Annotated in this window: 112 protein-coding genes, 1 other RNA gene and 1 pseudogene (2 of these 114 running past the window's edge); 63 read left to right on the forward strand and 51 right to left on the reverse strand. The window is 67.7% G+C overall.

Annotation, left to right across the window (positions count from 1 at the left end; all coding sequences use genetic code 11):
* Positions 1-390 carry the 5' portion of a ParB-like protein gene (locus NMD1_RS08785; protein WP_199558096.1) on the reverse strand. The gene continues 234 nt to the left of window position 1, outside the view, so 390 of the gene's 624 nt are visible here — the first part of the coding sequence; its start codon is at positions 388-390; the stop codon falls past the left edge of the window.
* A 2-nt stretch (positions 391-392) separates the two neighbouring features.
* A complete protein-coding gene (locus tag NMD1_RS08790) occupies positions 393-2,000 on the reverse strand; it encodes a SulP family inorganic anion transporter (protein WP_375600795.1) in 1,608 nt (535 codons plus the stop codon).
* A 171-nt stretch (positions 2,001-2,171) separates the two neighbouring features.
* Between NMD1_RS08790 and NMD1_RS08795 the strand changes: the two genes are divergently transcribed.
* From NMD1_RS08795 to NMD1_RS08805, 3 genes are read left to right on the forward strand one after another with little or no spacing between them, the layout of a single operon-like run.
* A complete protein-coding gene (locus NMD1_RS08795; RefSeq protein ID WP_124809675.1) occupies positions 2,172-3,377 on the forward strand; it encodes a toxic anion resistance protein in 1,206 nt (401 codons plus the stop codon).
* A gap of 11 nt (positions 3,378-3,388) precedes the next feature.
* The gene (locus NMD1_RS08800) at positions 3,389-4,183 is read left to right on the forward strand and encodes a hypothetical protein (protein ID WP_125954441.1); all 795 of its coding nucleotides are present in this window, start codon (positions 3,389-3,391) and stop codon (positions 4,181-4,183) included.
* Positions 4,183-4,488, forward strand: a complete 306-nt coding sequence (locus NMD1_RS08805) for a polyhydroxyalkanoic acid system family protein (protein ID WP_124809677.1) — start codon at positions 4,183-4,185, stop codon at positions 4,486-4,488. Before NMD1_RS08800 ends, NMD1_RS08805 begins: the two co-directional genes overlap by 1 nt.
* Before the next feature lie 31 nt (positions 4,489-4,519).
* On the opposite strand, the gene NMD1_RS08810 is transcribed toward NMD1_RS08805, so the two are convergent.
* Both NMD1_RS08810 and NMD1_RS08815 read right to left on the reverse strand, forming a co-directional pair.
* Positions 4,520-4,963, reverse strand: a complete 444-nt coding sequence (locus NMD1_RS08810; RefSeq protein WP_124809678.1) for a DUF2721 domain-containing protein — start codon at positions 4,961-4,963, stop codon at positions 4,520-4,522.
* A 94-nt stretch (positions 4,964-5,057) separates the two neighbouring features.
* The gene (locus tag NMD1_RS08815; RefSeq protein ID WP_233497455.1) at positions 5,058-5,831 is read right to left on the reverse strand and encodes a TonB family protein; all 774 of its coding nucleotides are present in this window, start codon (positions 5,829-5,831) and stop codon (positions 5,058-5,060) included.
* Between the two features lie 114 nt (positions 5,832-5,945).
* Between NMD1_RS08815 and NMD1_RS08820 the strand changes: the two genes are divergently transcribed.
* The gene (locus NMD1_RS08820; protein WP_158453931.1) at positions 5,946-6,287 is read left to right on the forward strand and encodes a response regulator; all 342 of its coding nucleotides are present in this window, start codon (positions 5,946-5,948) and stop codon (positions 6,285-6,287) included.
* A gap of 42 nt (positions 6,288-6,329) precedes the next feature.
* On the opposite strand, the gene fdhD is transcribed toward NMD1_RS08820, so the two are convergent.
* From fdhD to NMD1_RS08850, 6 genes are all read right to left on the reverse strand, one after another.
* A complete protein-coding gene (gene fdhD / locus NMD1_RS08825) occupies positions 6,330-7,118 on the reverse strand; it encodes a formate dehydrogenase accessory sulfurtransferase FdhD (protein ID WP_125954442.1) in 789 nt (262 codons plus the stop codon).
* A complete protein-coding gene (locus NMD1_RS08830; protein WP_125954443.1) occupies positions 7,118-7,345 on the reverse strand; it encodes a formate dehydrogenase subunit delta in 228 nt (75 codons plus the stop codon). Before NMD1_RS08830 ends, fdhD begins: the two co-directional genes overlap by 1 nt.
* Entirely contained in the window at positions 7,342-10,194 is a 2,853-nt protein-coding gene (gene fdhF, locus NMD1_RS08835; protein ID WP_125954444.1) for a formate dehydrogenase subunit alpha, read from the reverse strand. Before fdhF ends, NMD1_RS08830 begins: the two co-directional genes overlap by 4 nt.
* Positions 10,184-10,717: a molybdenum cofactor guanylyltransferase gene (locus NMD1_RS08840; protein WP_125954445.1), complete on the reverse strand. Its 534-nt coding sequence runs from the start codon at positions 10,715-10,717 to the stop codon at positions 10,184-10,186. Before NMD1_RS08840 ends, fdhF begins: the two co-directional genes overlap by 11 nt.
* Positions 10,718-10,841: 124 nt before the next feature.
* On the reverse strand, positions 10,842-12,395 hold the full coding sequence (locus NMD1_RS08845; RefSeq protein ID WP_125954446.1) for an NADH-ubiquinone oxidoreductase-F iron-sulfur binding region domain-containing protein: 1,554 nt from the start codon (positions 12,393-12,395) through the stop codon (positions 10,842-10,844).
* The gene (locus tag NMD1_RS08850) at positions 12,392-12,805 is read right to left on the reverse strand and encodes an NAD(P)H-dependent oxidoreductase subunit E (RefSeq protein ID WP_124809684.1); all 414 of its coding nucleotides are present in this window, start codon (positions 12,803-12,805) and stop codon (positions 12,392-12,394) included. The genes NMD1_RS08845 and NMD1_RS08850 overlap by 4 nt, the downstream gene beginning before the upstream one ends.
* Before the next feature lie 266 nt (positions 12,806-13,071).
* Between NMD1_RS08850 and NMD1_RS08855 the strand changes: the two genes are divergently transcribed.
* From NMD1_RS08855 to NMD1_RS08880, 6 genes are all read left to right on the forward strand, one after another.
* Positions 13,072-14,556 carry a phosphomannomutase gene (locus tag NMD1_RS08855; protein ID WP_125954447.1) on the forward strand — a complete coding sequence of 495 codons (1,485 nt, stop codon included), beginning with the start codon at positions 13,072-13,074 and terminating at the stop codon, positions 14,554-14,556.
* Between the two features lie 106 nt (positions 14,557-14,662).
* Complete coding sequence (bioB, locus tag NMD1_RS08860) at positions 14,663-15,718, forward strand: biotin synthase BioB (RefSeq protein WP_125954448.1); 1,056 nt, start codon at positions 14,663-14,665, stop codon at positions 15,716-15,718.
* Positions 15,719-15,731: 13 nt separating this feature from the next.
* Entirely contained in the window at positions 15,732-16,907 is a 1,176-nt protein-coding gene (locus NMD1_RS08865; RefSeq protein ID WP_125954449.1) for an 8-amino-7-oxononanoate synthase, read from the forward strand.
* Entirely contained in the window at positions 16,904-17,524 is a 621-nt protein-coding gene (bioD, locus tag NMD1_RS08870; RefSeq protein WP_125954450.1) for a dethiobiotin synthase, read from the forward strand. The genes NMD1_RS08865 and bioD overlap by 4 nt, the downstream gene beginning before the upstream one ends.
* Positions 17,521-18,777, forward strand: coding sequence for an adenosylmethionine--8-amino-7-oxononanoate transaminase (locus tag NMD1_RS08875; RefSeq protein ID WP_125954451.1), 1,257 nt, complete (start codon positions 17,521-17,523; stop codon positions 18,775-18,777). Before bioD ends, NMD1_RS08875 begins: the two co-directional genes overlap by 4 nt.
* A gap of 210 nt (positions 18,778-18,987) precedes the next feature.
* Entirely contained in the window at positions 18,988-20,148 is a 1,161-nt protein-coding gene (locus NMD1_RS08880; protein ID WP_125954452.1) for an aminotransferase class I/II-fold pyridoxal phosphate-dependent enzyme, read from the forward strand.
* 701 nt (positions 20,149-20,849) lie between these two features.
* Here the strand turns inward: NMD1_RS08880 and NMD1_RS08885 are convergent.
* Complete coding sequence (locus NMD1_RS08885; RefSeq protein WP_125954453.1) at positions 20,850-21,533, reverse strand: peptidylprolyl isomerase; 684 nt, start codon at positions 21,531-21,533, stop codon at positions 20,850-20,852.
* 97 nt (positions 21,534-21,630) lie between these two features.
* Here NMD1_RS08885 and NMD1_RS08890 point away from each other — a divergent pair, with 97 nt between their 5' ends.
* Complete coding sequence (locus NMD1_RS08890) at positions 21,631-22,227, forward strand: LuxR C-terminal-related transcriptional regulator (RefSeq protein WP_125954454.1); 597 nt, start codon at positions 21,631-21,633, stop codon at positions 22,225-22,227.
* Between the two features lie 133 nt (positions 22,228-22,360).
* On the opposite strand, the gene NMD1_RS08895 is transcribed toward NMD1_RS08890, so the two are convergent.
* On the reverse strand, positions 22,361-23,356 hold the full coding sequence (locus NMD1_RS08895; RefSeq protein WP_125954566.1) for a bile acid:sodium symporter family protein: 996 nt from the start codon (positions 23,354-23,356) through the stop codon (positions 22,361-22,363).
* A gap of 143 nt (positions 23,357-23,499) precedes the next feature.
* Here NMD1_RS08895 and NMD1_RS08900 point away from each other — a divergent pair, with 143 nt between their 5' ends.
* Positions 23,500-25,158 carry an alkaline phosphatase gene (locus NMD1_RS08900; protein WP_125954455.1) on the forward strand — a complete coding sequence of 553 codons (1,659 nt, stop codon included), beginning with the start codon at positions 23,500-23,502 and terminating at the stop codon, positions 25,156-25,158.
* Between the two features lie 152 nt (positions 25,159-25,310).
* Here NMD1_RS08900 and NMD1_RS08905 read toward each other — a convergent pair whose 3' ends face one another.
* Genes NMD1_RS08905 through NMD1_RS08915 form a run of 3 tightly spaced genes read right to left on the reverse strand, consistent with a single transcriptional unit; the run spans position 25,311 to position 27,010 of the window.
* Positions 25,311-25,694 (reverse strand): OsmC family protein, encoded by a 384-nt coding sequence (locus tag NMD1_RS08905; protein WP_125954456.1) that lies wholly within the window; start codon positions 25,692-25,694, stop codon positions 25,311-25,313.
* A 28-nt stretch (positions 25,695-25,722) separates the two neighbouring features.
* Positions 25,723-26,619, reverse strand: a complete 897-nt coding sequence (locus tag NMD1_RS08910; RefSeq protein ID WP_125954457.1) for a pirin family protein — start codon at positions 26,617-26,619, stop codon at positions 25,723-25,725.
* Between the two features lie 43 nt (positions 26,620-26,662).
* Positions 26,663-27,010 (reverse strand): hypothetical protein, encoded by a 348-nt coding sequence (locus NMD1_RS08915; RefSeq protein WP_233497457.1) that lies wholly within the window; start codon positions 27,008-27,010, stop codon positions 26,663-26,665.
* Positions 27,011-27,276: 266 nt separating this feature from the next.
* Here NMD1_RS08915 and NMD1_RS08920 point away from each other — a divergent pair, with 266 nt between their 5' ends.
* Both NMD1_RS08920 and NMD1_RS08925 read left to right on the forward strand, forming a co-directional pair.
* On the forward strand, positions 27,277-31,302 hold the full coding sequence (locus NMD1_RS08920) for a non-ribosomal peptide synthetase (RefSeq protein ID WP_125954458.1): 4,026 nt from the start codon (positions 27,277-27,279) through the stop codon (positions 31,300-31,302).
* A 552-nt stretch (positions 31,303-31,854) separates the two neighbouring features.
* The gene (locus NMD1_RS08925) at positions 31,855-32,235 is read left to right on the forward strand and encodes an endonuclease domain-containing protein (protein WP_233497459.1); all 381 of its coding nucleotides are present in this window, start codon (positions 31,855-31,857) and stop codon (positions 32,233-32,235) included.
* A 38-nt stretch (positions 32,236-32,273) separates the two neighbouring features.
* On the opposite strand, the gene NMD1_RS08930 is transcribed toward NMD1_RS08925, so the two are convergent.
* The 3 genes from NMD1_RS08930 to NMD1_RS08945 form a co-directional block, all read right to left on the reverse strand.
* Positions 32,274-33,329, reverse strand: coding sequence for a ribonucleotide-diphosphate reductase subunit beta (locus NMD1_RS08930; RefSeq protein WP_124809698.1), 1,056 nt, complete (start codon positions 33,327-33,329; stop codon positions 32,274-32,276).
* Between the two features lie 123 nt (positions 33,330-33,452).
* On the reverse strand, positions 33,453-33,923 hold the full coding sequence (locus tag NMD1_RS08935; protein WP_125954459.1) for a PepSY domain-containing protein: 471 nt from the start codon (positions 33,921-33,923) through the stop codon (positions 33,453-33,455).
* An 847-nt stretch (positions 33,924-34,770) separates the two neighbouring features.
* A complete protein-coding gene (locus NMD1_RS08945) occupies positions 34,771-36,786 on the reverse strand; it encodes a ribonucleoside-diphosphate reductase subunit alpha (protein ID WP_124809700.1) in 2,016 nt (671 codons plus the stop codon).
* A gap of 442 nt (positions 36,787-37,228) precedes the next feature.
* Here NMD1_RS08945 and NMD1_RS08950 point away from each other — a divergent pair, with 442 nt between their 5' ends.
* Positions 37,229-37,588, forward strand: a complete 360-nt coding sequence (locus NMD1_RS08950; RefSeq protein ID WP_223806653.1) for a GlsB/YeaQ/YmgE family stress response membrane protein — start codon at positions 37,229-37,231, stop codon at positions 37,586-37,588.
* Between the two features lie 465 nt (positions 37,589-38,053).
* On the opposite strand, the gene NMD1_RS08955 is transcribed toward NMD1_RS08950, so the two are convergent.
* Positions 38,054-38,800, reverse strand: a complete 747-nt coding sequence (locus NMD1_RS08955; protein ID WP_125954461.1) for a hypothetical protein — start codon at positions 38,798-38,800, stop codon at positions 38,054-38,056.
* 93 nt (positions 38,801-38,893) lie between these two features.
* Here NMD1_RS08955 and NMD1_RS08960 point away from each other — a divergent pair, with 93 nt between their 5' ends.
* Positions 38,894-39,586 (forward strand): Fe2+-dependent dioxygenase, encoded by a 693-nt coding sequence (locus NMD1_RS08960; RefSeq protein WP_125954569.1) that lies wholly within the window; start codon positions 38,894-38,896, stop codon positions 39,584-39,586.
* 143 nt (positions 39,587-39,729) lie between these two features.
* Here NMD1_RS08960 and NMD1_RS08965 read toward each other — a convergent pair whose 3' ends face one another.
* From NMD1_RS08965 to NMD1_RS08980, 4 genes are all read right to left on the reverse strand, one after another.
* Positions 39,730-40,611, reverse strand: coding sequence for a LysR substrate-binding domain-containing protein (locus NMD1_RS08965; protein ID WP_124809703.1), 882 nt, complete (start codon positions 40,609-40,611; stop codon positions 39,730-39,732).
* A gap of 158 nt (positions 40,612-40,769) precedes the next feature.
* Positions 40,770-41,711, reverse strand: coding sequence for a hemolysin family protein (locus NMD1_RS08970; RefSeq protein WP_124809704.1), 942 nt, complete (start codon positions 41,709-41,711; stop codon positions 40,770-40,772).
* A 36-nt stretch (positions 41,712-41,747) separates the two neighbouring features.
* Positions 41,748-42,242: an rRNA maturation RNase YbeY gene (ybeY, locus tag NMD1_RS08975; RefSeq protein WP_124809705.1), complete on the reverse strand. Its 495-nt coding sequence runs from the start codon at positions 42,240-42,242 to the stop codon at positions 41,748-41,750.
* Positions 42,239-43,276 (reverse strand): PhoH family protein, encoded by a 1,038-nt coding sequence (locus tag NMD1_RS08980; protein ID WP_124809706.1) that lies wholly within the window; start codon positions 43,274-43,276, stop codon positions 42,239-42,241. Before NMD1_RS08980 ends, ybeY begins: the two co-directional genes overlap by 4 nt.
* Before the next feature lie 271 nt (positions 43,277-43,547).
* Between NMD1_RS08980 and NMD1_RS08985 the strand changes: the two genes are divergently transcribed.
* Positions 43,548-44,039: an RcnB family protein gene (locus tag NMD1_RS08985; RefSeq protein WP_124809707.1), complete on the forward strand. Its 492-nt coding sequence runs from the start codon at positions 43,548-43,550 to the stop codon at positions 44,037-44,039.
* A 46-nt stretch (positions 44,040-44,085) separates the two neighbouring features.
* Here the strand turns inward: NMD1_RS08985 and miaB are convergent, their stop codons facing one another.
* From miaB to NMD1_RS09030, 9 genes are all read right to left on the reverse strand, one after another.
* On the reverse strand, positions 44,086-45,408 hold the full coding sequence (gene miaB / locus NMD1_RS08990; RefSeq protein ID WP_125954462.1) for a tRNA (N6-isopentenyl adenosine(37)-C2)-methylthiotransferase MiaB: 1,323 nt from the start codon (positions 45,406-45,408) through the stop codon (positions 44,086-44,088).
* 52 nt (positions 45,409-45,460) lie between these two features.
* Entirely contained in the window at positions 45,461-46,243 is a 783-nt protein-coding gene (locus tag NMD1_RS08995; protein ID WP_307545061.1) for a 1-acyl-sn-glycerol-3-phosphate acyltransferase, read from the reverse strand.
* Positions 46,227-46,649 (reverse strand): Fur family transcriptional regulator, encoded by a 423-nt coding sequence (locus NMD1_RS09000; protein WP_124809710.1) that lies wholly within the window; start codon positions 46,647-46,649, stop codon positions 46,227-46,229. The genes NMD1_RS08995 and NMD1_RS09000 overlap by 17 nt, the downstream gene beginning before the upstream one ends.
* A gap of 82 nt (positions 46,650-46,731) precedes the next feature.
* On the reverse strand, positions 46,732-47,196 hold the full coding sequence (locus tag NMD1_RS09005) for a MucR family transcriptional regulator (RefSeq protein ID WP_125954463.1): 465 nt from the start codon (positions 47,194-47,196) through the stop codon (positions 46,732-46,734).
* Positions 47,197-47,357: 161 nt separating this feature from the next.
* A complete protein-coding gene (locus NMD1_RS09010) occupies positions 47,358-47,786 on the reverse strand; it encodes a GNAT family N-acetyltransferase (RefSeq protein WP_371432816.1) in 429 nt (142 codons plus the stop codon).
* Between the two features lie 38 nt (positions 47,787-47,824).
* On the reverse strand, positions 47,825-48,454 hold the full coding sequence (tsaB, locus tag NMD1_RS09015) for a tRNA (adenosine(37)-N6)-threonylcarbamoyltransferase complex dimerization subunit type 1 TsaB (protein ID WP_125954464.1): 630 nt from the start codon (positions 48,452-48,454) through the stop codon (positions 47,825-47,827).
* A 27-nt stretch (positions 48,455-48,481) separates the two neighbouring features.
* Complete coding sequence (locus tag NMD1_RS09020; protein WP_124809714.1) at positions 48,482-49,075, reverse strand: malonic semialdehyde reductase; 594 nt, start codon at positions 49,073-49,075, stop codon at positions 48,482-48,484.
* 64 nt (positions 49,076-49,139) lie between these two features.
* Positions 49,140-49,721: a NifU family protein gene (locus NMD1_RS09025; RefSeq protein ID WP_125954465.1), complete on the reverse strand. Its 582-nt coding sequence runs from the start codon at positions 49,719-49,721 to the stop codon at positions 49,140-49,142.
* Between the two features lie 87 nt (positions 49,722-49,808).
* Positions 49,809-50,108: a hypothetical protein gene (locus NMD1_RS09030; RefSeq protein WP_124809716.1), complete on the reverse strand. Its 300-nt coding sequence runs from the start codon at positions 50,106-50,108 to the stop codon at positions 49,809-49,811.
* A 166-nt stretch (positions 50,109-50,274) separates the two neighbouring features.
* Here NMD1_RS09030 and NMD1_RS09035 point away from each other — a divergent pair, with 166 nt between their 5' ends.
* From NMD1_RS09035 to NMD1_RS09050, 4 genes are all read left to right on the forward strand, one after another.
* Positions 50,275-50,865: an FKBP-type peptidyl-prolyl cis-trans isomerase gene (locus NMD1_RS09035; protein ID WP_125954466.1), complete on the forward strand. Its 591-nt coding sequence runs from the start codon at positions 50,275-50,277 to the stop codon at positions 50,863-50,865.
* Positions 50,866-50,935: 70 nt separating this feature from the next.
* Positions 50,936-53,839 (forward strand): pitrilysin family protein, encoded by a 2,904-nt coding sequence (locus tag NMD1_RS09040; protein ID WP_125954467.1) that lies wholly within the window; start codon positions 50,936-50,938, stop codon positions 53,837-53,839.
* A gap of 104 nt (positions 53,840-53,943) precedes the next feature.
* Positions 53,944-55,317, forward strand: a complete 1,374-nt coding sequence (locus NMD1_RS09045) for a class II 3-deoxy-7-phosphoheptulonate synthase (RefSeq protein WP_124809719.1) — start codon at positions 53,944-53,946, stop codon at positions 55,315-55,317.
* A gap of 16 nt (positions 55,318-55,333) precedes the next feature.
* Positions 55,334-56,107 carry a HesA/MoeB/ThiF family protein gene (locus tag NMD1_RS09050; protein WP_199558098.1) on the forward strand — a complete coding sequence of 258 codons (774 nt, stop codon included), beginning with the start codon at positions 55,334-55,336 and terminating at the stop codon, positions 56,105-56,107.
* A 221-nt stretch (positions 56,108-56,328) separates the two neighbouring features.
* On the opposite strand, the gene NMD1_RS09055 is transcribed toward NMD1_RS09050, so the two are convergent.
* Positions 56,329-57,027, reverse strand: a complete 699-nt coding sequence (locus NMD1_RS09055) for an NAD-dependent deacylase (protein ID WP_125954468.1) — start codon at positions 57,025-57,027, stop codon at positions 56,329-56,331.
* A gap of 77 nt (positions 57,028-57,104) precedes the next feature.
* Positions 57,105-57,425 (reverse strand): hypothetical protein, encoded by a 321-nt coding sequence (locus NMD1_RS09060; protein WP_125954469.1) that lies wholly within the window; start codon positions 57,423-57,425, stop codon positions 57,105-57,107.
* Between the two features lie 365 nt (positions 57,426-57,790).
* Here NMD1_RS09060 and dapB point away from each other — a divergent pair, with 365 nt between their 5' ends.
* The 3 genes from dapB to NMD1_RS09075 are packed head-to-tail and all read left to right on the forward strand — an operon-like array spanning position 57,791 to position 59,666.
* Positions 57,791-58,519 carry a 4-hydroxy-tetrahydrodipicolinate reductase gene (gene dapB / locus NMD1_RS09065; protein WP_125954470.1) on the forward strand — a complete coding sequence of 243 codons (729 nt, stop codon included), beginning with the start codon at positions 57,791-57,793 and terminating at the stop codon, positions 58,517-58,519.
* Positions 58,516-59,226 carry an endonuclease III gene (nth, locus tag NMD1_RS09070; RefSeq protein ID WP_124809723.1) on the forward strand — a complete coding sequence of 237 codons (711 nt, stop codon included), beginning with the start codon at positions 58,516-58,518 and terminating at the stop codon, positions 59,224-59,226. Before dapB ends, nth begins: the two co-directional genes overlap by 4 nt.
* Positions 59,223-59,666, forward strand: a complete 444-nt coding sequence (locus tag NMD1_RS09075; protein ID WP_125954471.1) for a hypothetical protein — start codon at positions 59,223-59,225, stop codon at positions 59,664-59,666. Before nth ends, NMD1_RS09075 begins: the two co-directional genes overlap by 4 nt.
* Before the next feature lie 157 nt (positions 59,667-59,823).
* Here the strand turns inward: NMD1_RS09075 and NMD1_RS09080 are convergent, their stop codons facing one another.
* On the reverse strand, positions 59,824-61,134 hold the full coding sequence (locus tag NMD1_RS09080; RefSeq protein WP_125954472.1) for a dicarboxylate/amino acid:cation symporter: 1,311 nt from the start codon (positions 61,132-61,134) through the stop codon (positions 59,824-59,826).
* Positions 61,135-61,280: 146 nt separating this feature from the next.
* Between NMD1_RS09080 and NMD1_RS09085 the strand changes: the two genes are divergently transcribed.
* Positions 61,281-62,054, forward strand: a complete 774-nt coding sequence (locus NMD1_RS09085; protein WP_125954473.1) for an enoyl-CoA hydratase-related protein — start codon at positions 61,281-61,283, stop codon at positions 62,052-62,054.
* 140 nt (positions 62,055-62,194) lie between these two features.
* Here NMD1_RS09085 and aroC read toward each other — a convergent pair whose 3' ends face one another.
* Positions 62,195-63,295, reverse strand: a complete 1,101-nt coding sequence (gene aroC, locus NMD1_RS09090; protein ID WP_125954474.1) for a chorismate synthase — start codon at positions 63,293-63,295, stop codon at positions 62,195-62,197.
* 130 nt (positions 63,296-63,425) lie between these two features.
* On the opposite strand from aroC, the gene NMD1_RS09095 reads away from it, so the two are divergent.
* The 7 genes from NMD1_RS09095 (at position 63,426) to NMD1_RS09125 (ending at position 66,645) form a co-directional block, all read left to right on the forward strand.
* Complete coding sequence (locus NMD1_RS09095) at positions 63,426-63,737, forward strand: antibiotic biosynthesis monooxygenase (protein WP_125954475.1); 312 nt, start codon at positions 63,426-63,428, stop codon at positions 63,735-63,737.
* 159 nt (positions 63,738-63,896) lie between these two features.
* Positions 63,897-64,331 carry a DUF4279 domain-containing protein gene (locus tag NMD1_RS09100; RefSeq protein WP_158453932.1) on the forward strand — a complete coding sequence of 145 codons (435 nt, stop codon included), beginning with the start codon at positions 63,897-63,899 and terminating at the stop codon, positions 64,329-64,331.
* Positions 64,331-64,675 (forward strand): arsenate reductase, encoded by a 345-nt coding sequence (locus tag NMD1_RS09105; RefSeq protein WP_375600796.1) that lies wholly within the window; start codon positions 64,331-64,333, stop codon positions 64,673-64,675. The genes NMD1_RS09100 and NMD1_RS09105 overlap by 1 nt, the downstream gene beginning before the upstream one ends.
* Positions 64,676-64,688: 13 nt before the next feature.
* Positions 64,689-65,273, forward strand: coding sequence for a nicotinamide riboside transporter PnuC (gene pnuC / locus NMD1_RS09110; protein WP_125954478.1), 585 nt, complete (start codon positions 64,689-64,691; stop codon positions 65,271-65,273).
* Positions 65,270-65,806 carry an AAA family ATPase gene (locus NMD1_RS09115; protein WP_125954479.1) on the forward strand — a complete coding sequence of 179 codons (537 nt, stop codon included), beginning with the start codon at positions 65,270-65,272 and terminating at the stop codon, positions 65,804-65,806. The genes pnuC and NMD1_RS09115 overlap by 4 nt, the downstream gene beginning before the upstream one ends.
* A 53-nt stretch (positions 65,807-65,859) precedes the next feature.
* Positions 65,860-66,264, forward strand: coding sequence for a thioesterase family protein (locus NMD1_RS09120; RefSeq protein WP_124809733.1), 405 nt, complete (start codon positions 65,860-65,862; stop codon positions 66,262-66,264).
* A gap of 60 nt (positions 66,265-66,324) precedes the next feature.
* Positions 66,325-66,645 carry a DUF1294 domain-containing protein gene (locus NMD1_RS09125; protein WP_158453933.1) on the forward strand — a complete coding sequence of 107 codons (321 nt, stop codon included), beginning with the start codon at positions 66,325-66,327 and terminating at the stop codon, positions 66,643-66,645.
* A 4-nt stretch (positions 66,646-66,649) separates the two neighbouring features.
* Here the strand turns inward: NMD1_RS09125 and NMD1_RS09130 are convergent, their stop codons facing one another.
* A complete protein-coding gene (locus NMD1_RS09130) occupies positions 66,650-66,829 on the reverse strand; it encodes a hypothetical protein (RefSeq protein ID WP_124809735.1) in 180 nt (59 codons plus the stop codon).
* 4 nt (positions 66,830-66,833) lie between these two features.
* The gene (gene ubiG, locus NMD1_RS09135) at positions 66,834-67,577 is read right to left on the reverse strand and encodes a bifunctional 2-polyprenyl-6-hydroxyphenol methylase/3-demethylubiquinol 3-O-methyltransferase UbiG (RefSeq protein ID WP_125954480.1); all 744 of its coding nucleotides are present in this window, start codon (positions 67,575-67,577) and stop codon (positions 66,834-66,836) included.
* 109 nt (positions 67,578-67,686) lie between these two features.
* Between ubiG and NMD1_RS09140 the strand changes: the two genes are divergently transcribed.
* Positions 67,687-68,940 carry an aspartate kinase gene (locus tag NMD1_RS09140; protein WP_194921405.1) on the forward strand — a complete coding sequence of 418 codons (1,254 nt, stop codon included), beginning with the start codon at positions 67,687-67,689 and terminating at the stop codon, positions 68,938-68,940.
* A 301-nt stretch (positions 68,941-69,241) separates the two neighbouring features.
* Positions 69,242-70,255, forward strand: coding sequence for a nitronate monooxygenase family protein (locus NMD1_RS09145; RefSeq protein WP_124809738.1), 1,014 nt, complete (start codon positions 69,242-69,244; stop codon positions 70,253-70,255).
* 158 nt (positions 70,256-70,413) lie between these two features.
* On the opposite strand, the gene dut is transcribed toward NMD1_RS09145, so the two are convergent.
* Together dut and coaBC are read right to left on the reverse strand one after the other, a co-directional pair.
* Entirely contained in the window at positions 70,414-70,890 is a 477-nt protein-coding gene (gene dut / locus NMD1_RS09150; RefSeq protein WP_125954482.1) for a dUTP diphosphatase, read from the reverse strand.
* Positions 70,877-72,067 (reverse strand): bifunctional phosphopantothenoylcysteine decarboxylase/phosphopantothenate--cysteine ligase CoaBC, encoded by a 1,191-nt coding sequence (gene coaBC / locus NMD1_RS09155; protein ID WP_125954483.1) that lies wholly within the window; start codon positions 72,065-72,067, stop codon positions 70,877-70,879. The genes dut and coaBC overlap by 14 nt, the downstream gene beginning before the upstream one ends.
* A gap of 93 nt (positions 72,068-72,160) precedes the next feature.
* On the opposite strand from coaBC, the gene NMD1_RS09160 reads away from it, so the two are divergent.
* On the forward strand, positions 72,161-72,583 hold the full coding sequence (locus tag NMD1_RS09160; protein WP_125954484.1) for a hypothetical protein: 423 nt from the start codon (positions 72,161-72,163) through the stop codon (positions 72,581-72,583).
* A gap of 39 nt (positions 72,584-72,622) precedes the next feature.
* Here NMD1_RS09160 and NMD1_RS09165 read toward each other — a convergent pair whose 3' ends face one another.
* Genes NMD1_RS09165 through NMD1_RS09175 form a run of 3 tightly spaced genes read right to left on the reverse strand, consistent with a single transcriptional unit; the run spans position 72,623 to position 76,102 of the window.
* A complete protein-coding gene (locus NMD1_RS09165; RefSeq protein WP_125954485.1) occupies positions 72,623-73,747 on the reverse strand; it encodes an acyltransferase in 1,125 nt (374 codons plus the stop codon).
* The gene (gene ubiB, locus NMD1_RS09170) at positions 73,744-75,303 is read right to left on the reverse strand and encodes a 2-polyprenylphenol 6-hydroxylase (RefSeq protein WP_124810221.1); all 1,560 of its coding nucleotides are present in this window, start codon (positions 75,301-75,303) and stop codon (positions 73,744-73,746) included. The genes NMD1_RS09165 and ubiB overlap by 4 nt, the downstream gene beginning before the upstream one ends.
* Before the next feature lie 13 nt (positions 75,304-75,316).
* Complete coding sequence (locus NMD1_RS09175) at positions 75,317-76,102, reverse strand: class I SAM-dependent methyltransferase (protein WP_125954486.1); 786 nt, start codon at positions 76,100-76,102, stop codon at positions 75,317-75,319.
* Between the two features lie 92 nt (positions 76,103-76,194).
* Between NMD1_RS09175 and mutM the strand changes: the two genes are divergently transcribed.
* The 5 genes and pseudogenes from mutM to NMD1_RS09200 form a co-directional block, all read left to right on the forward strand.
* Positions 76,195-77,007 (forward strand): bifunctional DNA-formamidopyrimidine glycosylase/DNA-(apurinic or apyrimidinic site) lyase, encoded by an 813-nt coding sequence (gene mutM, locus NMD1_RS09180; protein WP_125954487.1) that lies wholly within the window; start codon positions 76,195-76,197, stop codon positions 77,005-77,007.
* A gap of 73 nt (positions 77,008-77,080) precedes the next feature.
* Positions 77,081-77,725, forward strand: a complete 645-nt coding sequence (locus NMD1_RS09185; RefSeq protein WP_158453934.1) for an energy transducer TonB — start codon at positions 77,081-77,083, stop codon at positions 77,723-77,725.
* A gap of 144 nt (positions 77,726-77,869) precedes the next feature.
* Positions 77,870-78,529 (forward strand): hydrolase, encoded by a 660-nt coding sequence (locus NMD1_RS09190; protein WP_125954489.1) that lies wholly within the window; start codon positions 77,870-77,872, stop codon positions 78,527-78,529.
* A gap of 92 nt (positions 78,530-78,621) precedes the next feature.
* A complete protein-coding gene (locus NMD1_RS09195) occupies positions 78,622-79,449 on the forward strand; it encodes an alpha/beta fold hydrolase (protein ID WP_125954490.1) in 828 nt (275 codons plus the stop codon).
* 15 nt (positions 79,450-79,464) lie between these two features.
* A pseudogene (locus NMD1_RS09200) lies at positions 79,465-79,626 on the forward strand (DUF1427 family protein); the annotation flags it as partial.
* 227 nt (positions 79,627-79,853) lie between these two features.
* Here the strand turns inward: NMD1_RS09200 and NMD1_RS09205 are convergent.
* Entirely contained in the window at positions 79,854-80,783 is a 930-nt protein-coding gene (locus NMD1_RS09205; protein ID WP_124810214.1) for a LysR family transcriptional regulator, read from the reverse strand.
* Between the two features lie 116 nt (positions 80,784-80,899).
* Between NMD1_RS09205 and NMD1_RS09210 the strand changes: the two genes are divergently transcribed.
* The 10 genes from NMD1_RS09210 (at position 80,900) to NMD1_RS09260 (ending at position 91,495) form a co-directional block, all read left to right on the forward strand.
* Positions 80,900-81,598 carry a pirin family protein gene (locus tag NMD1_RS09210; RefSeq protein WP_124810213.1) on the forward strand — a complete coding sequence of 233 codons (699 nt, stop codon included), beginning with the start codon at positions 80,900-80,902 and terminating at the stop codon, positions 81,596-81,598.
* A gap of 285 nt (positions 81,599-81,883) precedes the next feature.
* Positions 81,884-82,663: a glutathione S-transferase family protein gene (locus NMD1_RS09215; protein ID WP_125954491.1), complete on the forward strand. Its 780-nt coding sequence runs from the start codon at positions 81,884-81,886 to the stop codon at positions 82,661-82,663.
* A complete protein-coding gene (locus NMD1_RS09220; protein ID WP_125954492.1) occupies positions 82,663-83,472 on the forward strand; it encodes a glutathione S-transferase family protein in 810 nt (269 codons plus the stop codon). The genes NMD1_RS09215 and NMD1_RS09220 overlap by 1 nt, the downstream gene beginning before the upstream one ends.
* Before the next feature lie 7 nt (positions 83,473-83,479).
* Positions 83,480-85,045 (forward strand): class I adenylate-forming enzyme family protein, encoded by a 1,566-nt coding sequence (locus NMD1_RS09225; protein ID WP_124810210.1) that lies wholly within the window; start codon positions 83,480-83,482, stop codon positions 85,043-85,045.
* Between the two features lie 332 nt (positions 85,046-85,377).
* Positions 85,378-87,498 (forward strand): PQQ-dependent dehydrogenase, methanol/ethanol family, encoded by a 2,121-nt coding sequence (locus tag NMD1_RS09235; protein ID WP_125954572.1) that lies wholly within the window; start codon positions 85,378-85,380, stop codon positions 87,496-87,498.
* Between the two features lie 324 nt (positions 87,499-87,822).
* Entirely contained in the window at positions 87,823-88,695 is an 873-nt protein-coding gene (locus tag NMD1_RS09240; protein ID WP_125954493.1) for an amidohydrolase family protein, read from the forward strand.
* An 11-nt stretch (positions 88,696-88,706) separates the two neighbouring features.
* Positions 88,707-89,171 carry a beta-lactamase hydrolase domain-containing protein gene (locus NMD1_RS09245; protein WP_124810208.1) on the forward strand — a complete coding sequence of 155 codons (465 nt, stop codon included), beginning with the start codon at positions 88,707-88,709 and terminating at the stop codon, positions 89,169-89,171.
* On the forward strand, positions 89,168-89,929 hold the full coding sequence (locus NMD1_RS09250; RefSeq protein ID WP_125954494.1) for an SDR family NAD(P)-dependent oxidoreductase: 762 nt from the start codon (positions 89,168-89,170) through the stop codon (positions 89,927-89,929). Before NMD1_RS09245 ends, NMD1_RS09250 begins: the two co-directional genes overlap by 4 nt.
* A 21-nt stretch (positions 89,930-89,950) precedes the next feature.
* A complete protein-coding gene (locus NMD1_RS09255) occupies positions 89,951-90,727 on the forward strand; it encodes a glutathione S-transferase family protein (protein WP_125954495.1) in 777 nt (258 codons plus the stop codon).
* A 30-nt stretch (positions 90,728-90,757) separates the two neighbouring features.
* Positions 90,758-91,495 (forward strand): alpha/beta fold hydrolase, encoded by a 738-nt coding sequence (locus tag NMD1_RS09260; protein ID WP_125954496.1) that lies wholly within the window; start codon positions 90,758-90,760, stop codon positions 91,493-91,495.
* A gap of 29 nt (positions 91,496-91,524) precedes the next feature.
* Here the strand turns inward: NMD1_RS09260 and NMD1_RS09265 are convergent, their stop codons facing one another.
* Both NMD1_RS09265 and purU read right to left on the reverse strand, forming a co-directional pair.
* A complete protein-coding gene (locus NMD1_RS09265; protein ID WP_125954497.1) occupies positions 91,525-91,926 on the reverse strand; it encodes a VOC family protein in 402 nt (133 codons plus the stop codon).
* Positions 91,927-92,002: 76 nt separating this feature from the next.
* Positions 92,003-92,857: a formyltetrahydrofolate deformylase gene (gene purU / locus NMD1_RS09270; protein ID WP_124810203.1), complete on the reverse strand. Its 855-nt coding sequence runs from the start codon at positions 92,855-92,857 to the stop codon at positions 92,003-92,005.
* Between the two features lie 123 nt (positions 92,858-92,980).
* On the opposite strand from purU, the gene NMD1_RS09275 reads away from it, so the two are divergent.
* Together NMD1_RS09275 and NMD1_RS09280 are read left to right on the forward strand one after the other, a co-directional pair.
* Positions 92,981-94,381 carry an aminomethyltransferase family protein gene (locus NMD1_RS09275; protein WP_124810202.1) on the forward strand — a complete coding sequence of 467 codons (1,401 nt, stop codon included), beginning with the start codon at positions 92,981-92,983 and terminating at the stop codon, positions 94,379-94,381.
* 78 nt (positions 94,382-94,459) lie between these two features.
* The gene (locus NMD1_RS09280) at positions 94,460-95,335 is read left to right on the forward strand and encodes a methylenetetrahydrofolate reductase (protein WP_124810201.1); all 876 of its coding nucleotides are present in this window, start codon (positions 94,460-94,462) and stop codon (positions 95,333-95,335) included.
* A gap of 99 nt (positions 95,336-95,434) precedes the next feature.
* Here the strand turns inward: NMD1_RS09280 and NMD1_RS09285 are convergent, their stop codons facing one another.
* Together NMD1_RS09285 and NMD1_RS09290 are read right to left on the reverse strand one after the other, a co-directional pair.
* Entirely contained in the window at positions 95,435-96,355 is a 921-nt protein-coding gene (locus NMD1_RS09285; protein ID WP_125954498.1) for an SDR family NAD(P)-dependent oxidoreductase, read from the reverse strand.
* Positions 96,356-96,466: 111 nt separating this feature from the next.
* The gene (locus NMD1_RS09290; RefSeq protein ID WP_125954499.1) at positions 96,467-97,381 is read right to left on the reverse strand and encodes an SDR family NAD(P)-dependent oxidoreductase; all 915 of its coding nucleotides are present in this window, start codon (positions 97,379-97,381) and stop codon (positions 96,467-96,469) included.
* Between the two features lie 192 nt (positions 97,382-97,573).
* On the opposite strand from NMD1_RS09290, the gene NMD1_RS09295 reads away from it, so the two are divergent.
* The 6 genes from NMD1_RS09295 to NMD1_RS09320 all read left to right on the forward strand — a co-directional run bounded on the left by NMD1_RS09295 (position 97,574) and on the right by NMD1_RS09320 (position 104,741).
* A complete protein-coding gene (locus NMD1_RS09295; protein ID WP_125954500.1) occupies positions 97,574-98,998 on the forward strand; it encodes an MFS transporter in 1,425 nt (474 codons plus the stop codon).
* Between the two features lie 59 nt (positions 98,999-99,057).
* Positions 99,058-99,798: a nuclear transport factor 2 family protein gene (locus NMD1_RS09300; RefSeq protein ID WP_125954501.1), complete on the forward strand. Its 741-nt coding sequence runs from the start codon at positions 99,058-99,060 to the stop codon at positions 99,796-99,798.
* Between the two features lie 4 nt (positions 99,799-99,802).
* Complete coding sequence (locus NMD1_RS09305) at positions 99,803-101,233, forward strand: NAD-dependent succinate-semialdehyde dehydrogenase (protein ID WP_125954502.1); 1,431 nt, start codon at positions 99,803-99,805, stop codon at positions 101,231-101,233.
* Between the two features lie 93 nt (positions 101,234-101,326).
* The gene (locus tag NMD1_RS09310; protein ID WP_125954503.1) at positions 101,327-102,025 is read left to right on the forward strand and encodes a DUF2490 domain-containing protein; all 699 of its coding nucleotides are present in this window, start codon (positions 101,327-101,329) and stop codon (positions 102,023-102,025) included.
* Between the two features lie 34 nt (positions 102,026-102,059).
* A complete protein-coding gene (locus tag NMD1_RS09315) occupies positions 102,060-103,121 on the forward strand; it encodes an amidohydrolase family protein (protein WP_125954504.1) in 1,062 nt (353 codons plus the stop codon).
* Positions 103,122-103,157: 36 nt separating this feature from the next.
* On the forward strand, positions 103,158-104,741 hold the full coding sequence (locus NMD1_RS09320) for an MFS transporter (protein ID WP_233497467.1): 1,584 nt from the start codon (positions 103,158-103,160) through the stop codon (positions 104,739-104,741).
* A 154-nt stretch (positions 104,742-104,895) separates the two neighbouring features.
* On the opposite strand, the gene ssrA is transcribed toward NMD1_RS09320, so the two are convergent.
* Positions 104,896-105,292: a transfer-messenger RNA gene (gene ssrA, locus NMD1_RS09325) on the reverse strand.
* 52 nt (positions 105,293-105,344) lie between these two features.
* On the reverse strand, positions 105,345-105,791 hold the full coding sequence (gene mscL / locus NMD1_RS09330; RefSeq protein WP_124810192.1) for a large conductance mechanosensitive channel protein MscL: 447 nt from the start codon (positions 105,789-105,791) through the stop codon (positions 105,345-105,347).
* Positions 105,792-106,018: 227 nt separating this feature from the next.
* Here mscL and NMD1_RS09335 point away from each other — a divergent pair, with 227 nt between their 5' ends.
* From NMD1_RS09335 to NMD1_RS09355, 5 genes are read left to right on the forward strand one after another with little or no spacing between them, the layout of a single operon-like run.
* Complete coding sequence (locus NMD1_RS09335) at positions 106,019-106,636, forward strand: LemA family protein (RefSeq protein WP_125954506.1); 618 nt, start codon at positions 106,019-106,021, stop codon at positions 106,634-106,636.
* Positions 106,637-106,670: 34 nt separating this feature from the next.
* Positions 106,671-107,444 (forward strand): YgcG family protein, encoded by a 774-nt coding sequence (locus NMD1_RS09340; RefSeq protein ID WP_125954573.1) that lies wholly within the window; start codon positions 106,671-106,673, stop codon positions 107,442-107,444.
* A 1-nt stretch (position 107,445) separates the two neighbouring features.
* Positions 107,446-108,126, forward strand: a complete 681-nt coding sequence (locus NMD1_RS09345) for a TPM domain-containing protein (protein WP_125954507.1) — start codon at positions 107,446-107,448, stop codon at positions 108,124-108,126.
* A complete protein-coding gene (locus NMD1_RS09350; protein WP_125954508.1) occupies positions 108,123-108,674 on the forward strand; it encodes an NUDIX hydrolase in 552 nt (183 codons plus the stop codon). The genes NMD1_RS09345 and NMD1_RS09350 overlap by 4 nt, the downstream gene beginning before the upstream one ends.
* A gap of 22 nt (positions 108,675-108,696) precedes the next feature.
* The gene (locus tag NMD1_RS09355) at positions 108,697-109,476 is read left to right on the forward strand and encodes an SDR family oxidoreductase (RefSeq protein WP_124810187.1); all 780 of its coding nucleotides are present in this window, start codon (positions 108,697-108,699) and stop codon (positions 109,474-109,476) included.
* 25 nt (positions 109,477-109,501) lie between these two features.
* Here NMD1_RS09355 and NMD1_RS09360 read toward each other — a convergent pair whose 3' ends face one another.
* A protein-coding gene (locus tag NMD1_RS09360; protein ID WP_125954509.1) for an MFS transporter crosses the window boundary here: on the reverse strand, positions 109,502-110,288 show its 3' portion. 542 nt of this gene lie beyond the right edge of the window; only the last 787 of its 1,329 coding nucleotides appear in the window; its start codon lies off the right edge, out of view; it ends in the stop codon at positions 109,502-109,504.

Below are 110,288 nucleotides of genomic sequence, written 5' to 3' on the forward strand. Positions count from 1 at the left end.
GAGCCGCTTGGGCAGGGCCTTCAGCGGCTGCCGCTGCCCCTTGGCGTCATAAGGATGCAGCCAGTTGCGGTTGTCGAGGAAGGTCAGGAACCGGTCGCGCGGGAGGTGATCGAGCTTGGCGACGACGCTGACCAGCACGTGCTCCACCCCTTCGCGCAGCAGCGCCAGCGCCAGGTGGTGGTGATCGATCAGCCACGGCACCTGCTTCGGCCCGATCACCACCGGGATCATGTGCCGGCCGAGGTATTCGCCGCCCGCTTCCGCCACCTGCTGCCGCCAGGCGTGCTGCTTGCGTTCGACCTCGATGAAGCCAACCGTCATCTGCGTGGGCCGCAGCCGCCGCAGTTCGACCGGATGCAGCAGCGGCTCTATCCTCTGGGCCATCGCCATCGTCATTGCTCCCGCATTGCTTGCGCCACCGCATCGGCGACGCTGAACGTACCCGTGGCGGCCACGCCGTCCAGCCCGCTGGCCGCCAGCACCGCGCGGGCGCGATCGTGCAGCCGGGCGAGGATCACGCGGCGGCCCGCCTTGCCCTCGGCGCCCACGAATTCACCCAGCGCCTCGACGGCGGTGCTGTCTAGGTCGGCGCTTTGTTCCAGGCTGAGTACGACGGTATGGGCGCCGTCGCGCGCGGCCATCCGCGCCACTTCCGCCAGCGCACCTTCGGCGTTGGCGAAGAACAGCGGCGCGTTGGGGCGGTAGATGCCCACGCCGGGCAGGCCGCGCGCATCGGCGTGCTGGCGCATGTCGACGAAATCGTGCCCGTCGCCCACGCGCCCCAGCGCGCTGATGCGCGGGCGCGCATAAGTGTGGAGCAGCGCGGCGACCGAGAGCGCCACCGCCGCCAGCATCCCGTTGAGCACGCCCAGCGTCAGCACGCCCAGCGCCGCGCCCACCGCGATCCACTGGTCGCGGTCCAGCCGGAACAGGCGCACGAGCGGCCCTGGCGACAGCGCGTGGGCCAGCGCGGCGATGACCACGGCGGCCAGCACCGGTTCGGGAATCGCGGCGATCAGGCCGGCGGCGAACAGCGCCAGCAGCAGCACCGCCAGCGCCGCCGTCAGCGCGGTGAGGCGCGAGTGCGCGCCCGCCGCCTCGCTCGCCGCGCCGGCGGAAAAACCCGCGCCCACGGGCATCCCGCGCACCAGCGCCGAGGCCATGTTGGCCACCCCCAGCGCGACGAGTTCGCGGTTCGATTCGATCGTATCGCCGTGGCGCAGGGCCATGGTGCGGATCGTGCCCCAGCTTTCGGCAAAGAGGATCAGCGCGACCGGCACCGCCAGCTGCGCCATCCGCGCCCAGTCGCCCGGCGCCAGCACGGGCAGGTCGAAGGCGGGCGCGCTCAGCCGGATCGTGTCTGCCAGCGCGACGCCGTGCGCCGAGAGGTCAAGCCCCACGCTGGCGAGAATGCCCGCCGCCAGCACCGCCAGCGTCACCGGCACGCGCGGCCAGCGCGCCCGCACCAGGACCAGCAGCGTCAGCGCGGCCAGGCCGATCAGGGCGCTGGCGGGATTGGCCCGGCGCAGCCCGCCCGCGATCTCCGCCGCCATGGCCGCGATGTTGCCCGCGGTGATGCCGGCGATGCCCAGCAGCTTGGGCAATTGCCGGATGACGATGGTGATGGCGAGGCCGAAGGCGAAGCCGCGCAGCACCGCGCGCGAGACGAAGGCGGACAGGCTGCCCAGCCGGAACAGCGCCGCGCCCAGGAAGATCAGCCCGGTCATGCCTACCAGCACCGTCGCCAGCACCGCGCGCGTGGCGGCATCGCCCGGCAGGCTGGCCAGCGCGGCGGCCAGGATCGCGGCGGACGAGGACGTGGGCGAAACGATCGCGAAGCGGCTGCGCCCGACCAGCGCATAGGCGAACCCGCCGGCGATTCCGGCGGCCAGCGCCCGCGCCGGGTCCAGCCCGGCAATGCCGGCATAGGCCACGCCTTCGGGAATCATCAGCCCCGCCACGGCCAGCCCGGCGACAAGGTCTTTCGGATCGAACCTGATCGCTGTTCCCTCCTAGGCCCCCGGTGCGCTTCATCGCTACGCCCGTTCGGGCGCAAGGTCGATACGGCTTCGCAGCCGGTGAGGCTGTGTTATTTGCATAATACAGCTTGCGTGACGGAACGGCTTTCCCCATCTATCGTGGCATAACCGCCCTCAACGAGCGAAACGACCATGGCCACGACACCCACCGAAACCATCAGCCCGATCACCCTGACCCCGCCCGATCCGGTGCCGGTCGTCGCGCCCGCGCAGGCGGCGGGCCTGGTGCCCGTGTCCGACGAGAACCGCGGCAAGCTGGAAGCCAAGGTCGATGCCTTCGTCGCCGATCTGGTCGCGCAGGACGCGGCCAGCCCCGAATTCGGCAAGCGGGTGGACCAGCTCACCAACATGGGCCGCAAGGAAATCGTGGCCGCCGCGGGCATGTCGAACCGCTTTCTCGACCGGCCGATTCGGGCGATGGACAAGGACAGCGGCGTCGGCGCCGATCTCGCCCAGCTGCGCCGGACGGTGGAAGACCTCGATCCCGGCCGGCAGGGCAATCTCTCCTCGCCGCGCAAGTTCCTCGGCATCATCCCGTTCGGTAACAAGCTGAAGAACTACTTCGACGGCTACACCTCGGCGCAGGGGCACATCAAGTCGATCCTCGACCGGCTCGCCTCGGGCAAGGACGAGCTGCTGATGGACAATGCCGCGATCGACGTGGAGCGGCAGAAGCTGTGGGAAGCCATGGGCAACCTGGAGCAGATGATCCACATCTCGAAGACGCTCGACCAGAAGCTGGAGGACGCCGCCAACGACCTCGACGCGACCGATCCGGCCAAGGCCAAGGCGATCCGCGAATCCGCGCTGTTCTATACCCGCCAGCGCACGCAGGACCTGCTGACGCAGATGGCGGTGACGGTGCAGGGCTATCTCGCGCTCGATCTGGTCAAGAAGAACAACGTCGAACTGGTCAAGGGCGTCGACCGCGCCAGCACCACCACGGTCGCCGCGCTGCGCACCGCCGTTACCGTGGCGCAGGCGATGACCAACCAGCGGCTGGTGCTGCAGCAGATCACCGCGCTGAACACGACGACCGCCAACATCATCGATTCCACCGGCAAGCTGCTGCGCGAACAGACCGGCAAGATTCACGAGATGGCCGCTTCCAGCACGATCCCGCTGGAAACGCTGCAGCGTGCGTTCCAGAACATCTACGACACGATGGACACCATCGACACGTTCAAGCTGAAAGCGCTCGACGCGATGAAGCAGACGGTGACGACGCTTTCGGGCGAGGTCGAGAAATCCAAGGGCTATATCGCGCGGGCCGAAGGCGCTTCGCAGGCCAAGCTCGCCGGCCCCGAAACCTCGCCGCTGCTGAGCCTTGAAGGCTGATGGACCGGACGATGGCCGGCGAATCGCATGACAGTCAGCGCATTCTGACCGAAGCACGGGCTTCGCTGGTCCGCCAGCAGGCCGGCGGGCGGCGCGTGGGCGGGCGCTCGATCGGGCAGCGTTCGGCCGAGATGAAGCGCCAGCATGTCGCGCGCAAGGCGGCGCGCATGGCCATGGCGGTGGGCGTGATCCTGGTCGCGGCGATGGGCGTGGGCCTGGCCATCGACGGGATCGGCGTGACCGGCCTGATGCTGATGGTTCTGACGATCGCGGCGGCGCTGTTCTTCTTCGGCCGCTATCCGCGCCTGAAAGTGCCCGATCTGGCCGCGCTGAACACCGGCAACGTCCGTTCGATGGTGGGGCGCACCGAACTGTGGCTGGAAGCGCAGCGCCCGGCCCTGCCCGCGCCGGCCGTGCAGCTTGTCGACCAGATTGGCGTGCAGCTGGACGGGCTGGGGGTGCAGCTCGAAGGGATCGACCCGGCCGAACCCGCCGTCGCCGAAGTGCGCAAGCTGGTGGGCGAACACCTGCCGGGCATGGTCGAAAGCTATCGCCGCATTCCCGCGCACCTGAAGCGGGAGGAACGCGGCGGGCGCAACGCCGATCAGCAGCTGGCCGATGGCCTGGGCAAGATCAGCCGCGAGATCGACGAGATCACGCGCAAGCTGGCCGCCGGCGACATCGACGATCTGGCCGTGCGGGGACGCTACCTTGACTACCGCTATGGCGAAGGGCTGGGAGAGGCCGATGCGGCGCCCCAATTGGCCGCGCCTGTTACCCCCGCCGCCCCGCCGGAGAACACCTGATGCGCGTCGCCATTCCCCATTCGCTCGGCAAGGACGAAGTGCGGCGCCGGATGCAGGAAAAGGCCGGCAAGGCTTCGGCCAAGGCCAGCGATCTGCTGGGCAGCCTGGCCTCGGTCGACATGGCCTGGCGCGACGAGGACCATCTGGCGATGGACGTCTCGGCCATGGGCTTCACCGTCCCCTGCGCGGTCACGCTGGAAGAGGCGGAACTGGTGATCGACGTGACCATGCCCGATGGCCTCGGCTTCGCGCGGCGGATGATCGAGGGCGTGATCCGCGAAAAGGGCGAGAAGCTGCTGGCGTAGAAAGACCGCGATCAGGCCGCGTCATGGCCGCTCACAGATCGCGGCGTTCCAGTTCCAGCAGTTCCTGCGGCAGCCGCAGCGTCTGCGCCACCAGCCGGGTTTCGAGCAGCAGGTAGATCAGCGCCACCATCAGCAGGGCGATGGCAAGGAAGAACGTGACGCTGGTAACGTGGCGCAGCTCGAACCCGTTGATATCGCCGATGAACAGCGTGCCGACGGTGACCCCGATGGCCAGCCCCGAGCAGACCAGCAGCAGCAGGGCGTGGCCGATCAGCTGGATGCGCCGGTCGACATAGCGCAGTTCCACCACGACGCGATCGTGCTCCGCCCCGTGCGTTTCGGCGTGCAGCTTCTGCAGCGCGCGCGAACGGTCGACGATCCGGCCCAGCCGCGTGGTCAGGATGTTCATGATGTTGCCGATCGCCACCAGCACGAAGACCGGGGCGAGCGCGAGCTGGATGGTCTGGGCGATCATGGACCCAGTTTCGCGGCAAGCGCGCCGCGCCGCAAGGGGTGGGGATACGAATTACCGCGCCCCCGCCCCGCCCGGCGCCGGGATAATCCGGGAATCAGGGCGCGAAGAAGCGCTGCTCCCAGCCGTAGACCGATTCCAGCGGATCGCCATTCTGGTCCAGCGCCGGGCGGAACCGGAAACGGTCGATGGCGAGGCGGCAGGTGATGCCATCCGCCTCGGGATCGCCGCTGTGCTTGCGCACCGTGCAGCCTTTCACCCGGCCATCGGTGCCGACGGTGAGCGCGACGATCACGCTGGTGCCCAGCCGGCTGGCGCGCGAGGCGGCGGGGTAATCGCGCGTGGAGGTGATGTCGCCGGCGATCTTGACCGCCCTCTGCGCCACAAAGCGCCCGCCCGCGCCGTCGCCGTTGCCGCCGCTGCCCGTGCCGCCGCCCGCCGTTCCCCCGCCGGTGCCAGCGCCCGCCGCGGTGGCGCCGGAGCGGGTATCGTTGCCCGTCGACGCGGCCGGCGCGGCCGGCGGCGCCGTGTTGGGGATTCTGGCGGGGGCGGCCACGATCTCGCGCGGTTTCGCCTTGCGGCCCGATGCCCCTTCCGCCCCTTCGGGCTCGGTGGTCGTGGCGGTCGCCGATGGTGGCGGGTTGTCGAGAGGAACGTCGTAAGCGGCCACGACAGATTCGAGCCCCGCCTCGCGCAGCACGGCGGGAAGGCCGCCGAACGCCCGCACCACCGCCCAGATCGCCACGGCGTGCAGCACGGCCACGCCCAGAGCTACGCCCAGCCGCGCCCGGCCATCCAGCCCCGGTGCCGCGTCGAAACGGGCCGGAGCGGAAGGGGCCGAGGGCGTCGGCGGGGTTGCGGGCGGACTCATGTTAATGCTGTGGACCCTCATATGTTAGTCACCCAATGGGATTGTATCCGTTTTCATCGCAATGCAGTATCCCTCCGGAACGGGGACGCGGCGACGACCGCCAGGGGAACAGACATGCGCGTGCTGGTGGTCGAAGATGAGCCGTTGCTCGCCATGATGCTGGAAGAAAGCCTGATCGATCTGGGGCATCAGGTGGTCGGGCCGGCCGCCAGCGCCGAACACGCGCTGAGGCTGCTGACGAACAACCCGGTGGAGGCGGCGCTGCTGGACTTCTCGCTGGGCAGCGACGGCAATTCGGTTCCCGTCGCGCTGCAGTTGCGCGACGCCGGCATTCCGTTCTGCTATCTCAGCGGCCATGCCACGCTGGATGCCGGCACGGGTGCGCCCGATGCGCCGCTGCTGTCCAAGCCGGTTTCGATGGCGGCTCTGGAAGACGCGCTGGCGCGGATGGCCTGAAGAGGCGGCCGGCCAGGATGCGGCCAGCCAGGATTTGGCCGGTCAGGATTCGAGCAGGCTGTCTCCGCGCGCAAGGCTGTACAGCCGCAGCCCGTGCGCCGCGGCGCGCTCCGCCGCCATGGTCGACGCCGCCGAGACCGTGACCAGTAGCGGAAAGCCCGCGATCACCGCCTTCTGCACCAGTTCGTAGCTGCACCGCGCGGTCAGCACGACGAAGCCCGTGGCGGGGGATAGCCCCTGGCGCGCCAGCGCGCCGATCAGCTTGTCGAAGGCGTTGTGGCGGCCGACATCCTCGCGCGCGGCCAGGATCGTGCCATCGGGCGCGCAGAACGCGGCGGCGTGGGCGGCGCGCGTCGCCTGGCCCAGCGGCTGATGGTCCGGCAGCGCGGCCAGCGCGGCGAACAGCGCCGTGTCCGCCACGTCGAGCCGGGCCGTAACCTGCGGCAGCGGGCGCAGCACCTGTTCCAGGCTTTCGATCCCGCACAGCCCGCAACTGCCCTCGGCCAGCCGCAGCCGTGCGCGATCGAGCAGCGGCGCGGCGCGGGACGGCGCGATCTGCACGCGCAGCATCCAGCCGCCACCGTCGATGGCGTGCGCGTCCGCCGACTCGAACTCGTCCGGCGCAGCAATGAGCTGTTCGGACAGGCAGAAGCCCAGCGCATAGTCTTCCAGATCGGTGGGCGTGGCCATCATCACGGCATAGCCGATGCCGTTGATCTCGATCGCGACCGGCGCTTCCACCGCCAGCGCGCGGTCGATCGCGCGCGGCGGGCGGCCATCGGCGAAATGTTCGCGAAACGGAAACGCGCGCGCGCCGTCCGGGCTGGACATCAGGACGCGGCGGCGGCGCCGTACTGCCCGGCCAGTCGGGCGAGGGCTTCGCGGACGACCGGGTCCAGCCTCGCGCCGTCAAGGGCGAAGGCCATGTGCTTCATGCGCGGCGTCCAGAAGTCCTGGATGTGCTGCGCCACCATGCCGACGGGATCGGGATCGAGCGCGAGGTTGCGGGCGATCTGGTTGACCATGTAGGCGAGCTTTTCCGGCGTGTGGCTGCTCATTCGGCAGCCTCCATCGCGCCGCCCTCGATCCGGCGCGAGCGGCGGGTCAGTTCCTCGTAGCCTTCCTGCCAGTCGGTGGGGCCGTTGCTGGGGGTGACCTGCACCGCCGTCACCTTGTATTCGGGGCAATTGGTGGCCCAGTCGGAATAGTCGGTGGTGACGACGTTGGCCTGCGTCGCCGGGTGGTGGAACGTGGTGTAGACGACGCCGGGCGCGACGCGGTCGGTCACCGTCACGCGCAGGGTAGTCTCGCCCGCGCGGCTGGCGAGGCGGACCCAGTCGCCCGACTTGACGCCCCGGTTCTCGGCGTCGGTCGGGTGCATTTCCAAGAGGTCCTCGGGATGCCAGGCGACGTTGGCGGTGCGCCGCGTCTGCGCGCCGACGTTGTAGTGCGAGAGGATGCGGCCGGTGGTCAGCAGCAGCGGAAAGCGCGGGCCGGTGCGTTCGTCGGTGGGCACGTAGTCGGTCACCACGAACTTGCCCTTGCCGCGCACGAAGCCATCGACGTGCATGATCGGCGATCCATCGGGCGCGGCGGCGTTGACCGGCCATTGCAGCGAGCCTTCGGCATCGAGCCGGGCATAGTTGACGCCGGAGAACGTGGGCGTCAGCCGCGCGATCTCGTCCATGATCTCGGACGGGTGGGTGTAGTTCCAGTCCAGCCCGATCGCGCGCGCCAGTTCCTGCGTGACCTGCCAGTCCTCGTATCCGTTAAGGGGTTCCATCACCTTGCGCACCGGCTGGATGCGGCGTTCGGCGTTGGTGAAGGTGCCGTTCTTTTCGAGGAAGCTCGATCCCGGCAGGAACACGTGGGCGTAGTTGGCGGTCTCGTTGAGGAACAGGTCGTGGACGATCACGCATTCCATCGCGGCGAGGCCGGCGGACACGTGCTTCGTGTCCGGGTCCGACTGGAGGATGTCCTCGCCCTGGATGTAGAGCGCCTTGAACACGCCGTCGGTGGCGGCATCGAGCATGTTGGGGATGCGCAGGCCCGGCTCGGGATCGATCTTCACGCCCCATTCGGCCTCGAACAGCGCGCGTGCGCCGGCATCGGAGACATGGCGATAGCCGGACAGTTCGTGCGGGAAGCTGCCCATGTCGCAGGCGCCCTGCACGTTGTTCTGCCCGCGCAGGGGGTTCACGCCCACGCCGCGACGGCCGATGTTGCCCGTCGCCATGGCGAGGTTGGCGATGGCCATGACGGTGGACGAACCCTGCGAATGCTCGGTCACGCCCAGGCCGTAATAAATGGCCCCGTTGCCGCCCGTGGCGAAAAGCCGCGCCGCGCCGCGCAAGGCTTCGGCGGGAACGCCGGTGACGGGTTCGAGGAATTCGGGGCTGTGCCGCGCGTCGGACACGAAATCGGCCCAGTGGCGGTATTCGTCCCAATCGCAGCGTGCGCGCACGAAGGCTTCGTCGGCGAGGCCTTCGGTGACGATGACGTGGGCCAGCGCGGTCAGCACGGCCACGTTGGTGCCGGGGCGCAGCGGCAGGTGGTAGTCCGCCGCGACATGGGGGCTGCGCACCAGATCGGTGCGGCGCGGATCGATCACGATCAGCTTCGCCCCCTGGCGCAGCCGCTTTTTCATGCGGCTGCCGAACACGGGGTGCCCGTCGGTGGGGTTGGCGCCGATCACCAGGATCACGTCCGAATCCTCGACCGAATCGAAGTCCTGCGTGCCGGCCGAGGTGCCGAACGTGGTCTTCAGGCCATAGCCGGTGGGCGAATGGCAGACGCGCGCGCAGGTATCGACGTTGTTGTTGCCGAACCCGGCGCGGATCAGCTTCTGGACGAGGAACGTCTCCTCGTTGGTGCAGCGGCTGGAAGTGATGCCGCCCAGCGCCTGCCGGCCGTACTTTTCCGAAATCCGCTTCAGTTCGCGCGCGGTGTGGCCCAGCGCCTCTTCCCAGCTCACTTCCCGCCAGGGTTCGTCGATGCTGGAGCGGATCATCGGCTTGAGAATGCGGTCCTGGTGCTGGGCATAGCCCCAGGCGAAGCGGCCCTTGACGCAGGAGTGGCCGCGGTTGGCCTTGCCGTCCTTCCACGGCACCATGCGCACGAGCTGTTCGCCGCGCATCTCGGCGCGGAAGGTGCAGCCCACCCCGCAATAGGCGCAGGTGGTGACGACGGCGCGTTCGGGCTTGCCGATCTCCTTGACCGCCTTTTCCTGCAGGGTGGCGGTGGGGCAGGCCTGGACGCAGGCCCCGCACGAGACGCATTCGGACGAGAGGAAGCTGTCCGAGGCGAGGCCGGCCGAGACTTTCGAGCCGAAGCCGCGCCCGTCGATGGTCAGCGCGAAGGTGCCTTGCACCTCCTCGCACGCGCGCACGCAGCGCGAACAGACGATGCACTTCGACGGATCGAAATCGAAATAGGGGTTGGACGTATCGGCCGGCTGATCGAGGTGGTTCTCGCCCGCATAGCCATAGCGCACGTCGCGCAGGCCGACTTGCGCCGCCGTATCCTGCAATTCGCAATCGTTGTTGGCGCTGCAGGTCAGGCAATCGAGCGGGTGGTCGGAAATATAGAGTTCCATCACCCCCTTGCGCAGCTTCTGCAGGCGCGGGGTCTGGGTGTGGACGCTCATCCCCTCGGCCACGGGCGTGGTGCAGGAGGCGGGCGTGCCGCGCATCCCGTCGATCTCGACCAGGCACATCCGGCACGAACCGAACTGCTTGACGTTGTCGGTGGCGCAGAGCTTGGGGATCGCGCCGCCGGTCAGCGCCGCCGCGCGCATCACGGTGGTGCCGGCGGGAACCGTGACCGCGCGCCCGTCTATGGTGCAGGTGACCTGCGTGTCGGAACGGACTTCCGGGGTGCCGAAATCGGCCTGACGCTCATAACCCATGGGATCGCCTCTCCGCGGACTCGAGGTCCGCCGGTGTATTGATATTAGCAGGAAGGACAGGGAGTTGCACGGCCCGCGCGCCGATCCGCCCGGCAAAGGCGCGCATCGAATGCGTGCCGGTGCCCGCCAGCATCGCATCGAGCGGCGCGCGGGCGCTGACCGGCCACAGTCCGATCACCGGCTGGTCCGCGCAATAGGCGGGCGAAGGAGCAAGATCGGCGGCCACGGTGCCGGCCAGCCCCGCCGCATCGACCGGGCAGGTCAGCACGGCGTCATAGCCGGCCTCTGCCGCGTGGTGCAGCGCCGCCGCGATCCCGCCGAGCGGCCCCATGCCGGGGCGCGGGCGGTCGGGCAGGGTCGGCACCGGGGCATCCTCGCGCCCTACCACCACCACCGCGTCGCACTGCGCCTGCAGCGCTTCCACCGCGCGGGCCAGCAGGGTGCGGCCATCGAGTTCGGCCAGCGCCTTGTCGCTGCCGAAGCGCGAGGACTGCCCGCCGGCCAGGACGGCGCCCAGGATCATGGCGTGCGAGACCGGGGTTGGCGCGCATACTTCGACAAGCTCAGCATGAGTGGAGCTGGGAATGAAATTATACCCCAAACCCGCTCGCCCTGAGCCTGTCGAAGGGCGCGCGCGACGTCGCCGCTCATTCGGCCGCGTCCGCCGAAGCCACCGTCCCAAAATCCGCTCCAAAGTCTTCCGGCCAGTGCCGTAGCGCGGACAGCACGGGATAGGGCGTGAACCCGCCCAGCGCGCAGAGCGAGCCGAACTTCATCGTCTCGCACAGGTCTTCGAGGAGGGTGATTTCCTCGGCCAGCGTGCGGGCGCCCTTGCGCGCGTTGTGCGTCTGGGGCAGCCGCTCGACGGCGTCGGCGGTGCGCGGGGCGCGGGCGCGGATGCGGTCGATCAGTTCCACCCCGCGCGTGCTGCCGATGCGGCAGGGCGTGCACTTGCCGCAGCTTTCCGCCGCGCAGAACGCCATGGCGAAGCGGGCCTGCGCGCTCATGTCGGCGGTATCGTCGAACACGGTGAGGCCGGCGTGGCCGATCAGCCCGTCGGCGGCGGCGAAGCTTTCGTAATCGAACGGCAGGTGGAAATCCGACGGCGGATGATAGGCGCCCAGCGGGCCGCCGACCTGCACCGCGCGCACCGGCCGGCCGCTGGCGGTGCCGCCGCCGACAGCGTTGACCAGTTCGCCCAGGGTGATGCCGAAGCCCACTTCGAACAGGCCGCCGTGCTTCACATTGCCGGCCAGCTGGATCGGCATCGTGCCTTTCGACCGGCCGAAGCCGACCGCCGCATAGGCCGTGCCGCCGTGCGCCAGGATCCATGGCACCGCCGCCAGCGTCAGCACGTTGTTGACCACGGTCGGCTTGCCGAACAGCCCTTCCAGCGCGGGCAGCGGCGGCTTGGCGCGCACTTCGCCGCGCTTGCCTTCCAGGCTGTTGAGCAGCGAGGTCTCCTCGCCGCAGACATAGGCGCCGGCGCCCGTGCGCACTTCCAGCACGAACGGCGCGATAATATGCGCGCAGGCCCGCACCGCCGCTTCCATCTTGGCGATGGCGTGCGGATATTCGCTGCGGATATAGACGTAGCCCCGGGTCGCGCCGACGGCATAGGCGGCGATCGCCATGCCCTCGATTAGCATGAAGGGATCGCCTTCCATCACCATGCGGTCGGCAAAGGTCGCGCTGTCGCCCTCGTCGGCGTTGCAGACCACGTACTTCTGCGCCGCCTTCGCCTTGGCCACGGTGATCCACTTGATCCCCGCCGGAAAGCCCGCGCCGCCGCGCCCGCGCAGGCCCGATGCGGTGACTTCGGCGATCGTCGCCTCGGCGCCGATGTCGTGCGCCTTGCGCAAGCCCGCCCAGCCGCCGCTGGCGGCGTAGTCGCCCAGGTTCAGCGGCCGGGTCTTGCCGGCGCGCGCGAAGGTGAAGCGCTGCTGGCGGGCGATGAAGGGATGGTCGGCGATCGGTCCGATGCCCAGCGGGCTGGTGCCTGTGAGCACGGCCGGCACGTCGTCCACCGTCAACGGGCCGAAGCCTTCCCCGTCGATCTCGGCGAGCGGTTCCAGCCAGTGCATCCCCCAGCTCGACACCCGTTCGACGGTGCAGCCGGCCTTCGCGAACGCGGCGGCGACTTCGTCGGCCCCGCAGGCCAGCGCCAGCGCGTCATCGGAAATGCGGACCGTAACCGTCATGCCAGCGACTCCACCAGCGCGGCGAGCTTCGCGCCATCTAGCCGCGCGTGGACCTTGTCGCCCACCATCGCGTTCGGCCCCACGCTGCACAGGCCCAGGCAATAGACCGTTTCGACCTTCACGCGGTTCTGCTCGGGCAGCGCCGCCGCCAGCGCTTCCACACCGCGCGCCTGGCAGGCCTCGGCCCGGCACAGCTTCAGCACCGGCCGCGCATCCGCCTCGGCATGGAAATCATGATAGAAGCTCACCACCCCGTGCACTTCGGCGCGGCTCAGGTTCAGCGCCGCCGCAATCGCGCGCTCCGCTTCTTCCGGAACGTGCCCGAACGCTGCCTGCACATCGTGCAGGATCGGGAGCAACGCCCCCTCACGCCCCGCGTGCGCCGCGATGATCTCTGCGAACCTCTCCATACGTCGTACCCTAATGCGCGGCGTTATTGTATGCAACACATACAAATGGGGGCAAGCGTGTCGCTCGCTGGCGGTCGCCTTAGCGCGATTTTCGCCATTTTGCACAGCCGATCGGAACGATACGATCTTCGAGCCATTTCGAAATGGTAACCGGTCTGCGGCATTGCGATAGCCGGCAAGCCGGTCCATGCGGACCTGCCGCAAGTCCTTCTTTCCAGTATCAGGGCACGATGAACCAGCCAGCATCTCCTTCCGTCCAGGATCTCATGACGCAATCGGGTGTCGCCTTCGGCACCAGCGGCGCGCGCGGGCTGGTCTCCGCGATGACCGACCGGGTCTGCTACGGCTATACCCAGGGCTTCCTGCTCTATCTGGCCGGGCTGGGCGAATTCGCGCCCGGCACGCAAGTGGCGCTGGCGGGCGACCTGCGCCCCAGCACGCCGCGCATTCTCGCCGCCTGCGCCGAAGCGGTGCGCGATCTGGGGGCGGAGCCGGTGTTCTGCGGCTATGTGCCGACGCCCGCGCTGGCGCTCCACGCCTTTGCCGAGGGCATCCCTTCGCTGATGGTGACGGGCAGCCACATCCCGGCCGACCGCAACGGAATCAAGTTCTACCGCCCCGCCGGCGAAGTGCTGAAGGACGACGAGGCCGGGATGAAGGAGCAGGCGGTGACGCTGCCCGATGGCAAGTTCACCGACGAGGGGATGCTCGCCGTGCCCGCGCCGCTGCCGGAGCCGGTCGATGTCGAGACCGCCTATCTCGCGCGTTATCGCGATTTCTTCGGCGCGGACGCGCTCGCCGGCCTGCGCATCGGGGTCTATCAGCATTCCGCCGTGGGGCGCGATATCGTGACCCGGATCGTCGAGGCGCTGGGCGCGGAAGCCGTGCCGCTGGGCCGCGCCGACAGCTTCATCCCGGTCGATACCGAGGCCGTGCGCCCCGAGGATATCGCGCTGGCGAAGGCGTGGGCCGCCGAACAGCCGCTCGACGCGATCGTGTCCACCGACGGCGATTCGGACCGGCCGTTGCTGGCCGACCATACCGGCACCTGGCTGCGTGGAGACGTGCTGGGCGTGCTCTGCGCGCGGGCGCTGGGGGCGGACCGCGTGGTCACGCCGGTCAGCAGCAACACCGTGCTGGAACGGTCGGGCAGCTTCGCCCACACGCTGCGCACGCGCATCGGATCGCCCTATGTGATCGCGGCGATGAACCAGGCGCGCGCGGACGGCGGCACGCGCGTCTGCGGGTACGAGGCGAACGGCGGCTTCCTGCTGGGCGATGCCATCGCGAAAGACGGCGCGACGCTGACCGCGCTGGCCACGCGCGATGCGGTGCTGCCGATGCTGGCGGTGATCCACGCGGCGCGGCCGGGCACGCTGACCGACCTGCTCGCCACCCTGCCGCCGCGCGTGACTTATTCCGATCGGTTGCAGGACTTCCCGGTCGAACACAGCAAGGCGCTGATCGCCGTGCTGACCGCGGGCGACGATGCCGCGCAGAAGGCGCGGGCTGAAGCCCTGTTCGGCCCCATTGCCGGACCGATCGCCACGATCGACCGGACCGACGGGTTCCGCATGACCTTTACCGGCGGCGCGGTGATCCACCTGCGCCCTTCGGGCAACGCGCCGGAACTGCGCTGCTATACCGAGGCCGACAGCGAGGCCGAGGCTACGGCGCTCAACCGCGGCGCGCTGGCGCTCCTGCTCGAACGGCGCCCCTGGGAGACGACAGGAGCGCCGGCAGGCGCCTGAAAATCCGCGCGCTTTCCACGCTGGACAACGCCCCGCTTTTTTTGAGGGCACCCCGGCGGCTTTTGGGTTAAGGGCGCGGGAATCAATCGCGTAAGGGAACCGCAGTATGCAGGACACCGCCATTCGCCCCGCAACCCGGCCGGCACCGCGCACCGACTGGACGCGCGAGGAGATCGCGGCGCTGTTCGACCTGCCGTTCACCGACCTGCTGTTCCGCGCGGCGGAAGCGCACCGGGCGCACCACCGGGCGGACGAGGTGCAGCTCTGCACGCTGCTTTCGATCAAGACCGGCGGCTGCCCCGAGGACTGCGGCTATTGCTCGCAATCGGCCTCCGCCGAAAGCGGCGTGAAGGCGACCAAGCTGATGGACGTGCAGGCCGTGCTGCAATCGGCGGCGCAGGCCAAGGACGCGGGGTCGCAGCGCTTCTGCATGGGCGCGGCTTGGCGCAACCCCAAGGACCGCGACATGCCGGCGATCATCGAGATGATCAAGGGCGTGCGCCAGATGGGCATGGAAACCTGCATGACGCTGGGGATGCTCACCCCGGCGCAGACCGCGCAGCTGGCGGACGCCGGCCTCGATTACTACAACCACAACATCGATACCTCGCCCGAACGGTACGAGGAGATCACCACCACCCGCACTTTCGCCGACCGTATCGATACGCTGGCGAACGTGCGCAACGCCGGGATCAACGTCTGTTCGGGCGGAATCGTGGGCATGGGCGAGACGCGGGCCGACCGCGTGGGCTTCATCCACGCGCTGGCCACGCTGCCCGCGCACCCGGAAAGCGTGCCGGTGAACGCGCTGGTGCCGATCAAGGGCACCGTGCTGGGCGACATGCTGGCCGATACGCCGCTGGCCAAGATCGACGATATCGAGTTCGTGCGCACCGTGGCGGTGGCGCGGATCACCATGCCGCTGAGCATGGTGCGCCTGTCCGCCGGGCGCGAAAGCATGTCGGACGCGACGCAGGCGCTGTGCTTCCTGGCCGGGGCCAATTCGATCTTCACCGGCGATCGCCTGCTGACCGCCGCCAACGCCGGCGACGATGCCGACGCGGCGCTGTTTGCCCGTCTTGGCCTCAAGCCGATGGAAGGCGAGGAACCGGCCCGCGCCGCGAAAGCCGAGCGCTCCTGCGCCGGAGCCTGCGCCGCCTGAACCGGAGCGCGGGATGGAGAGGGAAGCCAGGATCGATGCGGAGGGCGGCGACACGCTGAGCGCGGCGTCGCTGTGGCGCGTGCATTCGGCGGACCTTGCCGCGCTGGGCGAACGCGCGCGGCTGCGCGCGCTGGCGCCGCGCCGGGGCGTGGACTTCGCCTCGAACGATTACCTCGGCATGGCGCGCGCGCCACGCCTGGCGCAGGCGGTGGAACGCGCCGTCGCGCGCGGGGTGCCGCTGGGATCGGGCGGATCGCGCCTGCTGCGCGGCAACGATCCCGAGCACGAGGCGCTGGAGGCCGAAGCCGCCGCCTTCTTCGGCAGCGAAGCCGCGCTGTTCTTCTCCGCCGGCTATGCCGCCAACGCCGCGCTGCTGTCCACGCTGCCCCAGCGCGGCGATCTGATCGTCCATGACGAACTGGTCCACGCCTCGATGCACGAAGGCCTGCGGCTGACGCGCGCGACGGCCGTGGCGGCGGCGCACAACGATCCGCAGGCGTTCGACGACGCGGCGCGCGAATGGCGCGCGCGGGGCCACACCGGGCGCATCTGGCTCGCCTTCGAAACGCTCTATTCGATGGACGGCGATATCGCCCCGGTCGATGCCTTCGCCGAGGTGGCGCGGCGGCACGAGGCGATCATGTTCATCGACGAGGCCCACGCCACCGGCGTGTTCGGCCCAGACGGGCGCGGCCTGGCCGCCCATCTCGAAGGCCGGCCCGATACGATCGTGCTGCGCACCTGCGGCAAGGCCATGGGCTGCGAGGGCGCGCTGGTGCTTGGGCCACGGATCGTGCGCGAGTTCCTGGTCAACCGGGGCCGCGCCTTCATCTTCTCCACCGCGCCATCGCCGCTGGTCTGCGCCGCCGTGCGCGAGGCGATCCGGATGCTGGCGGACGAACCGCGCCGGCGCGACGACCTTACCGCGCTGGTCCGCCATGCCGAGCGCGCGCTGGCGCCGTTCGGCGTGGAACCCACCGGATCGCAGATCCTGCCGCTGATCCTGCACGAGGATGCGCGGACGATGCGCGTGGCGGAAGCCTTGCAGCAGGCCGGGTTCGACGTGCGCGGCATCCGCCCGCCCACCGTGCCGCAGGGCACCAGCCGCCTGCGCATCTCGCTGACGCTCAACGTTACCTGCGCGGACATCGACGCGCTCGCGCAGACACTAGGACGCGTGCTGGCATGACCCGCATCGTCGTCACCGGCACTGATACCGGCATCGGCAAGACGGTGTTTTCCGCCGCGCTCGCCGGGGCGCTGGGCGCGCATTACTGGAAGCCGGTGCAGTCCGGCCTGGAGGATGGCGCCGACCGCGATCACGTGGCCCGGCTGGGCGGGTTGCCCGCCGACCGGGTGCTGCCCGAAGCCTATCGCCTGACCACGCCCTGTTCCCCCCACCGCGCGGCCGAGATCGACGGGGTGGTGATCGATCCCGCGCGACTGGCGGTGCCCGCCGTGGACCCGCTGGTGATCGAGGGCGCGGGCGGCGCGCTGGTGCCGGTCACGCGCGGCACGACTTATGCCGATGTGTTTGCGTGGTGGAACCTGCCGACGGTGATCGTCGCGCGGACGGAGCTGGGCACGATCAACCACAGCCTGATGACGATCGAGGTGCTACGCGGGCGGGGCGTGCCGGTGCTGGGCGTGGCCTTCGTGGGCGATGGCAACGAGGACAGCGAGGCGACGATCGCGGCGATGGGGCAAGTGCGGCGGCTGGGGCGGCTGCCGCGCCTGGCCGAACTGAAGGCGCAGACGGTGGCCGCCGCCTTCGCCACGCATTTCCGCATCGAGGACTTCCGGTGAGCGAATCGCCCGTCTGGCATCCGTTCTGGCAACACGGGCTAGGCCAACCGGTCACCCGCGTCACCCGCGCGGAAGGGGCGGCGCTTTATACCGCCGAGGGCCGCCGCGTGATCGACGCGGTATCGAGCTGGTGGGTGACCACGCACGGCCACTGCCACCCGCGCATCGTCGAGGCGATCCGCGATCAGGCGGGGCAGATCGACCAGCTGATCTTCGCCGGCTGGACGCACGATCCGGCGGAAGACGTGGCGCGCGGCCTCATCGAAATCCTGCCGGCGGAACTGACCCGGGTGTTCTTTTCCGACAGCGGCTCCACCTCGGTCGAAGTCGCGCTGAAGATGGCGCTGGGCTTCTGGGCGCACAGTGGCGAACCGCGCCACCGCATCCTGGTGATGGAGCACAGCTACCACGGCGACACCATCGGCGCGATGTCGGTGGGGGAGCGCGGGGTCTATAACGCGCCCTACGATCCGCTGCTGTTCGACGTGGGCCGCATTCCGTTCCCGGTGGGCGACGGGGCGAACACGATCGAAGCGCTCGAAGCGGCCTGCCGCGAAAGGCCGGCCGCCTTCATCGTCGAACCGCTGGTGCTCGGCGCCGGGGGCATGATGATGTACGGCGCGGGCGTGCTGGCGGGGATGGCCGATGTCTGCCGCCGCCACGGCGTGCTGTTCATCGCCGACGAGGTGATGACCGGCTGGGGCCGCACCGGCACGCTGCTGGCCTGCGAACAGGCGGGCGTGGTGCCCGACATCCTGTGCCTGGCCAAGGGGCTGACCGGCGGATCGATGCCGCTGGCGGTGACGCTGGCGCGCGAGCCGATCTTCCAGGCACACTGGTCCACCGACCGCGCGAAGACGTTCTACCATTCGTCGAGCTATACCGCGAACCCGATCGCCTGCGCCGCCGCGCGCGCCAATCTGGCGATCTGGCGCGAGGAGCCGGTGCGGGAGCGCATCGCCACGCTGGGCGCGCGCCAGCAGGCGGGGCTGGACCGGCTGGCCGCGCTGCCCGGCATTCGCAACCCGCGCCGCTGCGGCACGATCATCGCGCTGGACGTGGAAGACCCCGCCGGCGGCTATCTTTCCGCACTGGCGCCGCGCCTGATGGCGCTGTTCCGCGAAGCCGGCGTGCTGCTGCGCCCGCTGGGCAACACGATCTACGTGATGCCGCCCTACTGCATTTCCGCCGAAGACCTGACGCGGGTCCACGATGCGATCGCCGACGCGGTGGCGGTGGTGCTGCGGGGCTGAACAGGTCGCTTATCAAGCGATGGCGCGCTGCCCACCCCCAACCCCTCCCGCATGCGGGAGGGGAGCGAGGCTTGCGCCGCCGCAGGCGGCGTTAGCCGCAGCGGGGTGGGCATTCCACGCGCCGCAAGCGCCGCCGCCAAGAAGGCCATTGCATTGTGCGCCGCACGCGGCACTCTGGCGGTACGAGCCACGGGGCCACAGGGGAAAGCCATGACCGACGATCTTGCAGGCACCGTTTCGCGCCGGATGCTGATGCGCGGCGCGCTGGGCGCGGCGGCCGCGCTGCCGCTTTCGGCGCACCTTGCCCCCGCGCGGGCGCAACCGGCGATGCCGCTGCCGCCACAGGACCCGGCGGGGATGATCGCCTCGCTGACCGACGGCGTGTTCATCAACGCCAACGAGAACCCGCTCGGCCCCGGCGAAAGCGCGTTGCGGGCGCTGGCCGGGCTGGAAAAGCTGGGCGGGCGCTATGGCTTTCCGCTGTCCGCGCGGCTTGCCACGCTGTTCGCCGCGCAGAACGGGCTGAAGGCGGAGAATATTGCCATCCACCCCGGCTCGTTCGCGCCGCTGCGCAACGCGATGCTGGCCTTTTCCGGCAAGGACCGGCCGATCGCCTATGCCGAACCGACCTTTTCGGACGGGTTCTACGGCGCCAATGGCCAGCCGGTGACGCGCGCCGTCACCGTGCCGCTGGCCGGCGATTTCGCGCTCGACGTGCGCGCGCTGCTGGCCGCCGCGCCCGATGCCGGCTTGTTCTACATCTGCAATCCCAACAACCCCACCGGCCTCGTCACTCCGCGCGCGGACATCGAATGGCTGCTGGCCAACAAGCCCGCCGGATCGCTGCTGCTGATCGACGAGGCCTATATCCATTACAGCGACCGCGCGCAGTCGTGCCTCGATCTGGTGGCCAAGGGCGCGGACGTGCTGGTGCTGCGCACATTCTCGAAGATCTATGGCCTCGCCGGCCTGCGCCTGGGCCTCGTCGCCGCGCGGCGCGACCTGCTCGACCGGTTGATGGACTATGGCGTGAACATCCCGCCGATGCCGGCGGTGATCGCGGCCGAGGCCAGCCTGCTCGATCCCGCGCTGGTCCCCGCGCGCAAGGCCTATACCGCCGCCGTGCGCAACGATGTGTTCGCCTGGCTGAAGGAACGCGGCATCCGCACCCTGCCGTCGGAAACCAGCTTCGCCATGCTCCACGTCGGCCGGCCGGGCGAGGAAGTGCAGGCGGCCCTGGCGCGCGAGCGCGTGTTCACCTCGGGATCGCGCAAGCACATGCCCGACTGGATGCGGATCAGCTTCGGCACGCCGGCGGAAATGGCGGCGTTCAAGACGGCCTTCGCCAAGGTGATGGGGCTGAAGGCGTAGGGAGAAGTATTCGCTTTCGACGCCTTTGCGCTTAAACCGGCCTTTCCGGACGTGGCGCGATCGCGGACATGCCGAAAGTTAAGCAGACAGCAATCCATAGCTGCGATGGTTGGCGACGATGATCGACGTGCGAAATTTTCTGCTTACGGCAACACGCCATCTGTCACGGCCAGCACGGTCGTCCCTTTCCGAACACTGCAATGGAAACGCGCCGCACAGAATGCGGTCATGGAGTTGCTGGACGACTTTCGGTAGGCTGGAATGCGATACGGTTTACTGGTCCGCTGAACTGCCTTGGGAGTCAGAGCTACATGAAACATCGGTTGCTGACGGAAGCTGTTGGGGCCAGCCATTCCGCTACCGAGAAATTGCGCATGTCATTATTCCGCGCACCTTTCTTGAGGAGCCTTGGTCGGCCGACGGCACCTTTACGCAATGGGACCATGAGCAGGATATCGAAGGTCTGTCCAAGGCTCTGGATTTGGAAGGCATCAATCACAACCTGCTGCAATTCTGTCTCGAGTTGAAGCTGTACTAGCCCTCTCCGGTGCGATGGCGGCCTTGACCACAAGGAGCCCCGTTCGTCCTGAGCCTGTCGAAGGACGCGCGATACGGTTGGGCCTTGAAGCGGTTGCCCACGCGAAGGCGAGCATCGCGCGCGTCCTTCGACAGGCTCAGGACGAACGGATGGGGAGTGGGTGCTACTGCGCCGGCGCCACCGCCGGCAGCGGCACGCGCCGCACGGTGAGGATCTTCACCGGCTTTTCCAGCATCTGCCCGCGCATCGCGCCCTCACCCAGCGTTTGCGACAGCGGCGAATCCCAGATCTTGCGCACCACGTCCATGCCCGAGACGACGTTGCCGAACGCGGCATAGCCCGCCTGCGCTTCGGGGTTGGCGGAGGCGGGATCGGCGTCCAGACCGGCGATGTCGGACAGCATGATCGAGAAATCGCCCGTCGCCGTGCCCGGCGCGCCGCGCGCCATGGAGATCGCCCCGGCCTTGTGCAGCACGCCGGTGACGTTCGTCGGCTCGTGCGCGATCGGCTTCAGCACGCGCTTGGGATCGCCGCGCACGCCGGCCTGGATCAGCCCGTTGGGCTGTTCACCCCAGGCAAGGTGCATCGCGCGGTAGAACACAACGCCATCGAACCGCTTCTGATCGACATAGCGCAGGAAATTGGCGGTGGTGACGGGCGCGTGCTTGCCATCGAGATCGAGCACGATCGCGCCGAGTTCGGTGTTGATCGCCACGCGCACGGTATCGGCCAGGGGGATTTCCGCCGGCGGGCGGGCTGGGCGCGCGGGCGCCTTGGCGCGATGCGGCGCGGCGGCGGTGAGCGCGAGGAACACGGGCAGGGCGGCAAGCACGAATCGGCGGTTCATGAACCGAACCTAACGCCATGCCGGGCAGCGACGCCAGTCTCCCCGTTTGCCAGTCTCCCCGTTGCCTGCACCGCCCGTCTGGCGCTAGGGTGGACGCATGGTGCCAGACGCGATGATAGAGAACAGTGCGACCGCCGCGGTGCTGACCGATCCACGCCAGCCGGACAACCCGATCGTTTCCTGCAACGCGGCGTTCATCCGCCTGACGGGCTATGCGCGCGAGGAGATCATCGGCCGCAACTGCCGCTTCCTGCGGGGGGCGGGGACCGAGGTGGAACTGACCGACACGTTGCGCGCGGCGGTCGTCGCCCGCCAGCCCGCGCTCGTGGAAATCCGCAACTACCGCAAGGACGGCACGCCGTTCCGCAACGCGGTGATGATCGCGCCGATCTTCAACGCGGATGGCGAGGTCGAATACTTCCTCGGCTCGCAGATGGAAGTGCCGGACGAAGGCGCGAAGGCCGCTCCCGGCGAGGGCACGCATGCCGCCGCGCGCCAGCGGATCGACGCGCTGACCGATCGCCAGCGCGAAATCCTGCTGGAAATGGCGCGGGGCAAGCTGAACAAGCAGATCGCCTGGGATCTTGGCCTGTCGGAACGCACGATCAAGATGCACCGCGCCGCGATGTTCCGCGCGCTGGGCGTGAAGACAAGTGCCGACGCCATCCGCGTGGCGGTGGAGGCGGGGTACTAGGCGGCGCCCGCGTCGCCTGGAGCGGGAGCACATCGCCCTCCCTCGTCATTGCGAGGGGCACCGCCCCGAAGCAATCCAGAGCGGCTAGCGGGGCACTGGATTGCTTCGCTGCGCTCGCAATGACGAAAGCGGGCTAAACGGAAGTCCGGCTGCCCGCTTGGCCCGCGTCCTTCTCCGCCGCGGCGGCGAGGCGCGGGGCGATCATGGCGCAGGCGATCAGCTGGAACTGGTGGAACAGCATCACCGGCAGCAGCACGATGCCGACTTGCGCCGGCGCGAACAGCACGCCGGCCATCGGCACGCCGCTGGCCAGGCTTTTCTTGGAGCCGCAGAACAGCAGCACCGCCGCATCCGCGCGCGGCAGCTTCATCGCGCGGCCGAGCAGCGTGGTGAGCAGCAGCGCGATCCCCAGCAGCACGACGCACAGTATCGACAGCACCACGAGGCTTTCCGGCGAGACGCGCTGCCACAGCCCTTCGACCACCGCCGCGCCGAACGCCGAATAGACCACCAGCAGGATGGAGCCGCGATCGACCCGGCCCACCAGCGCCTTGTGCCGGGCAACGAAGGCGCCGACCCACGGGCGCAGCAGATGCCCGACCACGAAGGGCAGCAGCAGTTGCAACAGGATCGTTTCGACCGACTGCCACGAAATGCCGCCGGTGGTTCCCCCCATCAGCAGCGCGACCAGCGCCGGGGTGGCGAAGATGCCCACGAAGTTCGAGAACGAGGCGGCGCAGACCGCCGCCGCCACGTTGCCGCGCGCGATCGCGGTGAAGGCGATCGAGGACTGCACCGTGGAGGGCAGCAGCGTCAGGAACAGCAGGCCCGTGGCGAAGGCCGGCGGCACGAAGGGCAGCTTGCCGAAGGCCAGCCCCAGCGCGGGAAACAGCGCGAACGTTACCCCCAGCGTGGCGAGGTGCAGCTTCCAGTTGCGCATCCCGTCCCAGATCGCCTCGCGCGAGAGCTTGGCGCCGTGGAGGAAGAACAGCAGGACGATGCCGGCGTCCGCCGCCTTTTCCGCGACCGTGGCCCACTGCCCCCGCGCCGGCAGCACGCTGGCAAGGAGGACAGTGCCCAGCAGCGCGAGGATGAACGGTTCGACAAGGGCGGCGAGCTTGCGGATCATGGCGGCCAGATGCGCGCGGGCGCGGTTCCTGTCCAGTGCCAACCGGCGGCCAGTCCGTGCCTGCTTGCTGTCACGCCCGTTTCAAACTTCGCGCCTAGCGCGGCATTCCGGCGTAGCATGCGAATCGGGACTGGAGACAAGGCATGAAAATCAACCGTCGTTCCGCGCTGGGCATGTTTGGGTCCGGCGCGATTCTGCCAGCGTTCGCCGCCGAAGCCGCCGCGCCGAAAGCGGCGTTCCTGCACGGCGTGGCCAGCGGCGATCCCACGACCACGGGCGCGATCCTGTGGACGCGCGTTACCCCGGACGATGCCGCCGCCACTGCGCCCATCCCGGTGCGCTGGCACGTGGCGGCGAGCGAGGGCGGCACGCCGGTGGAAAGCGGCGCGGCCGACGCGCGCGGGGCGCGCGATTTCACGGTGAAGGTGGAGCCGGCCACGCTGCAGGCGGGCACCGATTACTGGTACTGGTTCGAGCTGGCCGATGGCACCCGCTCGCCCACCGGCCGCTTCCGCACGCTGCCCCGGGGCGCGACCGCGGACGTGGTCTTCGCGGTGGTGACTTGCCAGCTCTATCCCGGCGGGTTCTTCAACGCCTATGACGCGCTGGCCAGGCGCGACCGGCTGGACGCGGTGATCCACCTGGGCGATTACATCTACGAATACGGCGCGGACGGCTATGGCGCGGCGATCGGGCGGAAAATCGGCCGGATCGTGGAGCCGGCGCACGAAGTGGTGACGCTGGCCGACTACCGCGCGCGCCACGCCTTCTACAAGCGCGATCCGATGCTGCAGGCCGCCCACGCCCGCGCCGCGTTCATCTGCGTGTGGGACGATCACGAAACCGCGAACGACAGCTGGATCGGCGGCGCGGAAAACCACCAGCCCGCCACCGAGGGCGACTGGGGCAAGCGCAAGGCGGCGGCGATGCAGGCCTATTTCGAATGGCTGCCGATCCGCGATCCCCGGCCGGGCCAGCCGTGGGAAGCGATCAACCGCAGCTTCGCCTTCGGCGATCTGGCCACGCTGCTGATGGTGGAAACGCGACTGCTGGCGCGCAGCCATCAGGCGGAACATAAGGACGGGGTGCCGGCCGCCGAGGACATCGCCGCCGTGCTGGCGGAGCGCAACCGCCCGGACCGCGAGATGCTGGGCGAACCGCAGCGCGCCTGGGTGGAGCGCGAGCTGGCCGGGTCGGTCAAGGCGGGCACGCCCTGGCAGGTGATCGGCAACCAGGTGAACATGGGCCGGATCAACGGCCCCGATCTGGACAAGCAGTTCGGGCCGGACAAGGCGGCGGCGATGCTGGCGGCGATGTCGCCCCGCGCGCGGCGGCGGGCGGAAGCCGCGCAGGCCGGCTACCGCGCCGGGGTGCCGTTCAACCTCGATGCGTGGGACGGCTATCCGGCGGCGCGCGAGCGGCTCTATGCCAGCTTCCGCCGCGCCGGCAGCGAACCGCTGGTGCTGGCGGGCGACAGCCATGCCTTCTGGGCGACCAACCTGGCGGACGACGCCGGCAACGCGGTGGCCGTGGAATTCGGCACCTCGTCGATCACCAGCCCCTCGATCGGCGACGAGATGCCGGCGGTGCCGCTGGCCGAGATGCTGCGCGAAGCCAGCCCCGAAGTGGTGTTCTGCGACCAGCGCGCCAAGGGCTATGTCCTGCTGACGCTGACGCCCGCGCAGGCCGTGGCCGACTACCTGGCCGTCTCCACCGTGCTGGAGCCGCGCTATACCGAAAGCCGGCTGGTGCGCTTCACCGTGGCGGCCGGGGCGAAAGGGCGCAAGCTGGCGGCGGGATAGAGGCGGACGGCATCCGCATCGTCATTGCGAGCGTAAGCGAAGCAATCCAGTGCCCCGCGTGCCGCTTTGGCCCGCATACCGCTCTGGATTGCCGCGGGGCTTCGCCCCTCGCAATGACGAAAGGCGGGAGAGCTAAAGCCGGGCCGGGCCGCTCACGCCAGCCGCGTGTCGATCGTGATGCCGCCCTTCAGCGTGAGCGTGACGGGGGTGCGTTCGGCCACATCGGCCAGGCGCGCCTGCTGGTCCGCGTCCAGCCCGGCGATGGTCAGGACGCGTTCGATCCGGCGGTCGTCCTTGCCGCCGCTGAGGCGCAGCGCCACGTCGAGCGATTCGAGCGGCCACTGCTTGCGATCGGCATACATGCGCAGCGTGATCGCGGTGCAGGCGCCGAGCCCTGCCAGGATCAGGTCATAGGGCGCCGGGCCGGCATTGGCGCCGCCGAGCGCGGGCGGTTCGTCGGCCACGATGCGGTGCCCGTCGACCTCGATCTCGGTGCGGTAGCGGTCCTTGCCGATATGGGCGGTGCCGTGAACCATGGGATTTCTCCTGAAAACGGGCGGGCGGTCAGGCCGGCAGGGGGATGAATTCGCTTTCGCCGGGAACGCGGGCGAAGCGGCCGGCCTTCCAGTCTTCCTTGGCCTGCTCGATCCGTTCGGCCGAGGACGAGACGAAGTTCCAGAAGATGTTGCGCTTTTCGGGCAGCGGTTCGCCGCCCAGCAGCATGATGCGGGTCTGCCCCCGGGCGCGCAGGATCACTTCGGCACCGGGCTTGAACACCACCAGTTCGTCCTTGGCGAAAGTGCCGGTCTGGCCGACCACTTCCACTTCGCCGCCGACCACGTAGATCGCGCGCTCGATGTGTTCGGCCTTCACCTGATAGCGCGCGCCATCGGCCAGGGCGATATCGGCATAGACCATGTCGGAGAAGGTCTTCACCGGCGAGACCAGCCCGTCCGACGTGCCGGCGATGAGCGTCAGGCGCGTGCCGGCGTCCTCGATCACCGGAATCTCCGTGGCCTTGTGGTGGACGAAGGCGGGATCGACTTCCTCCGCCTGGGTGGGCAGCGCCACCCAGGTCTGCAGGCCGAACAGCGCGTTGGCGTGGCTGCGCTGCTCCTGCGCGGTGCGTTCGGAATGGACGATGCCGCTGCCGGCGGTCATCCAGTTGACCTCGCCGGGGCGGATCGGCTGGACCGAGCCCAGCGAATCCCGGTGCAGGATCTCGCCTTCGAGCAGGTAGGTGATCGTGGCGAGGCCGATGTGCGGGTGCGGGCGCACGTCCAGCCCTTCGCCGGCGTCGAACGTGGCCGGCCCCATCTCGTCGAAGAAGATGAACGGCCCGACCATGCGGCGGTGCGCCGAAGGCAGCGCGCGGCGAACCTGGAAGCCGTCTCCCAGATCGCGGACGGGCGGAAGGATGACGAGATCGACGCCGTCGACGGTGGAAGTGCGGGTGGTCATGGCGGGATTCCTTGGTGTGGGGAGGGAGCGGTGTACGGGGAAATCAGGCGCCGAGCAGCGCCATGGCTTCGATCTGGGCCGGCGAATAGCCCTGCGCGGCGAGCGCGGGGATGTGCTGGCGGGCCAGGGCGCGGGTGCGGTGGCTTTCGCACAGGAAATCGCGCACCGGGCGCAGATGGGCGGGAATGGTGTCGGCCGCGGCGCGCGGACGCGGCTTGACGACGTGGCCGGTGATCGCGCCAACTGCACGGCCCACGCGGTCGCGCAGCGATCCGGCGAGCGGGGGCTGGCCGCAGGGGCAATCGGCCACGGCGTTGAGCGCGGCCTTCACATCCTGCCATTCGGCCGGGCTGAGGCGCGGGGTGGCGGTGTCGAGCAGGGCTTTGAGCATGGCGTCGTCTCCATCGTGCGATGTGGTCACTATGCCGCAAAGCCCGAGTCGGAATGATCCGGATAATGTGGGCCAAAGTGTTCGAGATTATCGAAAGGTGGTGCGGGGCCTTCCTTACCGGACCTTAATTTGACGGTCACTTTGCAGTCGATAGCCCGCATCTATTGCTGGAAAATCGCGGATTGTATCGGCATGGCGCCCCGCTCCGGCGGAGCGCGTCATGCGGGGCACCCGCGGGCCGCTTCGGGTCGGAAGCAGGGGACCATATGAATTTCGAGGACAGCGCAATTCTGGCGCGCGGCGCGGCGGACGAGACCGGCCGCCTGCTGCACGCCTTTCTGGCGGATACCGTCGCGCGCGTGCCGGGGCAGATGGCGCTGGACATCCCGCCGGGCCGCGACCGCGCCGTGCGCGCGACGATGACCTATGCCGAACTGGCGGACGCTTCGGACCGGCTGGCGCGTCACCTTGCGCCGATGATCGCCGGGGAAGCGATCGTCGCGCTGCTGCTGCCGCGCACCTCGCCACTGCTCTATGTCGCGCAACTGGCGGTGCTGAAGGCCGGGGCGGCGTTCACCTGCCTGGACCCGTCGTTCCCCGAGGAGCGGATGCGCGAAATCCTGGAGGATGCGGAGCCCGTGGCCGTGCTGGCCGACGCCGAGGGCCTGGCGCGGCTGGCGCCGCTGGTGGCCGATCCCGCGCGGCTGTTCGACGCGGACGCGCTGCTGGCGCGCGACCCCCCGGCGGGCGATCTGCCGGAGGGCTTCGCCGCCGACCGGCTGGCCTATGTGATCTACACCTCGGGCACCACCGGCCGCCCCAAGGGGGTGATGATCGAGCATCGCAACATCGCCAGCCTCGTCGCGTCCGACATCGCCGAATTCGGCCTGACCACGGCGGACCGCGTGGTGCAGGGATCGTCCTCCGCCTACGATTCCTCGCTGGAGGAAACGTGGCTCGCCTTCGCCACCGGCGCCACGCTGCTGGTGATGGACGATGCGGCGGCGCGGCTGGGGCCGGACATCGTCGGCTGGCTGCGCGATGAGCGCGCCACCGTGTTCTGCCCGCCGCCGACGCTGCTGCGTTCCAGCGGCTGCGCTGATCCCGAACGCGCGCTGCCCGACCTCAAGCTGCTCTACGTGGGTGGCGAGGCGCTGCCGCGCGATATCGCCGACCTGTGGCAGAAGGGCCGGCGGCTGGTGAACGGCTATGGCCCCACCGAATGCGCGGTGACCTGCCTGCGCGGCGATATCGTGCCGGGCAAGCCGATCACCATTGGCGCGCCGGTGCCGGGCATGCACGCCTGGGTGCTGGATGAAGCGCTGGATGAAGTGGCCGAGGGAATGCGCGGGGAACTGTGCATGGGCGGCGCGGGCGTGGCGCGCGGATACCGCAACCGGCCGGACCTGACCGCCGAGAAGTTCTGCGATCATCCCCGGCTGGGCCGCATCTACCGCACCGGCGATCTGGTCCATCGCGAGGCGGACGGGAATTTCTATTACCACGGGCGCATCGACGCGCAGGTCAAGCTGCGCGGATACCGCGTGGAACTGGGCGAGATCGAGGCGCGGCTGGCCGAACTGCCGGGCGTGCGCGCGGCCGGCTGCCGGATGCAGGACCATCGCGGCGTGCCCGAACTCGTCGCCTTCGTGGTGGCCGACGATCCGCGCCGGCCGCCCGACCTCGACGCGCTGCGCGGCGATCTGCTCGCCACCCTGCCGCGCTACATGGTCCCGCGCGAGATTGCGCTGATCGATGACCTGCCGACGACGGTGGGCGGCAAGCTCAACCGTGCGGCGCTGCCGCTGATCGACATCGCCGCGCCCGCCACCGGCGCCACCACGGGCAGCGGGCGCCGGGCGGAACCCGCCAGCGAGATGGAGCGCCTGCTCGCCGCCGGGATGGCCGACATCCTCAAGCGCGGCGACGGCGTTTCGGTGGAGGACGATTTCTTCGAGGATCTGGGCGGCGATTCGCTGAGCGCGGCGCTGCTGGTGACGCTGCTGCGCGACGATCCGCGCACCGACTGGATCACCGTGTCCGACATCTACGAGGCGCGGACGGTGCGCGCGCTGGCGCGGCTGGCCGACCGGGCGATGCCGGCGGCGGACGCGGCCGACGAGGCGCCGCTGGTGCGCGAAGGCGTGGCGCGGCCGCTGCTGGCGCAAGCGGTGCAGACCGGCTGGCTGCTGGGCGAACTGGCGGCGGGCGGCTGGCTGACGTGGTTCGCGGCGTTCCAGGTCATCCCCCGCCTGTTCGGGCACATGAGCATGACCGCCTTCGTCCTGCTTGCCCCGCTGGCGACGGTGGGCGCGCTGGCGCTCTATGTGCCGGCGGCGATCCTGTTCGCGGTGCTGGTCAAGCGGCTGGCGGTGGGCCGCTATCGCGCGGTGCGCGCGCCGGTGTGGAGCACGCTCTACCTGCGCCACTGGGTGGTGTTCCAGGCGGTGCGGCTGATCCCCTGGCCGCTGATCCAGGGCACGGTGGTGCAACAGGCGGCGCTGCGCGCGCTGGGCGCGCGGATCGGCCGCAACGTCCACATCGCGCGCGGGGTGGACCTGCGACGCGGCGGGTGGGACCTGCTGACGATCGGCGACAACGCCGCGCTGGGGCAGGACGCGCATATCGGCCTGTCCGAACTCGACCGGGGCGATATCGTGTTCGGCGCGGTGACGATCGGCGAAGGCGCCACGCTGGGCGTGCGCGCGGGCGTGGAGGGCGATTGCCATGTCGGCGCGGGCAGCGTGCTGACGGCGCTGTCGATCCTCAACGCCGGGGGCACGATCCCGCCGGGCGAACTGTGGGACGGCGTACCCGCCAGCCGCGTCGGCCCCGCGCCGCAAGCGCCGGCACCGGCCCAAGGCACGGCGCTTTCGCCCGCGCTGCACAGCGCGCTGCTGCTGGCGGCCGAAGGGCTGGCGGCGCTGGTCGCGGCGCTGCCCGCCGAACTGCTGTCGCTGGCGGTGATGCGCCGGGCCGGCGTGACCTATGACGCGATGTGGGCGTGGATGGCGCACCCCGCGCCGCTTTCGCGCACCGGGCTGGTGCTGATCGGCCTGACCGTGGCGGCGGTGCCGCTGACGCTGGTGTGGAGCGCGCTGATGCTGCGCGCGATGGGCCGCGTGAAGCCGGGCACGATCGGGCGGTTCAGCCCGGCCTATGTGCGGGTGTGGATCAAGACCGGGATGCTCCACGCCGCCGGCGAATGGCTGAGCGGCACGGTGTTCTGGTCGAAGTGGCTGCGTCTCAGCGGAATGCGCGTGGGCGCCAGCTGCGAGATCAGCACGATCATCGACGTGGTGCCCGAGCTGGTGGAGATCGGCGCGGAGACGTTCTTCGCCGACGGCATTTACCTCGGCGGCGCGGACGTGCGCGCGGGCACGGTCACGCTCGGCACGGTGGAGCTGGGGCGCAACACGTTCCTGGGCAACCACGCGGTGATCCCGGCGAACACGCGCCTGCCCGACGATATCCTGATCGGCATCGCCACCGTGGCGCGGCCCGACCGGATCGCCGCCGGTCAATCGCGCTTCGGCCATCCCTGCTTCGACCTGCCCCGGCGCGAGGTGGTGGACATGGACCGCAGCCTCACCCACGATCCCTCGCCGGTGCGCTACTGGAACCGCGTGTTCTGGGAAGTGGCGCGCTTTGCCCTGCCGGTGCTGCCGCTGCTGCTCTCCGCGCTGTGGTACGCGATGGTGGCGCGCGGCCGTGGCCTGACCGGTGACGCCGCCTTCGCGCTGCTGGTGCTGCCGGGGGCCATGCTCGCGCCGGTCGTGGCGCTGCTGGTGGCGGTCTGGGCGCTGAAGTGGACGCTGATCGGGCGGGTGAAGCCGGGCCAGCACGCGCTGTGGTCGTGCTGGTGCAGCCGGTGGGACTATGTCTATGTCGCCTGGGCCAAGTATGCCAACCTGATCCTGCAGCGGCTGGAAGGCACGTTCCTGCTATTGGGCTTCCTGCGCGTGATGGGCCTCACCATCGGCAAGCGCGCGGTGCTGGGGCCGCAGTTCGCGCAAGTGGTGGACCCGGACATGATCCACATCGGCGATGGCGCGACGGTGACCGCGATGTTCCAGGCGCACACGTTCGAGGACCGCGTGCTGAAAGTGGACAAGGTGTTCATCGGCAAAGGCGCGACGATCGGCGCGGGCACGGTGCCGCTCTATGGCGCGGACGTGGGCGATGGCGCGCGCGTGGGCGGGCACAGCGTGATCATGAAGCAGGAACGCCTGCTGCCGGGCCTGCGCTATCAGGGCGTGCCGACGCGGGTGATGGGGCGCGAGCGGGGCTGAACCGCAGACCAGCGCCCGCATCCGGCGGCGAACCCGGACTCTGGCCTGAAAGGACGATACGGAAACGCGCGACCGGTGCGGCACCCGGAAGGTGCGCGGGAAGGGCGTGTCGAAGGCTGCGGTCGCGAACAGCCGGCGGGGCAGCAGGCCCGGTCCGGCTCGGCCATGAGGGGAAGGCGCTTCGGCAGGGGCGGCGGCTCGCAGGTACGGCCCCGTGCCGGCAGCGGCTGAACCACCGCGCCACATCCACGCTTCCCGTCCGGTGCTGGTGTGCCTGGGCCAGGGACTTGGCAAACGCCCCGCCTTGAACCCGCGCCCCACACCGGCCGCGCCGGGCCGGAACGCGCGTGGCGCCAGGCCCGAAGGAGCGCGGGCAAGGCCGGCCAAGCCCTGCTCCCGATCCGTGGGGAGGGCGATTAACCTATTTGGTTCGTTTTGTCAAGGGGAGAGGGGGTAGGCCCACCCCCGGCCCCTCCCGCAGGCGGGAGGGGAGGATAAATGCCAAATCGGTCGTATCTTCTTCTCCCCTCCCGCTTGCGGGAGGGGTTGGGGGTGGGTCATTTTCCACCGATGGCCTTCCAGCCGCGCGATACTCCAAGGGCGCGTGAACTGCGCCATGCGGCTTCCCCCGCCGAACGGCTGCTCTGGCGCTACCTTTCGCGGGCGCAGACGGGCGCGAAGTTCAGCCGGCAAATGCCGGTCGGGCCGTTCTTCGCCGATTTCCTGTGCCGGGAGATGCGGCTGGTGGTGGAACTCGACGGCTTCAGCCACGAGGCGCGGCTGGAGCAAGACGCCGCGCGGGACCGCTGGTTCGCGGCGAATGGCTATCGCGTGCTGCGCTTTACCAATGCCGCGGTGCTGGGGAATATCGAGGGCGTGGTTGTGGCCATTCGCGGCGCGGTGATGGAGGGGAGGGAGCAGGCCCACCCCTGACCCCTCCCGCAAGCGGGAGGGGGATGTCCTTGCGCTGCTTACTCCGCCGCGATTCCGGCCGCCTTGAACATGTCTTCCTCGCTTTCCAGGCTCACGTCAGCGTTGGCGGCCGACTTGGCCTTGCGGCGGGCGTCGAAGCTGGACCAGACGTCGTTCCAGTTGCCGCGCGTGGCGGCCTTGGAATATTCGGTGGCGCGCGCTTCGAAGAAGTTGGCGTGCTCCACGCCGTTGAGCAGCGGGGCGAGCCAGGGCAGCGGGTGATCGTCGATCATGTAGATCGGCTGGAAGCCGAGCTGGCCCAGCCGCCAGTCCGCGATATAGCGGATGTACTTCTTGATTTCCTTGGCGCTCATGCCCGGCACCGGGCCTTGTTCGAAGGCCAGGTCGATGAAGGCGTCTTCCAGCCGCACCGTCTTCTGGCAGCAATCGATGATGTCTTCCTTCACCGCCTTGGTCAGGCAGCCGCGTTCGGCGACGAAGGCGTGGAACAGGCGGGTGATGCCTTCGCAGTGCAGGCTTTCGTCGCGCACCGACCAGCTCACGATCTGGCCCATGCCCTTCATCTTGTTGAAGCGCGGGAAGTTCATCAGCATGGCGAAGCTGGCGAAGAGCTGCAGCCCTTCGGTGAAGCCGCCGAACATGGCGAGCGTGCGCGCGATGTCCTCGTCCGTCTCCACGCCGAAGGTCGAGAGGTAATCGTGCTTGGCCTTCATTTCCTCGTATTCGAGGAACATGCCGTATTCGGTCTCGGGCATCCCGATGGTGTCGAGCAGGTGCGAATAGGCGGCGATGTGGATCGTCTCCATGTTGGAGAACGCGGCCAGCATCATCTTGACCTCGGTGGGCTTGAACACGCGGCCGTACTTTTCGTGGTAGCAATCCTGCACTTCCACGTCGGCCTGGGTGAAGAAGCGGAAGATCTGCGTGAGCAGGTTGCGCTCGTGATCGCTGATCTTCTGCGCCCAATCGCGGCAGTCCTCGCCCAGCGGCACTTCCTCGGGCAGCCAGTGGACCTGCTGCTGGCGCTTCCAGTATTCGTAGGCCCACGGATACTCGAAGGGCTTGTAGGTCTTGCGGGCTTCAAGAAGCGGCATGGGCGTGAGTCCTGTCAGTGAGTCTGCGAGAGATAGGCATGATGAAGCGCGCGCGGAAGCGAGGCTGGCAAGGGGCCGCCGGGCGCGCCAGGTATGAAGGGCGGTTATCCCCCGCCCGAAGCGTTACTGCCAGAACCAGCCGGGCTTGAGGCCGCGCTGCTTCCGGTTGCGCCACATCTGGAGGTACATCCACAGGCCCGAGATGCTGAAGAACAGCAGCGCGCAGCCGGTCAGCAGCGAGATCGCGGTGCCGAGCGGCCCGAACGTCTCGCCCGAATGCAGGTGATGGAACATGCCCACCCATGCGCGCATCCCGCCCTTGGGCGCCTTGGGCCTGCACGTCATCGTTTCGGGGCAGTGGAAGCCGGCGGGCGCGGCCATTTGCGCGGAGGCTGGCGGCGCTTCGCCCCCGGGCCACAGCGCGGTGACGTGGCTGGCGATGCCCGTCACCGCCATCCACAGCATGAAAATCCCGAAGAACACCGTGGTCCAGCGGTGCCACTTGCGCATTGCCCGATACTCCCGAATGCAAACGATCCGGGGCCTCCAGACACGCCGCCGCGCTTGCGGGCAAGCCGCAAAATGTCGCGGAATGTAAGGAGGATGGGGCTACGACATTAGTCATTTGGCAATGATAGCCGAAAATTCTTTTAAAGGGAGCTATCGACTGGCTTCGTCCACAGCTTCGATAATCTACATATGGTGTGAAAGTGGCGGGAATCCTCACATACCTTCAACATATTGATATGCTCTGACCTCGGGTTGAAGCACTCTCGCACATGCGTTTAGTGAAATTCGCTTTTATCGAAGGGCCGGCGTTAGCCGGCCCTTCGCATTTTCACGCATAACGAATGAGCTTCCAGGTCACCGCCCTTCCGTTGTGCGGCGGCATGCGGTTACCTATGGCGATCGGCGCAGTCGTGGACGGAGCGTCAAGTGACTGCCAGACCCCCGATTCCGGGCAAGTTTCGCCCGTGCGTGCGGTCGTTCCGATAGGCTTACGTGTACGTGTAATCATCTTGCTGTACCTTCTTGCGGCGCCGCTCTCCGGACGAGCGCCTTCGTCCGACGAATAGCCCGCGCAACCTCCTTTGAGAGAAGGAGGCCACACGAACTGTTGCAAGCAAGGTCGATGAATTGTGGTGAAGGGTGGGGTTGCAACGAAATTGCTAGTCCACCGATTTATCCACAGGCCCATACCACCTGAAACCGGAGAGTTCAGGTTGACCATAACGGCGGTACGTGCGAGTCAGAGGTTGCAACGCAGGCCTCGAACGCACCGCCGTTCAGCTTGCTGGGGGCAACCGCAAGGTTGCCCCCAATCCGATTCTTACTGTTGAGTTCGAATCGAATATTATGAATAGCCGTTTACCTGAGCCCGGACGAATCAGGGCTTCAGTGCTGGGCTACTTTTCCACAGAAGAAACCTATCTTTTTCTTTTTATTGGCAGGCGAGGCATTCCTCGTAGTCGGTCTGGTCGCCGGCGCTGAGTTCGATCTTTGGCGCTTCGGCGGTGTTGTCCGCCTCCACCCCGCCGGCAAACCCGGCGCGCTGCACCGACTTCGAGCGCAGGTAGTAGAGCGACTTGATGCCCTTCTCCCACGCCTGGAAGTGGAGCATCATCAGATCCCACTTGTCGACGTCGGCCGGGATATAGAGGTTGAGCGACTGCGCCTGATCGATGAACGGGGTGCGGTCCGCCGCGAATTCGAGCAGCCAGCGCTGGTCGATCTCGAAGCTGGTCTTGTACACGGCCTTTTCCTCGGGGCTGAGGAAATCGAGGTGCTGGACCGATCCGCCGTTCTCGAGGATCGAATTCCACACGTTGGCGGAATCCTTGCTCTTCTGCTGGAGCAGCGCCTTGAGATAGGGGTTTTCGACCACGAACGAGCCGGACAGCGTCTTGTGCGTGTAGATGTTGGCCGGGATCGGCTCGATGCAGGCGGAGGTGCCGCCGCAGATGATCGAGATCGACGCGGTGGGCGCGATCGCCATCTTGCACGAGAAGCGCTGCATCACGCCCATGTCCGCCGCATCGGGGCAGGGGCCGCGTTCCTGCGCCAGTAGCAGGCTGGCCTCGTCCGCCTTGGCGGCGATGTGGCGGAACATCTTGAGGTTCCACGCCTTGGCCATCGCGGATTCGAAGGCGATGCCCTTCTGTTGCAGGAACGAGTGGAAGCCCATCACACCCATGCCGACCGAGCGTTCGCGCATCGCCGAATACTTGGCGCGGGCCATTTCGGTGGGGGCGCGATCGATATAGTCCTGCAGCACGTTGTCGAGGAAGCGCAGCACGTCTTCGACGAAGTGCTTGTCGCCGTGCCACTGGTCCCAGGTTTCGAGGTTGAGCGAGGACAGGCAGCACACGGCGGTGCGATCGTTGCCGAGGTGATCGCGGCCGGTGGGCAGGGTGATTTCCGAACAGAGGTTCGAGGTCGAGACCTTGAGGCCGAGATCGCGGTGATGCTTGGGCATCATGCGGTTCACGGTGTCGGAGAACACCAGATAGGGCTCGCCCGTGGCGAGGCGCACTTCGACCAGCTTCTGGAACAGGCTGCGCGCGTCCACCTTGCCGCGCACAGAACCGTCCTTGGGGCTGCGCAGCGGGAATTCGGCGCCATCGCGCACCGCTTCCATGAAGTCGTCGGTCAGCAGCACGCCATGGTGCAGGTTCAGCGCCTTGCGGTTGAAATCGCCGCTGGTCTTGCGGATTTCGAGGAACTCCTCGATTTCCGGGTGCGAGACGTCGAGATAGGCGGCGGCCGACCCGCGCCGCAGCGACCCTTGCGAGATCGCGAGCGTGAGGCTGTCCATCACGCGCACGAACGGAATGATGCCGCTGGTCTTGCCGTTCAGGCCCACGCTTTCGCCGATGCCGCGCACCTGGCCCCAGTAGGTGCCGATGCCGCCGCCCCGGCTGGCCAGCCAGACGTTCTCGTTCCAGGTGGCGACGATGCCTTCCAGGCTGTCGTCCACCGAATTGAGGTAGCACGAGATCGGCAACCCGCGCCCGGTGCCGCCGTTCGAGAGGACCGGCGTGGCGGGCATGAACCACAGCTTCGAGATGTAGTCGTAGAGCCGCTGGGCGTGCGCCTCGTCATCGGCATAGGCATCGGCCACGCGGGCGAACAGGTCCTGGTACTTCTCGCCGGGCAGCAGGTAGCGGTCGTCGAGCGTGTCCTTGCCGAACGCGGTGAGCAGCGCATCGCGCGATTCATCGGTGACGATGCCGAAGCGGCGGGCGCGGACGGTGCGCGAGTTTTCCTTCTCGGGCGCGGGAACGCTGGCGGCCGCGGCCGCCGCCACGGCGGCGACCAGCGCCTCGGTCCCGGAATCCTGCGTATTCAAACTCATCGCCGTTCTGCCTTCTGCCGGCGACGCGCCTTCGAGAGTCGCGCCATCAAGGCCCAATTCGTCCTGCGCCGCCACGGAGCCGTCCCCAGTCCTGAAATCCACGTCTAACCCCCGGTTTCACCACCGCCCGACCGAAACCCGGCCGGTCGTCCAAATCTGCTGGCCGGACACCCGCCGGCCTGTTCCGGCCGGTCCGAATGTTCCGCTTCCGTTCGAATCGGGAGCAAGACCCCAATCCTACCACAAGATGGCCCGCGCGGGTCATGAAATCGGGTCTCGCGCCCCTTGCGCAGGCACGGAAGCGGGCGCCGGCACGAAGCCGGCAGCCGCCACGCGCCAAAGGGCGCGCTTCCGTTCTCAACAAGGTCTAGAGGCCCCCACACGGTCCGACCACTATCCATAGTGCCTCAACGGGATTCAGACACAAGAGGGTAAACCATCAGTTGACGATTCGGTTCGTCGTAATCCCGATTCGCTTCGTCGCAGCGAAAGTCATTGTGCAGTGCAGCGACGCGCGGGGAAAACGGCACTTCAAGACCAAATCGTGACGGGTCCAAAAATTTTCGCTCCGAACCACCATCCTGTGGACAATCGCGCCGGATCGGGCACACCCCGCGAAGCAGGAAAAAAGCTGTGGAAGGCGGAGGCGAAAAGCGTGTTCAACCTGATCTCGATCGTGATCACCGGCTTCTTCGTGGGGCTGCTGGCGGAAATCCTCTATCCCGGCCCGGTGGACCTGGGGTTCGTGAAGACGGTGCTGCTGGGAATCGGCGGATCGATCGTGGCCGGGGTTTTCGCCAGCTGGCGTTCGGGCAGCACGTTCGGCGAAGGGGTGAATCGCGCCGGCTGCCTCGCCTCGGTGCTGGGCGCGCTGCTGCTGATCTGGCTGGGGCGGCACTGGTAGGGCGGAGTCCGCCCACCCCCAACCCCTCCCGCAAGCGGGAGGGGAGCGCGACTGCCAAAAAAAAGACGGTTATGTCGCTTGCAAACTCTTGCCCTACGCGTTCGTCATTGCGAGCGTAGCGAAGCAATCCAGAGCGGCTTAAGCGTGGCTCTGGATTGCTTCGTCGACTGCGTCTCCTCGCAATGACGATGGTGAGTTTGCAAAAAACATAAACGCCAAAAAAGAGGCCACGGCGCTCGGGGGGGAGGCACCGTGGCCTGGACGGCCCGGTCGTCGACGTGAGGCGCCGCGGGGGCGCGGGACGGGCCTTCGGGTATCGGGCGAAGCCCCGGGGCGGTCCGCGTGCAATCCGCGCCCGGAGACCGTTTTCGCCGGTTCCGTCGGGGCACTATTGCCGCTGTCCGCGCTTGCGCAAAGCGGGGAACGGCCCGTTCCGGACTGTCCCGCCGCGCGCGCCTGATTCCGCTAGAGAAAGTTGTTGGGCCAGATCATCGTGCGCCACATGTGCGCGGTGGGGCTGGCGTCGAAGCCGAGTCCTTCCTCCGGCTCGCGGAAGTGGCGGCCGATCACGTCGGTCAGTTCCTCGGGATCGACCGGCGGGAAATCGTCGAAGAAATAGGTGTCGTAAAGCGTGACCTGCCGCGCGGTGCCGTACCATTTGTGGTCACGCGCGTAGTCGGCATCGCGCTGGAGGTATTCGGGCATCGCGTAATCCGGGCCGAAGAAGCGATCGTAGCTTTCGGGGTAGGTATAGCCCACGCTTTCGTCCGACACGTAGCGCAGCGCCTGATGATATTTCACGGCAAAGGCCACTTCCTCGCTGACATAGGGCGCGACGAGCTGCGCGCTCCAGTATCCGTGATCGGCGCGGATCAGGCAGCCGTTGGAAATGTCGTGCAGCAGGCAGGCGATCACGACCTTTTCGTCCTGCCCGTCGTCGAGCGCGCGCTTGGCGCTGACCAGCAGGTGCCGCACGGTGATGTCGCCAAAGCGGCAGCGGAAGAAATCGAGCAGGCGCGGCCGTTCGGGCATCCGCGGCAGCGCGGGGTTGTCGCCCATCATGAACACCGTCTTCGGGTTGAGCCGCTTGAGCAGTTCGGCCTCGTTGTCGACGAAGTCGGTGCCTTTCCAGCCCACCGGCGAGGGATAGATCATCCGTTCGCGCCCTTCCTGCGGCCAGGGGCGGGGATCGGTGAAATCGGCATCGGCCATCGCGGCAATCTCCTGCTGGAACTCGGGCGCTTGGTTCCTCTATGCTGGCCTCTAAGCTGGTTCGCCATCCATGGCGATGCCGAAGGACACGCGATGCTGACGATCATCCCCCAGGTTCTGCCCCGTGACGAGGCGCTGGCGCTGGGCCGGACGATCGCCGCGGCCGACTGGGTGGACGGCAGCGTGACCAGCGGCCCGGCGGCGGCACGGGTCAAGCGCAACCGCCAGTTGCCCGAGGACGGCGAGGCGGCCCGAACCGCGCGCCAGCGCGTGCAGCAGGCGCTGTCGGCCTCCGCGCTGTTCCTGTCGGCGGCCTTGCCCAAGGCGATCTATCCGCCGCTGTTCAACCGCTATGGCCCCGGCGAGCAGTATGGCGACCATGTCGACAACGCGCTGCGGATCGATCCCGCCACCGGCGCGCGGCTGCGCACCGACCTTTCGGCGACGCTGTTCCTGTCCGAGGACTACGACGGCGGCGAGCTGGCCATCGCCGGCGATTTCGGCCGCATGGCCTACAAGCTCGCCGCCGGCGACATGGTGCTCTACCCCGCGACCAGCCTGCACCGGGTGAACGAAGTGACGCGCGGCGAGCGCATCTGCGCCTTCTTCTGGGTGGAATCGCTGGTGCGCGATGGCGCCGCGCGCGAGGTGCTGTTCGATCTCGACCAGACCATCCAGGCGCTCAACGTGCGCCAGGGCGGGAGTGGGGGCGGAGGCAGCGGCGATCCGCAGGCGCTGCGGCTGACCAGGGTCTATCACAACCTGGTGCGCCGCTGGGCGGGGTAGGGCGGGATGACGTCAGGTTGACCCGCCCCTCGTCATTGCGAGCGTAGCGAAGCAATCCAGAGCCTCGCGTGCCGCCCTGGATTGCTTCGCTACGCTCGCAATGACGGTGCAAGGGGATGTTATTCGGCGCCCGTGGAGCGCCTCTACAGCCCCGCCTTGATCAGCCAGTCGTGGAACAGGCGCACGGGCCGCGATTGCAGCGCGCGGGGGCGGCAGACGAACCAGTAGCTGTAGGGGCTGTCCACCTCGATGTTGTAGAGCTGGGCGAGGCGCGGATCGTGCGACCGGTTGTAGTGGTCGTCGTGCATGATCGCGATGCCAAGGCCCTGCGCGGCGGCTTCGAGGATGAGCTGGCCCGAATCGAAGTGATCGACTGCCGCCGGCTCCAGCCGTTCGAGATGGAGCGCGCGCTTCCACGCCTCGAAGCTGGCGGGCAGATCGTTGTGGACCAGGAAGGTCTGCTTCGAAAGCTTGGCGATGTCGGGCCGTTCGCCCAGCTCCGCCGCCAGTTCCTTCGAGGTGATGGCGTGGACGCGGTTGTGATCGAGCCGCACCGAATGGAGCGTGCCGTCCGGTCCTTCGCTCAGCACGATCGCCGCGTCGATGGTATCGCCCAGCTTGGTTTCGGCGGCGTGCGAGCTGTCGATGTCGATATGCAGCTGCGGGTGCAGTTTGCGCAACTCGCCCAGGCGCGGGAACAGGCGCTGGCTGCCGAACAGCGGCAGCACGCCGAGCCGCAACCGCATGACCTTGCCGGTATCGACCAGCCGGTCGATGCGGTCGGTCATCTCGTCCATCAGCGGGGCGACCGCGTCGTAGAGATGCTGGCCTTCCTCGGTCAGCTTGAGCATCTGGTGCTTGCGTTCGAACAGCGCCTTGCCGACGAAATCCTCCAGCGCGCCCAGCCGGCGCGAGAGGGCCGACGGGCTGAGCGCCAGTTCGGCGGCGGCGGTCTTGGCCGAGCCGGCGCGCACGACGCGAATGAACGCTTCGAGCGAACGCAGCGGAGGCAGGCGGCGGATCATCGGTATCTTCGTTCCCGGACTTCAGTTGCGTTGCATTCCGTGCGGGCCGGACGCGATCCGCATCCTCCCACAGTGCCATTCCCGTCAGAGCGGAGCAATCCGCCGGGTGGCGTATTCCCTTCCGGACAGGTGCCGGCCCGTGCCGGACCCGATCCGACCTAGTCCTCTTCCCCGTCCTCTTGCGTGCGCGGCGCGTGGAGCCGCAGGCGCGTGAGGCGGCGCTCGTCTCCGCCGGTCACCTCGATCCGCCAGCCGCTGCCGTGTTCCAGCACGCGCCCGACGGGCGGGACTTCCCCGGCGAGGACGACCGCGAGGCCGCCCAGCGTATCGACGTCTTCTTCCACTTCGGCAAGCCGGGGGTCGACGATTTCCGCTACGTCATCCAGTTCCGCGCGGGCATCGGCGTCCCAGGTATCGGGATCGAGCCGCTTGAGCAGTTCCTCCGGCGCATCGTCATGCTCGTCCTCGATCTCGCCGACGATTTCCTCGACCAGATCCTCGATCGTGATGATGCCGTCGGTGCCGGAATATTCGTCGATCACCACGGCCAGGTGCGTGCGGCTGGCGCGCATGTCGGCCAGCACGTCGAGCGCGCCGCGCGCCTGCGGCACGAACAGCGGCTGGCGCATCAGGCCGGCCCAGTCCTTGGGCGCGGGCTTGCCGGAAAGGGCGATGCCGGCGACGATGCCGAACACGTCCTTCACGTGGACCATGCCCACGATTTCGTCGAGCGAATCGCCATAGACCGGCAGGCGGCTGTGGCCGTGTTCGGCGAAGGCGCCGACCAGCTCCTCGAACGTGGCAGAGGCGGGCACGGCGATGATCTGGCCGCGCGGAATGGCGACGTCATCGGCATCGTGTTCGCTGAAATGGAGCAGGTTCTTCAGCATCTGGCGTTCGAGCGCCACCAGATCGCCGTCCGAACCGCCGGGCGAGCCATGTTCGCCCTCGTGCTCCTCGATCGCTTCCTCGATCTGCGCACGCAGCGACTGGTCCTGGTCCGGCCCCTTGAAGAAAGCCCTGATCGCGCGCCACAGCGCGCCGTTACTGTCCCCTTCGCCCGAGCGACTGTCGCCGCCGGACCCGTTGCCCTCGGGCACTGGTCTGCACTCCCCTGTTACGCGAACCGTTCGCTGTCAGCGGTCCGCATATGGGTCCGCGATACCCAGCATGGCAAGCGCCTTCCGTTCCAGATTCTCCATTTCCTCCGCCTCGCCCTCGCCCAGCTCGTGATCGTGGCCCGCCAGATGGAGCAGGCCGTGGATGACGAGGTGGGTGGCGTGGTGCTCCACCGGCACGCCCTTTTCCGCCGCTTCGCGCCGGCACACGCCATGCGCCAGGATCAGATCGCCCAGCATTTCGGGCGCGTCGGCGCTGGCCGCCAGCACTTCGGCGCGGGCGAGCATCGGGAACGACAGGACGTTGGTGGGCTTGTCCTTGGCGCGCCATTGCTTGTTGAGCGCATGGACCTCGTCGTCGTCCGCCAGGACCAGGCTGACGATCAGGTTGTCGCGCGCGAGCTCCGGCGCGGCGCGCGCCGCGGCCTCGGCCGCGCGGTTGGCCAGCGCTTCCCAGTCGGTGTCCTGCCCCCAGACCGGATCGATATCGATTTCGAGCGTGGGGGCGCTCACGCGTCCTTCCCTTCGTAGGCCTCGACGATGCGGCCCACGATCGGATGGCGGACCACGTCGGCGCTGCTGAAGCGGACCACGCCGATGCCGTCCACGCCTTCCAGCCGCTGCACCGCGTCCGCCAGCCCGCTGGCGTTGGTGCCGCCGGGCAGGTCGACCTGCTTCGGATCGCCGCAGATCACCATGCGGCTGTTCTGGCCGAAGCGGGTGAGGAACATCTTCATCTGCGCCGGCGTGGTATTCTGCGCCTCGTCCAGAATGACGAAGGCATCGGCCAGCGTGCGGCCGCGCATGAAGGCGATCGGCGCGATCTCGATCTCGCCCGAGGCCATGCGGCGTTCGACCTGTTCGGGCGGCATGCAGTCATAGAGCGCGTCGTAGAGCGGGCGGAGATAGGGATCGACCTTCTCCTTCATGTCGCCGGGCAGGAAGCCCAGCCGTTCGCCCGCCTCGACCGCCGGGCGCGACAGGATCAGCCGCTGGACGCTGCCCGAAATGAGCTGCGCCACCGCCTGCGCCACCGCGAGGTAGGTCTTGCCGGTGCCCGCCGGGCCGAGCGCGAAGATCACATCGTCGCGCACCAGCGCCTTCATGTATTCGATCTGGGTGACCGAGCGCGGCGCGATGGTTTTCTTGCGGGTACGGATCAGGATCGGCGGCGGCGCGCCGGGCGTGCCGGTGATGATCCCGTCCAGCGTCGGCTCATTGCTCATCGCGATCAGCGCCTCGACCGCGCCGGCGTCCATGTCCTGCCCGGTGAGCAGGCGCTGGTGCATCGCCTTCAGCACATCGCGTGCGCGGGCCACCGCATCTTCCGGCCCTTCGATCAGCACGCGGTTGCCGCGCGCCGAAATATAGACGCCGAGCCGGTTTTCGATCTGGACGAGATTGGTGTCGAACTGGCCGAACAGGGCGCCAAGCACGGTCTGTTCGTCGAATTCGACTTCCACCCGGGCGCGCCTGTTGTGGTCGGGCCGGCTGGCTTCGGGGCGATGCTGCGCCTCATCATGGGCACGATGCAGTTTGCGGGCCATGCGCTCCTTTCATGCGGGCCGCGTCTGCGGCCGTGGATTCAAGATAGATCGCCCGGGGCGCGGCGCAAGCGGGACGGGGCGCTATCACACGGCTTTTGTCGGGGAAAACCGGGCGCTCGTCGCAGGGTGCTGAAACAAAGGGATTCCTTTCGCGTTGCTGACAGCAGGGTTCCGCACCGGTTCACCCGAATCGGACAATAAGCGGTGCAGATGTCCGGCCCCGGTCCTTCGCGGAAATCCCGGCCGGACCATCCGTTGAAGGAGACGAACGATGCGCAAGATCATGATGGCCGCGCTGGCCGCCAGCGCCCTGGCTTCCGCCGTGGCCCCCACCGCCGCCAGCGCGCAGAGCGCGCGCGAACTGCATCACGATCGCCGCGAAATGCAGCGCGACCGCGCCGAGATCCGCCACGACATGCGCCGGGGCGATCACCGCGAGGCGCGCGAGGATCGCCGCGAATATCGCGAAGACCGCCGCGAATACCGCGAGGACTGGCGCGATTATCGCCGCGCCCATGGCGACGTCTATCGCCGGGGCGGGTACTACGGTCCGCGTGGCTATGCCTATCGCCCGGTCCGTCCCGGCTACCGCTTCGCCGCGCCCTATTACGCGCAGCGCTACTGGATCAACGACCCCTGGGCTTATCGCCTGACCCCGCCGCGCTACGGCTACCAGCGCTGGGTGCGTTACGGTAACGACGTGGTGCTGATCGACACGCGCAGCGGCGTAACGTTACAGGTGATCGGCAGCTTCTTTTTGTAACGAAAACAGTGGTTTCCGGGGGCGGTCCTGACGGAGGTCGCCCCCGCTACCCTACCGGCTTCCCCGCCAGCGAGTTCGGCCCCGCGTCCACCAGATCGACCTCCACCAGATCGCCGATCGCGGCATCGCCGGTGAAGTGGACCGACTGGAGCCAGGGCGACTTGCCCAGCCATTGCCCCGGATGCTTGCCCCGGCGTTCGACCAGCACCGTGCAGCGCCGGCCGACGCTGGCCCGGTTGAACGCGAGTTGATCGCGGTTGAGCGCGGCCTGGAGGCGCTGGAGCCTCTCGTCCATTACCTCGGCCGGGACATGATCCTCCATCGTCGCGGCGGGCGTGCCGGGGCGGGGGGAATACTTGAAGCTGAACGCCTGGGCATAGCCGACGGCATCGACGATGCGCAGCGTGTCTTCGAACTCGGCGTCGGTCTCGCCGGGGAAACCGACGATGAAATCGCCCGAGAGCGCGATGTCCGGCCGCGCCGCGCGCACGCGTTCGAGCAGGCGCAGGTAGCTTTCGGCGGTATGGCTGCGGTTCATCGCCTTCAGCACGCGGTCGTTGCCCGATTGCACGGGCAGGTGCAGGAACGGCATCAGCTTGGCGTTGGTGCCGTGCGCTTCGATCAGCGCCTCGTCCATGTCGGCCGGGTGGCTGGTGGTGTAGCGGATGCGCGCCAGATCGGGGATCGCGGCGAGTTCGGCGGCAAGGCCCGCCAGCCCCGTGGCGCGGCCCTTCGCGTCCTCGCCCGCCCAGGCGTTGACGTTCTGGCCCAGCAGCGTGATTTCGCGCGCGCCGCCTTCGACCAGCAGCTTCGCTTCCTCGACCAGATCGGCGAAGGGCCGGCTGATTTCCGCGCCGCGCGTATAGGGCACCACGCAATAGGTGCAGAACTTGTCGCAGCCTTCCTGCACGGTCAGGAACGCGCTGGGGCCGGAGCGGCGGCGGCGCGGCAGCGCGGCGAACTTGGCTTCGGCCGGCATGTCGGTTTCGGTGGCGCGCTTGCCCGCGGCGGCTTCGGCGACCATCTCGGGCAGGCGGTGGTAGGCTTGCGGGCCGACCACGACCCGGACCGAGGGCGCGCGCGCCATGATCTCCTCGCCCTCCGCCTGGGCGACGCAGCCGGCCACCGCGATCAGCGGCGAGGAACCGTCCTCGCGCCGCAGGCGGCCGATGTCCGAATAGACCTTTTCGGTGGCCTTTTCGCGGATGTGGCAGGTGTTGAGCACGACGAGATCGGCATCGTCGCGCGCGTCGGCGGGCGTCATGCCCTGCGCCGCGAGCAGTTCGGCCATGCGTTCGCCGTCATAGACGTTCATCTGGCAGCCGAAGCTCTTGACGTGGAAGGTCCGGGGGGAGGTGGGGGAAGCCATGGCGCCGGCCGATACGGGAATTTCGGGCTTTTGGAAACCGTGCCGCGTCTATTCAGCGGGCCATGGCCGCGGCGATGGCTGTGGCGATGCGCGCGCGTGCCTGCGCCGCGATGGTCTTGCGCGAGGCGGTTTCGGCTTCGGTCAGCACCGGCAGGAAATGCAGCGTGACCGGGATCGGCCGCCGCCGCGCAAGGATCTTCAGGAAATTGTCGACGCCATGTTCGTCGCCCACCCAGGCGATCGCGGCGGCCTCGGGGCCGTAATCGATCCACACCGGCTGGACCACGATGCCCGGCGGCACCGGATCGATCGCGGAGAGCAGCGAGGACTTGAACGGCAGCATCCCGGTGCCGTCGCTGGTGGTGCCTTCGGGAAAGATCGCCAGCGCGCCGGTATCGCTCAGCGCCGCGCGCACATGCGCGACCTGCGCCTGCACGCTGGTGCGGTCATGCCGGGCGACGAAGACCGTATCGTTCATCTCGCACAGCCACTTGAGCAGCCCGTGCCCGGCCAGCCCGCTGTGCGCCACGAAGGCGGTGCCGGTGGCGCCCGACAGCACCGGAATGTCGAGCCAGCTGACGTGGTTGGCGACGAGGAACGCGCCGCGCCGCGCCGGCGTTCCCGCCAGCCGTCGCCGCACCCCGGCGATCCGCGCGATTCCGCCCAGGAACCGGCGCGGCCAGGGATTGTCGCGCCGCCGCGCGATGCGCCAGGCATAGTAGAGCGGCACGCAGGCGAGCAGCAGCGCCACCATGGCGAGCAGGCGCGCGAGGATGCGCAGGCGGCCGCCCAGCGGAATGCCCGCCGGGTGCGGCAGTTCAAGCGTCGCGTTCAAGCCGGACGCCGTAAAGCTCCATGCGGTGATCGACCAGGCGATAGCCCAGCTTTTCGGCGATCTGCCGCTGGAGCGCTTCGAGTTCGGGATCGACGAATTCGATGACCTTGCCGGTCTCCACGTCGATCAGGTGATCGTGGTGCGCTTCGGGCGTGGCCTCGTAGCGCGCGCGGCCGTCGCCGAAATCGTGCCGGTCAAGAATGCCGGCCTCCTCGAACAGCCGCACGGTGCGATAGACCGTTGCGATCGAGATGCGGGAATCGATGGCGGCGGCGCGTTCGTGCAGTTTTTCGACGTCGGGGTGATCCTCGCTTTCCGACAGGACGCGCGCGATCACGCGCCGCTGGTCGGTGATGCGCAGGCCCCGTTCCGCGCAGAGAGCTTCGATGTCGATCGGTTGGTGCACGTGTTACCCGGATAAGAATGCAATTGGCCCGCCGATCATAGACCGGCGGGCCAATTCTTCAACCTGCGAAGACGCGGCAGGTTCAGGACGCCGAGGCGGCCTTGGCGCGGCCACGCTTGGGCGCGGCAGGGGCCGGCGTGGCGGGCTTGCGGCCCAGGCCGATCTTCTTGGCCAGTTCGCGGCGCTTTTCGGCATAGGCCGGCGCGACCATGGGATAGTCGGCGGGCAGGTTCCAGCGCGCGCGGTACTGTTCCGGCGTCATGTTGTAGCGCGTGGCGAGGTGGCGCTTGAGCATTTTCAGCTTCTTGCCGTCTTCCAGGCAGACGATGTGATCGTTCTTGACCGACGCGCGGATCGAAACCGCCGGCTCGGGCGCGGGTTCGGGAGCGGGTTCGCCGGGGTTCAGGCCCGCGAGCGCCGAATAGACGTTCGAGATCAGCGTGGGCAGATCGCCAACCGAGACACTGTTGTTGCTGACGTGCGCGGCAACAATGTCCGATGTGAGCGTGATCAGCGTTTCACGCATGTCGTTTTCGATTTCACTCATTTCTATGTCGACCTTCTGAGTTTTCTGGTTTTGCGTATTTTGATATGGTTGTCCCAGGGACCATATAGGATCAATTCCTATAGAACCATTCGTTTTCAAGACAACGCATTGTTACATGAAAGGCCGCAATATGAATGATTTTTCATGCCGGCCGTATTGCCTCAGTCCAATACGAGTTCCTGACTGATCGCATCGAGCCGTTCGCCGCCCGGCGTCCGGTAATAGGCGCGCCGGATGCCCACCGGGGTAAATCCATGCGCGGTGTAGAGATGCATCGCGGGATTGCCATGCCGCATCTCGAGAAAGACGCGTTTGATCCCGTTCGCGCGCGCTTCGTCGATGAACCGCGACAAAAGACGGTGGCCAAGTCCCCGTCGGCGGTATTCGGGAGCGATCGCGAAAAGCAGAAGTTCTTCTTCGTCCAGAATACTGCGGCCGAGGAAGAAGCCGGCGGTTTCGTCACCCGGTTCGACGGCGGAACCGCCGTCGGCTGCGATCAGGCCGTAGCGGCAGCGGCCGAGCAGCAGCGCGTCGGCCACCTGCCGGCGGTTCCAGGCCTCGCCGTATTCGGGCGGAAACGCCCGCTCCATGACGCTGATGATCCGGTCGAGATCGTCTTCGGGCGCGATCATCGCGGTTGGGGCAGCTTCGCGTCGGGCGCGCGGCCATAGCGGGGGGCGGGATCGGCGGCGATCGCCTGTTCGGGCAGCAGCGCGAAGGCGCGCGCATCCGGCCGCAGCACCAGGGCGAGAGGCGCCGCGCCGGTTTCCCCACGCCGCGCCGCCACCGCTTCGGCCTGGCTGCCCGCGACCAGCGGCGCGGTGGAGCGGGCCACGGCGTCCTCGGGCGCGAGCGAGAGCACCGGTTCGGTCGGCCGGCCCGCCGCGTCGAAGGACTGGAAGAACCATTCGCCGTGCCCGCCGGTCATGACCACATCGATGGCGGCCTGCGGATGATCGCGCCGCGCCATGGCGGCGACCAGCGCCAGGCTTTCGAAGCCTTCGATCCGCGCGCCCCACGCCAGCGCCAGCGCGCGCGCGGCGGCAAGGCCGACGCGGATGCCGGTGAAGCTGCCGGGGCCGCAATCGACCGCGATCGCATCGGCGCGGCCCTTCCCGGGCAGGGCGGCGATCATCGGCACCAGCCGTTCGGCGTGGCCGCGCCCCAGGGCGAGGCATTCGCCCGCGATCAGGTCATCCCCGTCGAACAGCGCGACCGAGCAATCTTCCGTCGCGCTGTCGATGACGAGACGTCTCATAGGGTTGGTCCGCCGGTCAGGCGCCGGTCAGGCGATCGTGTTGAAAGTCCCGAAATCCGGGCGCGGGCTGCGCTCGAAGATCGTGGCGGGATCGCCATAGCCCAGCGTGGAGATGAAGTTGGACTTCACGCGCGGCGTATCGGCGAAGAACGCGGCGTCGACGGCGGCGTTGTCGAAGCCCGACATCGGCCCGGTATCCAGGCCCAGCGCGCGCGCGGCGAGGATGAAATAGCCGCCCTGCAGCGTGGAATTGCGCATCGCCGAAATCTGGCGCAGCGGCTCATTGCCGTCGAACCAGCTTTTGGCGTCGGTGTGCGGGAACAGCCAGGGCAACTGTTCATGGAAATCGAGGTCCATGCCGATGATCACGGTGGCCGGGGCCTGCCGGATCTTGTCGGGATTGGCGCCGCCGGCCAGCGCCGCGAGCTTTTCCTTGGCTTCCGGCGTGACGCACCAGACCAGCCGCGCGGGCATCTGGTTGGCCGAGGTCGGCCCCATCTTCATCAGGTCCCAGATCGCGTGAAGCTGCGCTTCGGTCACCGGCTTGTCGAGATACCCGTTATAGGTGCGCGCGGTACGGAAAAGCTGATCGAGCGCGGCATCGGCAAGCGGCTGGGACATGAGGACTCCTGGGCGTTGTTCGGGCAGTGGCGGGGTCCAGCCCTGGGGCCGGCAGCCCCCGAAATCAGGCGGCGCGGACTTCGCTGACTTCGGGCACGTAGTGCTTCAGCAGGCTTTCGATGCCGTGCTTGAGCGTGGCCGTGGACGACGGACAGCCCGAGCACGCGCCCTGCATCTGCAGAAAGACCACGCCTTCGCGGAAGCCGCGATAGACGATGTCGCCCCCGTCGTTCGCCACCGCCGGGCGGATGCGGGTTTCGATCAGTTCGCGGATCTGCGCCACGACATCGGCGTCGGCCGGATCGTCACCCACGTCCGCGTCAGCCTCCTCGCCGGGAACGACGATGCCGGCGGCGGTGCCGGGCGCGAACAGCGGGGCCTGGCTGACGAAGTGATCGAGCAGCACCGAAAGCACCTGCGGCTTGGCATCCGACCACTGCGATCCCGGCGCGATCGTGACCGAGACGAAATCGCGGCCGAAGAACACGCCGGTCACATCGCCCAGCGTGAACAGCGCCTCGGCCAGCGGCGAAGCGGCGGCTTCCTCTTCGGAGAGGAATTCGCGCGTGCCCGACGGCATGACCTGCTCGCCGGGCAGGAACTTCAGCGTGGCCGGGTTAGGCGTGGTTTCGGTTTCGATGAACATACTTGTGCATGTAGGCGCGCGGCGGAGGGGGTCAAGCCCCGGGCGTGAGGCCGGTGTCCGGTTGGCGGCGGGGTTCCGGCCCTGCGTTCAGGCCGTGACGTTGACGAACTGCCCCGGCGCGACCGTGGCCACGCCGCTGTAGGCCGCGCTGATCGACGACCCTTGCGAGGCCTGAAGCTCGTAATGGATGGACTTCATGCGATCATGCTGCGCCGGATCGGCCGACAGAACGTTGCGATCGGCCTTCTTCGGATCGTTGACGCCGAACGGCCCCGCCGTGGGATTCGCGGGGTCAACGTTCTTCTGGGCCAGCGCCACTTCCGAACAATTGCGGCAGGAAAAGCCATTGACCCAGACCGGAGAACTATAATCGCTGCTGATCGTCATCCGGTCGACTCGCTCCTGCCTTCGCTGTGGGCCTCATGGTTTTCCCATGACGTGGTTAAGCCTTTCTGGCGGGCCATGGTTAAGCAGGTCTTAATCCCGATCCCGATGGTCGATATGCGACAAATCGCGACTGTTCGACGCCAGCCCGTGCCCTTATAGCGACGGCATGAGCACCTTCTCCCGCGCGCCGCGCCCCTCCGCCTTTTTCGTTTCCGCCGGCCGCGCGTTCACCGCGCTGGCCCTTGCGCTGGCGCCGGGATTCGCCATGGCGGCGGCCCCCGCCGCGCCGGCTGCCGCGGGGCAGATCATCCCGCTGCCGCTCAATCCCGTGATCCCGGCCAGCCAGCGCGCCTGCGCGCTGAAGACGGCGTCGGGCCTCGGCTATACCGTGCTCAAGCCCGCCGACGGCGCGAAGCCGACCAAGGACGATTTCGTGCTGGTCAACTACATCGGCTATATCGCCGCGACCGGCGCGGTGTTCGATCAGGGGATGCAGGCCGCGTTCCCCGTGGGCGGCGTGATCCCGGGCTTTTCCGAAGGGCTGCAGCTGCTGCCGCAGGGCGCGATCTACCGCCTGTGCGTGCCGTCGGCGCAAGGCTACGGTGCGCAGGGCGCGGGCGACATCCCGGCGAACGCCGATCTGGTGTTCCAGGTGGAACTGGTGGACCACAAGTCCGCCGCCGAAGTGGAAGCCATGCGCAAGGCGGCGCAGGCCCAGCAGGGCGCGCCGGGCGCCGCCGCCGCGCCGCAGCCCTGACCGATCGCGCCGGAAACGGGGCCGGTCCTATTCACTGGCCCTTCATCCACGCGCTTCCTATAGAGGCGGGATGACGTCCTTCTCCCGGCGCGCCCGCCATCTCTGCCTGATCCTTCCCGTCCTGCTGCTGACAGGCACCGTCGCCGAGGCGAGGGCCCCGGCCCGCCGCGCGGCCACAGCGGCGAAGCCCGCGCCGAAAGCACCGGTGCCGTGGCTCTATCGCGGCAGCGACGTGCCGCAGGACAAGGAATGGATCTTCGGCGAACTGCCCAACGGGCTGCGCTATGCCGTGCGCCGCAACGGGGTGCCGCCGGGGCAGGTTTCGATCCGCGTGCTGGTCGATGCCGGCTCGCTTTACGAGACCGACAGCCAGCGCGGTTTCGCGCACCTGATCGAGCACCTGACCTTCCGCGATTCGAAGTACCTGAAGTCGGGCGAGGCGGTGCCGACCTGGCAGCGGCTGGGCGCGACGTTCGGCAGCGACACCAATGCCGAGACCACCGCGACGCAGACGGTGTACAAGCTCGACATTCCCGATGCCACGCCGCCCAAGCTGGACGAAACGTTCCGCCTGCTGTCGGGCATGATCACCGCGCCGATCTTCACGCCGCAGGGGGTCAAGACCGAAGTGCCGATCGTGCTCGCCGAAATGCGCGAACGGTCCGGCGCGCAGGCCCGCGCGCTGGACGGCACGCGCGAGCTGTTCTTCAAGGGGCAGCTGCTGGCGGCGCGGTCCCCCATCGGCACGGTGGAGACGCTGCAGGCCGCGACATCGGAAAGCGTCAAGGCGTTCCACGACAAGTGGTACCGGCCCGACAACGCGGTGATCGTGGTGGCCGGCGATGCCGATCCCCAGGCGCTGATCGCGGAGATCACGCAGTGGTTCGGTCCGTGGAAGGGCACCGGCCCCAAGCCGGCGCAGCCCGATTTCGGCAAGCCGGCGGCGCCCGCCGGCGCCGATCCGAAGAACCCGGTGGGCGATGCGCGCGTGCTGGTGGAGCCGGACCTGCCGCGCATCTTCAACTACGCCATCCTGCGCCCGTGGGTGAAGGTAAACGACACTATCCCCTATAACCAGGGCCTGATGGTCGACCGGCTGGCGATGGCGCTGATCAACCGCCGGCTGGAGGCGAAGGCGCGCGCGGGCGGCAGTTTCCTGGCGGCCTCGGTCGAACAGCAGGACATCTCCCGCTCCACCGACGCCACGATCGTCAACGTCACCCCGCTGGGTGACGACTGGAAGGCGGCGGTGCGCGACGTGCGCGCGGTGATCGCCGATGCGCTGACCACGCCGCCGAGCAAGGAAGAGATCGCGCGCGAGGTCGCCGAGTTCGACGTGGCCTTCAAGGTGCCGGTGGAAACGCAGGAAACGCTCGCCGGATCGAAGCTGGCCGACGATATCGTCAACGCCGTCGACATCCGCGAGACGGTGGCATCGCCCGAAACGGTCTATAACGTGTTCAAGAGCAGCATTCCGCTGTTCACGCCGGCCGCCGTGCTCCAGCACACGCGCACGCTGTTCACCGGCACGGTGGTGCGGCCGGTGCTGATCACGCCATCGGCCAGCGATGCGACCGCCGCCGACTTGCGCACCGCGCTGCTGGCGCCGGTCGATGCCGCCAAGGGCAGCCGCCTGGCCGCCTCCACCATCAAGTTCGCCGACCTGCCGCCGATCGGCACGCCGGGCACGGTGGCTTCGGCGCAGAAGACCGGGATTCTCGAGATCGAGCAGCTCGAACTCTCGAACGGGGTCAAGGTGCTGCTGTGGCCCAACGATGCCGAACCGGGCCGGATCATCATGAAAGTGCGCTTCGGCGGCGGCTATGCCGCGATCGATCCGAAGGACGCGGTCTATGGTCCGCTGGCCGAGGCGGCGCTGATGGACAGCGGCTTCGGCAACCTGAGCCGCGAGGACCTGGACCGGCTGGCGACGGGCCGCAAGCTGAGCCTGAACTTCGATATCGACGATACCGATTTCACGATGACGGCCGATACGCGCCCGGCGGACATGGCCGACCAGCTCTACCTGATGGCGGGCAAGCTGGCCACGCCGCGCTGGGACGCGAATCCGGTGCTGCGCGCCCGCGCGGCGGCACGGTTGCAGTATGAAAGCTATGCCGCTTCGCCCCAGTCGGTGCTGACGCGCGATGCCAACTGGCTGCTCAAGAACCGCGATCCGCGCTATGCCGTGCCGACCCCCGCCGAGCTTGACAAGGCGACGCCCGAGGGCTTCCGCCAGGTGTGGGAGCCGCTGCTGAAGCAGGGGCCGATCGAGATCGACATGTTCGGCGATTTCAAGCGGGAAGACGCGATCGCCGCGCTGGAAAAGACCTTCGGCGCGCTGCCGAAGCGCGATCCGGCGCCCGCGTCCACGCTGGCCCCGCACATCCCCGCGCACAACGAGGAGCCGCTGGTGCTGACGCACCGCGGCGATGCCAACACCGCCGCCGCGCTGGTCGCCTGGCCGACCGGCGGCGGGCGCGCCGGCGTCCACGAATCGCGCCAGCTCGAACTCCTGGCGCAGATCATCAACAACCGCCTGTTCGACGAGATGCGCGAGAAGATCGGGGCGAGCTATGCGCCGCAGGTGGCCTCGACCTGGCCGCTGGACCTGCCCACCGGCGGATACCTCGCCGCCACGGTGCAGTTGCGCCCGCAGGACCTGCCCGCGTTCTTCGCCGCCGCCGACAAGATCGCCGCCGATCTGGCCGCCACGCCGCCCACCGCCGACGAGATCGCGCGCGTGACCGAGCCGCTCAAGCAGCTGATCACGCGGGCCAGCACGGGCAACGGCTTCTACATGTTCCAGCTGGAAGGCGGGGCGACCGAGCCGCAGAAGTTCGCCGACTTGCGCTCGATCCTGTCCGATTACAGCCAGACCACGCCCGAACGGATGCAGGCCATGGCCGCGCGCTATCTGCGCAAGGACCAGAGCTGGCGGCTGGAAGTGGTGCCGGAAAAGAAGGGCCAATAGCGCGCGTCCGCAACGGTGCGGAAAGCGATCACGGTGATCGCAACGGTTCCTTTGCAATTGTCCACAGGGAGGCGTATGGCCCCGCCCCTTGAAAGGAAGGAAACGTGGCAAGCAACTGGACTGCGGATTCATGGCGGGGACAAGAAGCGCGGCACATGCCGGCTTATCCCGATGCCGAAAAGCTGGGCGAGGTCGAAACGACCCTGACGAGCTTTCCGCCGCTGGTCTTTGCGGGCGAAGCACGCGCGCTGAAGGCCGAGCTGGCGAAAGTGGGCGCGGGCAAGGGTTTCCTGCTCCAGGGCGGGGACTGCGCCGAAAGCTTTGCCGAATTCCATCCGAACACGATTCGCGACACGTTCCGCGTGCTGCTGCAGATGGCGGTGGTGCTGACCTTCGCCAGCAAGCAGCCGGTGGTAAAGGTCGGCCGCATGGCCGGGCAGTTCGCCAAGCCGCGCTCCTCGCCAGTGGAAGCGCAGGGCGGCGTGGAACTGCCCAGCTACCTCGGCGACAACATCAACGGCATTGATTTCACACCCGAATCGCGGATTCCCGATCCCGACCGGATGCTGCGCGCCTATAGCCAGTCGGCGGCGACGCTGAACCTGCTGCGTGCCTTCGCCGGCGGCGGCTATGCCAATTTGCGCCAGGTCCACCAGTGGACGCTCGATTTCGTCGGCCGCAGCCCGTGGGCGGCGAAGTTCACCGAAATGGCCGACAAGATCGGCGAGGCGCTGGACTTCATGCAGGCCTGCGGCGTCGATCCGTCGAGCGTGCCGCAGTTGCAGGGGACCAGCTTCTACACCAGCCACGAAGCGCTGCTGCTGCAGTACGAACAGGCGATGACGCGGCAGGATTCGCTGACCGGCGACTGGTACGACACCAGCGCGCACATGCTGTGGATCGGCGATCGCACGCGGTTCGACGGCTCCGCGCATGTCGAATTCCTGCGCGGCGTGGGCAACCCGATCGGCATGAAGTGCGGGCCGAGCCTGGCGCCCGACGCGCTGCTGCGCCTGCTCGACACGCTGAATCCGGCGCGCGAGGCGGGCCGCATCACGCTGATCAGCCGTTTCGGGCACGACAAGGTCGAAGCCGGCCTGCCGGCGCTGGTGCGCGCGGTGAAGCGCGAAGGGCATCCCGTGGTGTGGAGCTGCGATCCGATGCACGGCAACGTGATCAAGGCGGACAACGGCTACAAGACCCGTCCGTTCGACCGTATCCTCTCGGAAGTGAAGGGCTTTTTCGCCGTCCACCGCGCCGAAGGCACCCATGCCGGCGGCATCCACATCGAGATGACCGGCAAGGACGTGACCGAATGCACCGGTGGCGCGATCGCGATCACGCAGGAAGGGCTGGCGGACCGCTATCACACGCATTGCGATCCGCGCCTCAACGCCGGGCAATCGCTGGAACTGGCGTTCCTGCTGGCGGAAATGCTCAACCTGGAACTGGCGGGCAGCAAGGCCGAGGCGGCCTGACCGCCGGATTCGCGGCATGACGCTGGCGCCGGACAGACTGGACCGCTTCGCCCGCCATATCGTGCTGCCCGACGTGGGCGGGGCGGGGCAGGCGAAGCTGGTGCGTTCGCACGTGGTGCTGGTGGGGCTGGGCGGAATCGGCTCGCCCGCGCTACAATACCTGGCGGGCGCTGGAATCGGGCGCTTCACGCTGATCGACGATGACGTGATCGAGGCGTCGAACCTCCAGCGCCAGACGATCTTTACCCCCGCCGCGATCGGGCGACCGAAGGCCGAGGTGGCGGGCGAATGGTTGCAAGCCTTTGATCCCGCAATCAATTTCGACGTGCGCGTGGCGCGGATCGACCGGGGCAACGCGGCGGAACTGATCGCCGGAGCGGACCTCGTGCTCGATGGCTGCGACAACTTTGCCACGCGGCTGGCGGTGTCGGACGCCTGCGTGGCGGCGGGCATTCCGCTCACCAGCGCCGCGCTCGGCCGCTTCCAGGGGCAGGTGGCGAACTTCGCCGGCCATCGCCAAGGGCATTCCTGCTACCGCTGCTTCGTGGGCGATGCCTTCGACGCCGAGGACTGCGATTCCTGCGCCGATCTGGGCGTGCTGGGCGCGATGGTGGGCATGATCGGCGCGTTCGGGGCGATGCACGCCCTGCGCGCGCTGCTGGAAGGCGTGGCCTCGCTTGGCGATCCGCAGTGGGGCCAGTTGCACGTGTTCGACGGCCTCAAGCCCTCGCTGCGGGCGATGCGCATCGCGAAAGACCCCGAATGCGGGGGGTGTGGCGGCGTTCAATAGGGTTCGCGCCGGGATCGCGGAAAGCGCGTCGTCGAAGCCGACCACTCCTCCGCGCCCTCTGCGATCCCTGCGCGACCTATAATCTGATGACATAGCCTTCAATCGTCATTGCGAGGGGCAAAGCCCTGCGGCAATCCAGGGTTGAGCGGGGGGCTCTGGATTGCTTCGCTACGCTCGCAATGACGAAGCGGATCAAGCTTGAGTCATCATGCTCTCCACAGTCAGCCCAGCATTTCGTCCACCCAGGCCGGGACCAGTTCGGTCGCGGGGCCGAGCCGGCTTTCGTCGAACCAGCCGGACCCCTGCGAGCGTTCGAGATTGAGCTCCAGCGTAGCCGCGCCCAGATCGCGCGCGTTGCGGACGAAGCCGGCGGCGGGATAGACCGCGCCCGAGGTGCCGATCGAGACGAACAGGTCCGCCGCGCGCAGCGCGTCGTAAATCTCTTCCATGCGATAGGGCATCTCGCCGAACCACACGATGTCCGGCCGCAGCGCCGGGGCGCCGCATACCGGGCAGGGCGGGCGGTCGATCAGCGGCCCGGTCCAGCGCGAACGCGCGTCGCAGGCGGTGCACCAGGCGTTGAGATGCTCGCCGTGCATGTGGAGCACTCTTCTTGCGCCCCCGCGCTCATGCAGGTCATCCACATTTTGCGTCACGATCAACAGGTTGCCCCGCCATTCCCGGTCCAGCCGCGCGAGCGCGGCGTGGGCTGCATTGGGGTCGCGCGTCTGAATCGCCGCGCGGCGCATGTCGTAGAAGCGCAGCACGAGATCGGGATCGCGCGCGAAGGCTTCGGGCGTGGCAACGTCCTCCACCCGGTGGTTCTCCCACAACCCGCCCGCTCCGCGAAACGTATCGATGCCGCTTTCCGCACTGATGCCCGCACCGGTGAGGATCACGATGTTGCGAATGGCTGCCATCTGGGAGTTATGCCCTCCGAATTATGAACGCGCGCGCCCCCAAAAATCCTGATGCAGGCAAGCACGATCGTTCGCGACTAATGGCTATTGTCTTTCATCGATGTGATTGTGAAGCCGTCTTGCAGGGCAAGCACCTCACCATACCGAGCAAACGCTTCCGCCAGGTCGAGCGTCAAGGGAAGCCCCTCAACGACGATTTGCCCCCAAGCCGGATGATGGTCGATGACGGCCGAAATTATGTCCGTCGGCTCGCACCAATCCCGGAAGGTCGCGCTATTCGCATCGACTTCGTGATGGTGCAGGTTGAACCACGCACGGTTATGAGGACTCTCGATAAGCCAAACCGCATCGGGAGGCATTTGGCTGAATTGCGTGTGAAGTGAGACCAATACCTTCACAAGGTCATCCTGCCCCACGAAGGTCTGACATCCAAGTCTCGCCGCTCTCAATCAAAGCGGTAGGCAAAAATCGACCCGCTTGGGTCGATGAAACGAATAAATGACGTGATTCGATAAGTGCGATGAGCGTTTTATAGATTGGCGTGGTTAACAAACCGTCTGCAACTTTGCCGTGGGTGCGACGGCCCTTCCGCAGCGGTGGCTTCTGACACAATTAAACCTTTGATTTAATATCATTTTCAGAAGTCACCAGCTCATCTCCGGGTTTCGCAGGCTCGCCGTGCAGATGCCCGCGCCGGGGCGGACGACGATATTGCGCAGTGCGCGCATCGCGCCCATGAAGCTCCGCGCAAACGGGGTGAGCCATGGCCAGAATCGGAATTATCGGCAGTGAAGGACGCATGGGGCAGGCGCTGCGCGCGGCGGTTGCGGCGGCGGGGCATGATCTGGCGGGCGGAATCGACCGGGGCGGCGATGTGCTGGCGCTGGCGCGGGCGAGCGACGTGCTGGTCGATTTCTCGGCTCCGGCGGCGCTCGAAGGCAATCTCGATGCGGCGGTGTCGGCGGGCGTGCCGATCGTGATCGGCACCACGGGGCTGGAGGAACGCCACCATTTCCTGTGCGATGTGGCGGCGGATGCGGTGGCCGTGCTCCAGACCGGCAACACCTCGCTGGGCGTGACGCTGCTCGCCCATCTGGTGCGCGAGGCGGCGAGCCGGCTGGGCGAGGACTGGGACATCGAGATCGTCGAGACGCACCACCGCATGAAAGTGGACGCGCCTTCGGGCACCGCGCTGCTGCTGGGCGAGGCGGCGGCGAAGGGCCGCGCCGTGTCGCTGGCGGAAGCCGCGGTGCGCGGGCGTGATGGCATCACCGGGGCGCGGCAGGCGGGCACGATCGGCTTCGCTTCGCTGCGCGGCGGCACCGTGGCGGGCGATCACACCGTGCATTTCCTGGCCGACAACGAGCGTGTTTCTCTGTCGCATCTCGCGGAAAACAGGGCGATTTTCGCCCGCGGAGCGGTGCGCGCGGCGGAATGGCTGATCGGGCGCGCGGCCGGGCGCTATACCATGCCGGAGGTGCTGGGGCTTTGAAGAAGGACGCGATCTTCGAGTTCTTCCGGCGGCTGGCGGAAACCAACCCCGATCCGCAGACCGAGCTGGAATTCGGCAATACCTATCAGCTGCTCGTGGCGGTGGTGCTTTCGGCGCAGGCGACCGACGTGGGCGTCAACAAGGCCACGCGCGCGCTGTTTCGCGACGTGAAGACGCCGCAGGCGATGATCGATCTGGGCGAAGAAGGGCTGAAGCAGCACGTCAAGACGATCGGCCTGTTCAACGCCAAGGCCAGGAACGTGATCGCGCTGTCCGAAATCCTGGTGCGCGATTACGGCGGCGAGGTTCCGGCCGACCGCGACAAGCTGACCGAACTGCCCGGCGTGGGCCGCAAGACCGCCAATGTCGTGATGAACTGCGCGTTCGGCGCGGAGACGTTCGCGGTCGACACGCATATCTTCCGCGTGGGCAACCGCACGGGGCTGGCGAAGGGCAAGACGCCGCTGGCGGTGGAGAAGCAGCTCGAAAAGAAGGTGCCACAGCCGTTCCGCGTGGGCGCGCACCACTGGCTGATCCTGCACGGCCGCTATATCTGCAAGGCGCGCACGCCCGAATGCTGGCGCTGCCCGGTGATTGACCTTTGCGCCTACAAGGCGAAAACTCCGGCCAAGGGCGTGAAGCCCGACTCCGCGAAAGCGCCCGCCGCGCGCACGAAAACGCGGGCAAGCAAGGAGAGCACGCCATGAAGCGCACGGGATACGCCGCCGGCCTGATACTGGCCACCGCTGCCGCCACCGCGATCGGCGGTTCGATGGGGATGGCCGCCGGCACTCCCACCACCCGCACTACCTCAACCGACGGACACCGGCGCGACGTGCCTGCCGCCACGCCCACCGGCCCGGCGGTCAGCTGCATTCCGCTGGTCGGGATTCGCGAAAGCCAGGTGCGCGACGACTGGACGATCGATTTCCGCACGGCGGGCAACAAGTGGTACCGCAACACGCTGCCCTATCGCTGCAGTTCGCTGGGCTTCGAGCGGGCGTTCAGCTACGCGACCTCGCTGTCGCAGCTGTGCAACACCGACATCATCACCGTGATCGCCACGGGCGGTGGCGGCGGCCCGCGCGGATCGTGCGGGCTGGGCAGTTTCCAGCCGGTGGAACTGGCGAAAAAGCTGAAAAAGTAGGGTTTTTCTGGCGGCGGGGCGGGGGCGAGGCCTGGCGCCAGACCCTTCCTGTAACGTCACCTCGGACACGTCGTTACGTTACGTTTTGCGCGGTTCGGGGTCTCATTTCGGGGAGTCCGGGCGCTTTAGCGTTGCGCCGAACCCCTCCTGATCGGGCCTACTGATCCGGATCGAGATTGAGCCCCTTCCGGCCGTGTTCGGGCGTGCCGTGCGGGGGCATCGGCGGTTCGGCGTCGGGATCGAGCGGGGGCTGCAACATGCCTTCCCACTTGGTGATGACCGAAGTGGCCACCGCGTTGCCGACGACGTTGGTGGCGGTGCGCCCCATGTCGAGAAAGGTATCCACGCCGAGCAGCAGCGCCACGCCCTCCACTGGCAGGCCGAACTGCGTCAGCGTGGCTGCGATCACGACGAGGCTGGCGCGCGGCACGCCGGCGATGCCCTTCGAGGTGACCATCAGCGTGAGCAGCATGGCGATCTGCTGCCCGGCGGAGAGCGGGATGTTGTAAGCCTGCGCGATGAACATCGTGGCGAAGCTGGTGTACATCATCGACCCGTCGAGGTTGAAGCTGTAGCCCAGCGGCAGCACGAAGCCCGATATGCGGCGCGGCACGCCGAAGCGGTCGAGCTGTTCGAACAGCTTGGGCAGCGCGCTTTCCGAACTGGCGGTGGAGAAGGCGAGCAGCACCGGCTGGCGGATGTAGCGCGCCAACAGCAGCGCGCGTTTGCCCAGGAACGCGGTGCCCATCGCGAACAGCAGCGTCCACAGCAGCAGCAGGCCGAAATAGAATTCGCTGACGAACACGCCGTAGGTAATGATAATGCCAAGGCCCTTGGTGGCGATCACGGCGGCGAGCGCACCGAACACCGCAAGCGGGGCAAGGCGCATCACGTAGTCGGTGATCGTGAGCATGACTTGCGCCAGCGCATCGCACCCTTCGACGATCATCGTGCCCTTCTTGCCCAGCGCCGACAGCGCGACACCGAAGAACAGCGAGAATACAAGCACTTGCAGCACATCGTTGCGCGCCATCGCGTCGATGATGCTGGTGGGGAACACGGCCAGGATGAAGTGGCGCAGCGTGAAGTCCGCCGTCGCCAGATCCTTGACCGGCCCCGCCGCCTCGAACGCGAGGCCGACGCCGGGCTGGAACAGGTTGACCAGCACCAGCCCCAGCCCGATCGAGATGAGGCTGGCGGTGATGAACCAGCCCAGCGCCCGCCCGCCGATCCGCCCGAGCGCGGCGCTATCACCCATGCCGGCGATGCCGCTGACCAGCGTGGCGAAGACCAGCGGCGCGATGATCATCTTGATAAGATGGAGGAAAATCTCTGGCAGCAGCTTCAGCAGATCGGCATAGAAGGCGAGCGAGGGATCGCTGGCGGGGTAGGCGCGGTTGAGCGCATAGCCGACGAGAATGCCGGCGATCATGCCGATCACGATGTAGAGGGTAAGGCGCTTGGCCAAGGGACGATCGCTCCCGCTGAAATGTCGCTGCAGTTGTTGCGGCTGAGACTAACGGCCGTATCCGCCCCCCGCAACGCCATCGGCGGGTGTTCATCCACGACAAAGGTGCATAGGTTGCTCCGCGAAAATCAGGAAAGAGGGATGGGATGCAGCATATCAGGGTGGAGCGGCGCGGACGGGTGACGCGGATCGAACTGGCGCGGCCGGAGGTGCTGAACGCCATCAACGCGGCGATGCATGACGAACTGGAGCAGGCATTCAACGCCTTCGCCGCCGATCCGGAACAGTGGATCTGCGTGGTAACGGGCGCGGGCCGGGCCTTCTGCGCCGGCACCGATCTGAAATCCGTGGTGGCGGAAGGGCGCAAGCCCTATCCGGCGCACGGCTATGCCGGCCTGATCCAGCGGTTCGATTGCGACAAGCCGATCATCGCGGCGGTCAACGGTCTGGCGCTGGGCGGCGGATTCGAGCTGGCGCTGGCCTGCGACATCATCATCGCGGTGGAAAGCGCAGGATTCGGCCTGCCCGAACCGCTGGTGGGCGCGGTGGCGCTGGGCGGTGGCGTGCACCGCCTTGCCCGCCAGATCGGGCTGAAGCAGGCGATGGGCATGATCCTCGCCTCGCGCCGGGTCGACGCGCGCGAGGGCGAGCGGCTCGGCTTCGTGACCGAGGTGGTGCCCGATGGCGACCTGGACGCGGCGGTGGAGCGCTGGACGGCGGCGATCCTGAAAGGCGCGCCGCTTTCCGTCCGCGCGTCCAAGCAGGCGGTGATGCGCGGGCTGGACGAACCCGATCTGGCTTCCGCGCTCGCCAACCAGGCGCGCTATCCCGCGTTCGGGACGTGGTTCAACAGCGCCGATGCCGCCGAAGGGCCGCGCGCCTTCGCCGAAAAGCGCGCGCCGGAATGGCAGGGGCGGTAGGCTTCCTGTGACCGTCTCGTAACGGATTGCACGGCCGTTATCCCGGACGTGATCGGGTATCCCGATTTTTCCGCTATTCCAGTGGGATACCAGATCAAGCCCGGGATAACGGGGAGGGGGTGAAGCGGGTCTCTGCCGCCTCAGCGCCCGGTCTGCGCGCGGTGCAGCAGCTTCTGGTCGGCCAGCACCAGCGCCATCATCGCTTCCACCACCGGCACGCCGCGAATGCCCACGCACGGATCGTGGCGGCCCTTGGTGAACAGCTCGGTCGCCTCGCCCTCGCGCGTGATCGTGGGCATCGGCGTGAGAATCGACGATGTGGGCTTGAACGCCACGCGCACCACCACCGGCTGGCCGGTGGAAATGCCGCCGGCCACACCGCCGGCATGGTTGGCGAGGAACGCCGGGCCGTCGTTGCCCTCGTCCGGCCGCTTGGGGCGCATCGGATCGGCGTTGCCTTCGCCAGTGTTGCGCGCGGCGGCGAAGCCATCGCCGATTTCCACGCCCTTCACCGCGTTGATTCCCATCATCGCGTGGGCAAGTTCGGCATCGAGCTTGGCATAGAGCGGCGCGCCCCAGCCGGCGGGGACGCCGGTGGCCACGCATTCGACCACCGCGCCCAGCGAGGAGCCGGCCTTGCGCGCCTCGTCCACCCGCTTTTCCCAGCGCGCGGCGGCTTCGGCATCGGGGCAGAAGAACGGATTCCGGCCGATTTCCGCCGCATCGAACCGGGCGGGATCGATCGCGTCGCCGCCGATTTCGCTGACCCAGCCGGTGATCGCCACGCCGTCCAGCACCTGGCGCGCCACCGCGCCCGCCGCCACGCGCGCGGCGGTTTCGCGCGCGGAAGACCGCCCGCCGCCGCGATAATCGCGAAAACCGTACTTGGCGTCATAGGCATAGTCGGCATGGCCGGGGCGATAGGCCTTGGCCACGTCGCCATAGTCCTTCGAACGCTGGTCCACGTTCTCGATCATCAGGCTGATCGGGGTGCCGGTGGTGCGCCGCACGCCGTCGGCCGTCTCGAACACGCCGGAGAGTATGCGGACCTGGTCCGGTTCCTGCCGCTGCGTGGTGAAGCGCGACTGGCCGGGGCGGCGCGCGTCGAGGAACGGCTGGATGTCCGCTTCGGTCAGCGGGATGCCGGGCGGGCACCCGTCGACGACCGCGCCAAGCGCGGGGCCATGGCTTTCCCCCCAGGTGGTGAAGCGGAAGACGTGTCCGAAGCTGTTCAGGCTCATGGGCTGCGGCTTTGTCGGGATTCGCCGGAAATGTCCATGCCGGCATGCTTGTCTGCGATATTCATCGCCGCACTTTGCGGCTATCGCAGAATTTGCGCCCATTTTGGTAACATTCTGTTAGAAAGCGCGCATGTTCATCGTCGTTTTCCGCAACCGCAAGCGCGCCGACATCGATGCCGATGCCTATTCCGTCGATGCCGCGCGCATGGAGCGCCTGGCGCGCACGCAGCCCGGCTTCGTCTCGTTCAAGAGCTATCACGCCGACGATGGCGAGGTGCTGGCGCTGTCCGAATGGGAAAGCGAGGAGGCCGCGCTGGGCTGGCGGCGGCAGGTGGCGCACATCGAGGTGCAGGGGCGTTCGCGCGATGCCTACTACCAGGATTACACGCTTTATGCCGGCAACCCCACGCGGACGCGCCGCTTCTGCCGGGACGGGGCTTAGCGCCGCATCCGCAATCGCGCCGTTTGCCGCCCGTGCCGATCGACGCTAAGGGACTGGAAAGTCTGACGCAAAGGATCGGCGCGTGGCCCTGATGGTTTACGGCATTCCCAACGGGGACCAATCTATTTCCAATGCAAACGGAAAAGTGGTGCTTTCAGGGTGACCGATGCCCTGCAGCGGGCAATCGTGTCCTTATCGATCACCGAGGACGAGCTGGATCCCGATGAAATTACAACCCTCCTTGCGGCCAAGCCTCAACTGGGCGTGCGCAAAGGGGAAACATTTACCAGTTACGATGGAAAACAGATTACGGCCAGAACGGGCATGTGGCGGTTTGGCGGCGATTGGGAGAACGCTCCCATCATCGGGAATCAGATTGCGACGCTCTTTGAGCGATTGACCCAGGATTTGACGATCTGGAAATCGGTGACGAGTCGTTTCCACTGCCATGTGAGCGTGGGCGGTTATTTCCGCGATTGGACCGGCGGCCTTACTCTGGAACCAGGTGCACTGATGCTTTTGGCTGAACGCGGGCTGGCTATCGATTTTGACCTATACGCACCCATCGCTTCGGATGTTAAGGACATGTCATGATGTTAATAATGTTCGGAATTCCCAACTGCGATACCGTGAAGAAAGCGCGCGTCTGGCTGGAAACCAGAGGCATCGCCTATACCTTCCACGACTACAAGAAGCAGGGCGCGGACCCGGCGCGGATCGCGGGCTGGGTGGCGCAGGCGGGGCTGGACAAGGTGCTCAACAAGGCGGGCACCACCTTCCGCAAGCTGGACGACGCGGCCAAGTCCGATCTCGACACGGACAAGGCGGTGGCGCTGATGGCGGAGCATACCTCCACCATCAAGCGGCCGATCGTGGAATATCCCGGCGGGCTGCTGGTGGGGTTCAAGGACGCCGAATGGGCGGCGGCGCTGGGCTGAGCGGCGCGCGCCGGTGAACCCCGTCGAGGCCCTGGCCGCCGTTCTGGGCCTGATCAACATCGCCCTGCTGGTGCGGCGGTCGGTGTGGAACTTCCCCGCCGCCATGGCGATGGTGACGGCCACGGCCTTCGTGCTGTTCCGCGCGCGGCTCTACGGCGAAACCGGGCTGCAGGCGTTCTTTTTCGTGGTCAACGGCTGGGGCTGGTGGCTGTGGAGCCGGGCGAAAGGCGGCGAGGAAGCTGGCGTGCCGGTGGGCTGGATGAGCGCCCGGCAGCGGATCGCGTGGGCCGGGGTGACGGCGGCGCTCAGCCTGTCGCTGGGCTGGGCGATGCACCGCTTCACCAATGCCGCGCTGCCCTTTGCGGATTCGGCGGTGACGGGGGCGAGCATCGCCGCGCAGTTCCTGCTGTCGTTTCGCCGGATCGAGAACTGGGTGCTGTGGATCGCGATCGACGTGGTTTCGATCGCGCTCTATCTGGCGCGGGGGTTGCCGCTGCTGGCGGCGCTGTACGGCGCGTTTCTGGTGATGTCGGCGGTGGGCCTGCGCGCGTGGATCGGCGCGGCGCGGCGGCCGGCGGGGAATGAGGTGTTTGCGTGATCCAGGTCTGTTTTCATGGCGCCGAAAGCACCGGCAAATCGGTGCTGGCCGACCGGTTGCGCAAGCGATTCGGCTGGCCGTGGGTGCCCGAATACGGGCGTTCGTTCTGCGAAACCATGGGGCTGGAACTGACCATGGGCGACCTGCTGGAGATCGCCGAGGGGCACGACCGGGCAGTGCGGGGGGCGGCGCTGCTCCAGCCGCAGGTGCTGGTGCTGGATACCGATCCGCTGATGACGGCGGCCTGGGCGCAGATGCTGTTCGACGACGTGCCCGAGGCGCTGCTGGCCTATCCCAAGGCGGATCTGTACCTGCTGTTCGAGCCGGACGTGCCGTGGGTGGCCGACGGCACGCGCTTTTTCGGCACCGAAGAGAAGCGCGCGCGCTTCGCCGCGATCGCCGAGGACATGCTGGTGCGCACGGGCGTGACCTATCGCCGGATCGCGGGCGACTGGCCGTTCCGCGAGGCGCAGGCGGTGGCGGCGATCGAGGAAGCGTTGCGCCGCGCCGGGCCGAAGCCGCCGGCGCGATAAAGAGTGGCGCGCGGCCCTGTTGGCCCGGCGCGATTCGTGTTATCTACATTCTTGTGAATAACGCGAATCCCCATCTCTATCCCATCAATGTCGATCCGGCGGACATCGACTTCATGGGCCATGTCAACAACGCCAGCTACCTGAAATGGGTGCAGGAGGCGGTGATCGACCACTGGCAGGCGCTGGCCCCGGCGGAAGCGGTGGCGCGGCACCTGTGGGTCGCGCTCAAGCACGAAATCACCTATCGCCGGCCGACGTTTCTCGACGATACGGTGATCGCGCATGTCGTGCTGGAAAAGGTGCAGGGCGCCAAGGCCTTCTACGAAACCGTGATCAAGCGCGGCGAGGACGTGCTGGCCGAAGTCCGTTCCAGCTGGTGCTGCGTGGACGCGGTGACGCACCGCCCGGCCCGGCTGGCGCGCGATCTGGTGGAAAAGTTCCTGCCTTCGGGCGAATGACGCGGCGCCCCGAAATCCGGTAAAACCGATTGTTAACCATATGCGGTTACCATGCCGCTTATGACTACTGCAATCATCGCGCTGCTGCTGACGCCAGCCTTCCTCGCGAAGGCGCTCGTAGCGTTGTCCATGCTGGCCGTGGCCTTGTTCGGCATCCTGAAATGGAAAGCCCGCGCAAGGCGCTCGCGCATCAGCGAGGGCACCTTGCTGCATCTGGCGTTCCTTCGTGGAACGCTGGGGGCGTCGCTCTGGAGCAGCCTGTTTCGCCACAAGACCCACACGGAACTGCTCCCGCGCGTCTTGCACGTCAACCCGTTCCCGCCCGTCACGGCTCTTGCCGGCTGGAAGGTCTGGGCTCTCTCCAAACCGCTGCCGCCCTGAGCGTCTAGCGCAGTTTCACAATACCCAGGCCATCGTTCTTGGCCCGAATTTTCACCGATTCCTCACTGCGGGTGAGCGCCTTGGCAATAGCCTTCAGCGCCATGCCCTTCTTTGCGAGTGTGTGTAGCTTATGTATTTCATCAGCAGTCCAGGGTTGTTTGTGCCGTTCAAAGCGTTCGGCCATGGAATCAGCCCCTTCTTGCCGTGACTATGTAATTGAGTGCGAGATTATCCGACAAGTGCAAGCCCTTGGTCGGACTGTAAGCGATACCGATTGGATTACCCATGACCAGGCCTGCTTCGGAGAGCAGGTCATGCAATTCCACCGGGGTGACGAAATCGTCCCAGTGGTGCGTACCGCGGGGCACCATGCCCAGCGTTTCCGCCCCTTCCACCAGCAGCAGGCGTGCAGCTGCCGTGCGGTTGGGGGTGGAAAGGACCATCAGCCCGTCTTCGCCCAGCGCTGCCGCTAGCGCCGCGACGAAGGCAGGTTTGTCGGCCACGTGCTCGATCACCTCCATGGCGGTGACGAGGTCGAAACCGGCAAGGTCCAGTGCGCCGATCTCTCCCAGGCGATAGGTGATGGCCAAGCCACCGCCCGCCGCATGGGTCTGCGCCGCCGCGACGTTCTCTGCCGCCGCGTCGACGCCAGTAACCGCCGCGCCCATCCGGGCAAGCGGTTCGCACAGCAGACCGGCGCCGCAGCCTACATCCAGCGCGCGCCGGCCTGCCAGTGGCTTAAGCGAGCGGGGATTGGTACCGAAATGCGAATCGATGGCGTTTCGGATGAAGCCCAGCCGCACCGGGTTGAGACGGTGCAGCATGGCCGAGGAGCCCTTCGGGTTCCACCAGTCCTGCGCGAGCTTGCCGAAATGCGCCGCCTCCTCCGGGCGAATGGTGGGCGCGAGTGCCGAGGGTGTTGCATTGCTCATGACGCATCCCTAACAGGACGCCCGCCGCACGGCGAGGGGCTGTGCGGGCAAGATTGTTGCGCAGTGCGTTGCGCCCACAGGCAGGAGTACCCCCTTGGCCCGGATCGTGATGAAATTCGGCGGCACATCAATGGCCGGCACCGAGCGCATCCGCCGTGTCGCGCGGATCGTGCAGCGCCAGCAGGCGGCCGGGCACGAAGTGGCGGTGGTGGTTTCGGCGATGGCCGGGGAGACCGACCGCCTCGTCAATTTCTGCCGCGAAGCCAATCCTCTGTATGATCCTGCCGAATACGACGTCGTCGTCGCCAGCGGCGAACAGGTGACGTCGGGGCTGCTCGCGATGCATCTCCAGGCGCTGGGCTGCAAGGCGCGTTCGTGGCTGGGCTGGCAATTGCCCGTCCGCACCGACGACGCCCATGCCAAGGCCCGCATCGAAACGATCGATTCCGACGCCCTGCTGGCCTCGATGGCCGCGGGCGAGATCGCCGTTATCCCCGGTTTTCAGGGACTTACCGCGGACAACCGCGTGACCACGCTGGGCCGTGGCGGTTCCGACACCTCGGCGGTGGCCGTGGCAGCGGCGGTGAAAGCCGACCGCTGCGACATCTATACCGACGTCGACGGCGTCTATACCACCGACCCCCGCATCGTCGCCAAGGCGCGCAAGCTCAAGAACGTGACGTTCGAGGAAATGCTCGAGCTGGCCTCGGTCGGCTCGAAGGTCCTGCAGACCCGCTCGGTCAGCCTCGCCATGAAGGAAGGCGTGCGGGTGCAGGTGTTGTCATCCTTCATCGACGACGACGCGCCGCCGGCGGACAGCATCCCCGGCACGATGATCGTCAGCGAGGATGAACTGATCGGGGAACTGGAAGGATTGGAAATGGAACGTCAGTTGATCACCGGCATCGCCGCCGACAAGAACGACGCCAAGGTCACCCTGACGCGCATTGCCGACCGGCCGGGCGCGGTGGCGACCATTTTCGGCCCGCTGGCCGAAGCCAACATCAACGTCGACATGATCATCCAGAACGTCGCCAAGGACAAGGGCGAGACCGACGTGACCTTCACCGTGCCGCAGGCGGACCTGGCGCGCACGCAGGCGCTGCTGGAAGAGCAGAAGGACACGATCGGCTATTACCGGATCATCGCCGACAGCAAGGTCGCCAAGATCAGCGTCGTGGGCGTGGGCATGCGCAGCCACGCGGGCGTGGCCGGCACGATGTTCAAGGCGCTGGCCGATCGCGGGATCAACATCCAGGCGATTTCCACCAGCGAAATCAAGGTTTCCGTGCTGATCGACGAGGACGAGACCGAACTCGCGGTGCGCGTGCTCCACACCGCCTATGGGCTGGACGCCGCGTAAAGGACTGTTTCTGAAAGCGAAACCCCGCCTCCGGATAGGGGGGATAAACCGGAGGCGGGGCGCGACCCGACTGGCTCTGGGGGAGGGGATGGTGCCAGTCCGGAACGGGGAAGCGGGGTTGCTTCGTGTCGAAACCGGTATAGGCCCTGCCCTCTGATTGGTAAAACGGGATAAAGCGGTCACAGTCATCGCTTGGGCCGATCATTGTCCGTATCGCACCCTGCTCTTGCCGCCCGCTCTTGTCGGCGCACGCCGCGCGGCCTAAGGGGCTGCCGCTCTGGCACGGACGATGGGAACCCTGATGACGGCACCTGTGAAGACTTCAGCGCTGATGGCGCGCGGCGCGGCGTTCCTCGGCACCGAACACGCCATCCTGTGCGGGGCGATGAGCTGGGTTTCCGAACGCAATCTGGTGGCCGCGATCAGCAACGCCGGCGGCTTCGGCGTGATCGCCTGCGGCGCGATGACGCCCGAACTGCTCGATGCCGAAATCGCGGGGACCAAGGCGCTGACGGCCCGCCCGTTCGGCGTGAACCTCATCACCATGCACCCCCAGCTGTTCGACCTGATCGCGGTCTGCGCCCGGCACGGCGTGGGCCATGTGGTGCTGGCGGGCGGCATTCCGCCCAAGGGCAGCGTGGAAGCGATCAAGGATTTCGGCGCGAAAGTGCTGGTTTTCGCGCCCACGCTGGCGCTGGCGAAGAAGCTGCTGCGTTCGGGCGCGGACGCGCTGGTGATCGAAGGCAGCGAGGCCGGCGGCCATATCGGCCCGGTTTCCACCAGCGTGCTGGCGCAGGAATTCCTGCCGGCGCTGGCGGAGGACCACGTGGTGTTCGTGGCCGGCGGCATCGGCCGGGGCGAGATGATCGCCTCTTACCTCGAAATGGGCGCCAGCGGCGTGCAGCTGGGCACGCGCTTTGCCTGCGCCAGCGAATCCATCGCCCATCCCGCGTTCAAGCAGGCGTTCTTCCGCGCCAACGCGCGCGATGCGATCGCCTCGGTCCAGGTCGATCCGCGCCTGCCGGTGATCCCGGTGCGCGCGCTGAAGAACAAGGGCACCGAGGAATTCACCGCCAAGCAGGTGGAAGTGGCGCGGCTGCTGGACCAGGGCACGGTGGACATGGCGGCGGCGCAGCTCGAAATCGAGCATTTCTGGGCCGGCGCGCTGCGCCGCGCGGTGATCGACGGCGATGTTGAGCGCGGATCGATCATGGCCGGGCAATCGGTGGGCATGGTGACGAAGGAAGAACCCGTCACCGCGATCATCGCGCAATTGCTGGCGGAAAGCGAAGCCGCGCTGAACGCGCGCGGCTGAAGCCGGAAAAACCGTCCTGAAATCGCCCCCTAAGTCGTCCCCTAGCTCGTCATTGCGAGGGGCGAAGCCCCGCGGCAATCCAGAGCGGCACCCGGAGCGCTGGATTGCTTCGCTTGCGCTCGCAATGACGAAATGCCCCGGTCCCGGTGCGCCCTGCCCTAACCGCTGAAGGCAACGACCCCGCCGGTCGATCCGAAGCCGCCTTCGCCGCGCGCGGTTTCGTCCAGTTCGTCCACTTCCAGCCAGCTCGCCTGGGTCACCGGGGCGAGCACCAGCTGCGCCACGCGATCGCCGCGCCGGATGGCGAAGGGTTCGGCGCCCAGGTTGATCATGATGACCTTCAGTTCGCCGCGATAATCCGAATCGATCGTGCCGGGCGTGTTGGGCACGGTGACGCCGTGCTTGAGCGCGAGGCCCGAACGCGGACGGACCTGGATCTCGAACCCTTGCGGAATCGCCACGGCAAGGCCGGTGGCGACGGCATGGCGCGCGCCGGGGGCCAGGGTCACGTCCTCGGCCGAAACCACGTCCATGCCCGCCGCGCCGGCGGTGGCATAGGCGGGCAGCGGCAGGTCCTTGCCGCCGGGCAGGCGCTTGACGCGGACGGGAACGGCGGCGGTTTCAGGCGAGTGCATCGGCAATCCTTTCGACCAGCGCGGAGGCGACCTGGTCCTTGGGCATTTCGGGCAGGCTTTCGACCCCGGCGGCGGTGACGATGTGGACCGCGTTCAACGCGCCGCCCATCACGTCGCCCGACACGTCGTTGGCGACGATCCAGTCGGCGCCCTTGCGCGCCAGCTTGGCCTGCGCGTGGGCGATCACGGTCTCGGTCTCCGCCGCGAAGCCGACCACCAGCGGCGGGCGCGCGGGCGAACGGCAGAGCGTGGCGAGAATATCGGGATTTTCGGCAAGGCGCAGCGGCGGAATTTCGCCCGAGCCGTCCTTCTTGAGCTTCTGCGGCGCTTCGTCCGCCGCGCGCCAGTCGGCCACGGCGGCGACCATCACGGCGGCGTCGGCGGGCAGCGCGGCCTCGACCGCGGCGGCCATCGCGCGCGCGGTTTCCACGTCCACGCGGTCCACGCCCGGTGGCGTCGGCAACTGGACCGGGCCGGCCACCAGCGTTACCCGCGCACCGGCCCGCGCGGCGGCGGCGGCGATGGCGAAGCCCTGCTTCCCGCTGGAGCGGTTGGCGATGTAGCGCACCGGATCGATCGGTTCGTGGGTGGGGCCGGCGGTGACGACGATGTGCTTGCCGGCCAGACGGCGGGCGCCAGGGCCGCACATGCCGGCGATCGCCTGCCAGATCGCGGGCGGTTCGGGCAGGCGGCCGGGGCCGAATTCGCCACAGGCCATCGGGCCTTCGTCCGGCTCCAGCACGGTCACGCCATCGGCGCGCAGCGTGGCCACGTTGCGCCGCGTGGCGGGATGCCCCCACATGCGCACGTTCATCGCCGGCACGGCCAGCACCGGCTTGTCGGTGGCTAGCAGCAGCGTGGTGGCCAGATCGTCGGCCACGCCCGCCGCCATGCGGGCGAGCAGATCGGCCGTCGCCGGGCAGACGACGACGAGATCGGCCTGCCGTGACAGCTGGATGTGCCCCATCTCGACCTCGTTCTTGAGGTCCCACAGCGTGGTGTGCACGGGGTTCTCGCTGAGCGCGGCGAGCGTGAGCGGCGTGACGAAGTGCGATCCGCCGTCGGTCAGGACGCAGGTGACCGAGCCGCCCTCCTTGCGGATCAGCCGCACCAGTTCGGCGGCCTTGTAGGCGGCGATTCCGCCACCGACGATCAGGAGAATGCGCGGTCCGTTCATCGCCCGCGCTTGTGCAATGCGGTTCGCCCGCGCGCAATCCTTTTGCGCGAAAGGCGAACTTGCGGCACACCGGCCCGAAACGGAGGGACCGATATGCGTCTTGTAGTGACCGCGCTGATTTTCCTGACGGGCCTGTTCGACCTGTTCATGGCGGTTTCGTTCCTGCTCGATCCCGGCAGTGCCGGCGCGGGGCTGGGCGTGGCGGCGATCGGCATGGCCGGTGGGCCGCAGGGCGCGGCGGCGGGGCTTTCGACGATCCGCGCGGACTTCACCTCGTTCTTCGGCGTCGGCGCGTTCTGCATGATGTGGGGCGCCTGGCGCCGCAACGCGGACCTGCTGCTGGTGCCGGCGCTGCTGTTCGGCGTCTCGTTCGTGGGCCGCGCGGTGAACGTGGCGATGGTCGGTCCCTATCCGCAATGGCCCCTGCCGATGGGCGTGGAGGCCTTCCACGTCGCTCTGGCGCTTGCGGCGTGGCGACTGCTGCCACACCACCGGATCAGCGACATCGCCGCTTAGAAGCCGTCCAGGGGCATTTTAGGGCTATCCAGGCGTGGCTCAGGCGTGCGCCGGGTGGTGGTCGCGCAGCCGCTTGGCCATGCGGAACACCCAGCGCTGCGCCGGCCGTTCGAACCAGCGGTGCGAGGCGAAGCCGGCCAGGATGGCGAGGCCCAGGAAAAAGACGAGGAACGCAGGCTGGCTGGCGATGCGGCGCGTGCCCACCGTCTCGTCGATCAGCAACACCAGCATGAGCTGCAAGGGGAAATGCCACAGGTAGATGCCATAGGAGGCATCGCCCAGCTGCCGGCCGATGGCGAAGCGATCGTTGCGGTCGGCCAGATCGAGCGCGAGCGTGAGGCAGAGCGCGGCGAAGGTGCCGGCAAGGATCACCATGTCGCGCGATTGCCAGCCGTTCCAGGCCCAGAACGCCCCCGCCACCAGCAGCGCGCCCAGCGGCAGCAGCGTGGCCGGGCGCAACCAGCCGCGCAGCGCCATGCCATAGACGGCCACCCCGCCGAAGAAATAGCCGATGCAGGCCATCACGTCCCGGTCGGGCAGCTTGGCGAACACCGCCCAGACGAAGCCTGCCGCGATCGGCAGCCCCAGCGCCAGCGGCGCGCGGCGCAAAGCGGGCAGCGTCAGCCAGAACACCGCATAGGCGAGCATTTCGGTGGAGAGCGACCACGACGGGCCGTTGAACGACTGGTTATCCTGCCATCCCCAGTACTGCATCAGCGGCAGGCTGAGCAGGAAGTGCTTGAGGTTGTTCTGGTGGTAGATGAAATCGGTGCCGTTGAGGCCCGCATAGGCCGCCTGCAGCACCGCCACGAGCATCAGCGTCAGCAGGTGCAGCGGCCACAGCCGGGCCACGCGCGCCAGCCAGAAGCGCCCGCGCCCCTGCGTGTCGGCCAGATAGACGTGCGCGAAGACGAAGCCCGAAACCGCCCAGAAATACTGCACGGCGGTGTGGCCGTAGTCGTAGAGCCAGGCGAGCGCGTGGTAGAGCGGCACCACCGCCGAGCGCCGGACGTGGAAGCCGTATTCGACCGGCGGCACGAAGAAGTGCTGGTAATGCCAGAACAGCACGGCCACCGCCGCGAGCAGGCGCGAGAAATCGAGGGCGTTGAAGTGCCTCTTGGAAAGCCGCAGGCGGCCTTTCGCCGAAGGAGGCGCGGCGTTCATCCCCACCAGCCCAGCAGGCTGCCGGCGAGCGTGAGGCCCGCGCCCGCCGCGAAGGCCAGCGCATAGCCCGCCCAGCCGCCGGACGAGGTGCCCCGCTTGCGTTCCCACATCAGTTCCACGGCGGGCAGTGGCGGCGGTTCGGGCGCGCCGCCCTTGGCGGGGAAGCGGTCCTCGATCCGGCGGACCAGCGCGGGCAGGCGCAGCAGCGTTTCGGCATCCTCGCGGATGCGATCGGCAATCGCGGATTCGGGGCCGAGTTCGTCGCGGATCCAGCTGCGCACGAACGGCGCGGCGGTATCCCACATGTTGATGTCGGGATCGAGCTGGGTGGCGATCCCTTCGACCATGACCATCGATTTCTGCAGCAGCAGCAGGTGCGGCTGGGTCTGCATGTCGAAATCGCGGGTGATCGCGAACAGCCCGTCGAGCATCTGGCCCACCGAAAGCTCGCTGACCGGCTTGCCGCGCATCGGTTCGCCCACGGCGCGCAGCGCGGTCGCGAATTCGTCGACCGAATGGTAGCTCGGCACGTATTGCGCCTCGAAATGGATCTCGGCCACGCGGCGGTAGTTGCCGGTGGTGAGGCCATAGAGGATCTCGGCGAGCCACGCGCGGGCGCGCCGGTCGATGCGGCCCATGATGCCGAAATCGATCGCGGCGATGGTGCCGTCGGCTTCGACGAACAGGTTGCCCTGGTGCATGTCGGCATGGAAGAAGCCGCCGCTGATCGCCTGGTTCAGGAAGGCGAGCACCAGCCGGCTGGCCAGTTCCTTGCGATCGTGGCCGGCAGCGTCGAGCGCGGCGTTGTCGCTGATCTTGATGCCGTCGATCCAGTCGAGCGTCATCACCCGGCCGTTGGTGCGGTCCCAGTCGATCGCGGGGATGCGATAGCCGGGGAAGGCGTGCATCTGTTCGGCGAGTTCGGAAGCGGAGGCGGCCTCGCGCCGCAGGTCCAGCTCGCGCACGGTCCAGCGCTTGAAATTGGCGATGACAAGGCGCGGGCGCAGGCGGCTGGCCTCGCCGCCCAGCGCTTCGAGGTGCGCGGCGGCCCATTCGTAGGTCTCGATATCGCGCGTGAACTTCTCGCGCACGCCGGGACGCAGCACCTTGACCGCGACCTCGCGCCCTTCGGTGGTGGTGGCGCGGTGGACCTGCGCGACCGAGGCGGCGCCGACCGGTTCGGGATCGAATTCGGCGAACATCGCTTCCAGCGGGCGCTCGAACGTGGTCTCGATCTCGTGCCGGATGTGCTTGAACGCCACCGGGGGCAGGCGGTCCTGCAGGCTCAGCAGGTTGCGCGCGGCTTCCTCGCCCACCAGATCGGGCCGTGTGGCCAGCGTCTGCCCCAGCTTGATCGCCGCCGGGCCGATCGCGCGGAAGGCGCCGGCGTAGTCGGGCTCCGCCGGCTGGCGCGTGCCGAACCGGGCGATGCGGCACAGGCGGCGCACCGGCGCGGGCGTGTTGGGGCTCTGTTCGAGCAGGCGCAGCGCGCCGTGCCGCGCCAGCACGCGGCCCCAGCCCAGCAGGCGGCGGATATGGGTGGCGGGCAGGGTCAAGGCCGGCGTCCCCTCAGACCTTCCAGCCTGAATGGATGGCGACAAGGCCGCCGAGGATCGGTTCGACCTTGGTGTGCCGGAAGCCCGCCGCGCGGATCATCCCCTCGAATTGCGGCATCGGCGGAAAGCGGCGGATCGATTCGATCAGGTAGCGATAGCTGTCGGCATCGCCGGCGATGGCCTGCCCGATCTTCGGCACCAGCTTGTGCGAATAGGCGTCATAGACCTCGGAGAAGCCCGGCCATTCGGTGGTCGAGAATTCCAGGCAGAAGAACCGCCCGCCGAACTTGAGCACGCGGAAAGCCTCGGCCAAAGCCTTGTCGATATGCGTAACGTTACGGATGCCGAAGGCGATCGTGTAGGCATCGAAGAAGCGATCGCCGAAGCTCAGTTCCTCGGCGTTCTGGCGCGACCAGACGAGGCCGTCGATGCCGCGCTTCATCGCCCGCTCGATGCCCACGTCGAGCATGTCCTGGTTGATGTCGGACACGGTGATCGCCGCGCCCGAGGCCGCCATGCGGAAGGCGATGTCGCCGGTGCCGCCGGCCATGTCGAGAATCGATTCGCCCTCGCGCGGCTTCACCCGCTTGACGAACCGGTCCTTCCACAGCCGGTGCATCCCGACCGACATGGCATCGTTCATCACGTCGTATTTGCGCGCGACGCTGGAAAAGACCGCGCCGACGCGGGCGACCTTCTCTTCGGCAGGAACGTCTTCGTAGCCGAAGGACGCGGTTTCGCCCTGCGTGTTGCCCGTTCCGGCGGTGTCCGTTTCGGTGCCCGATGTGCCAGTGTTCATGCCAAGCGCCTTTAGTGGGGAATTGTCCGGACGGCAAAGCCTGTTAGGGGAGGGGGCCGGCACCGCGCGCATCCCCGCAAAAAAGAAACATCATGCCCGAACTACCCGAAGTCGAAACCACCGTTCGCGGGCTGGCCACCGTGCTGGAAGGGCAGGCCATCGCGCGCGTGCGCGTCAACCGGCCCGATCTGCGCCGCCCGTTCCCCGCCGATCTGGCGCAGGCGCTGACCGGCGCGCGCGTGACCGGGATGGGGCGGCGCGCCAAGTACGGGCTGGTCCACACCGACCGCGACCGGACGATGGTGTTCCACCTGGGCATGTCCGGCCGCTGGCGCATCGATCCGGCGGACATCGGCAAGCACGATCATCTGGTGCTGGAAACCGGCAACGGGCACGTGCTGGCGCTGAACGACGCGCGGCGGTTCGGCTCGGTCGATCTCGTCGATACCCCGTTGCTGGAAACCTGGCCGGCCTTCGCCGCGCTGGGGCCGGAGCCGCTGGGCGCGGGCCTGACCGCCGCGCACCTCGCCGCCGCCTTTCGCGATCGCATCGCGGCGGTCAAGCTGCTGCTGCTGGACCAGCGCATCGTGGCGGGCCTTGGCAACATCTACGTCTGCGAGGCGCTGAACCGCGCCGGCATCCACCCGGAGCGCGCGGGTGGCAAGGTGACACGCAAGGCGCTGGAGCGGCTGGTGCCGATGATCCGCGCGGTGCTGGAGGAATCGATCGCGGCGGGGGGATCGACCTTGCGCGACTATGCCCGGCCAGACGGCGAACTGGGCTATTTCGCCAAGGACTGGCGCGTCTATGGCCGCGAGGGCGAGGTATGCCCCTGCGGCGGCACCGTGGAGCGCGTGGTGCAGGGCGGCCGCTCCACGTTCTTCTGCCGCACCTGCCAGAAATAAGAAGTTTTTGTGACAGGGTGTCACATGCCGTTGATTATGCGGCACGCAGGCGTAGCATGGCCTGATGGAGAGGATGGCGTATTTGCTGTTTCTCGCGGCGCTGGCCCTGGGCGGTCCCGCGCCCGCGAAGGCCGATCAACCGCCCCGCCTGCGCAATCCCGCCGGGATGATCGGGCGTGACGATTACCCCAAGGATTCGCTGAAACGCGAGGAATTCGGCGTGGTCTCGGTGGCGCTGGAGGTTTCGCCGCAGGGGCGCGCGACGGCGTGCGCGGTGACCGAAAGCAGCGGCTTCGCGGCGCTCGACACGGCGACGTGCGCGCTGTTGCAGAACCGCGCGCGGTTCGAGGCGGCGAAGGATGCCGCCGGGCAGCCGGTGGCCGGGCGGTTCGCGCTTTCGACATCGTGGGGCATGGGCGAGCACATGGCTTCCTCGAACATCCGCCTGACCCTGCAGGCGGCGAAGCTGCCCGAGGACTATCGCCAGTCCGTGCGCGCGCAGGTGGCGTTCGACGAGACGGGCCACATCCATGCCTGCGACATCCTGCAATCGAGCGGCAGCGCCGCGGTCGATCGCGATGCCTGCGCGTTCATGGCCCGCAAGCTGACCGTGCCGCCGCCGAAAAGCCTGGCGCCCGGCGTGCGCCCGGAAGCGATCCGCTATGTGCTGGCGCAAGTGATGACCCGCGCCGAAGCGGAAAAGGTCGCCGCGCAGTAAGCGCGAACTTTTCCAAAATATAGAACGTTCAAATCCAGATTATGCCTCTGCATTGAAAGGCCGAGTCGCCGTATTCCTTCACTCACCCCAGCGACCCGGGGCGAACGAACGCACTTTCCAGAGCTTTCCCAGAAGGATACCGCCATGACCGTCACCGCAACGCCCACCCCCGCCAAGGCCCTGCTCGATCCGGCCAACCACGCGCTTGTCCTGATCGACTTCCAGTCGCAGATGGCCTTCGCCACCAAGTCGATCGCGCCCGAACTGCTGCGCAACAACGCCGCGCTGGTGGCCAATGCCGCCGCCGGCTTCAAGGTGCCGACGATCCTGACCACGGTGGCCGAAAAGAGCTTTTCCGGCCCGATGTTCAGCGAAATCACCGATGCCTTCCCCGGCCAGCCCCTGCTCGACCGCACGTCGATGAACACCTGGGAAGACGCCGCGGTGATCGACGAGGTCAACCGCATCGGCAAGGAACGGCTGGTCTTCGCCGGCCTGTGGACCTCGGTCTGCATCGTAGGCCCGGTGCTGTCGGCGCTGGAACAGGGCTTCGAGACCTATGTCATCACCGACGCCAGCGGCGATATTTCCGACGAAGCGCACGAGCGTGCGGTGGAGCGGATGGTCCAGGCCGGCGCGAAGCCGATCACCTCGCTGCAATACCTGCTCGAACTCCAGCGCGACTGGGCGCGGGCGGAAACCTATGACCTGACCACCGGCATCGCCCGCAAGTGGGGCGGCGGCTACGGTCTGGGCATCACCTATGCCCGCGCGATGTTCAACGCCTCGGAAGGCGCGCACTGAACCCCTTGTTTCCCCTGCGGCCGGGCGGCTCTCCCTGATCCCTCCCGCCCGGCCGTTCCTGCCAACCTCCTGTGATCCCAAGGAGAATTCCCATGAGCTTTGTTACCACCGCAGACGGTACCCGCATTTTCTACAAGGACTGGGGCAGCAAGGACGCCCAGCCCGTGGTCTTTTCGCACGGCTGGCCGCTTTCGGCCGACGCCTGGGACGGCCAGATGCTGTTCCTGCTTCAGCAGGGCTATCGCGTGATCGCCCATGACCGGCGCGGCCACGGCCGTTCGGACCAGCCCGACACCGGCAACGACATGGACACCTATGCCGACGATCTGGCGGCGGTGATCGCGGCGCTGGACCTGCGCAACGTGGTGCTGGTCGGCCATTCGACCGGCGGTGGCGAGATCGCCCACTATGTCGGCCGGCATGGCACGGCGCGGGTGGCGAAGATGGTGCTGGTGGGCGCGGTCCCGCCGCGCATGGCCGTCAGCGACATCTATCCCGGCGGCCTGCCGCTCTCCGTGTTCGATGGCATCCGCAAGGGCGTGGCCGACAACCGTTCGCAGTTCTATCTTGATCTTTCGACGCCCTTCTTCGGCTTCAACCGCGAAGGCGCGCAAGTCAGCGACGGGCTGCGCCAGTCGTTCTGGCGGCAGGGCATGCAGGGTTCGATCGTGGGCCAGTACCTGTGCGTCCACGAATTCTCGGAAGTCGATTACGCCCCGGACCTGAAGGCGATCGACGTGCCCACGCTGTTCATCCACGGCAACGACGACCAGATCGTGCCGATCGGCAACGCGGCCGAACTGGCGGTGAAGATGGTGCCGGGCGCGGAACTGAAGGTCTATGAAGGCGCGCCGCACGGGTTGACCGCGACGCACCAGGACCGGTTCAACGCCGACCTGCTGGCCTTCATCAAGGCCTGAGGAGGAGTGACCGCCATGCAGGCCATGCTCCTTTCGCTTGGCGCCGGAACGCTGGCCGGCATGGTCTATGGCCTGCTGGGGGTCAAATCCCCCGCCCCGCCGGTGATCGCGCTGGTCGGGCTGGCGGGAATCCTGCTCGGTGAACAGGCGCTGCCGGCGGCCAGGACGGCGCTGGAGCCGCCCACCGTGATGCAACCGGCAGGGCGCTGAACGCCCCGCCCTCCGAAGCGCCCGCTGGTCCCAAAGGTCCGGCGGGCGTTTTCGCGCCGGGCATGATGGCATTTGTTTCGTCATTGCGAGCGTAGCGAAGCAATCCAGAGCCTCACGTGGTGCCCTGGATTGCTTCGCTACGCTCGCAATGACGATGGGGAAGGGCGATGTCGTGCGGGCGAGATTGCCCGGCGCTAGATGTCGCCCAGCCCTTCGAGCTCGCGGTCCTGCGCGCCCAGTTCCACGAACTGGTCGAGCAGCCACGAGGCGGCCGGGCCGGGCGGGGTATCGCGCCGCCACACGCCGTTGAAGCGATAGGTGCCGCCGACGTGATCGGGCATGTGCAGGCGCACCAGCGTTCCCGCCACAAGGTCTCCGTCGATCATCGGTAGCGGCATGTTGCCCCAGCCGATCCCTTCGCGCAGCAGGGCGTGCTTGGCCGAAAGGTCGGCGAGGCGCCAGGTCTGCGGGCTCGTGACCGAATAATCGCGGCCTTCGGTGAAGCGCGAACGGTCGGTCAGCACGAGCTGGGTATATTCGCGGCCCATGCCGGGCAAGATTTCCTTGGCGCGGCCCAGCGGGTGATCGGGCGCGGCGACGGGCACCATCGCCACCGACCCTGCCATGCGCGATTCCAGCCCTTCCACGCCGGCGGAAAGCGGGCCGGAAATGCCGACGATGGCCTTGCGGTCCAGCACCATGGCGGCGATGGCGCCCAGCGCTTCCATGTGCAGCTTGAGCTGGACGGTGGGGAACTCCTGCTTGAACGCGCGCAGCACGCGGCCCAACCGGTCGGGCGGCAGCATCACGTCGATGGCAAGGTCCACTTCGGCCTCCAGCCCGTCGAGCAGGCCTTTCACCTTGGCGCGCAGCCCGTCGATCCCCTGCGAGATCGTGCGCACTTCGGCCAGCAGGGCGCGGCCGGCCACGGTCAGCTGCGGCTTGCGCGTGCCTTCGCGGTCGAACAGCTCCAGGCCGAGCTGGGCTTCGAGATTGGCGATGCCATAGCTGATGACCGAAACCGCGCGGTTCAGCTTGCGCCCGGCGGCGGCGAAGCTGCCGGTATCGACGATGGCGAGGAAGATGCGCAGCTGATCGAAAGTGGGGGTGCCGGGATTGCTCACTTTTCCGATTCCTCGAATGAATTGCCGCATTTTATCTGACTGAGCGGAAAGGATGGCAACGCCTAAATGGAAGCCTGACGGCGCGGCCTTTTCCGGCGCGCCAGCGGAGACATACCATGATCGAACTGCGTCCCTTCGACAGCCTTGGCGGCGCCAATCACGGCTGGCTCGATGCCAAGCACCACTTCTCGTTCGCGAGCTATCACGATCCCGCGCGTGTCCACTGGGGCAACCTGCGCGTGTGGAACGACGATACGATCGCGCCCAAGAGCGGCTTTCCGCCGCACCCCCACCGCGACATGGAAATCATCACCTATGTCCGCGAAGGGGCGATCACGCACCAGGACGACCTTGGCAACAAGGGCCGGACCGAAGCGGGCGACGTGCAGGTGATGAGCGCCGGCACCGGCATCCGCCACGCCGAATACAACCTGGAGGACGTGACCACCCGGATCTTCCAGATCTGGATCATCCCGACGCGCGATGGCGGCGCGCCGAGCTGGGGTTCGCGCCCGTTCCCCAAGGACGACCGTTCCGGCCACTTCGTCACGCTCGCCTCGGGCTATGACAACGACAACGACGCGCTGCCGATCCGCACCGACGCGCGGGTGGTGGGCGCGACGCTGAAGGCCGGCGAAACCGCGGAATACCCGCTGGGCCGTGATCGCAAGGCCTACCTCGTGCCCGCCAGCGGCGCGGTGCAGGTGGGCGACGTGCGCGTCAACGCCCGCGACGGCGCGGCGATCAGCGATCTTGACGTGGTGCGCATCACCGCGATCGAGGACAGCGAGATCGTGATGGTCGACGCCGCCTGACCATTCCCTGCTGATCCCCGGAACCCCGCGCCGCCCCGGCGCGGGGTTTTCCGTGTCCGCCGCAATAGCGCCTTTTGGTTTCACTCCATGAAATCATGCCGCAAGGGGAGCGGCGCGGCGCGCGCGGCTGCCCCAAAGTGCCGCAAATTTTCACGCGATGGCTCTTGACCGACTCTCGGTCCAAATTAGTATGTAACACTAACAAAATCGGGATGGCCCGATCGGGAGAGAGTCGATGGTGCAGCAAGGCGGCGTGGAGCCGCTCCCTCGGGCAGGCGGCACGGCATGAGCGGGATCGCGCTCTACCACTGGGAACCCAACGCCAATTCGGGCAAGCCGATGCTGGCGCTGATGGAAAAGGGCGTGTCGTTCGACAGCCATTACATCGACATGCTCCAGTTCGACCAGCACAAGCCCGGCTACCTCGCGATCAACCCGCAGGGCACGATCCCGGCGATGACGCACAGCGGGGCGTGGGGCACGCGCGTGCTGACCGAAAGCACCGCGATCATGGAATACGTGAACGAGGAATTCGCCGGGCCGGCCCTGATGCCCGCCGATCCGCGCGACCGCTGGCGCATCCGCTGGTGGATGAAGTTCATGGACCAGTGGCTTGGCCCCAGCTTCTCGATGATCGGCTGGAACGTGTTCGTCGGCCCGATGGTGCGCCAGCGCGATCCCGCTGAACTGGACGCGGCGATCGAGCGCATCCCGCTGCCCGAACGCCGCGTGGCCTGGCGCAAGGCGATCAGCGGCCAGTTCGGCGAAGCGGAAATGGCGGAAAGCCGCCGCCGCGTGGCGCTGGGCATCGGCCTGCTCGAACAGGAGCTGGGCAAGCGCGCCTATGTCGGGTCGGACCAATACAGCCTGGCCGACATCAACATCTTCAACAGCACCTATTCGCTGCCGCTGTCGCAGCCGGACCTCGCCGGCAAGGACCGCACGCCCAACATCATGCGCTGGCTCAAGCGGGTGTACCAGCGCGAGGCGGTGCAGAAGACCTGGGCGATGGGGCGCACCGATCTCGCCCACCGCTACAGCCTGATCATGGAAGGCATCGACTGATGGGCGCGGTTCTCTATCACGGCGAGCCGAACGGCGCCTCGCTGACGGTGCTGGCGGCGCTTGCTGAAGCTGGGGCAGAAACGGGCGGCGAAGCGGCGCTGGGCATTACCTGCCGGCCGATCGACCTGCTGGCCGGCGAACGGCACCGCATCCCCGGCCTTTCCGAACGTGTCGCGCTCGACATGGGGATCGAGGGCGAAGGCCCGGTGCTGGTGATCGATGGCGAGGCGATGACCGAGTCGGTGTTCCTGGCGCAATACATCGACGAACTGGCGGGCGGCGCCGGGCTTCAGCCGGCGGATTCGCACGCGCACTGGGAAATGATGATGTGGTGCCGCCAGATCACCGAACGGCTTTCGCCGGCGGCGGCGCTGCTCGGCAACCTTGCCTCCTCGCAGGCGGAAATCGCCGCCATTGGCGCGGCGGATTTCGCGGGAATCACGGCCAGCATCCCGTCCGACGATCTGCGCCAGCGCTGGCAGGCGCTGCACGATGGCACGATCGACGCGGCGCAGGTGGCCGACAGCGAGGCCAAGGTGGCGCAGGCTGTCGCGCGGTGCGAAGGCCAGCTTGCCGACGGGCGCGACTGGCTGATGGGCGTCTATTCGATCGCCGACATCGTCACGTTCTCCTGGCTCGCGGGCATGGAACTGCTGCGCCCCGAAGCCTTCGCCGCCGCGCCGAAAACGACCGCGTGGCTGGCGCGCGTGCAGGCGCGGCCCGCCGTGGCCGCCGCGCTGGCGCGCGCCACCGTATCCGAACCGCTCCGCGCCTGGGCGCCGGGGCCTGAAATCAATCGCTGGGGGTAAGCCGACGATGCGTGCAATCGACTATTTCGACCGGGGCCATGATCGCGATCCGCAGCGGCTGGCGGTGGTGGACACCGAAACCGGGCTGAAGCTGACCTTCGCCGAGACCAAGGAACTGTCCGAACGGATCGCGGCGGCGCTGCAGCGCGGCGGGTTCGAGAACCAGGACCTGTTGGGCCTGTACGGCCCCAACGACGGAATGCTGCTGGTGGTGCTGCTGGCCATGTGGCGCGCCAACGGCAAGTGGATCCCGGTCAACACGCGCAACGCCATCGATGCCAACGCCGGCTACATCAACTACGTGCGCTGCAAGTGGCTGGTCTACCATTCGTCGAAGGCGGACGAGGTCCAGCAGCTCAAGGACCGCTGCCCGGTGATGCAGCACTTCGTCTGCCTGGACCAGCGGATGGGCGACGATCCCAGCCTCGAGGAGTTCATGGCCGGCGTGACCGCCGCCGATTTCGTCGAGCCGGAGGTCGATGCCTTCGGCAACCTGTCCGATCTGGTCGGCATCTTCCCCACCGGCGGCACCACCGGCCCGTCGAAGGGCGCGAACGTCACCAATCTGGGCTGGGGCACGATGATCGAGACGGCGGCCGACGGCATGGGCGGGCGCACCGACAGCCCGGTGGCGCTGGTTTCCGCGCCGATCACGCACGCGGCAGGGCCGATCGCGCTGTCCACGTTGAGCCTAGGCGCGACGCAGGTGATCCTGCCCGGATTCGATGCCGAGCGCGTGCTGCAGACCATCGCGGAGTACAAGGTCACCCACATGTACCTGCCGCCGACGGCGTTGTACCAGCTGATGGCATCGCCCGAGATCGGCGATCACGACTATTCCAGCCTGCGCATCTTCATCCTGGTCGGTTCGCCGTGCAGCCCGGAAAAGCTGCGCCAGGCGGTGGAGATCTTCGGGCCGTGCATGTGCCAGTCCTATGGCCAGGTGGAATGCCCGATGATCGTGGCGTGGTTCCCGCCCGAGGACGTGGCGCGGTTCGCGAAGGAAGCGCCCGAAAAACTGGCCGCCTGTGGCCGGCCCACGCGCTCGATCCGGGTCGCGCTGCTCGACGATGACGGCCGCGAGGTACCGCGTGGCGAGGCGGGCGAGATCTGCGCGCGCGGGGCGCTGGTCAGCCATTCCTATTTCGAGAAGCCCGAGGAAACCGCGGAAGTCCGCAAGTTCGGCTGGCACCACACCGGCGATGTCGGCAAGTTCGACGAGGACGGCTACCTGTACATCGTCGACCGCAAGAAGGACATGGTCGTCTCCGGCGGGTTCAACGTGTTCACCGCCGAGGTCGAGGCGGCGGTTACCGAACTGGCGCAAGTGCGCGAGGCCTGCGTGTTCGGCATCCCGCACGAGAAGTGGGGCGAACAGGTCCACGCCGTGGTGGTGGCCGAGGGCATCACCGGCGCGGAGATCATCGCCTATGCCAAGGATCGCCTGGGCGGGGTGAAGGCGCCCAAGTCGGTCGAGTTCGTGGACGCCATTCCCCGCACCGCCGCCGGCAAGATGGACAAGAAGGCGCTGCGCGTGAAGTATTGGGGTGACGCCCAGCGGATGGTTAACTAGGTCGTAAACTCATAATCAGCAGGCTCGAGGTTTGAAGCAAAATGGCCCGGCGCAAGGAGGAGGGGCGCAGGAATATGTCGATATTTCAAGCCGCTCCGACGCCGCGCTGGGCCATTTTGGTCAAATCCCTGCGGGACGTTCAAATGGCTTCCATCTCGAACCGAAAGGCGCTGGCAAAGGCAACCAGCCTTCGCGGCGCGCCTTTCGGCCCGATATGTTCGCCATTTGGACGCCTCGAGCCTGCTGATTATGAGTTTACGACCTAACCCCTTGAACGGGACGCGAATCCGAGCCGGAAGCCGGCCGACGGGAGAGGATGCGAGATGCGAATGATGCGTGGAATCCGGTGGGTGCTGGCATCGGGCGCGGTGCTGCTGGCATCGCTGACCGCCAGCGACATGGTGACGGCGGCGAACGGTGGAGTCGGGAGCGTGGTGGACGCCGCGCGCATCCAGGCCGCCAGCGCGGTGGACTGGCTCTCCTATGGCCGCACCTATGACGAGCAGCGCTTCAGCCCGCTCGACCGCATCAACCAGGGCAACATCGGCTCGCTGGGGCTGGCCTGGTCCGCCGACATGGATACCGCGCGCGGGCAGGAAGCCACGCCGCTGGTGATCGACGGCAAGATCTACATCACCACGGCGTGGTCGAAGGCCAAGGCCTATGACGCGGTATCGGGCAAGCTGCTGTGGGAGTTCGATCCCAAGGTGCCCGGCGAAACCGCGGTGAAGGCGTGCTGCGACGTGGTCAACCGCGGCCTGGCGGCATGGGGCGACAAGCTCTATCTCGGCACGCTGGACGGCCGGCTGATCGCGCTGGACCGCGCCACGGGCCGGCAGGTGTGGTCCACGGTGACGGTCGACCAGACCAAGGCCTATACCATCACCGGCGCGCCGCGCGTGATCAACGGGCTGGTGCTGATCGGCAACGGCGGCGCCGAAATGGGCGTGCGCGGCTATATCACCGCCTATGACGCGCAGACCGGCAAGCAGGTCTGGCGGTTCTATACCGTGCCCGATCAGCCGGGGAAGAACACCGAGGAATACCTCAAGAAGGCCGAATCCACCTGGCACGGCGAATGGTGGAAGCTGGGCGGGGGCGGCACCGTCTGGGATTCGATGGCCTATGACCCGGCCACCGATCTGCTCTACATCGGCGTGGGTAACGGCAGCCCGTGGAACCAGTCGTACCGTTCGCCGGGCGGCGGGGACAACCTCTACCTGTCCTCGGTCGTCGCGATCCGCGCGAAGACGGGCCAGTATGTCTGGCACTTCCAGGAAACGCCGGGCGAAACCTGGGACTTCACCGCATCGCAGCACATCATGCTGGCCGACCTCGAAATCGGCGGGAAAGTGCGCAAGGTGCTGATGCACGCGCCGAAGAACGGCTTCTTCTATGTGATCGACCGCGTGACAGGCCAGTTCATCTCGGGCAACAACTATGCGCCGGTGAACTGGGCGACCGGGCTGGACCCGGTGACGGGCCGGCCGATCGAAAACCCGGATTCGCGCTACGACAAGACGGGCAAGCCCTTCATCAGCACGCCGGGCGCGGCGGGCGCGCATTCGTGGCACCCGATGGCCTACGATCCCGCGCAGAAGCTGGTGTTCATCCCCGCGCAGTTTGCCGCGTTCCCCTATTTTCCGGACAAGAACTGGAAGCCTTCGCCCGTCGGCTTCAACGTGGGCATCGATCAGGCGGCGAGCGCGATGCCGGCCGACGCCAAGGTCCGCGCCGAGGCGCGCGCCGCCACCACCGGGGCGATCATCGCCTGGGACCCGGTGGCGCAGAAGGAACGCTGGCGCGTCAGCTTCCCCGGCCCGTGGAACGGGGGCCTGCTGGCCACCGGCGGCGGCCTGCTGTTCCAGGGCAACGCCAAGGGCACGTTCGCGGCCTATTCGATCAAGGACGGCAAGGAGCTGTGGTCGTTCCCCGCGCAGACCGGCGTGGTCGCTGCGCCCGTCACCTTCATGGCCGGCGGCGAACAATACGTCGCGGTACTGGCCGGCTGGGGCGGGGTGTGGCCGCTGGCGACCGGCATCCTCGCCGAGAAATCCGGCCCGGTGCGCAACGTCAGCCGCCTGCTGGTGTTCAAGATCGGCGGCAAGGCCAGCCTGCCGCCGGCCCCGTCGCTGAACGAACTGCCGCTCGATCCGCCCGCCCTTACCGGCACACCGGCGCAAGTGGCGGAAGGCGCGCAGCACTTCGGCCGCTATTGCAACGTCTGCCACGGCGATGCCGCGATCGGCGGGGGCGTGGTGCCCGACTTGCGCCGCAGCGGCTTCCTGGCCGATCCCAAATCGTGGCAGATGATCGTGCACGACGGCGCGCTGAAGGACAACGGCATGATCGCCTGGTCGCCGGTGCTGACGCCGGCGCAGATCGAGACGATCCGGCTCTACGTGATCAAGCGCGCCAACGAGGACAAGGCGCTGGCCGCGCAAGGCGGCTGACAAGACGGCGGACGGGGGCGGTCCGGCGTCGCCCCCGTACCGCGTCGGTTTGCGCTGGAAAAAGGGATAGGTCTCGCTTACCACGCATTTTTCACGGACTTGAATATTTCATGGAGCGGAAGCGTGATGGACGACCGGGCCACCAGGGCATCAAGGTCCTATCCCAAGACGAAGACGGTGATGATCCCGTCGTGACGAACGGGGCGCAATGCCCACCCCGCTGCGACTAGCCGGCCCTGCGGCCCGGCAAGTCTCGCTCCCCTCCCGCTTGCGGGAGGGGTTGGGGGTGGGCCGTCCAGATCCACATTTTTCAGGAGTAGCCCCATGCCCATCGACCTAACCAAGATCAAGGCGATCGACGTCCACGTCCATGCCGAGGTTTCGTGCCACGATCCCGAAGACCCGATCATGGGCAAGTTCTTCGATGCGGCTTCGGCCTATTTCAAGGCGCCGCGCGAACGGCCCAAGATGCCCGAGATCGTCGAGATCTACCGCGAACAGCAGATCGCCTTCTGCCTGTTCACGGTCGATTGCGAGAGCGGCATCGGCGCGAAGCGCCTGTCGAACTACGAGATCGCCGAATTCGCCGCGAAGCATGACGATATCTGCATCCCCTTCGCTTCGATCGATCCGCACAAGGGCAAGCTGGGCGCGCGCGAGGCGCGGGATCTGATCGAGAACCACGGCGTGCGGGGCTTCAAGTTCCACCACATCATGCAGAACATCCACCCGGCCGAGCAGGTCGGCTACGCGATCTACGAGGTCATCAACGCATACAAGCTGCCCGCGATCTTCCACACCGGCCATTCGGGCATGGGCACGGGGATGCGCGGCGGTGGCGGGGTGCGGCTGAAGTACGGCCAGCCCATGCTGGTCGACGACGTGGCGGTCGATTTTCCCGACATGAAGATCATCCTCGCCCATCCGAGCTGGCCGTGGGTGGACGAAAGCCTGTCGATGGCGCTGCACAAGGACAACGTGTTCATCGACCTTTCGGGCTGGTCGCCCAAATATTTCGCGCCGCAGATCATCCAGTACGCGAACACGCAGCTGCGCAAGAAGATGCTGTTCGGCAGCGATTTTCCGCTGATCCATCCGCAGAAGTGGATCGAGGCGGCCCTGAAGGTCGGCTTCAAGGAGGAGGTCCTGCCCGGCATCATGAAGGACAACGCCACCCGCGTGCTCGGGCTGGCCTGACGGAGGGGGCCATGGCTGGCGATCCCGAAGACATCCGCGCCTGGCAGCGGCTCGACGCGGAGATCACCACCTCCGGCCGGATCGAGGACAAGGATGTGGCGCGGCTGGCGGCGCTGGGCGTGCGCCACGTCGTCAACCTCGCGCTGGAAACCCATCCCGAGGCGCTGGCGGACGAAGGCGCCAAGCTGACCGGGCAGGGGATCGCCTATACCCACATCCCGGTGCCGTTCGACGCGCCGGGCGAGGATCACTTCGCCGCCTTTCGCAAGGCGGTGGAGGAAGGCCCGCGCCCGGTCCACGTCCACTGCATCATGAACTGGCGCGTTTCGGCGTTCCTCTACCGGCTGAATCGCGACCATCGCGGTATGGCCGAACCGGAAGCGCGCGCGATCATGGAGCGCCAGTGGTCGCCCGACGGCAGCGACCGGCCCGAGGCGAAAGTCTGGGCCGCCTTCATCGCCGGGACCGCGCGATGACCGACCTTGCGGGCAAGCATGTCGTCATCACCGGGGCATCGACCGGGATCGGCCGCGCCAGCGCCACGCGCTGCGCGCAGGCCGGCGCGGCGGTGACGCTGATCGCGCGCCGCGCAGACCTGCTGGAACAGGCGGCGGCCGCGTTGCGGGCCGAAACCGGCGCGCGCGCGGCCTTCGCCGTCGCCGATGTGGCCGACAAGGCAGCGCTCACCGCCGCGCTGGACGCCGCCGTCGCTGCGAACGGGCCGATCGACGGGCTGTTCCTCAACGCCGGGGTGGGTGGCACCTTCGCGCCGGTGGAGGACTATCCGGACGACGCCTTCGACGCGGTGCTGGCGGTGAACCTCAAGGGCGTGCTCTGGGCGATCCAGCATGTGCTGCCGGACATGAAACGGCGCGGCGCGGGCGCGATCCTGGTGACGGGCAGCCTGGCCAGCGAACGCGGCTTGCCGATGAACGTGGGCTATGTCGCCAGCAAGCACGCGGTGCTGGGCCTGTCGCGTGCCGTCGCCAGCGAGGCGGCCGCGTTCGGCGTGCGCTGCAACTGCATCATCCCCGGCCTGATCGATACGCCGATGCTGGAAGGGCTTCCGCCCGAAGCCGCCTCGCAGATGGCGCGGGCGGTGCCGCAGGGGCGCACCGGCGCGGCGGCGGAACTGGCCGAGGTGGCCGCGTTCCTGCTGTCGGATGCGGCCAGCCACGTCACGGCGCAGGCCTGGGCGGTGGACGGCGGGATGCTGGGAACGATGCGCGTCTGAACGCGCCCACGGGAGAAGTCTATGGCCCTGAAATACTACCACGCCGAGCCGGTGGCGAACTCGCTCAAGTCGATGATTCCGCTCAAGGAAAAGGGCCTCGCCTACGAAAGCGTCTATGTCGATCTGCACAAGTTCGAACAGCATCAGCCGTGGTTCGTGGCGATCAATCCCGAAGGGCAGGTGCCGGTGCTCGACCACGATGGCACGGTGATTACCCACACCACGGTCATCAACGAATATCTGGAGGATGCCTTCCCCGATGCGCAGCCCGCCTCCGGCCCGCTGCGCCCGCGCGATCCACTGGGGGCGGCGCGGATGCGTTACTGGAACAAGTTCGTCGACGAGCACGTGATGAACTTCGTCTCGATGCACGGCTGGCACCGCATGATCGGCGTGATCGCGCGCAATATCGAGAACGGGGAGTTCGAGAAGCTGCTGGAGAACATTCCGCTGCCCGACCAGCGCAAGAAATGGGCCACGGCGCGATCGGGCTTTTCCGAGGCCGATCTGGCCAACGCCACGGCCAAGATCGAATACGCGGTCGACAAGGTCGAAAAACAGCTGGGCGAAACGGCGTGGCTGGCGGGCGATGCCTACACCCTGGCCGACATCAATTTCTACGCCCATTGCGGCATGATGGTGGAGCGCATGTTCCCCGAACTGGAGATCGCGAAGCGCGCGCCGCGCCTGGTCGACTGGCGCGAGCGGATGACCGCGCGCCCCGGCGTGGCCGAAGCGCTGCGCGGCGAGGACCGTACCGCGCCGGGGCTGCGCACCTGGACCGGGCATGTCCGCTAAGGCGCGGCGAAAGGGAGAAATGGGAACGACATGGCCGGTTTTGTCCTGATTCATGGGTCGTGGCACGGCGGCTGGTGCTTCGATCCGGTCGCCGAGATCCTGCGCGCGCGGGGCCATGCCGTGCTGGCGCCGACGCTGCCCGGCATGGGCGGCACGGCGGAGGAACTGGCGGCGGTCACGCTCGAAGGCTGGGCGGATTTCGCGCTGGAACACTGCCGCCGGCTGCGCGCCGAAACCGGCGGGCCGGTGGTGCTGGCCGGGCACAGCCGGGGCGGGCTGGTGGTCAGCACGGCGGCGGAGCGCGATCCGCGGGCGATGGACGCGCTGGTCTATATCTGCGCGATGATGCTGCCGGACGGCCTCTCGCGCGCCGAGTTCAAGAAATTGGAAGGCCCCAATCCGGCGTTCGACGCCATCATCAGCCCGGTCCACGGCGGCGTGGGTACGGTGGTCGATCCGGCGGCGGCGGGCGCGGTCTTCGCGCAGGTTTCCCCGCCCGATCGGGTGGCGGCGGTGCTGCCGCGCCTGATCGCCGAGCCGCACGGCCCGCGCTCGGAAAAGCTGGCGTTAACGCCGGAACGGTGGGGCAGCCTGCCGCGCACCTATGTGGAATGCACGCAGGACCGCACGATCCCGATCGACAGCCAGCGCAAGATGCAGCAGTTTTCGCCGGGCGCGCGGGTGGTGACGCTGGATGCGGACCATAGCCCCTATCTGTCGCGCCCGGTCGAGCTGGCCGATGCGCTGGAGAGCAGCGTTCCGGCCTGAGACGGGCGGCTCCGCGCGGCAGGCGGGGTTCAATCGCCGAAGAAATTGAGTTCCAGCAGCACGTTGTTGGGATCGGCGGTGAAGATCTGGCGCAGGGCGATCGCGGCGACGGTATTGACCTGATAGGCCATGCCGCGCGCCTCGATCCGGGCGATCATTTCGTCATAGCCGGCGCAGTTGAGCGCGACGTGGTGGATCGCGCCGGTCAGGTCGCCGGGGCGCACGGTGCGGTCGAACGCGCGGGGGCAGTCTTCCGAATTGATGTGGATGATCGCCCGGCCGGCATCGTCGTACATCCATTGCGCGTTTCGCGGCGTGAGCGGGGCAGGCGCGTCGCGCCGTTCGAGGCCGAGCAGCGAACGGTAGAATTCGGCGGTTTCGTCGAGCCGGTCGGTAATGATGTTGACGTGATCGAGCGCGTTGACGCGCATGGCCTTCTCCTCTCGCAAACCGGACCGGAGGCGGCCCCGGGCGGGGAGCTGGTGACCCCGCCGCCCGGCGACCGCATCAGCCCTTGAACACCACGGTCTTGTTGCCGTTCAGCAGCGCGCGGTCCTCCAGGTGCAGGCGCACCGCTTCGGCCAGCACGCGGCGTTCGATGTCGCGGCCCTTGCGCACCAGATCCTCGGGCGTGTCGGCATGGCTGACCGTTTCCACGTCCTGGTGGATGATCGGGCCTTCGTCGAGATCCGCCGTTACGTAATGCCCGGTGGCGCCGATCATCTTCACGCCGCGCGCGTGCGCCTGGTGATAGGGCTTGGCGCCCTTGAAGCTGGGCAGGAACGAATGGTGGATGTTGATGCAGCGGCCCGACAGGAACCGCGCCAGATCGTCCGAGAGGATCTGCATGTAGCGCGCCAGCACCACGAATTCGGCGCCCGTTTCGTTGACGATGCGCTTCACTTCGGCTTCCTGCTGCGGCTTGGTATCGCGCGTGATCGGCAGGTGGTGATAGGGCACGTCGCCGATCAGTGAGATGTTCAGCGCTTCCTTGGGGTGGTTGCCGATGATCGCCACCACGTCCATCGGCAGCTCGCCAAGCCGCGTGCGGTAGAGCAGATCGCCCAGGCAGTGATCGAACTTCGAGACCATCAGGATGGTGCGGCGCTTGGCCGCGGTATCGCGCATGGTCCAGTCCATGGCGAACTGCTGCGCCACGGGCGCGAAGGCGGAACGGAGCGCGTCGGCGCCCGCTTCGCCGGGATCGAACACCACGCGCATGAAGAAGCGGCCCGATTCGGTATCGTCGAACTGCTGCGCTTCGAGAATGTTGGCGCCCGATTCGAACAGGTTGCCGGTGACGCGGGCGACGATGCCCGGCTTGTCCTCGCACGAAAGCGTCAAAATCAGCGGTGCACTCATCAAAAGTCTCTCCCGTCTGCGTGGGCCTCATAGGGCGCACGATTTCCGATTGCGAATCTCGTTTGATATTGTATGTGTTGCATACAAATTTTCAACCAGCCATTTTTTGTCGGGAGAGAAGGCATGGCAGCCAAGAATCTTGAAGAAGTCCTCAACGCGGGCGGCAACATCGTCGAAATGCTGCGCAATTCGCAGCTTGGCGCGTATGTGTATCCGGTGGTCGCGCCGGAATTTTCGAACTGGCGTTCGGAGCAGTGGGCCTGGCAGCACAGCGCGGTGCTGTTCGACCAGTCGCACCACATGGTGAACCTCTATATCCGTGGCAAGGATGCGCTGAAGCTGCTGTCCGACACCATGATCAACACCCCCAAGGGCTGGACGGTCAACAAGGCCAAGCAGTACGTGCCGACCACGCCTTATGGCCATGTCATCGGCGACGGCATCATCTTCTGGGAAGAAGAGGAATCGTTCACCTATGTCGGCCGCGCGCCGGCCTCGAACTGGCTGCGCTATCACGCGGCGACCGGCGGCTATGACTGCGAGATCGAGCTGGACGACCGTTCGCCGATGCGCCCGATGGGCAAGCCCGTCACCCGCAAGGAATGGCGCTTCCAGATCCAGGGGCCGAACGCTTGGGCGGTGATCGAGAAGCTGCACGGCGGGCCGCTGGAACAGCTCAAGTTCTTCAACATGAGCACGATGAACATCGCCGGCAAGACCGTGCGCACGCTGCGCCACGGCATGTCGGGCGCGCCGGGCCTGGAAATCTGGGGTCCCTATGCCGAGCAGGAAGAAATCCGCGCCGCGATCCTCGAAGCCGGCAAGGAATTCGGCCTGATCGCCTGCGGCAGCCGCGCCTACCCGTCGAACACGCTCGAATCCGGCTGGATCCCCTCGCCGCTGCCCGCCATCTACACCGGCGAAAAGCTCAAGGGCTTCCGTGAATGGCTGGGGGCCGACAGCTACGAAGCGACCGGTTCGATCGGTGGTTCGTTCGTTTCGGACAACATCGAGGACTACTACCTGAACCCGTGGGAACTGGGTTACGGCAACTTCGTGAAGTTCGACCACGAGTTCCACGGCCGCGAGGCGCTGGAAGCCCTGAACCCGGCCGACCAGCGCAAGAAGGTGACGCTGGCGTGGCACCCGGAGGACATGACCAAGATCGTGGCCTCGCTGTTCAACCCCGATGGCGAACAGTACAAGTTCTTCGACACCCCGCTCGCCAACTATGCCTCGTCGAACTACGATCGCGTGGTCGATGCGGGCGGCAAGACCGTCGGTTTCTCGATGTTCACGGGCTATTCCTACAACGAGAAGCAGGCGCTTTCGCTCGCCACGATCGATCCGGAAATCCCGGTCGGCACCGAGCTGCGCGTGGTGTGGGGCGAAGAGAACGGCGGCACCCGCAAGACCACCGTCGAGCCGCACAAGCAGATCGAGGTCCGCGCGATCGTTTCGCCGGTGCCCTACAGCCGCGTCGCTCGTGAAGCCTACGCGGAAGGCTGGCGCACCGCCCGCTGACGCGATGAAGACTGGCCCCGCCCGGATCGCCGCAAAGGCGGCCGGGCGGATGGCCTTCCACCAAAAGAGGATCCCGCTATGGCAACACCCCTGATCCATCCCAACTGGGACAAGGCGCCCGACGGGATCACCGACGGCTTCAGCCTGGAGATGACCGCGAAGGACGAGGCCTCGCTGCGCGATGCCGCCCCGCTCATCCCCGCCGATACGCCGATCGCCGTTACCTTCCTGCCGGGCGAGGACGTGGCCGCCCGTGTCGCCGCGACCGTGGCGGTGCGCGAGCTGGGCTTCGAGCCGATGCCGCACTTCTCGGCCCGCCGCATCCTGTCCGAAGACGATTTCGAAGGTTATCTGAAGGCCGTGGTCGAACAGGCCGGGGTGGAGCGCTGCTTCATCGTGGCCGGCGACCCGCCCGAGCCGCAAGGCCCCTATTTCGATACCTCCGCGCTGATCGCGACCGGCGCGTTCGAGCGCGCCGGGATCAAGGCGATCGGCGTGGGCGGGCATCCCGAAGGCCACCCCAACATGACCGTGGCCGAATGCTGGGCCGTGCTGGAAAAGAAGGTGGCGGAAATCGAACGGCGCGGCATGGCCCCGCTGATCGTCACCCAGTTCGGCTTCGATCCCGATGCCTTCCTCGCCTGGCTGAAGGAGCTGCGCGCGCGCGGCATCGACGCGCCGGTGCGCATTGGCGTGCCGGGGCCGGCGGGGATCAAGCGCCTGCTCGCGTTCGCCGCGCGCTGCGGTGTGGGCGCGTCCACGTCGGTCCTCAAGAAGTACGGCATCTCAGTCACCAACCTGCTCGGCTCGGCCGGGCCGGACAAGCTGGTGAACGCCTTCGCCCAGGGGCTGGGGCCGGAACACGGCCGGGTGCGCCTGCACTTCTATCCGTTCGGCGGTCTGGTGAAGACGCTCGAATGGATTCACGAGTACAACCGCAAGCACGGGATCTGACCGTGCGGGACCGTTCTCTCCCCCTCGGAGTCGAGCGGGGCAGCTGAGCGCATTCCCCTCTCCCAACCCTCTCCCCTGAAGGGGAGAGGGCTATTTGTTTCAGAAATCCGCCGCGCGCGATTTGCGCCGGGCTTCGGCGAAGGCATCGTGGCGGAACTTCTCGAAGGCCACGCGCTGGTCGAAGCCGGGATCCTTCGGATAGTCCTGATATTCGGCGATGATCTCGTCGAAGATGGTGCGCAGCTCGTCCTTGTGATCGGGGTGCGAAAAGATGTGCAGGCGGTTGTGGCGCATCGCGTCGATCACCCGCGCGCCGATCACGTCCGGCTCCATGCCGAACTCGTGGACCCCGGCAAGGCGATCGACCGCCGCCTTGTCCACGGCCTTCATCTGGCCTTTCAGCGCATCGGGGCGGATATCGTCGCTGGCGTAGATGTAGCTCTTCACCAGGCCCGGGCAGAGCACCGACACGCCGATCTGGTATTGCAGCAGCGAATAGTGCAGCGATTCCGACAGGCCGCGCACCGCGAACTTGGTGGTGTTGTAGATGCCCGGCGTGCCCGCCGCGAGGAACGCGGCCATCGAGGCGGTGTTGACGACATGGCCGCCCTTCTGCTCGCCCGCCTTCACCCGTTCCACCATGCGCGGCACGAAGGTCATCACGCCGTTGATCACGCCGTGCAGATTCACGCCCAGCAGCCAGTCCCAATCGTCGAACGAGCTTTCCTCGATCGGCTGAAACAGGTTCACGCCGGCGTTGTTGCACAGGATCGAAACCGGCCCCATTTCCGCCTCGACCCGGTCGGCGGCCTCGCGGAAGCCTTCGCGGCTGGCGACGTCGAGCTGCACGCCCATGACCTCGCGGTTGTCCAGCGCGGCCAGGGCCTTGTCGATCGAATCCTGGCGGATGTCGGCAATGGCGACCTTGCAGCCTTCGTTGAGCAGCTGGCGCACGAGGCCGATGCCGACGCCGTTGGCGCCGCCGGTGACGAAGGCGGTGCGGCCTGCGAAATCCTTCATATGTCTCCCCTCCGGTTTGCGGGAGCGGCCGGGGGTGGGCCTCTCCCTGAAATGTGATGTGCGTGGGATTGCCCACCCCAAACCCCTCCCGCCCGCGGGAGGGGTTTATGGTCAGGCGCCGGCGCGCAGCCGGTTCTGCCGTTCGATCTCGGCGGTGATCGCCGGGTTGCGGAACAGCATGGCGAAGGTTTCCTTGTATTCCGGGTTTTCCGGCAAGTGGGTCTGCACCGCCGCCGTGGTCGCTTCGCCGCGTTCGCGCACGCCGGCCAGGAACTCGCTGTGGGTGAGGATGTAGAGCTCGTCGTTGAGGATGCCGCGCAGTACGCGTTCGCCCACTTCCTCCTTGGTCTGGTAGAGGTGCATGAAGCTGCCGCCCGCCTGCCGGCGCTTGTCCGCCTCGGCATAGCCGGTTTCGGCAAGGTCGGCCGGGCGGGTCTTGCCGGCATCGGCGATGTTGGACTGGACGGCGCCGGGGCAGAAGGCCGAGCAGATCACGCCGCGCGGCTCCAGTTCGGGGCGCATGCATTCCATCATCGCGGTGACGGCGGCCTTGCCGGTCGAATAGATCGTGGTCCCGCCCACCGGCACCAGCGCCGACATCGAGGCGGTGTTGACGATGTGCCCGCCTTCGCCGTGCGCCAGAATGCGCGGCAGGATCGTGACCACGCCGTTGATGGTGCCGCCCAGGTTGACGTTCATCACCCAGTCCCAGTCGGCGAAGGTGGCGAGATCGGTGGGGCCGACCACCGCGACGCCGGCGTTGTTGCACAGGATGTGGATCTTGCCGAACCTGGCTTCAGTGGCGTCGGCGGCGGCGGCGAAGTTGGCGCGATTCGTCACGTCGAGCTGCACCGCCAGCACGCGGTCGCCCCCGTCCAGCTCGGCGACGGCCGAATCGAGGTGATCCTGGCGGATGTCGGCGATGGTCACGTTCATCCCCGCGCCGAGCAGCGCCTTGGCGATGCCGAGGCCGATGCCGCTGGCCCCGCCCGTGATGAAAGCCGTCTTGCCCGGAAGATTCTGCATCCTTGCCTCTCTCCATGCTGCGCCGCCCGCCCGGTTGCCACGGTCCGTTTCAGGGGCGGAGCCGGGTGCCGGGGCCATGCGACCATTCGTTATCGTCTTTTCTATTCACCAGCGCGAGATTGTATGCAAGACTAACAATTATCCGGTGCGAAAAACAGGTCGGAGAATCGACTGGCCGGGAGAGGAGAGCAGATGGCGGGAGCAGCATCCCCGGCGATGACCGGTGCGCCGGAAGTATCTGAAAGCAAGGCGGAAGGAGGGGGCGCCGAACGGCGCTGGCCGTCAACCGCCTCGGCCTATTTCGCGCTGTTCGCGATCATCGCGGCGACGTTCCTGAACTTTTTCGACCAGACCGTGTTCGGCATGCTGGCGCAGCGGATCAAGATCGATTTCGGGCTGACCGACGAACAGCTGGGCTTTCTGGGCGGCCCCGCCAGCGTGATCTTCTTCGTGTTCGTGGGCATTCCGCTGGCCCGACTGGCGGACATCTATCCGCGCAAGCTGGTGCTGGCCGGCGGCATGGCGGCGACCGGCGTGATCATGGGGCTGGGCGGCATCGCGCAGGGGTTCGGCCAGTTCATCGGCAGCCGCATGTTCCTGGGCGCGGGCGGTTCGGCGCACGCGCCGGCCGCCTATTCGATGATCGCGGACTATTTCCCCCCGAAGAAGATCACCCGCGCCTTCGCGCTGCTGCAGCTGGGCTTCATCGGCGGGACGACCGCGGGCGTGCTGGCCGGCGGCAAGCTGATCGTCGCGCTGGCGGGCTGGAGCGAGGCGCACGTGCTGGGGCTGCGTGTCCACAGCTGGCAGCTGATCCTCGTGGGGCAGGCGGCGCTGGGGCTGCTGGCGGCCGGCCTGCTGCTGCTGGTCAAGGAACCGCCGCGCCTCGTCCGTGCGCCGGCGGAAGGGCGCGTGCCGGTGCCGGAGCGGCAGGGGCTGGGCCGGCGCGTGCTGGCCTTCACCGGGCTGGACGCGGCCAGGGCGATCCATGCGCGCGGGCGGGTCTATTACCCGCTGTTCGGCGGCCTGGCGTTGAGCGCGATCGAAACGTTCGGCCTGATGTTCTGGCGCGTGCCATTCATGATCCGCACCTATGGCTGGGACGAGGGGCGGATCGGCTTGGTCATGGCGCCGATGTTGCTGGTTTCGCAGCTAGCCGGCGTGTTTCTGGGCGGGGTGTTCGTGGAATGGATGGCCAAGCGCCATGCCGATGCCAACGTGCGCTGCGCGGCGATCCTGTTCGCGCTCGTCACGATCTGCTCGATCACCGCGCCGCTGATGCCCACGGGCGAGATGGCGCTGGCGGTGTTCGCGCTGAGCGGGGTGTTCGGCCTGGCCGGCGCGGTGCCGCAGAACGCCGCGATCCAGCGCATCGCCCCCAACGAGATGCGCGGGCAGGTGACCGCGATCTACCTGTTCATGTTCACGTTCTTCGGCGCGCTCGGCAGCTTCGTGGTCGGCGTGGTCGCGCAGCGGATCGTGGGCGTGGAGGCGGAGCTGTGGAAGGCGCTGGTGATCACCGCCGGCACGCTGCTGCCGATCGCCACGCTGTGCATGGTGCTGGCCATCCGCCCCTATCGCGCCGAAGTGGCGCGGCTGGAAGCGGAAGGTCGTTGACAGTTCAATGAAGTTGCCGCAGTTTGTTTGCAACACGTACAATTCGGGAGAGTTTCCAGATGTCCGATTCCGATCGTATCGCCACGCTTGAAGCGCAGGTCGCCGAGCTTGGCCGCCGCCTGACCGTGCGCGAGGACGAGCTTGATATCCGCAAGCTCCAGCACCTCTACGGCTATCTCATCGACAAGTGCCTGTACAACGAGACGGCCGACCTGTTCACCGACGATGGCGAAGTGCGCTTCTTCGGCGGCGTCTGGAAAGGCAAGGAAGGCGTGCGCCGCCTCTATGTCGAACGGTTCCAGAAGCGCTTCACGTATGGCAACAACGGCCCGATCGACGGCTTCCTGCTCGAACACCCGCAGTTGCAGGACATCATCAACGTGCAGCCCGATGGCGTGACCGCGCTGGCCCGCGCGCGTTCGATGATGCAAGCGGGGCGCCACAAGGACTTCGAAGGCGACCAGCCCTGGCTCAAGAGCCGCCAATGGTGGGAAGGCGGCATCTACGAGAACACCTACAAGAAGGTGGACGGCACCTGGCGCATCCACATCCTGAACTACATGCCGATCTGGCACGCCGATTTCGAAACCGGCTGGGCCAACACCAGGCCTGAATACGTGCCGTTCCCCAAGGAAACCTATCCCACCGACCCGACCGGGCCGGACGAGCTGATCGAAGGCCACTGGCTGTGGCCGACCCACAAGCTGACGCCGTTCCACTTCCCCCACCCGGTGACGGGCGAGGAAATCGTGGCGCAGCGCTGGGAAGGCGACGAAGCCCGCGCAAAGGCGAAAGGCTGACCCGATGACGGCCTATCCTGCCCTCCACATGGTGATCGATGGCGAGCGCGTTGCCGGCGGCGGGCGCCGCACGCACGCGGTCGTCAATCCCGCGACCGGCGAGACCATCGGCGAACTGCCGCTGGCCGAGCCGGCCGATCTCGACCGCGCGCTGGAAACCGCGCGCAAGGGGTTCCGCATCTGGCGTGATTCGACGCCGCAGCAGCGCGCGGCGGTGCTGCAGGGCGCGGCGCGGCTCATGCTGGAGCGGCAGGACGACCTGGCCCGCATCGCCACGCTGGAAGAGGGCAAGACGCTGCCCGAGGCCCGCATCGAAGTGATGATGAACGTGGGGCTGTTCAACTTCTACGCGGGCGAAGTGTTCCGGCTCTATGGCCGCACGCTGGTGCGCCCGGCGGGTATGCGCTCGACCGTCACGCACGAGCCGGTCGGCCCGGTCGCCGCCTTCGCCCCGTGGAACTTCCCGCTGGGCAATCCGGGCCGCAAGCTGGGCGCGCCGATCGCGGCGGGCTGCTCGGTGATCCTCAAGGCGGCGGAAGAGACGCCGGCCTCGGCGCTGGGCGTGCTGCAGTGCCTGCTCGACGCGGGCTTGCCCAAGGAAGTGGCGCAGGCGGTGTTCGGCGTGCCCGACGAGGTGAGCCGGCACCTGCTGGCCAGCCCGGTGATCCGCAAGTTGAGCTTCACCGGATCGACCGTGATCGGCAAGCACCTGAGCAAGCTGGCCGCCGACAACTGCATCCGCACGACGATGGAACTGGGCGGGCATGGCCCGGTGCTGGTGTTCGGCGATGCCGACATCGACCGCGCGCTCGATACCATGGTGACCTCGAAGTACCGCAACGCCGGGCAGGTCTGCGTTAGCCCCACGCGCTTCATCGTTGAGGAAAGCGTGTTCGACCGCTTTCGCGACGGCTTTGTCGAACGGGTCAAGGCGATCCGCGTCGGCAACGGGCTGGACGAGGGCGCGCAGATGGGGCCGATGGCCAACGCGCGCCGGCCCGAGGCGATGGAGCGCCTGATCGGCGATGCCACGGCGCGCGGCGCGAAGCTGCTCGCGGGGGGCGAGCGCGTGGGCAATGCCGGGTTCTTCTATGCGCCGTCGGTGCTGTCCGAAATCCCGCTCGATGCCGCGGTTCTCAACGAGGAGCCGTTCGGCCCGGTGGCGCTGCTCAACCCGTTCCGGGGCGAGGACGCCATGATCGAGGAGGCGAACCGCCTGCCCTATGGCCTGGCCGCCTATGCCTGGACGCAGGACGGCAAGCGCCAGCAGCGCGTGGCGCGCGAGATCGAAAGCGGCATGGTGGGCATTAACACGACCATGATCGGTGGCGCGGATGCGCCGTTCGGCGGGGTCAAGTGGTCGGGCCACGGGGCGGAGGACGGCCCGGAAGGCGTGATGGCCTGCATGGTCACCAAGGCGGTCCACGAAGGCTGACCGGGCAGCGCAACGTCATGGCCGGGCAATCCTTTGGAAACATGGGCAATCTAGCTGAACGGACCGTTTTCCGGTTCCCTCAGCGAGAATGCCATGCCGCGATTGCCCCGCCGTGCCCTGTTCCTGCCCGTGCCGTGGCTGATTCTGTCTCTGCCCGCGCTGCCGGCCCACGCCGCGCAGAACGATCACCAGGTCTGGGGCGTGGTGCAGGGCACCGTCGATCTGGGCGGCCGGGTGACATCGGCGTTCGACGTCCAGTACCGCGTGACCGACGGCGCCTCGCGCCAGGGGCAGGTGCTGATCCGGCCGGCGATCGGCGTCTACCTGAACAAGACCACGGCCGCCTATCTCGGCTATGCCTTCGTCACCACCGATCCGCTGGGCGGCACGCCGACCGACGAACATCGCGTGTTCGAGCAACTGACATTCCGCATCGCCGGAGACGGCAAGGGGCCGACGCTGACCGCGCGCACGCGGCTGGAGCAGCGCTTCGTCGAGGGCTGGACCGGCCACACCGGCTGGCGGCTGCGCCAGCAGGTGCGCGGCACGCTGCCGCTGGGGGACCGGGGCGTGGCGCTGGTCTCCACGCTCGAACCCTTCGTCAGCTTCAACACCACCGGCTGGGGCCAGCGCGCGGGCTTCGACCAGGTGCGCGCCTTTGCCGGCGTCTCCTTGCCGGTGGCCAGGGGAATCGCCATCGAACCCGGCTACATGGGGCAATACATCGCCCGTTATCGGCAGCCGGACCGCATGAACCACGTTATCAGCCTTTCGCTGTCGCTGCGCAGGTGACCGTCGCCGGGCTGCTTCGGAAAAGGAACAGCCCATGACCAGTGACCACCCCCTCAGGACCGGCGGCGACCGCGGCTATCTGCGCATCGCCACCGAGGAAGCCTTCGCCACGCGCGAACAGGTCGACGTCTACCTGCGCATGGTGCGCGATGGCACGGCCGACAAGGGCATGCTCTCGCTGTGGGGCTTCTATGCCCAATCGCCGTCCGAACGCGCCACGCAGATCATGGACCGCCTGCTCGACCTGGGCGAGCGGCGGCTGGCCGACATGGACGCCTATGGCATCGACAAGGCGGTGCTCGCGCTGACCTCGCCCGGCGTGCAGCCGATGCTCGACCTTGCCGAGGCCAAGGGCATCGCCACGCGCGCCAACGACTATCTGGCCGAACGCTGCGCCGCGCATCCCGACCGCTTCATCGGCCTGACCGCCGTGGCGCCGCAGGACCCGGCATGGTCGGCCGCCGAAATCCGCCGCGGCGCGGGCGAGCTGGGCTTCAAGGGCGTGCAGATCAACAGCCACACCCAGGGTGAATATCTCGACGATCCCAAGTTCGACCCGATCTTCCGCGCGCTCGCCGATACCGGGCAGCCGCTGTACATCCATCCCGCCACGCCGCCGGACGCGATGATCGACCCGCTGCTCGAATCGGGCCTCGACGGCGCGATCTTCGGCTTCGGGGTGGAGACGGGGATGCACCTGCTGCGGCTGATCACCATCGGCATCTTCGACCGCTATCCCGATCTGCAGATCATGGTCGGCCACATGGGCGAGGCGCTGCCCTACTGGCTTTATCGGCTGGACTACATGCACCAGGCCGGCGTGCGGTCGAAGCGCTACGAACGGATGAAACCGCTGAACAAGACCATCGCCGAATACATGCGCTCGAACGTGCTCATCACCAATTCGGGCATGGCGTGGGAGCCGGCGATCCGCTTCGCGCAGCAAGTGGTGGGCGAGGACCGCGTGATGTACGCGATGGACTATCCCTATCAGGTGGAGGCGCGCGAGGTGCGCGACATGGACACCATGGACATCTCCCCCGAACTCAAGAAGAAGTTCTTCCAGACCAACGCCGAACGCTGGTTCGGTATCTGAACCGGCATGGGCGCCGCAGGTGGAAAGGGAGAGCCGGTGAACGCAGTCGCCAAGGGCGGATGGTACGCGCTCGCGCTGGTGGCGCTGACCAACGCGATGAGCCTGCTCGACCGCCAGATCCTGGCGATCCTGGCGCCCGCGATCAAGAAGGACCTGGCAATCGGCGATGCCGAGATGGGGCTGCTCTATGGCACCGTCTTCGCGCTGTTCTACGCGCTGTTCTCGCTGCCCGTGGGGCGGCTGGCGGACGGCTGGGTGCGCACGCGCCTGCTGGGCATCAGCATCGCCTTCTGGTCCGCCGCCACGGCGCTGGGTGGCCTGGCCGGCAGCTTCGCCACGCTGGCGCTGTCGCGGCTGGGCGTGGGCATCGGCGAGGCGGCGACGCAGCCGGCCGGCACCTCGCTGATCTACGACTACTGGCCCAAGCCGCGCCGGGGCTTCGTGATGGCGGTGCTGGCCTCTGCCATTGCGCTGGGCCTTGGCGGATCGCTGGTGCTGGGCGGGGTGGCGGCGCAGGCATGGACCGAGCGCTACGCCGGCACGGTGGCGCCGTTCGGGCTGAAGGGCTGGCAGTTCGCCTTCCTCGTCGCCTCGGCCCCCGGCTTCGTGCTGGCGCTGTTCCTGCTGCGCCTGCGCGAACCGGAACGCGGCGTGATGGACGGGTTGCCGACCGCGCCCGATCCGCGCCCTTTCGCGGCCAGCCTGGAACTGCTCGGATCGGTGCTGCCCGGCCTGCACTGGATCGGCATGATCCGGCGCGGCGGCGATCGGGGCACGGTGCTGCGCAATCTGGCGGGGCTGGTGGCGATCGTGGCGCTGATGGCGGTGCTGACGCGGGTGAGCATGGCGGTTTCGCCGCGCCCGCCGTTCGTCATCGGCGGATTGGCGATCAACCCGCACGCGCTGCAATGGACCGTGATCGGCTTCGGCGTGTTCGTGATCGTCAATCTGGTGCAGGGGATGCGGCTGTCCGATCCGCAGGCGCACCGCGTCATCACGCGATCGCCCACGCTGATCATGGCGATCGCGGTGGGCACGCTCCAGTCGGCGATCAACTATGGCATGATGGCGTTCAACCCCACGTTCCTGATCCAGAGCTATGGCCTGTCGATGCGCGAAACCGCGCTGCAGTTCGGCATGGTTTCGGCCGGAATGGGCATCGTCGGCCCGATGCTGTGGGGGCCGCTGTCGGACTGGCTGCACCGCCGCTATCCGGGCGGCGGGCGCGCGGGCGTGGCGCTGTTCGCCATGGCGGTTTCGCCGCTGCTGTCGTTCTGGGTCTATACCGCGCCAGCGGCCGGCACGTTCTATGGGCGGTTCGTGCTCTACAGCCTGGTGCTGACCGGCTGGATGCCGCCGCTCTACGCCATCCTCTACGATCAGGTGCTGCCGCGGATGCGCGGGCTGACCGCGAGCCTCTACCTGCTGGCGATGACGATCCTGGGTATGGGCATCGGCCCCTATCTGGTCGGGCTGCTGTCCGACGCGACCGGCAACCTGCGCGCCTCGATGCTGAGCATCAACGCGGTGGCCGTGCCGATCGTGGTGCTGATGCTGCTGATCGCCCGCCGGGCCGCGCGCGACGAGGCGGCGCTGCTGGAGCGTGCGGGTTCCGCATAAAGTCGGATGACATGGCCTCTCGTCATGGCGAGGGGCAAAGCCCCGTGGCCGTCCAGAGCGGCGCGCGGGGCACTGGATTGCTTCGCTGCGCTCGCAATGACGAAGCGGATCAAAACGCAGCCATCGTGCGCCAGCCGCGTGAAATCGGGGAAACGGTAGGGGGTTTCTGTTGCCCGGCACCCCCCAAGCCGCTGGAATCCGCTTCTGTTGACCGGTGGGTCCAACCGCGTTCTGGCTTTGTAACTTCAGGGCGTTAGCCCCTAGAATTACGCCGCGAGAGCAAGTGCTTCGTTGTCGTTGGCACTTGTTGGTTTTGAGCCTTGAACGGGTTACTCAGCCCGGGCGAAAACAGCGCTTTTCAACACACGTCGATCCTAGTTCGGCCCCGTCATCTGCCCCGCCTGCCGCCAAAGGAGGCAGTACGGGAAAGGTGGTGGAGCCGCCGGGTACCGCCCCCGGGTCCGCTGCGCCTATTGCACGCCGCAGTTTATCACCATAGCCGGCAAGCCGGCACTTCCCCATATAGGGATCGCCCGCCAAATGAAAAGGGGCGCCGAAGCGCCCCTTGCCGTGCCCGGATGCCCGCGCGCGGAGAAAGACCGGTCAGACCCGGTTCTTCAGCGCATCGCGGATTTCGGCGAGCAGTTCCACTTCGCTCGGCCCCGCGGGCGCGGCCGGAGCGGCCGGTTCCTCGGGCTTGGCGAACGCCTTGTTCGCGGCTTTCACGATCAGGAAGATCACGAAGGCCAGGATCACGAAGTTGACGATCTGGGTGACGAAATCGCCATAGCCGATCATCGCCACGCCCGCTTCCTTGAGCGCGGCGTAATCGTCCGGCTTGCCCTTGTAGGTTTCCGGAATCGGTCCGAGGCGGATGAAATACTTGGAGAAATCGGCGCCGCCGGTGAAATAGCCGACCGCCGGCATGATGACGTTTTCGGTCAGCGAGGTGACGATCTTGCCGAACGCCGCGCCGATGATCACGCCAACGGCCAGGTCCAGCACGTTGCCGCGCGCGATGAACGTCTTGAATTCCTGCAACATGCCCATGAGCTTCCCCGTAGTTCTGACGGCCCTGTTACCGGTTGCTTGCCACCCGCCGCCGGGCGCGACAAGCGGCAAACGTGCTGCGGGTTTCTCCAGAATGGTGCAGGTTGCCGCAACCCGGTCCTGCCCTTGAACGGTCACCGGCTATCGCTATGTTCCTGGACAGCAACGCCGGAGCGGCCCTGCCGGGGCCGCGCGCCCGGCAGGATGACATAAGGGTATTCCGACCGATGGCCGCTTCCCTGTTCCGCCGCCTTTCCCGCCCCCTGGCGCGTTTCGCGTTCGTGGCCGCCGCCGCGGCGACGCTGGCCGGCTGCGGCGTCAATTCGATCCCCACCGCCGAGGAAAACGCCAAGGCCAAGTGGGCCGACGTGCAGAACCAGTACCAGCGCCGGGCCGACCTGATCCCCAACCTGGTGGCGACGGTGAAGGGCTATGCCAAGCAGGAGCAGGACACGCTGACCAAGGTGACCGAGGCGCGCGCCAAGGCCACGAGCGTGCAGGTTTCCGCCGACGACCTGACCGATCCCGCCAAGATGGCCGCGTTCCAGCAGGCGCAGGGCGCGCTGTCGCAGGGGCTGGGCCGCCTGATGGCGAACGTGGAAGCCTATCCCGACCTCAAGTCCAACGAGAACTTCCTGGCGCTGCAAAGCCAGCTGGAAGGCACCGAGAACCGCATCTCCGTGGCGCGGCGCGATTACAACGAGGCCGTGCGCGAATACAACACCACGATCCGCACCTTCCCGGCGGTGATCGGCGCCAAGGTGATCTATGGCGCGAAGCCGCTGGTGCCGTTCGAGGCGACCACGCCGGGGGCGCAGGAGGCGCCCAAGGTCAACTTCAACTGATTGCCGCGCCGTGCGGCGTTTCCTGATCGCGCTGATGGCCGTGCTGGCGCTTGTTGCCGGCCCGGCCTTCGCGCAGACTTTTCCGCCGCTGACCGGCCGCGTGGTCGATGACGCGCATCTGCTCAATCCGCAGCAGGTCGCCGCGCTCGATGCCAAGCTGGCCGCGCTGGAGCAGCAGTCGCAGCGCCAGCTGGTCGTGGCGACGATCCCCGACCTGCAAGGCATGCCGATCGAGGACTATGGCTACCAGCTCGGCCGCGCCTGGGGGCTGGGCGACAAGCAGCGCAACGATGGCGCCCTGCTGATCGTCGCGCCCAACGAGCGAAAGGTGCGGATCGAGGTCGGCTATGGCCTGGAAGGCATTCTCACCGATGCGCTGTCGCAGGTGATCATCCAGCGCGAGATCGTGCCGCGCTTCAAGCAGAACGATTATGCCGGCGGGATCGACGCGGCGGTGGACCAGCTCATCGCGCAACTGAAGCTGCCCGATGACGAGGCGCGCAAGGTGGCCGAACAGGCCCAGGCGGGGGCCGGCAAGGGCAGCGCGCCGCGGTTCGACATCGGCACCGTGGTGTTCCTGGTGATCTTCTTCCTGTTCTTCGTGCTGCCGTTCATCCGCGCCATGCGCGGGGGCGGGCGGCGCTATGGCAGCAGCCCCGGCGTGATGATCTTCCCCGGCGGTGGCTGGGGCAGCGGTGGCGGTGGAAGCAGCTGGGGCGGCAGCGACTGGGGCGGCGGCGGCGGTGGCGGTGGCTTCTCCGGCGGTGGCGGCAGCTTCGGTGGCGGCGGCGCTTCGGGGGACTGGTAGGATGGCGGCTGTGCACCTGACCGACAGCGACCGGACGCGCATCGCGCAGGCGGTCACCGCCGCCGAGCTGCGCAGCGCGGGCGAGATCGTGACGATCGTGACCGCGCGGTCCGATCCCTATCGCGACGTGGCGCTGGCCTGGGCGGCGGCGGTGGCGTTCCTCGCGCTCGCCGCGCTGGAATTCGCGCCGCATTTCTATCTCGCGCTGATCGACCGCGTATTGGGCCTGTGGGCGACCGAATGGAGCCCGCGCGCGGTTCTGGGGGTGGCGCTGACCGTGGCGGTGATCAAGTTCCTGGCCATGCTGCTGCTGCAAGCGTGGGAGCCGCTGCGGCTGTGGCTGGTGCCGCGGCCGATCAAGCGCGCGCGCGTCCATGCCCGCGCGCTGACCTGCTTCCGCATCGGCGCCGAAAGCCGCACCACCGGGCGCACCGGCATCCTCATCTACCTGTCGATGGCCGAGCACCGGGCCGAGATCATTGCCGACCAGGCCATCGCCGCGCGGGTCGCGCCCGAGGTGTGGGGCGATGCCATGCACGCGCTGCTGGCCGAAATCCGGCAGGGCCGCGTGGCCGACGGGATGATCGCCGCCGTGGAAGGCGTGGGCGCGGTGCTTGCGGAACATCTCCCGCGCGCCGATGATGACGTGAACGAATTGCCGGACCGGTTGATCGAAGTATGAGCCTGGAAGACGAGTATCGCGACGAACCCGAACAGGTGCGCTGGGAAGGGCGGTTCATCGTCGCCAAGACGCGCGGGCGCTGGGAATACGTCAGCCGCACGCGCAACATCCGCGCGGCGGTGATCCTCGCCATCGACAGCGCGGAACGGGCGATCCTGGTCGAACAGTTCCGCGTGCCGCTGGGCAAGCCGGCGATCGAATTGCCGGCCGGGCTGATCGGCGATCATGACGACAGCGCGGACGAGGACGCGGTCGCCGCAGCCGCGCGCGAGCTGGAGGAGGAAACCGGCTATCGCCCCGGCCGCATGGAGGCGGTGGGCGAGTTCTATTCCTCCCCCGGCATGGTCTCCGAAAGCTTCACGCTGTTCCGCGCGCACGATCTGGAGCGCGTATCCGATGGCGGCGGGGTGGAAGGCGAAGGCATCACCGTCCACCACGTGCCGCTGGCGGAGATCGAAGGGTTCATCGCCGCGCGCCGGGCCGAAGGCTATGGCATAGACGTGCGCATACTCATGCTGCTGGGGCCGCGCCTGCTGGGCGGCACCTGAAAACCATAACGGAGAGGATGAAATGGGCAGGGTTCAGGGGAAGAAGGCGCTGGTGACCGGCGCGGCGCAGGGCTTGGGCGCGGCTCAGGCACGGATGCTGGCGCGCGAGGGCGCGAAGGTGCTGCTGACCGACATCAACGGCGCGGGAGCGGCGGCGCAGGCCGAGGCGATCAACGCCGAGCTGGGTGCGGGCACCGCCTTCGCGATCCGCCACGACGTGACCAGCCCCGACGACTGGGACGCCGCGATCGCGCTGGCGGGCGAAGCGCTGGGCGGGCTGTCGGTGCTGGTCAACAACGCCGGCGTGGGCGTGCGCGGCAATATCGAGACCTGCACGCTGGAAGACTGGCGGCGCGGCTTCGCCATCAATGTCGACAGCGTGTTCCTGGGCTGCCAGAAGGCGCTGCCGCTGCTGAAGGACAACCAGCCCGGATCGATCGTCAACATCAGCTCGATCGCCGGCCTGATCGCCTCGGACACCATGCCCGGCTACAACGCCAGCAAGGCAGCGGTGTGGATGCTGTCCAAGTCGGTGGCGCTCTATTGCGCCAAGCGCGGCTGGGACGTGCGCTGCAACTCGGTCCACCCGACGTTCATCGACACGCCGATCCTCGATGGCATCGCCACCAACGCCAATCTCGACAAGGACGTGGTGATGGGCAAGCTGGCGCGGCAGATCCCGCTGGGCCGCGTGGGCCAGCCCGACGATATCGCGGCGGGCGTGCTCTACCTTGCCAGCGACGAAAGCCGCTTCATGACCGGCGCCGAGCTGAAGCTGGACGGCGGCATTTCCGCGATGTGAGCGCCGGGCCTGCCCGCGGCCGCGATCAGTGCTGGTCGCGCCGCAGCGGCAGGAACAGCATCAGCGCGAGCGCGAGCAGCGAACCGGTGGCCATGATCACCGAAACCGTCATCAGCCCCAGCTGGGCCTTGAACAACGTGCCCGCGAGATAAGGCGAAAGCGCTGCACCCGCGCGGCCGATGCTGAGCGCGAAGCCGGTGCCGGTGGCCTTGACGTGGGTGGGATAGACGGCGGCGAAAGCGGTATAGAAGCCGACGATCGCCGAATTGGTGAACAGGCCGACCGAGACCACGGCCAGGGTCCAGCCCATCAGACTGTTGGCGCCGAAGCCGAAGCGCGCGACCAGCAGCACCGACAGCGCCAGCGCCACCAGCGTCGCCTGCTTGATCCCGAAACGGTGCATGAACCAGCCGAACGCCGCCCCGCCGATCGCGCCGCCGAGGTTGGCATAGGCCAGCACCCCTGCGCCTTGCGCCTGGGTGAAGTTCTGTCCGGCGAACTGGGGATCGGACATGATCGAGGGCGTCATCTTGAGGATGTAGTAGAACGTCAGTGCGTGCGCGGCATAGCCGAGCGAGAGGATCAGCGTGGCCTTGCGCAGCGCGGGGCTGAAGATGTCGGCCAGGCTGGCCTTCTGTTCGTTCGGCGCCGGCGGCGGCAGCGCGCCGATCGCCGGCTGGCGCAGCGCGGCCAACGCGCGGTTGATCTTCTCCAGCGCGCCGGCGGGCCGGGCGCGCATCAGCCACGCCGGCGTTTCGGGCACGAGGAACCAGACCAGCGGCAGGCAGATGGCCGTCATCGTCCCGCCGAAC

Source organism: Novosphingobium sp. MD-1, assembly GCF_001014975.1.
Taxonomy (GTDB): Bacteria; Pseudomonadota; Alphaproteobacteria; order Sphingomonadales; family Sphingomonadaceae; genus Novosphingobium.

Excerpts from the sequence above, each read along its gene's own strand:
- NMD1_RS09165 (WP_125954485.1), bottom strand. The coding sequence starts at position 73,747 with ATGAACGCCGCGCCTCCTTCGGCGAAAGGCCGCCTGCGGCTTTCCAAG.
- NMD1_RS08820 (WP_158453931.1), top strand. The coding sequence starts at position 5,946 with ATGCGCGTGCTGGTGGTCGAAGATGAGCCGTTGCTCGCCATGATGCTG.
- NMD1_RS09130 (WP_124809735.1), bottom strand. The coding sequence starts at position 66,829 with ATGGCCGAACGCTTTGAACGGCACAAACAACCCTGGACTGCTGATGAA.
- bioB (WP_125954448.1), top strand. The coding sequence starts at position 14,663 with ATGCAGGACACCGCCATTCGCCCCGCAACCCGGCCGGCACCGCGCACC.
- NMD1_RS09215 (WP_125954491.1), top strand. The coding sequence starts at position 81,884 with ATGAGCGGGATCGCGCTCTACCACTGGGAACCCAACGCCAATTCGGGC.
- NMD1_RS09005 (WP_125954463.1), bottom strand. The coding sequence starts at position 47,196 with ATGAGTGAAATCGAAAACGACATGCGTGAAACGCTGATCACGCTCACA.
- NMD1_RS09075 (WP_125954471.1), top strand. The coding sequence starts at position 59,223 with ATGAAGCGCACGGGATACGCCGCCGGCCTGATACTGGCCACCGCTGCC.
- NMD1_RS09265 (WP_125954497.1), bottom strand. The coding sequence starts at position 91,926 with ATGCGCGTCAACGCGCTCGATCACGTCAACATCATTACCGACCGGCTC.
- NMD1_RS09315 (WP_125954504.1), top strand. The coding sequence starts at position 102,060 with ATGACCAGTGACCACCCCCTCAGGACCGGCGGCGACCGCGGCTATCTG.
- NMD1_RS09030 (WP_124809716.1), bottom strand. The coding sequence starts at position 50,108 with ATGACGATCAGCAGCGATTATAGTTCTCCGGTCTGGGTCAATGGCTTT.
- NMD1_RS08795 (WP_124809675.1), top strand. The coding sequence starts at position 2,172 with ATGGCCACGACACCCACCGAAACCATCAGCCCGATCACCCTGACCCCG.
- NMD1_RS09280 (WP_124810201.1), top strand. The coding sequence starts at position 94,460 with ATGGCAACACCCCTGATCCATCCCAACTGGGACAAGGCGCCCGACGGG.
- NMD1_RS09285 (WP_125954498.1), bottom strand. The coding sequence starts at position 96,355 with ATGAAGGATTTCGCAGGCCGCACCGCCTTCGTCACCGGCGGCGCCAAC.
- NMD1_RS09025 (WP_125954465.1), bottom strand. The coding sequence starts at position 49,721 with ATGTTCATCGAAACCGAAACCACGCCTAACCCGGCCACGCTGAAGTTC.
- NMD1_RS09055 (WP_125954468.1), bottom strand. The coding sequence starts at position 57,027 with ATGGCAGCCATTCGCAACATCGTGATCCTCACCGGTGCGGGCATCAGT.
- NMD1_RS08985 (WP_124809707.1), top strand. The coding sequence starts at position 43,548 with ATGCGCAAGATCATGATGGCCGCGCTGGCCGCCAGCGCCCTGGCTTCC.
- NMD1_RS09190 (WP_125954489.1), top strand. The coding sequence starts at position 77,870 with ATGACCGTCACCGCAACGCCCACCCCCGCCAAGGCCCTGCTCGATCCG.
- NMD1_RS09350 (WP_125954508.1), top strand. The coding sequence starts at position 108,123 with ATGAGCCTGGAAGACGAGTATCGCGACGAACCCGAACAGGTGCGCTGG.
- NMD1_RS09355 (WP_124810187.1), top strand. The coding sequence starts at position 108,697 with ATGGGCAGGGTTCAGGGGAAGAAGGCGCTGGTGACCGGCGCGGCGCAG.
- NMD1_RS09035 (WP_125954466.1), top strand. The coding sequence starts at position 50,275 with ATGAGCACCTTCTCCCGCGCGCCGCGCCCCTCCGCCTTTTTCGTTTCC.
- purU (WP_124810203.1), bottom strand. The coding sequence starts at position 92,857 with ATGAGTGCACCGCTGATTTTGACGCTTTCGTGCGAGGACAAGCCGGGC.
- mscL (WP_124810192.1), bottom strand. The coding sequence starts at position 105,791 with ATGGGCATGTTGCAGGAATTCAAGACGTTCATCGCGCGCGGCAACGTG.
- NMD1_RS09275 (WP_124810202.1), top strand. The coding sequence starts at position 92,981 with ATGGCAGCCAAGAATCTTGAAGAAGTCCTCAACGCGGGCGGCAACATC.
- bioD (WP_125954450.1), top strand. The coding sequence starts at position 16,904 with ATGACCCGCATCGTCGTCACCGGCACTGATACCGGCATCGGCAAGACG.
- miaB (WP_125954462.1), bottom strand. The coding sequence starts at position 45,408 with ATGGCTTCCCCCACCTCCCCCCGGACCTTCCACGTCAAGAGCTTCGGC.
- NMD1_RS08855 (WP_125954447.1), top strand. The coding sequence starts at position 13,072 with ATGACGCAATCGGGTGTCGCCTTCGGCACCAGCGGCGCGCGCGGGCTG.
- NMD1_RS08920 (WP_125954458.1), top strand. The coding sequence starts at position 27,277 with ATGAATTTCGAGGACAGCGCAATTCTGGCGCGCGGCGCGGCGGACGAG.
- NMD1_RS09220 (WP_125954492.1), top strand. The coding sequence starts at position 82,663 with ATGGGCGCGGTTCTCTATCACGGCGAGCCGAACGGCGCCTCGCTGACG.
- NMD1_RS08850 (WP_124809684.1), bottom strand. The coding sequence starts at position 12,805 with ATGGAGAGGTTCGCAGAGATCATCGCGGCGCACGCGGGGCGTGAGGGG.
- NMD1_RS08895 (WP_125954566.1), bottom strand. The coding sequence starts at position 23,356 with ATGATCCGCAAGCTCGCCGCCCTTGTCGAACCGTTCATCCTCGCGCTG.
- NMD1_RS09305 (WP_125954502.1), top strand. The coding sequence starts at position 99,803 with ATGACGGCCTATCCTGCCCTCCACATGGTGATCGATGGCGAGCGCGTT.
- NMD1_RS09050 (WP_199558098.1), top strand. The coding sequence starts at position 55,334 with ATGACGCTGGCGCCGGACAGACTGGACCGCTTCGCCCGCCATATCGTG.
- NMD1_RS08965 (WP_124809703.1), bottom strand. The coding sequence starts at position 40,611 with ATGATCCGCCGCCTGCCTCCGCTGCGTTCGCTCGAAGCGTTCATTCGC.
- NMD1_RS08915 (WP_233497457.1), bottom strand. The coding sequence starts at position 27,010 with ATGCTCAAAGCCCTGCTCGACACCGCCACCCCGCGCCTCAGCCCGGCC.
- NMD1_RS08910 (WP_125954457.1), bottom strand. The coding sequence starts at position 26,619 with ATGACCACCCGCACTTCCACCGTCGACGGCGTCGATCTCGTCATCCTT.
- NMD1_RS09210 (WP_124810213.1), top strand. The coding sequence starts at position 80,900 with ATGATCGAACTGCGTCCCTTCGACAGCCTTGGCGGCGCCAATCACGGC.
- NMD1_RS08840 (WP_125954445.1), bottom strand. The coding sequence starts at position 10,717 with ATGATCCTGGGCGCCGTCCTGGCCGGCGGGCAGTCCTCGCGCTTCGGC.
- NMD1_RS08815 (WP_233497455.1), bottom strand. The coding sequence starts at position 5,831 with ATGAGTCCGCCCGCAACCCCGCCGACGCCCTCGGCCCCTTCCGCTCCG.
- NMD1_RS09185 (WP_158453934.1), top strand. The coding sequence starts at position 77,081 with ATGGCGTATTTGCTGTTTCTCGCGGCGCTGGCCCTGGGCGGTCCCGCG.
- NMD1_RS09105 (WP_375600796.1), top strand. The coding sequence starts at position 64,331 with ATGTTAATAATGTTCGGAATTCCCAACTGCGATACCGTGAAGAAAGCG.
- NMD1_RS08865 (WP_125954449.1), top strand. The coding sequence starts at position 15,732 with ATGGAGAGGGAAGCCAGGATCGATGCGGAGGGCGGCGACACGCTGAGC.
- NMD1_RS08955 (WP_125954461.1), bottom strand. The coding sequence starts at position 38,800 with ATGGCCGATGCCGATTTCACCGATCCCCGCCCCTGGCCGCAGGAAGGG.
- NMD1_RS09255 (WP_125954495.1), top strand. The coding sequence starts at position 89,951 with ATGGCCCTGAAATACTACCACGCCGAGCCGGTGGCGAACTCGCTCAAG.
- NMD1_RS08885 (WP_125954453.1), bottom strand. The coding sequence starts at position 21,533 with ATGAACCGCCGATTCGTGCTTGCCGCCCTGCCCGTGTTCCTCGCGCTC.
- mutM (WP_125954487.1), top strand. The coding sequence starts at position 76,195 with ATGCCCGAACTACCCGAAGTCGAAACCACCGTTCGCGGGCTGGCCACC.
- NMD1_RS09040 (WP_125954467.1), top strand. The coding sequence starts at position 50,936 with ATGACGTCCTTCTCCCGGCGCGCCCGCCATCTCTGCCTGATCCTTCCC.
- NMD1_RS09335 (WP_125954506.1), top strand. The coding sequence starts at position 106,019 with ATGGCCGCTTCCCTGTTCCGCCGCCTTTCCCGCCCCCTGGCGCGTTTC.
- NMD1_RS09300 (WP_125954501.1), top strand. The coding sequence starts at position 99,058 with ATGTCCGATTCCGATCGTATCGCCACGCTTGAAGCGCAGGTCGCCGAG.
- NMD1_RS08845 (WP_125954446.1), bottom strand. The coding sequence starts at position 12,395 with ATGACGGTTACGGTCCGCATTTCCGATGACGCGCTGGCGCTGGCCTGC.
- NMD1_RS09260 (WP_125954496.1), top strand. The coding sequence starts at position 90,758 with ATGGCCGGTTTTGTCCTGATTCATGGGTCGTGGCACGGCGGCTGGTGC.
- NMD1_RS09225 (WP_124810210.1), top strand. The coding sequence starts at position 83,480 with ATGCGTGCAATCGACTATTTCGACCGGGGCCATGATCGCGATCCGCAG.
- dapB (WP_125954470.1), top strand. The coding sequence starts at position 57,791 with ATGGCCAGAATCGGAATTATCGGCAGTGAAGGACGCATGGGGCAGGCG.
- NMD1_RS08830 (WP_125954443.1), bottom strand. The coding sequence starts at position 7,345 with ATGAGCAGCCACACGCCGGAAAAGCTCGCCTACATGGTCAACCAGATC.
- NMD1_RS09145 (WP_124809738.1), top strand. The coding sequence starts at position 69,242 with ATGACGGCACCTGTGAAGACTTCAGCGCTGATGGCGCGCGGCGCGGCG.
- NMD1_RS09140 (WP_194921405.1), top strand. The coding sequence starts at position 67,687 with ATGAAATTCGGCGGCACATCAATGGCCGGCACCGAGCGCATCCGCCGT.
- NMD1_RS08930 (WP_124809698.1), bottom strand. The coding sequence starts at position 33,329 with ATGCCGCTTCTTGAAGCCCGCAAGACCTACAAGCCCTTCGAGTATCCG.
- NMD1_RS08900 (WP_125954455.1), top strand. The coding sequence starts at position 23,500 with ATGAAAATCAACCGTCGTTCCGCGCTGGGCATGTTTGGGTCCGGCGCG.
- NMD1_RS09245 (WP_124810208.1), top strand. The coding sequence starts at position 88,707 with ATGGCTGGCGATCCCGAAGACATCCGCGCCTGGCAGCGGCTCGACGCG.
- NMD1_RS08980 (WP_124809706.1), bottom strand. The coding sequence starts at position 43,276 with ATGGCCCGCAAACTGCATCGTGCCCATGATGAGGCGCAGCATCGCCCC.
- NMD1_RS09020 (WP_124809714.1), bottom strand. The coding sequence starts at position 49,075 with ATGTCCCAGCCGCTTGCCGATGCCGCGCTCGATCAGCTTTTCCGTACC.
- ubiG (WP_125954480.1), bottom strand. The coding sequence starts at position 67,577 with ATGAGCAATGCAACACCCTCGGCACTCGCGCCCACCATTCGCCCGGAG.
- NMD1_RS09175 (WP_125954486.1), bottom strand. The coding sequence starts at position 76,102 with ATGAACACTGGCACATCGGGCACCGAAACGGACACCGCCGGAACGGGC.
- tsaB (WP_125954464.1), bottom strand. The coding sequence starts at position 48,454 with ATGAGACGTCTCGTCATCGACAGCGCGACGGAAGATTGCTCGGTCGCG.
- NMD1_RS09235 (WP_125954572.1), top strand. The coding sequence starts at position 85,378 with ATGCGTGGAATCCGGTGGGTGCTGGCATCGGGCGCGGTGCTGCTGGCA.
- NMD1_RS09085 (WP_125954473.1), top strand. The coding sequence starts at position 61,281 with ATGCAGCATATCAGGGTGGAGCGGCGCGGACGGGTGACGCGGATCGAA.
- NMD1_RS09290 (WP_125954499.1), bottom strand. The coding sequence starts at position 97,381 with ATGCAGAATCTTCCGGGCAAGACGGCTTTCATCACGGGCGGGGCCAGC.
- NMD1_RS08805 (WP_124809677.1), top strand. The coding sequence starts at position 4,183 with ATGCGCGTCGCCATTCCCCATTCGCTCGGCAAGGACGAAGTGCGGCGC.
- NMD1_RS09195 (WP_125954490.1), top strand. The coding sequence starts at position 78,622 with ATGAGCTTTGTTACCACCGCAGACGGTACCCGCATTTTCTACAAGGAC.
- NMD1_RS09010 (WP_371432816.1), bottom strand. The coding sequence starts at position 47,786 with ATGGAGCGGGCGTTTCCGCCCGAATACGGCGAGGCCTGGAACCGCCGG.
- NMD1_RS09095 (WP_125954475.1), top strand. The coding sequence starts at position 63,426 with ATGTTCATCGTCGTTTTCCGCAACCGCAAGCGCGCCGACATCGATGCC.
- NMD1_RS09345 (WP_125954507.1), top strand. The coding sequence starts at position 107,446 with ATGGCGGCTGTGCACCTGACCGACAGCGACCGGACGCGCATCGCGCAG.
- dut (WP_125954482.1), bottom strand. The coding sequence starts at position 70,890 with ATGCACTCGCCTGAAACCGCCGCCGTTCCCGTCCGCGTCAAGCGCCTG.
- NMD1_RS08880 (WP_125954452.1), top strand. The coding sequence starts at position 18,988 with ATGACCGACGATCTTGCAGGCACCGTTTCGCGCCGGATGCTGATGCGC.
- NMD1_RS09160 (WP_125954484.1), top strand. The coding sequence starts at position 72,161 with ATGCGTCTTGTAGTGACCGCGCTGATTTTCCTGACGGGCCTGTTCGAC.
- aroC (WP_125954474.1), bottom strand. The coding sequence starts at position 63,295 with ATGAGCCTGAACAGCTTCGGACACGTCTTCCGCTTCACCACCTGGGGG.
- NMD1_RS08810 (WP_124809678.1), bottom strand. The coding sequence starts at position 4,963 with ATGATCGCCCAGACCATCCAGCTCGCGCTCGCCCCGGTCTTCGTGCTG.
- NMD1_RS09295 (WP_125954500.1), top strand. The coding sequence starts at position 97,574 with ATGGCGGGAGCAGCATCCCCGGCGATGACCGGTGCGCCGGAAGTATCT.
- NMD1_RS09250 (WP_125954494.1), top strand. The coding sequence starts at position 89,168 with ATGACCGACCTTGCGGGCAAGCATGTCGTCATCACCGGGGCATCGACC.
- NMD1_RS08800 (WP_125954441.1), top strand. The coding sequence starts at position 3,389 with ATGGCCGGCGAATCGCATGACAGTCAGCGCATTCTGACCGAAGCACGG.
- NMD1_RS08905 (WP_125954456.1), bottom strand. The coding sequence starts at position 25,694 with ATGGTTCACGGCACCGCCCATATCGGCAAGGACCGCTACCGCACCGAG.
- fdhD (WP_125954442.1), bottom strand. The coding sequence starts at position 7,118 with ATGTCCAGCCCGGACGGCGCGCGCGCGTTTCCGTTTCGCGAACATTTC.
- NMD1_RS08890 (WP_125954454.1), top strand. The coding sequence starts at position 21,631 with ATGGTGCCAGACGCGATGATAGAGAACAGTGCGACCGCCGCGGTGCTG.
- NMD1_RS09310 (WP_125954503.1), top strand. The coding sequence starts at position 101,327 with ATGCCGCGATTGCCCCGCCGTGCCCTGTTCCTGCCCGTGCCGTGGCTG.
- NMD1_RS09340 (WP_125954573.1), top strand. The coding sequence starts at position 106,671 with ATGGCCGTGCTGGCGCTTGTTGCCGGCCCGGCCTTCGCGCAGACTTTT.
- fdhF (WP_125954444.1), bottom strand. The coding sequence starts at position 10,194 with ATGGGTTATGAGCGTCAGGCCGATTTCGGCACCCCGGAAGTCCGTTCC.
- NMD1_RS09125 (WP_158453933.1), top strand. The coding sequence starts at position 66,325 with ATGACTACTGCAATCATCGCGCTGCTGCTGACGCCAGCCTTCCTCGCG.
- coaBC (WP_125954483.1), bottom strand. The coding sequence starts at position 72,067 with ATGAACGGACCGCGCATTCTCCTGATCGTCGGTGGCGGAATCGCCGCC.
- NMD1_RS09240 (WP_125954493.1), top strand. The coding sequence starts at position 87,823 with ATGCCCATCGACCTAACCAAGATCAAGGCGATCGACGTCCACGTCCAT.
- NMD1_RS08960 (WP_125954569.1), top strand. The coding sequence starts at position 38,894 with ATGCTGACGATCATCCCCCAGGTTCTGCCCCGTGACGAGGCGCTGGCG.